The 115,343-nt window shown below is 64.3% G+C and carries 104 protein-coding genes and 2 pseudogenes (1 of these 106 running past the window's edge); 40 read left to right on the forward strand and 66 right to left on the reverse strand.

Annotation, left to right across the window (positions count from 1 at the left end):
* The 7 genes and pseudogenes from MMB74_RS21450 to MMB74_RS21480 all read left to right on the forward strand — a co-directional run.
* Positions 1-289 (forward strand): annotated as a pseudogene (locus tag MMB74_RS21450) (hypothetical protein); the annotation flags it as partial.
* Positions 286-942, forward strand: a complete 657-nt coding sequence (gene rqpR, locus MMB74_RS21455) for a response regulator transcription factor RqpR (protein ID WP_277430674.1) — start codon at positions 286-288, stop codon at positions 940-942. The pseudogene MMB74_RS21450 and the gene rqpR, both read left to right, overlap by 4 nt.
* Positions 943-1,112: 170 nt before the next feature.
* Complete coding sequence (locus MMB74_RS21460) at positions 1,113-2,510, forward strand: amino acid permease (RefSeq protein ID WP_277430675.1); 1,398 nt, start codon at positions 1,113-1,115, stop codon at positions 2,508-2,510.
* 279 nt (positions 2,511-2,789) lie between these two features.
* Positions 2,790-3,356: an SRPBCC domain-containing protein gene (locus MMB74_RS21465; RefSeq protein WP_277430676.1), complete on the forward strand. Its 567-nt coding sequence runs from the start codon at positions 2,790-2,792 to the stop codon at positions 3,354-3,356.
* Positions 3,329-4,336 carry an XdhC family protein gene (locus MMB74_RS21470; protein WP_277430677.1) on the forward strand — a complete coding sequence of 336 codons (1,008 nt, stop codon included), beginning with the start codon at positions 3,329-3,331 and terminating at the stop codon, positions 4,334-4,336. The genes MMB74_RS21465 and MMB74_RS21470 overlap by 28 nt, the downstream gene beginning before the upstream one ends.
* A 277-nt stretch (positions 4,337-4,613) precedes the next feature.
* Positions 4,614-4,826 (forward strand): hypothetical protein, encoded by a 213-nt coding sequence (locus MMB74_RS21475; protein ID WP_277430678.1) that lies wholly within the window; start codon positions 4,614-4,616, stop codon positions 4,824-4,826.
* Positions 4,810-5,481: an HD domain-containing protein gene (locus MMB74_RS21480; protein WP_277430679.1), complete on the forward strand. Its 672-nt coding sequence runs from the start codon at positions 4,810-4,812 to the stop codon at positions 5,479-5,481. Before MMB74_RS21475 ends, MMB74_RS21480 begins: the two co-directional genes overlap by 17 nt.
* A gap of 72 nt (positions 5,482-5,553) precedes the next feature.
* On the opposite strand, the gene MMB74_RS21485 is transcribed toward MMB74_RS21480, so the two are convergent.
* The 5 genes from MMB74_RS21485 to fliE all read right to left on the reverse strand — a co-directional run bounded on the left by MMB74_RS21485 (position 5,554) and on the right by fliE (position 8,816).
* Complete coding sequence (locus MMB74_RS21485; protein ID WP_277430680.1) at positions 5,554-5,934, reverse strand: EscU/YscU/HrcU family type III secretion system export apparatus switch protein; 381 nt, start codon at positions 5,932-5,934, stop codon at positions 5,554-5,556.
* On the reverse strand, positions 5,931-7,472 hold the full coding sequence (locus MMB74_RS21490) for a flagellar hook-length control protein FliK (RefSeq protein WP_277430681.1): 1,542 nt from the start codon (positions 7,470-7,472) through the stop codon (positions 5,931-5,933). Before MMB74_RS21490 ends, MMB74_RS21485 begins: the two co-directional genes overlap by 4 nt.
* Positions 7,473-7,561: 89 nt before the next feature.
* The gene (locus MMB74_RS21495) at positions 7,562-7,891 is read right to left on the reverse strand and encodes a flagellar protein FliT (protein ID WP_277430682.1); all 330 of its coding nucleotides are present in this window, start codon (positions 7,889-7,891) and stop codon (positions 7,562-7,564) included.
* A complete protein-coding gene (fliS, locus tag MMB74_RS21500; RefSeq protein ID WP_277430683.1) occupies positions 7,888-8,325 on the reverse strand; it encodes a flagellar export chaperone FliS in 438 nt (145 codons plus the stop codon). The genes MMB74_RS21495 and fliS overlap by 4 nt, the downstream gene beginning before the upstream one ends.
* Before the next feature lie 149 nt (positions 8,326-8,474).
* Positions 8,475-8,816, reverse strand: a complete 342-nt coding sequence (gene fliE, locus MMB74_RS21505; RefSeq protein ID WP_277430684.1) for a flagellar hook-basal body complex protein FliE — start codon at positions 8,814-8,816, stop codon at positions 8,475-8,477.
* A gap of 262 nt (positions 8,817-9,078) precedes the next feature.
* On the opposite strand from fliE, the gene fliF reads away from it, so the two are divergent.
* From fliF to fliR, 13 genes are all read left to right on the forward strand, one after another.
* A complete protein-coding gene (gene fliF / locus MMB74_RS21510; protein ID WP_277430685.1) occupies positions 9,079-10,896 on the forward strand; it encodes a flagellar basal-body MS-ring/collar protein FliF in 1,818 nt (605 codons plus the stop codon).
* The gene (gene fliG / locus MMB74_RS21515) at positions 10,886-11,881 is read left to right on the forward strand and encodes a flagellar motor switch protein FliG (protein WP_102611508.1); all 996 of its coding nucleotides are present in this window, start codon (positions 10,886-10,888) and stop codon (positions 11,879-11,881) included. Before fliF ends, fliG begins: the two co-directional genes overlap by 11 nt.
* Positions 11,874-12,542: a flagellar assembly protein FliH gene (fliH, locus tag MMB74_RS21520; protein ID WP_277430686.1), complete on the forward strand. Its 669-nt coding sequence runs from the start codon at positions 11,874-11,876 to the stop codon at positions 12,540-12,542. The genes fliG and fliH overlap by 8 nt, the downstream gene beginning before the upstream one ends.
* Complete coding sequence (gene fliI, locus MMB74_RS21525) at positions 12,536-14,287, forward strand: flagellar protein export ATPase FliI (RefSeq protein WP_277430687.1); 1,752 nt, start codon at positions 12,536-12,538, stop codon at positions 14,285-14,287. Before fliH ends, fliI begins: the two co-directional genes overlap by 7 nt.
* Before the next feature lie 13 nt (positions 14,288-14,300).
* Positions 14,301-14,753, forward strand: coding sequence for a flagellar export protein FliJ (fliJ, locus tag MMB74_RS21530; RefSeq protein WP_277430688.1), 453 nt, complete (start codon positions 14,301-14,303; stop codon positions 14,751-14,753).
* Between the two features lie 66 nt (positions 14,754-14,819).
* On the forward strand, positions 14,820-16,331 hold the full coding sequence (locus MMB74_RS21535) for a flagellar hook-length control protein FliK (RefSeq protein WP_277430689.1): 1,512 nt from the start codon (positions 14,820-14,822) through the stop codon (positions 16,329-16,331).
* Positions 16,332-16,690: 359 nt separating this feature from the next.
* Entirely contained in the window at positions 16,691-17,188 is a 498-nt protein-coding gene (fliL, locus tag MMB74_RS21540; protein ID WP_277430690.1) for a flagellar basal body-associated protein FliL, read from the forward strand.
* 102 nt (positions 17,189-17,290) lie between these two features.
* Complete coding sequence (gene fliM / locus MMB74_RS21545) at positions 17,291-18,292, forward strand: flagellar motor switch protein FliM (RefSeq protein WP_277430691.1); 1,002 nt, start codon at positions 17,291-17,293, stop codon at positions 18,290-18,292.
* Positions 18,285-18,773, forward strand: a complete 489-nt coding sequence (gene fliN, locus MMB74_RS21550) for a flagellar motor switch protein FliN (protein ID WP_277430692.1) — start codon at positions 18,285-18,287, stop codon at positions 18,771-18,773. Before fliM ends, fliN begins: the two co-directional genes overlap by 8 nt.
* A gap of 4 nt (positions 18,774-18,777) precedes the next feature.
* Positions 18,778-19,359, forward strand: coding sequence for a flagellar biosynthetic protein FliO (gene fliO / locus MMB74_RS21555; RefSeq protein ID WP_277430693.1), 582 nt, complete (start codon positions 18,778-18,780; stop codon positions 19,357-19,359).
* The gene (gene fliP / locus MMB74_RS21560; RefSeq protein ID WP_277430694.1) at positions 19,360-20,136 is read left to right on the forward strand and encodes a flagellar type III secretion system pore protein FliP; all 777 of its coding nucleotides are present in this window, start codon (positions 19,360-19,362) and stop codon (positions 20,134-20,136) included.
* Positions 20,137-20,161: 25 nt separating this feature from the next.
* The gene (gene fliQ / locus MMB74_RS21565) at positions 20,162-20,431 is read left to right on the forward strand and encodes a flagellar biosynthesis protein FliQ (protein WP_277430695.1); all 270 of its coding nucleotides are present in this window, start codon (positions 20,162-20,164) and stop codon (positions 20,429-20,431) included.
* A 33-nt stretch (positions 20,432-20,464) separates the two neighbouring features.
* Positions 20,465-21,250 carry a flagellar biosynthetic protein FliR gene (gene fliR, locus MMB74_RS21570; protein ID WP_277430696.1) on the forward strand — a complete coding sequence of 262 codons (786 nt, stop codon included), beginning with the start codon at positions 20,465-20,467 and terminating at the stop codon, positions 21,248-21,250.
* Positions 21,251-21,367: 117 nt separating this feature from the next.
* Here the strand turns inward: fliR and flgL are convergent, their stop codons facing one another.
* The 12 genes from flgL to flgB all read right to left on the reverse strand — a co-directional run bounded on the left by flgL (position 21,368) and on the right by flgB (position 33,539).
* Positions 21,368-22,606, reverse strand: coding sequence for a flagellar hook-associated protein FlgL (gene flgL, locus MMB74_RS21575; RefSeq protein ID WP_277430697.1), 1,239 nt, complete (start codon positions 22,604-22,606; stop codon positions 21,368-21,370).
* Positions 22,607-22,618: 12 nt separating this feature from the next.
* Positions 22,619-24,619, reverse strand: a complete 2,001-nt coding sequence (flgK, locus tag MMB74_RS21580; RefSeq protein ID WP_277430698.1) for a flagellar hook-associated protein FlgK — start codon at positions 24,617-24,619, stop codon at positions 22,619-22,621.
* 117 nt (positions 24,620-24,736) lie between these two features.
* Complete coding sequence (locus tag MMB74_RS21585; RefSeq protein ID WP_277430699.1) at positions 24,737-25,492, reverse strand: flagellar brake protein; 756 nt, start codon at positions 25,490-25,492, stop codon at positions 24,737-24,739.
* 397 nt (positions 25,493-25,889) lie between these two features.
* Positions 25,890-26,903: a flagellar assembly peptidoglycan hydrolase FlgJ gene (gene flgJ / locus MMB74_RS21590; RefSeq protein WP_277430700.1), complete on the reverse strand. Its 1,014-nt coding sequence runs from the start codon at positions 26,901-26,903 to the stop codon at positions 25,890-25,892.
* 12 nt (positions 26,904-26,915) lie between these two features.
* Positions 26,916-28,070, reverse strand: coding sequence for a flagellar basal body P-ring protein FlgI (locus MMB74_RS21595; RefSeq protein WP_277430701.1), 1,155 nt, complete (start codon positions 28,068-28,070; stop codon positions 26,916-26,918).
* A 5-nt stretch (positions 28,071-28,075) separates the two neighbouring features.
* Positions 28,076-28,801, reverse strand: a complete 726-nt coding sequence (gene flgH, locus MMB74_RS21600) for a flagellar basal body L-ring protein FlgH (RefSeq protein ID WP_277430702.1) — start codon at positions 28,799-28,801, stop codon at positions 28,076-28,078.
* Between the two features lie 117 nt (positions 28,802-28,918).
* On the reverse strand, positions 28,919-29,707 hold the full coding sequence (gene flgG / locus MMB74_RS21605; protein WP_277430703.1) for a flagellar basal-body rod protein FlgG: 789 nt from the start codon (positions 29,705-29,707) through the stop codon (positions 28,919-28,921).
* A 60-nt stretch (positions 29,708-29,767) separates the two neighbouring features.
* Positions 29,768-30,526: a flagellar basal-body rod protein FlgF gene (flgF, locus tag MMB74_RS21610; RefSeq protein ID WP_277430704.1), complete on the reverse strand. Its 759-nt coding sequence runs from the start codon at positions 30,524-30,526 to the stop codon at positions 29,768-29,770.
* A 23-nt stretch (positions 30,527-30,549) separates the two neighbouring features.
* Entirely contained in the window at positions 30,550-31,788 is a 1,239-nt protein-coding gene (gene flgE / locus MMB74_RS21615) for a flagellar hook protein FlgE (protein WP_277430705.1), read from the reverse strand.
* 35 nt (positions 31,789-31,823) lie between these two features.
* Positions 31,824-32,534 carry a flagellar hook assembly protein FlgD gene (locus MMB74_RS21620; RefSeq protein WP_277430706.1) on the reverse strand — a complete coding sequence of 237 codons (711 nt, stop codon included), beginning with the start codon at positions 32,532-32,534 and terminating at the stop codon, positions 31,824-31,826.
* A gap of 11 nt (positions 32,535-32,545) precedes the next feature.
* Positions 32,546-32,968 carry a flagellar basal body rod protein FlgC gene (gene flgC / locus MMB74_RS21625; protein ID WP_277430707.1) on the reverse strand — a complete coding sequence of 141 codons (423 nt, stop codon included), beginning with the start codon at positions 32,966-32,968 and terminating at the stop codon, positions 32,546-32,548.
* Positions 32,969-33,035: 67 nt separating this feature from the next.
* Positions 33,036-33,539: a flagellar basal body rod protein FlgB gene (gene flgB, locus MMB74_RS21630; RefSeq protein ID WP_277430708.1), complete on the reverse strand. Its 504-nt coding sequence runs from the start codon at positions 33,537-33,539 to the stop codon at positions 33,036-33,038.
* Between the two features lie 260 nt (positions 33,540-33,799).
* Between flgB and flgA the strand changes: the two genes are divergently transcribed.
* From flgA to MMB74_RS21645, 3 genes are all read left to right on the forward strand, one after another.
* The gene (gene flgA / locus MMB74_RS21635) at positions 33,800-35,050 is read left to right on the forward strand and encodes a flagellar basal body P-ring formation chaperone FlgA (RefSeq protein ID WP_277430709.1); all 1,251 of its coding nucleotides are present in this window, start codon (positions 33,800-33,802) and stop codon (positions 35,048-35,050) included.
* A 207-nt stretch (positions 35,051-35,257) separates the two neighbouring features.
* Entirely contained in the window at positions 35,258-35,608 is a 351-nt protein-coding gene (gene flgM / locus MMB74_RS21640; RefSeq protein ID WP_277430710.1) for a flagellar biosynthesis anti-sigma factor FlgM, read from the forward strand.
* 76 nt (positions 35,609-35,684) lie between these two features.
* Positions 35,685-36,125 (forward strand): flagellar protein FlgN, encoded by a 441-nt coding sequence (locus MMB74_RS21645; protein WP_277430711.1) that lies wholly within the window; start codon positions 35,685-35,687, stop codon positions 36,123-36,125.
* 75 nt (positions 36,126-36,200) lie between these two features.
* Here the strand turns inward: MMB74_RS21645 and MMB74_RS21650 are convergent, their stop codons facing one another.
* From MMB74_RS21650 to flhD, 25 genes are all read right to left on the reverse strand, one after another.
* Positions 36,201-36,767: a cysteine hydrolase family protein gene (locus tag MMB74_RS21650; RefSeq protein ID WP_277430712.1), complete on the reverse strand. Its 567-nt coding sequence runs from the start codon at positions 36,765-36,767 to the stop codon at positions 36,201-36,203.
* Positions 36,768-36,865: 98 nt separating this feature from the next.
* Positions 36,866-38,881, reverse strand: a complete 2,016-nt coding sequence (locus tag MMB74_RS21655; protein ID WP_277430713.1) for a hypothetical protein — start codon at positions 38,879-38,881, stop codon at positions 36,866-36,868.
* 16 nt (positions 38,882-38,897) lie between these two features.
* Positions 38,898-39,770 carry a hypothetical protein gene (locus MMB74_RS21660; RefSeq protein ID WP_277430714.1) on the reverse strand — a complete coding sequence of 291 codons (873 nt, stop codon included), beginning with the start codon at positions 39,768-39,770 and terminating at the stop codon, positions 38,898-38,900.
* A 284-nt stretch (positions 39,771-40,054) separates the two neighbouring features.
* Positions 40,055-40,783 (reverse strand): RNA polymerase sigma factor FliA, encoded by a 729-nt coding sequence (locus tag MMB74_RS21665; protein WP_277430715.1) that lies wholly within the window; start codon positions 40,781-40,783, stop codon positions 40,055-40,057.
* A 31-nt stretch (positions 40,784-40,814) separates the two neighbouring features.
* Complete coding sequence (locus MMB74_RS21670) at positions 40,815-41,690, reverse strand: MinD/ParA family protein (protein ID WP_277430716.1); 876 nt, start codon at positions 41,688-41,690, stop codon at positions 40,815-40,817.
* Entirely contained in the window at positions 41,683-43,506 is a 1,824-nt protein-coding gene (flhF, locus tag MMB74_RS21675) for a flagellar biosynthesis protein FlhF (protein WP_277430717.1), read from the reverse strand. The genes MMB74_RS21670 and flhF overlap by 8 nt, the downstream gene beginning before the upstream one ends.
* On the reverse strand, positions 43,503-45,605 hold the full coding sequence (gene flhA, locus MMB74_RS21680) for a flagellar biosynthesis protein FlhA (protein ID WP_277430718.1): 2,103 nt from the start codon (positions 45,603-45,605) through the stop codon (positions 43,503-43,505). The genes flhF and flhA overlap by 4 nt, the downstream gene beginning before the upstream one ends.
* Positions 45,602-46,807 (reverse strand): flagellar biosynthesis protein FlhB, encoded by a 1,206-nt coding sequence (gene flhB / locus MMB74_RS21685; RefSeq protein WP_277430719.1) that lies wholly within the window; start codon positions 46,805-46,807, stop codon positions 45,602-45,604. Before flhB ends, flhA begins: the two co-directional genes overlap by 4 nt.
* Before the next feature lie 281 nt (positions 46,808-47,088).
* Positions 47,089-48,336, reverse strand: a complete 1,248-nt coding sequence (locus tag MMB74_RS21690) for a DUF3443 domain-containing protein (protein WP_277430720.1) — start codon at positions 48,334-48,336, stop codon at positions 47,089-47,091.
* A gap of 51 nt (positions 48,337-48,387) precedes the next feature.
* Positions 48,388-48,903, reverse strand: coding sequence for a DUF2844 domain-containing protein (locus MMB74_RS21695; protein ID WP_277430721.1), 516 nt, complete (start codon positions 48,901-48,903; stop codon positions 48,388-48,390).
* A gap of 387 nt (positions 48,904-49,290) precedes the next feature.
* Positions 49,291-50,670, reverse strand: coding sequence for a DUF3443 family protein (locus MMB74_RS21700; protein ID WP_277430722.1), 1,380 nt, complete (start codon positions 50,668-50,670; stop codon positions 49,291-49,293).
* Positions 50,671-50,692: 22 nt separating this feature from the next.
* On the reverse strand, positions 50,693-51,202 hold the full coding sequence (locus MMB74_RS21705; protein ID WP_277430723.1) for a DUF2844 domain-containing protein: 510 nt from the start codon (positions 51,200-51,202) through the stop codon (positions 50,693-50,695).
* A gap of 252 nt (positions 51,203-51,454) precedes the next feature.
* Positions 51,455-52,159, reverse strand: coding sequence for a protein phosphatase CheZ (cheZ, locus tag MMB74_RS21710; RefSeq protein ID WP_277430724.1), 705 nt, complete (start codon positions 52,157-52,159; stop codon positions 51,455-51,457).
* A gap of 1 nt (position 52,160) precedes the next feature.
* On the reverse strand, positions 52,161-52,556 hold the full coding sequence (gene cheY, locus MMB74_RS21715) for a chemotaxis response regulator CheY (protein ID WP_277430725.1): 396 nt from the start codon (positions 52,554-52,556) through the stop codon (positions 52,161-52,163).
* A 52-nt stretch (positions 52,557-52,608) separates the two neighbouring features.
* Complete coding sequence (locus tag MMB74_RS21720) at positions 52,609-53,706, reverse strand: chemotaxis response regulator protein-glutamate methylesterase (RefSeq protein WP_277430726.1); 1,098 nt, start codon at positions 53,704-53,706, stop codon at positions 52,609-52,611.
* A 79-nt stretch (positions 53,707-53,785) separates the two neighbouring features.
* Positions 53,786-54,559 (reverse strand): chemoreceptor glutamine deamidase CheD, encoded by a 774-nt coding sequence (gene cheD / locus MMB74_RS21725; protein WP_277430727.1) that lies wholly within the window; start codon positions 54,557-54,559, stop codon positions 53,786-53,788.
* Complete coding sequence (locus MMB74_RS21730) at positions 54,556-55,557, reverse strand: CheR family methyltransferase (protein WP_277430728.1); 1,002 nt, start codon at positions 55,555-55,557, stop codon at positions 54,556-54,558. The genes cheD and MMB74_RS21730 overlap by 4 nt, the downstream gene beginning before the upstream one ends.
* Positions 55,558-55,728: 171 nt before the next feature.
* Complete coding sequence (locus MMB74_RS21735) at positions 55,729-57,651, reverse strand: methyl-accepting chemotaxis protein (RefSeq protein ID WP_277430729.1); 1,923 nt, start codon at positions 57,649-57,651, stop codon at positions 55,729-55,731.
* Positions 57,652-57,687: 36 nt separating this feature from the next.
* Positions 57,688-58,218, reverse strand: a complete 531-nt coding sequence (cheW, locus tag MMB74_RS21740) for a chemotaxis protein CheW (RefSeq protein WP_277430730.1) — start codon at positions 58,216-58,218, stop codon at positions 57,688-57,690.
* A gap of 24 nt (positions 58,219-58,242) precedes the next feature.
* A complete protein-coding gene (cheA, locus tag MMB74_RS21745) occupies positions 58,243-60,444 on the reverse strand; it encodes a chemotaxis protein CheA (RefSeq protein WP_277430731.1) in 2,202 nt (733 codons plus the stop codon).
* 160 nt (positions 60,445-60,604) lie between these two features.
* Positions 60,605-60,979, reverse strand: a complete 375-nt coding sequence (locus tag MMB74_RS21750; protein WP_277430732.1) for a response regulator — start codon at positions 60,977-60,979, stop codon at positions 60,605-60,607.
* Positions 60,980-61,016: 37 nt separating this feature from the next.
* Positions 61,017-62,039: a flagellar motor protein MotB gene (gene motB, locus MMB74_RS21755; protein ID WP_277430733.1), complete on the reverse strand. Its 1,023-nt coding sequence runs from the start codon at positions 62,037-62,039 to the stop codon at positions 61,017-61,019.
* Positions 62,040-62,074: 35 nt separating this feature from the next.
* The gene (gene motA / locus MMB74_RS21760) at positions 62,075-62,935 is read right to left on the reverse strand and encodes a flagellar motor stator protein MotA (protein ID WP_277430734.1); all 861 of its coding nucleotides are present in this window, start codon (positions 62,933-62,935) and stop codon (positions 62,075-62,077) included.
* A gap of 215 nt (positions 62,936-63,150) precedes the next feature.
* A complete protein-coding gene (gene flhC / locus MMB74_RS21765) occupies positions 63,151-63,732 on the reverse strand; it encodes a flagellar transcriptional regulator FlhC (protein WP_277430735.1) in 582 nt (193 codons plus the stop codon).
* Between the two features lie 134 nt (positions 63,733-63,866).
* Positions 63,867-64,187 (reverse strand): flagellar transcriptional regulator FlhD, encoded by a 321-nt coding sequence (flhD, locus tag MMB74_RS21770; RefSeq protein ID WP_277430736.1) that lies wholly within the window; start codon positions 64,185-64,187, stop codon positions 63,867-63,869.
* Positions 64,188-64,370: 183 nt separating this feature from the next.
* Here flhD and MMB74_RS21775 point away from each other — a divergent pair, with 183 nt between their 5' ends.
* Positions 64,371-64,562: a hypothetical protein gene (locus tag MMB74_RS21775; protein WP_277430737.1), complete on the forward strand. Its 192-nt coding sequence runs from the start codon at positions 64,371-64,373 to the stop codon at positions 64,560-64,562.
* 146 nt (positions 64,563-64,708) lie between these two features.
* Positions 64,709-65,776 carry a glycosyltransferase family 4 protein gene (locus MMB74_RS21780; protein WP_277430738.1) on the forward strand — a complete coding sequence of 356 codons (1,068 nt, stop codon included), beginning with the start codon at positions 64,709-64,711 and terminating at the stop codon, positions 65,774-65,776.
* A gap of 168 nt (positions 65,777-65,944) precedes the next feature.
* Here MMB74_RS21780 and MMB74_RS21785 read toward each other — a convergent pair whose 3' ends face one another.
* From MMB74_RS21785 to MMB74_RS21795, 3 genes are all read right to left on the reverse strand, one after another.
* The gene (locus tag MMB74_RS21785; RefSeq protein WP_277430739.1) at positions 65,945-66,247 is read right to left on the reverse strand and encodes an H-NS histone family protein; all 303 of its coding nucleotides are present in this window, start codon (positions 66,245-66,247) and stop codon (positions 65,945-65,947) included.
* Between the two features lie 775 nt (positions 66,248-67,022).
* Positions 67,023-67,880 carry a Cof-type HAD-IIB family hydrolase gene (locus MMB74_RS21790; RefSeq protein ID WP_277430740.1) on the reverse strand — a complete coding sequence of 286 codons (858 nt, stop codon included), beginning with the start codon at positions 67,878-67,880 and terminating at the stop codon, positions 67,023-67,025.
* 77 nt (positions 67,881-67,957) lie between these two features.
* Positions 67,958-68,830 (reverse strand): BadF/BadG/BcrA/BcrD ATPase family protein, encoded by an 873-nt coding sequence (locus tag MMB74_RS21795; protein WP_277430741.1) that lies wholly within the window; start codon positions 68,828-68,830, stop codon positions 67,958-67,960.
* Between the two features lie 234 nt (positions 68,831-69,064).
* On the opposite strand from MMB74_RS21795, the gene MMB74_RS21800 reads away from it, so the two are divergent.
* Positions 69,065-69,664 (forward strand): DNA-3-methyladenine glycosylase I, encoded by a 600-nt coding sequence (locus MMB74_RS21800; protein WP_277430742.1) that lies wholly within the window; start codon positions 69,065-69,067, stop codon positions 69,662-69,664.
* A 182-nt stretch (positions 69,665-69,846) separates the two neighbouring features.
* On the forward strand, positions 69,847-70,275 hold the full coding sequence (locus tag MMB74_RS21805) for a hypothetical protein (RefSeq protein WP_277430794.1): 429 nt from the start codon (positions 69,847-69,849) through the stop codon (positions 70,273-70,275).
* A gap of 177 nt (positions 70,276-70,452) precedes the next feature.
* On the opposite strand, the gene rpsU is transcribed toward MMB74_RS21805, so the two are convergent.
* Positions 70,453-70,665: a 30S ribosomal protein S21 gene (rpsU, locus tag MMB74_RS21810; protein WP_006401410.1), complete on the reverse strand. Its 213-nt coding sequence runs from the start codon at positions 70,663-70,665 to the stop codon at positions 70,453-70,455.
* A gap of 632 nt (positions 70,666-71,297) precedes the next feature.
* On the opposite strand from rpsU, the gene MMB74_RS21815 reads away from it, so the two are divergent.
* The 4 genes from MMB74_RS21815 to MMB74_RS21830 all read left to right on the forward strand — a co-directional run bounded on the left by MMB74_RS21815 (position 71,298) and on the right by MMB74_RS21830 (position 75,232).
* Positions 71,298-72,116: a flagellin domain-containing protein gene (locus tag MMB74_RS21815; protein ID WP_277430743.1), complete on the forward strand. Its 819-nt coding sequence runs from the start codon at positions 71,298-71,300 to the stop codon at positions 72,114-72,116.
* 234 nt (positions 72,117-72,350) lie between these two features.
* Positions 72,351-73,754 (forward strand): flagellar filament capping protein FliD, encoded by a 1,404-nt coding sequence (gene fliD / locus MMB74_RS21820; RefSeq protein ID WP_277430744.1) that lies wholly within the window; start codon positions 72,351-72,353, stop codon positions 73,752-73,754.
* A 34-nt stretch (positions 73,755-73,788) separates the two neighbouring features.
* The gene (locus MMB74_RS21825; RefSeq protein WP_277430745.1) at positions 73,789-74,088 is read left to right on the forward strand and encodes a flagellar protein FliT; all 300 of its coding nucleotides are present in this window, start codon (positions 73,789-73,791) and stop codon (positions 74,086-74,088) included.
* Positions 74,089-74,362: 274 nt separating this feature from the next.
* Positions 74,363-75,232 (forward strand): hypothetical protein, encoded by an 870-nt coding sequence (locus MMB74_RS21830; RefSeq protein ID WP_277430746.1) that lies wholly within the window; start codon positions 74,363-74,365, stop codon positions 75,230-75,232.
* 142 nt (positions 75,233-75,374) lie between these two features.
* Here the strand turns inward: MMB74_RS21830 and MMB74_RS21835 are convergent, their stop codons facing one another.
* The 4 genes from MMB74_RS21835 to MMB74_RS21850 are packed head-to-tail and all read right to left on the reverse strand — an operon-like array spanning position 75,375 to position 84,271.
* Entirely contained in the window at positions 75,375-77,351 is a 1,977-nt protein-coding gene (locus MMB74_RS21835) for a tetratricopeptide repeat protein (protein WP_277430747.1), read from the reverse strand.
* Positions 77,348-79,630: a tetratricopeptide repeat protein gene (locus MMB74_RS21840; protein ID WP_277430748.1), complete on the reverse strand. Its 2,283-nt coding sequence runs from the start codon at positions 79,628-79,630 to the stop codon at positions 77,348-77,350. Before MMB74_RS21840 ends, MMB74_RS21835 begins: the two co-directional genes overlap by 4 nt.
* An 11-nt stretch (positions 79,631-79,641) precedes the next feature.
* The gene (locus MMB74_RS21845) at positions 79,642-81,726 is read right to left on the reverse strand and encodes a tetratricopeptide repeat protein (RefSeq protein WP_277430749.1); all 2,085 of its coding nucleotides are present in this window, start codon (positions 81,724-81,726) and stop codon (positions 79,642-79,644) included.
* A gap of 46 nt (positions 81,727-81,772) precedes the next feature.
* Positions 81,773-84,271, reverse strand: coding sequence for a methyltransferase domain-containing protein (locus MMB74_RS21850; protein WP_277430750.1), 2,499 nt, complete (start codon positions 84,269-84,271; stop codon positions 81,773-81,775).
* A gap of 410 nt (positions 84,272-84,681) precedes the next feature.
* On the opposite strand from MMB74_RS21850, the gene MMB74_RS21855 reads away from it, so the two are divergent.
* The 5 genes from MMB74_RS21855 (at position 84,682) to MMB74_RS21875 (ending at position 89,513) form a co-directional block, all read left to right on the forward strand.
* Positions 84,682-85,686, forward strand: a complete 1,005-nt coding sequence (locus MMB74_RS21855) for a glycosyltransferase (RefSeq protein WP_277430751.1) — start codon at positions 84,682-84,684, stop codon at positions 85,684-85,686.
* Between the two features lie 15 nt (positions 85,687-85,701).
* Positions 85,702-86,394, forward strand: coding sequence for a class I SAM-dependent methyltransferase (locus MMB74_RS21860; RefSeq protein ID WP_277430752.1), 693 nt, complete (start codon positions 85,702-85,704; stop codon positions 86,392-86,394).
* Positions 86,395-86,474: 80 nt separating this feature from the next.
* A complete protein-coding gene (locus MMB74_RS21865; protein WP_277430753.1) occupies positions 86,475-87,620 on the forward strand; it encodes an aminotransferase class I/II-fold pyridoxal phosphate-dependent enzyme in 1,146 nt (381 codons plus the stop codon).
* The gene (locus MMB74_RS21870) at positions 87,617-88,798 is read left to right on the forward strand and encodes a DegT/DnrJ/EryC1/StrS family aminotransferase (RefSeq protein WP_277430754.1); all 1,182 of its coding nucleotides are present in this window, start codon (positions 87,617-87,619) and stop codon (positions 88,796-88,798) included. The genes MMB74_RS21865 and MMB74_RS21870 overlap by 4 nt, the downstream gene beginning before the upstream one ends.
* Position 88,799: 1 nt before the next feature.
* Positions 88,800-89,513 carry a WbqC family protein gene (locus MMB74_RS21875; protein WP_277430755.1) on the forward strand — a complete coding sequence of 238 codons (714 nt, stop codon included), beginning with the start codon at positions 88,800-88,802 and terminating at the stop codon, positions 89,511-89,513.
* Positions 89,514-89,605: 92 nt separating this feature from the next.
* On the opposite strand, the gene MMB74_RS21880 is transcribed toward MMB74_RS21875, so the two are convergent.
* The 4 genes from MMB74_RS21880 to motA (MMB74_RS21895) form a co-directional block, all read right to left on the reverse strand.
* On the reverse strand, positions 89,606-90,586 hold the full coding sequence (locus tag MMB74_RS21880; RefSeq protein ID WP_277430756.1) for a hypothetical protein: 981 nt from the start codon (positions 90,584-90,586) through the stop codon (positions 89,606-89,608).
* 62 nt (positions 90,587-90,648) lie between these two features.
* Positions 90,649-91,800, reverse strand: coding sequence for a DegT/DnrJ/EryC1/StrS family aminotransferase (locus MMB74_RS21885; RefSeq protein ID WP_277430757.1), 1,152 nt, complete (start codon positions 91,798-91,800; stop codon positions 90,649-90,651).
* 144 nt (positions 91,801-91,944) lie between these two features.
* On the reverse strand, positions 91,945-92,931 hold the full coding sequence (gene motB, locus MMB74_RS21890; RefSeq protein WP_277430758.1) for a flagellar motor protein MotB: 987 nt from the start codon (positions 92,929-92,931) through the stop codon (positions 91,945-91,947).
* Between the two features lie 12 nt (positions 92,932-92,943).
* Positions 92,944-93,822: a flagellar motor stator protein MotA gene (gene motA / locus MMB74_RS21895; RefSeq protein ID WP_277430759.1), complete on the reverse strand. Its 879-nt coding sequence runs from the start codon at positions 93,820-93,822 to the stop codon at positions 92,944-92,946.
* Between the two features lie 656 nt (positions 93,823-94,478).
* On the opposite strand from motA (MMB74_RS21895), the gene MMB74_RS21900 reads away from it, so the two are divergent.
* The 3 genes from MMB74_RS21900 (at position 94,479) to MMB74_RS21910 (ending at position 97,226) form a co-directional block, all read left to right on the forward strand.
* The gene (locus tag MMB74_RS21900; protein WP_277430760.1) at positions 94,479-94,691 is read left to right on the forward strand and encodes a hypothetical protein; all 213 of its coding nucleotides are present in this window, start codon (positions 94,479-94,481) and stop codon (positions 94,689-94,691) included.
* A 98-nt stretch (positions 94,692-94,789) separates the two neighbouring features.
* The gene (locus MMB74_RS21905; RefSeq protein WP_277430761.1) at positions 94,790-95,530 is read left to right on the forward strand and encodes a FadR/GntR family transcriptional regulator; all 741 of its coding nucleotides are present in this window, start codon (positions 94,790-94,792) and stop codon (positions 95,528-95,530) included.
* Positions 95,531-96,011: 481 nt separating this feature from the next.
* Positions 96,012-97,226: a porin gene (locus MMB74_RS21910; RefSeq protein ID WP_277430762.1), complete on the forward strand. Its 1,215-nt coding sequence runs from the start codon at positions 96,012-96,014 to the stop codon at positions 97,224-97,226.
* Between the two features lie 146 nt (positions 97,227-97,372).
* On the opposite strand, the gene MMB74_RS21915 is transcribed toward MMB74_RS21910, so the two are convergent.
* Positions 97,373-99,592, reverse strand: a complete 2,220-nt coding sequence (locus MMB74_RS21915; protein ID WP_277430763.1) for a LamG-like jellyroll fold domain-containing protein — start codon at positions 99,590-99,592, stop codon at positions 97,373-97,375.
* Positions 99,593-99,826: 234 nt separating this feature from the next.
* Between MMB74_RS21915 and MMB74_RS21920 the strand changes: the two are divergent.
* Positions 99,827-99,931 (forward strand): annotated as a pseudogene (locus MMB74_RS21920) (transcriptional regulator); the annotation flags it as partial.
* 12 nt (positions 99,932-99,943) lie between these two features.
* Here the strand turns inward: MMB74_RS21920 and MMB74_RS21925 are convergent.
* The 11 genes from MMB74_RS21925 to wecB all read right to left on the reverse strand — a co-directional run.
* Complete coding sequence (locus MMB74_RS21925; protein WP_277430764.1) at positions 99,944-100,837, reverse strand: hypothetical protein; 894 nt, start codon at positions 100,835-100,837, stop codon at positions 99,944-99,946.
* On the reverse strand, positions 100,827-102,326 hold the full coding sequence (locus MMB74_RS21930; RefSeq protein WP_277430765.1) for a D-alanine--poly(phosphoribitol) ligase: 1,500 nt from the start codon (positions 102,324-102,326) through the stop codon (positions 100,827-100,829). Before MMB74_RS21930 ends, MMB74_RS21925 begins: the two co-directional genes overlap by 11 nt.
* A 9-nt stretch (positions 102,327-102,335) precedes the next feature.
* A complete protein-coding gene (locus MMB74_RS21935) occupies positions 102,336-102,608 on the reverse strand; it encodes an acyl carrier protein (RefSeq protein WP_277430766.1) in 273 nt (90 codons plus the stop codon).
* Positions 102,609-102,636: 28 nt separating this feature from the next.
* Entirely contained in the window at positions 102,637-104,271 is a 1,635-nt protein-coding gene (locus MMB74_RS21940; RefSeq protein ID WP_277430767.1) for an MBOAT family O-acyltransferase, read from the reverse strand.
* A 12-nt stretch (positions 104,272-104,283) separates the two neighbouring features.
* Positions 104,284-105,465, reverse strand: coding sequence for a cell division protein FtsQ (locus tag MMB74_RS21945; RefSeq protein WP_277430768.1), 1,182 nt, complete (start codon positions 105,463-105,465; stop codon positions 104,284-104,286).
* The gene (locus tag MMB74_RS21950) at positions 105,462-106,478 is read right to left on the reverse strand and encodes a twin-arginine translocation pathway signal (protein ID WP_277430769.1); all 1,017 of its coding nucleotides are present in this window, start codon (positions 106,476-106,478) and stop codon (positions 105,462-105,464) included. Before MMB74_RS21950 ends, MMB74_RS21945 begins: the two co-directional genes overlap by 4 nt.
* Positions 106,479-106,554: 76 nt before the next feature.
* Entirely contained in the window at positions 106,555-107,265 is a 711-nt protein-coding gene (locus MMB74_RS21955; RefSeq protein WP_277430770.1) for an alginate O-acetyltransferase AlgF, read from the reverse strand.
* 116 nt (positions 107,266-107,381) lie between these two features.
* The gene (locus MMB74_RS21960; protein WP_277430771.1) at positions 107,382-110,003 is read right to left on the reverse strand and encodes a tetratricopeptide repeat protein; all 2,622 of its coding nucleotides are present in this window, start codon (positions 110,001-110,003) and stop codon (positions 107,382-107,384) included.
* Complete coding sequence (locus tag MMB74_RS21965) at positions 110,000-112,186, reverse strand: glycosyl transferase family protein (protein WP_277430772.1); 2,187 nt, start codon at positions 112,184-112,186, stop codon at positions 110,000-110,002. The genes MMB74_RS21960 and MMB74_RS21965 overlap by 4 nt, the downstream gene beginning before the upstream one ends.
* Entirely contained in the window at positions 112,183-114,405 is a 2,223-nt protein-coding gene (locus tag MMB74_RS21970) for a cellulose biosynthesis cyclic di-GMP-binding regulatory protein BcsB (protein ID WP_277430773.1), read from the reverse strand. Before MMB74_RS21970 ends, MMB74_RS21965 begins: the two co-directional genes overlap by 4 nt.
* A gap of 146 nt (positions 114,406-114,551) precedes the next feature.
* Positions 114,552-115,343: the 3' portion of a UDP-N-acetylglucosamine 2-epimerase (non-hydrolyzing) gene (gene wecB, locus MMB74_RS21975; protein WP_277430774.1), read on the reverse strand. It continues 402 nt past the right edge of the window; 792 of the gene's 1,194 nt are visible here — the last part of the coding sequence; its start codon lies beyond the right edge, outside the window; its stop codon occupies positions 114,552-114,554.

Below are 115,343 nucleotides of genomic sequence, written 5' to 3' on the forward strand. Positions count from 1 at the left end.
GCGTCGCGCCGGCGCGCCGAGCTCCGCCGCCGCGCGCGGCTTCGGATTGCCCGGCATGCGCGCGCGCTGCGAGGCGTTCGGCGGGGCGCTTCGCATCGCCTCGCGGCTGCGCGACGAGTCGCCGGCGGCGCCATGGCACGGCGCTTGGCCCGCAACGGACCCGGCGGGCGCGGCTCAGCCGGGCACCACCGTCCGCGCGCATTTCGTATGGGCGGCAATCGCCCACGACGCCACGGACGACGCCCGCGACCGCTCGAACCGCGCCACGCGCGCGAGGCAACGCCGATGACGCTCAGGATGCTGCTCGTCGACGACCATGCCATCGTCCGTCAGGGTGTTCGCCAGTTGTTGCTCAATCATGGGGTGGTCCGAGAAGTCGTGGAAGCGGAAAGCGGGGCGCAAGCGCTGGCGAGCTTGGACGGCGAGCCGTTCGACATCGTCCTGCTCGACATCTCGCTGCCCGATATGAACGGCATCGAACTGCTCAAGCGCGTCAAGCGCCGCGCGCCGAGCGCGCCCGTCATGATGTTTTCGATGTACCGGGAGGACCAGTACGCGGTGCGCTCGCTCAAGGCCGGCGCGGCCGGGTACCTGTCCAAGACGGTCACGGCCGCCCAAATGATCGAGGCGATTCGGCAAGTAGCCGGGGGACGCAAATACGTCAGCCCGGCGCTGGCCGAAGCGCTGGCCGATTACGTCTCGTTCGACAGCGACCAGTTGCCGCATGAAAAACTGTCCGACCGCGAATATCAGACGTTGTGCATGCTGGCCTCGGGCAAGCGGTTGACCGACATCGCACACGCGCTCTCGCTTTCGGTGAAAACCGTCAGCGTCTACCGCGCCCGCTTGCTCGAGAAGATGAAGCTGCGCAACAACGCGGAACTCACGTTCTATGTGATGAGCAACCGTCTAGTCGACCTGAATCCTGCGATGACAGGCTAAGGCGCGCTCCTCGCCCCTCGCAGCGACGGGCGGGCGCCGCGCTGCGCGCTAAGACATTTCTGATTCCTTACACCACAGCGGGCTTCAAAGGCCGTATCGGCTAGAATCTAGGGTTTTTCCGTACGCAAAATCGCACCAGTTCGGTGCGTCCGCCACGAGACCCTCGCCCCATGTCCCTATTTCGCAAGAAAAACGTCGAGCAGATGATCGCCAGTGCCCAGCGCACGGGCCTGAAGAAAGCGCTCGGCGCGCTCGATCTCACCTTTCTTGGCATCGGCGCCATCATCGGCACCGGGATTTTCGTTCTGACTGGCACGGGGGCCGTGCAGGCGGGTCCAGCGTTGATGATCGCATTCGTCATCGCGGCCGTGGCATGCGCGCTGGCGGGCCTCGCGTATGCGGAATTCGCCTCGACGATTCCGGTCGCCGGTTCCATCTACACCTACTCGTACGCGACGCTCGGCGAGATGGCGGCCTGGATCATCGGCTGGGATTTGATGCTCGAGTACGGGCTGGCCACCTCGGCTGTCGCGGTGGGCTGGTCCGGTTACCTGCAATCGTTGCTCGCGGGCATAGGGCTGAAGCTGCCGATGGCGCTGACGGCTGCACCTGGCGCCGTCGAAGGGGCCACGACGCTTTTCAACTTGCCGGCTTTCCTCGTGGTGATGGCCATTACGACGCTGCTGTCAGTGGGGGTGCGGGAGTCGACGCGCGTCAATAACGCGATGGTCGCCATCAAGGTCGCGGTCGTGCTCGCGGTGATCGCGGTCGGCGTGTTCCACGTCAAGCCGGTCAACTGGCATCCGTTCATGCCGAACGGCTGGCACGGCGTGTTCGGCGCCGCTGCCGTGATGTTCTTCGCCTTCATCGGCTTCGATTCGGTTTCGTCGGCTGCCGAGGAGGTCAAAGATCCCAAGCGCGATCTGCCGATCGGCATCATTGCCTCGCTGGCGGTCTGCGCGGTGCTCTATGTGGCGGTGGCCGCGGTCGTGACCGGCATCGTGCCCTCACCTCGTTTCGCGGAAATTTCCCACCCGGTGTCCTACGCATTGCAAGTGGCCGGGGAAAACTGGGTGGCCGGTTTCATCGATCTGGGCGCCGTGCTGGGCATGTTGACCGTCATTCTCGTCATGAGCTACGGCCAGACGCGGATCATCTTCGCCATGTCGCGCGACGGGTTGCTGCCCCAAGCGCTCTCACGCGTGCATCCGCGTTTTGCCACGCCGTTTACGACCACCTGGATCGTCGGCCTCTTTTTCGGTCTCATCGGCGCACTCGTGCCGCTGAACGTACTGGCCGAACTGATCAACATCGGCACGCTGGCCGCCTTCTCGATGGTGTCGATCGCCGTGCTCATCCTGCGCCGTACCCACCCCGGCTTGCCGCGCGCGTTCCGCTGCCCCGGGGTGCCCGTCGTGCCGTTGGCCGCGGTGGCCGCCTGCGTTTTCCTCATGGCCAACCTGCAGTGGATCACGTGGGCCGCCTTCCTCGCTTGGCTCGCGATCGGGCTCGTCGTCTACTTCGGCTACTCCCGCCGGCATTCGGCGCTCGCCCACGGCAAGCACTGAGCCGCATGCCGCTACGCCCTGCGAGGGCGTGACCGCACGGGACGCATCCTCGACGGCATCGCCGGCTTCGGCCGCGATGCCGTTTTTCTATGCACGCGCCTTGCTGGCGCCTCTTCACGCCGATTCCAGGCTTGCGAACATACCCGAGCGCCATCATCGACGTGAAACGAGAGGAACTCACCGCCTTTGCAGAGTACATAATGAAAGATCCGACCCGCCCGCGAGCGCTCCGACGCGAGCGGGCGTCGGTCCTTCCCTCTAACAGGAGGAGCAATGCGAATGGAATTGACGGAAAGCTACACGCTGCCGGTGCCGCCACAGCGGGCATGGGAAGCGCTCACCGATGCCGCGATTCTGCGGGCGTCGATTCCCGGGTGCGAAGACATCCAAGCAGACGGCGAAAACGGCTTTTTCCTGGCCATGAACTTTACCGCCGAGGGGGTTGCAGCGCGATTTAAGGGGCGCATTCGCGTGGCGGAAGTGGGCGGGCCGCAGTCGCGCACCCTGGTGTTCGAGCTCGACGCGCCGGCGGGCGCGGCCAACGGTGGCGCCCCAGGCGCTCGCTTGCGGCTCGAAGCGGACGGCGACGCATCGAGCACCCTGCTCTATACGGCGCGCTCGCAAGCGCTGCACGTGGACGGCAACAGGCCGGCGCATGAGGCCGTGCGCAAAGTCGCGGACGAATTCTTCAAGCGTTTCGCGGCGCAAATCACGGCCCGCGATTTGGCGCTACCCAACGACGCGCCCCAGCCGGCGGAGCCGTCGCTGCAACACGCAGCGGTCCTCGAGTCGGCGCCTTCCGGCAAAGGGGGTAAATCGTGGAAGGCATGGACCTCGAGGTCCTGAATACGAGCAGGCGCTGGCTGGCCGACGGCGAGCGCGTCGTGCTGGCCACGGTGGTGCGCACCTGGGGTTCGTCGCCCAGACCTGCCGGCGCCATGCTGGCACTTCGCGGCGACGGCCTGCTCGTCGGGTCGGTGTCGGGGGGATGTATCGAGGACGATCTGATCGAGCGCGTTCGCCGCGGCGAGATCGACCTTTCGCGGCCGAGCGTCGCGCGCTACGGGGTGTCGGCAGACGAGGCGCACCGCTTCGGCTTGCCGTGCGGCGGCACGCTCGAACTCGTGCTCGAACCGTTGACGCAAGCGAGCGGCGTCGACGCGCTGTGCGAAGCGTTAAGCGAGGATGCGCTAGTCTCGCGCACGCTCGAGATGGGCACGGGCGTCGCGCGGCTCGCGCCGGCCCCCGCAGCCGATGGCGTTCGATTCGACGGCGAAAAATTGGTAACGATCCACGGGCCGCGCTACCGCATGCTCGTGATCGGCGCGGGGCAACTGTCGAGCTATCTGGCTTCGATGGCGGTGGACCTCGATTACCGCGTCACGGTATGCGACCCGCGCGAAGAGTACGCGCATGAGTGGCACGTGCCCGGCACCGAACTCGTGAGCGCGATGCCCGACGACGCCGTGACGCAGATGAGGCCCGATGGCCGCTCGGCCATCATTGCGCTGACACACGATCCGAAACTCGACGATCTGGCCTTGATCGAGGCGCTGAAGACGCCGGCGTTCTATGTCGGCGCGCTCGGCTCCCGGCGCAACAACGCGGCACGGCGGGAACGGCTGCGGGAATTCGATTTGACCGACGCCGACTTGGCGCGGCTGCACGGCCCGGTCGGCATCTATATCGGCAGCCGCACGCCCCCGGAGATCGCCATTTCGATTCTGGCCGAAGTCACGGCGGCGAAAAACGGTATCGCGTTGCCTGCGATGCTGCGGGTGGAAGGAACCGTGGCTGCGAGGGAGCGCGCGGCCTGCGGGGCATAGCGCGGGGGGCGAGTTTCAATGCCGCGGGCGCCGCGTCAGCAACTAATTTGCAACGTTGCCTCACGCCACGATGGGCGCGACGCTGTACGAACTTGCCCTGCAACTTCGCAGAACCTCGTTCCTCCGCAGTAACTCGTCCGTTGTTGGTATTTCCTTCCGTCCGATAATTAGCCGCAAAACGCCCAGCCCGCTCTAGGTTAAATATCATCGACCCGTAGCACTTACTGAGCGATGGTCTTTGGCGCCGATCAGAACGCCAGGGATCCATCTTGTCGGCATGACTGCTAAGGTCTGCGGATCGATCATTGGCCCCATCATATCCATCGTTCATGCAGAGATTATTTTGAGCATCAGTAAACTCATTGAGCCTCACGCCGATGAAAACATTGGCATTCACGAAAACAAAGCGAGCGTAAAACATCTGGCCGCTGAAATGTGGCTATCAAAATTCGTAGATGAACGGAGTGGACGATATGTTGAATACGCATGACGAAATCATCAAAGCTGCACGCCTGTACGTTCAGACAGAAATGCCCGAGGATTACACCGGCCATGATTATCTGCACGTTGAGCGCGTTTGGAAATTGGCGAAACGAATAGCGAGCGAGTGTGGCGCCAACGCGACCATTGTGGAACTCGCCGCGCTATTTCACGACATCTCTGATTACAAGTTGAACGGGGGTAGCGAGACGGCCGGGCCTGACAAGGCAAGACTTTGGATCGAGGCCAATACCCAATCGCGGACGATAGCGGACACGGTCGCACAAATCATTCTCGATATCCCGTTCCGCGGGGCGCTTTCTCCCACCGGGGCACCACTGTCCCTTGAGGCCCAATGCGTGCAGGACGCCGACCGCCTCGATGCAATTGGCGCAATCGGAATCGCTCGTGCGTTCGCGTTCGGCGGCGCCATGAAGCAGCCGATGATGAGCGCCGAAATCAAACCACAGCTACATTTGTCTTTCGATGAGTACAGGCAAAAAAACGGTACGACCGTCAATCATTTCCACGAGAAATTACTCCTCTTGTGCAGCCGAATGAATACGGCACCTGCGCGCCAGATTGCAGAGAAGCGGCATGCATTCATGCTCGAATTCTTGGACCGCTTGACCTGCGAAACAGAGATCGGGGTCTGTATGGAATAGAAGGATTCCTAGCCCGCGCTTCCCTACGCCGTTCGCGAGACTGTCGCGTCGCCTGCAGTGGTTTCCAGCGCTTCAAGTCGGTAGCCGCGGATAGTCGTAGCGCCCTGCCAGCGGCGCTTCGGTCTCACCCGTATTCGACGATGCCTCCGCCGATACACTTTCGCCGCCGGCCTCTTCATCGGCCACCCCGCTCTCGAGCCGATACAGCCAAGCCAGCAGTTCGGCCACGGCCTGGTAAAGCTCGGGGGGAATGCGCGAATCCAGATCGACCTGCATCAACAGCGACACCATTTCCGGGGCTCGATGGACGTAAAGCCCGGCCTCCTGCGCACGCTGAATGATCATTTCCGCAACGAGCCCGTAGCCCTTCGCGATCACGCGCGGGGCATTGTCGCCGCCCTTCGCGTCGTACGCGAGCGCGGCCGCGCTCTTGCGTCGCTCGCGGCGGCTCATGCTCCGCTCCATTCGAACGGGTCGTCGAACAAGCGATCGATCGGGGAAGCAACGCCCCCACGCTTGGCCGCGGCATCGGCCGGGCCGCGCTCGCTCGCCCCCAGTGCGCCCTCGCGGACTTCAACATCCGAAACGTCATCCGTCGTCTCGCGCGCCTGTGCGTCCGCCGCGGCCCGCGCATAGGCCGAGGTGGCCGTCGAGGCGCTGCCTGCCGCCGCCGGCGCTGCGCCGCCAATCTCGCGAATCTGCAGTCCCGCCAGCTCGATCCCCGCCGCCTGCAGCCGGCGCCCGAACGCCGCCCCGCCCGATGACAGCCGCGCCGCCCCGCCAGGGCTTGCCTGCACGCGCACGACGAGCTGCGCGCCCGTCAGCACGAGATCTGCGTCGACCGTGCCGAGCGTCGGCAACGCAAGCGTCACGCGGGTGCGCCAGGTTTGCTGTGATTCGCCGTCCGGCGCATCGCCCGAGCGGGGCTGGCGCTCGCGCTCGGGCTCGATCGTCCAGTCGAGCTTCGCGCCCGGCCACACCTCGCCGGTCCAGCGAAACTGCTGAGTGGCGAGCAAGTCGAGCTGCTGGCGCACGAGCGGAATCGTCGCCGGATGGAGCGAAGCCGCGATCGAGGCGCGCAGATCGGGCGCAAGCCCCGGCGAGCGCGCACCGCCCAAGCCTGCGTCGTCCATTGACCCGGCAGACGCGCCGCGCCAAGCATGATCGCCGGCCGCGCCGTTCGAATACGGGGCGCCGCTCGCCTGGGCCTTCGCCCCGAACCACGGCAACGACAACTGCGGAGGCAAAGCGTGCAGCGCCCACCCGGCAGCAGCCGGATCGCCGGTGCCGGTGCCGGCGCCCGCCCATGCCGAAGCGAGCGCGGCCGAAGAATCGGCCGTCCCATCGCCCCAATCGAGCGGCAGTTGCAGCGCCTGCGCGGCTAGGCGCGTTTGCGGCTCGCGCGCAAGGGCTTCGGCCGAATAGTCGCCGCTCAGCCACTGTGCCAAGTGCGATTCGTAGAACAAACCCGATTCGTTCACCGTCTGTTCGAGCGCCGCCGCGAGCGCGTCGACCGGCATTGCCGTCGCCGCCGCGCCAACGCCAGTCGCGCCGGTGGCCGCGCCCGTCTGACCGGAAGCAGACGAGGCAGAGGAGGCGAAGGCGGAAGATGCCGAGGAAGCCGCGCCGCCCGCGGGCGAGGCTGCGCCGCCATTGGCGGTGAATAGCCCTTCTTTGGCCGCGGAGGTGTCGATCGCGGGCGGCGCGGGCCAGATCGGCGCCTCGCCGATAAGCGCGGGCGTGGCCTCGCCGCCGAAACGCGAAATGGCGTCCAGAGTCAGCGCGACCTCGGAAAGGATCGCTTGCGCGGAAGCGGGCGGGGACGCGTCGCCGAGCGCGGCGGCCGCGTCCGCGGAAGCCGGCGTATCGACCGTGAGGCCGGTCGCGCCGGACTGAGCGGGACTCGCGCGCGAGCCCGCGCCGACGCTATCGAGCAGGCTGTCGATGCGGCTCGCGAGCATCGAGGCGAGGGCAGAGTCGATTCCAGTCATGCCGCATCCTTGCGCCGTCGTTCGGACCTGCCTTCGTTACGCGGACGATGCGCCGCGAATCGGGAAATAGGGCGGAGTTGCCCGGACGCTCAACGCGCGCCGAACAGCTCCTTGAGCACGTGGGCCGGGCGGCGCGCCGAAAAAAAAGCGGAGAGGCGCGCCATGCTCGGGTTGACGAGGTCGCGAATCGCGGCGTCGTCGGCCAAGATCTGGCGAATCAAATCGTACTTGCGAAGCCGGTCGTGCTCGTCGAGCGACACCTCGACATCGACCTCGAGCAGCTTGTCGACGAGCATGCGGTACTCTTCCTGCAAATCCGTCAGTTCGGCCCAGAGCGCACGGCGCGCGGCGGACAGCATGCGCTGCGACACCGCCGCAATGGCTTCATAGCGGGCAAAGTAATCTGCTTTCGAATTCATCGCTGCGCGCCCGCCGTCCCCTGCTGCGCCAGAAGCCGCTCGGCTTCCGGACCGATCGCGATCCAAGCTTCCTCGAGCGTCGCGAGCAAGCCGTCCACTTCAATCAACATCGCCTCGCTTTGAGCGATGTTCGCCTCCAGCAAGCGCCGCGTCATGTAGCTATAAAGCGAGTCGAGCCGAAGGGCGAGATCCCCTCCGATCTCCTTGTTCAGCGATGCCTGCAAGCCGCTGCCGATGATCCCGATGGCTTTACTGATGGCCTCGCCGCGCGGGCCGATGTTGCCCTGCTGCAAATGCATGCGCGCCTGTGCAATGGCTTTGCGCGCGCCTTGGTACAGCATGAGGATCAATCGATGCGGATTGGCGCCCATCACCCCTGTCTCGACGCCGACGCGCGCATAGGCGCCCGCTCCAGCGTGTCCTTGGGAAAACATCGGCGCTTCTCCTTGTTGGTCGTGTCTATCCGGTACTGCGCCCGCGGTGCTTGATCGACGAGCACCGTGCGCGGCTCATATCGCGGTTATCGGATGCGCGGGAGCAAAGCTTTAGCCTCCCGCTGCCGGGGCCGCCGCAGCCTGCACCCTTAAATCGACATCTGCATGATGTCGTTGTAGGCCGCGACGAGCTTATTGCGAACTTGCAAGCCGAACTGCAGCCCGATGTTCGCCTTCTGCATATCCACCATCACGTCGCTGAGCGATACGTTCGGCGAACCCAGTTCGAAAGCCTGCGACTCCCCGACGGCTTTGTTCTGATCGTCGCTGATCTTGTCGAGCGAGCTCTTGAGCGCAGTAGCGAAGCTGCCGGCCGTGGCCGCGCCCGATTGTTCGCCGAGCGCGGCCGCTTTCGACTCGCCGGCCGCCTCGGTGGCCATCGCCTGCATCTGTTGCAGCGCGGATGTGAGCGGATTGACTGGCACGGTCATGGTCTCTCCAAATCCAAAAAAGGGACGAAAGGCAGACGCCGCACGAACCTGCGACGCACCGACCCATCACGGAGAGTGAGCATAGCAGCGGGCTTGCCGCCAAACCCGTGAAACTAGGGGGAAAACCCGCTTCTATTCGACTGATTCAGTTGCGACCCGCCATGGATAATCCCCATCGTGAAAGTGTCTCGCCTTTGCCGGCAGGCTTCGAAGCCGCCGGCGCCCCGGCCCGACACCCCCGCATCCCGGAGAACCCCGACGCATGGATTCGCAGGCTAATTCTTTGATCAACCCCGACGCCCGCATGGGCCTCGCGAGCGCCCAGCCAGGCGCAGCCGCGGCAGGCGCCTTGCAAGGCGGCGTGGGCGCGGCCGGCGGCGCCGAGCTAGGCGCCGGTTTCGCCCAGCGCTTGTCGTCGCTCTCGCAGATGCGCGGCAATCCGCGCGCGCCGCTCATCGTCGCCGTGGCCGTGCTGATCGCCGTGGTCACCGCCCTCGTGCTGTGGAGCCGCACGCCCGACTATCGTGTGCTGTATAGCAATCTGTCCGATCAGGACGGCGGCGGCATCATTGCCGCACTGCAGCAAGCGAACGTGCCCTACAAATTCTCCGAAGGAGGCTCGGCCATCCTCGTGCCGTCCGACCAAGTCAACGAAACTCGGCTCAAGCTCGCTTCGCTAGGCTTGCCCAAAAGCGGCTCGGTCGGCATGGAACTGATGGACAACGAAAAGTTCGGCATCAGCCAGTTCGCCGAACAAGTCAACTACCAACGGGCGCTCGAGGGCGAGCTCGAACGCACGATCCAATCGATCTCGGTCGTGCGCCAGGCGCGCGTGCATTTGGCCATCCCGAAGCCGTCCGTGTTCGTGCGCGAGCGCGAAGCGCCGACGGCGTCCGTGCTCGTCAATCTGTATCCCGGCCGCATGCTCGACGAAGGGCAAGTTTCGGCGATCACGCATATGGTCGCGTCCAGCGTCAGCGATCTGCCCGTGAAGAACGTCACGATCGTCGACCAGGACGGCAACCTGCTCACGCAGGCCGCCTCGGGCAACGGCCTCGACGCCGCCCAACTCAAGTACGTGCAACAAGTCGAGCGCAACACGCAGCAGCGCATCGACGCGATCCTGGCCCCGCTGTTCGGCGCCGGCAACGCGCATTCGCAAGTGAGCGCTGACATCGATTTCTCGCAAGTGGAGCAGACGGCCGAGACCTACGGCCCGAATGGCAACCCGCAGCAGGCGGCGATCCGCAGCCAGCAAACGAGCCAGGCGACCGACATGACGCAAGGCGGCGCCTCGGGCGTGCCGGGCGCGCTGTCCAATTCGCCGCCGCAGCCGGCTTCGGCGCCGCTCGTCGCCGCAAGCGGTGCGAGCGCCACGGGCGCGGCCCCGACGCCGATCAGCGAGCGCAAGGACGCGACGACGAACTACGAGCTCGACAAGCGCGTGAGCCATGTCGCACAAGCCAAGGGCGGCATCAAGCGCATGTCCGCGGCCGTGGTCATCAACTATCAGCGCGTGGTCGACGCCAAGGGCCACGCGACGATGCAGCCGCTCACGCCGGAAAAGCTCGCGCAGGTGAACCAGCTCGTGAAGGACGCGATGGGCTACGACGCCAAGCGCGGCGACTCGGTCAACATCGTCAATGCGACCTTCTCGACCGAAACCGATCCGCTCGCGAATCTGCCGTGGTGGAAGCAGCCCGAGATCATCTCGCTCGCGATCCAAGCGGCGAAATGGATCGGCATCGCCATCGTGGCGCTGGTGCTCTACCTGATGATGGTCAAGCCCGCGATGCGGCGCGCGTTCCCGCCGCAGCTCGAAGGCCAAGCCGCGGCCGAGGGCGCGGGCATCGCGGGTGCGCTGGACGGTCCCGGCGAGCCGGTGTTGCTCGACGGCGGCTCGCCGACGCCGATCACGACGGCAATGGAACTCGACAGCGACATGGAGCAAAACCTGCTCGCCTTCGAGAACGAGAAGCACAAGTTCGAACGGAACCTCGATTACGCGCGGACCATCGCGCGCAAGGATCCGAAGATCGTAGCGACGGTTGTCAAGAATTGGGTGTCCGATGAGCGCTGAAGGGGTCACGAAGAGCGCGCTTCTGCTGATGTCGATCGGCGAAGAAGAAGCCGCTGAAGTGTTTAAATTTCTCGCACCGCGCGAAGTGCAGAAGATCGGCGCCGCCATGGCCTCGCTCAAGAACGTCACGCGCGAGCAGGTCGAGCACGTGCTGCAAGACTTCGTCAAGGAAGCCGAGCAGCACACGGCGATGTCGCTCGATTCGAACGACTACATTCGCTCGGTGCTGACCAAGGCGCTTGGCGAAGACAAGGCCGGCGTGCTGATCGATCGCATCTTGCAGGGCAGCGATACGAGCGGCATCGAAGGGCTGAAGTGGATGGATTCGCCCGCCGTGGCCGAGCTCATCAAGAACGAGCACCCGCAGATCATCGCGACGATCCTCGTTCACTTGGATCGCGATCAGGCCTCGGAAATCGCCGCCTGCTTCACGGACCGGCTGCGCAACGACGTGCTGCTGCGTATCGCCACGCTGGACGGGATTCAGCCGGCCGCGCTGCGCGAGCTCGACGATGTGCTCACGGGCCTGCTCTCGGGCAGCGACAACCTCAAGCGCAGCCCGATGGGCGGCATCAGGACGGCTGCCGAGATCCTGAACTTCATGCCGAGCATGCACGAGGAGTCGATTCTCGAAAGCGTGCGTCAGTACGACGCTGACCTTGCGCAAAAGATCATCGACCAAATGTTCGTGTTCGAGAACCTGCTCGACCTCGAAGACCGCGCGATTCAGCTGTTGCTCAAGGAAGTCGAGTCCGAGGCGCTCATCATTTCGCTCAAGGGCGCGCCGCCCGCACTGCGTCAGAAGTTCCTCTCGAACATGTCGCAGCGCGCGGCCGAGCTGCTGGCCGAAGACCTCGACGCACGCGGTCCGGTGCGGGTCTCGGAAGTCGAAACGCAGCAGCGCCGCATCCTGCAGATCGTGCGCAACCTGGCCGAGAGCGGTCAGATCGTCATTGGCGGAAAGGCGGAAGATGCATATGTCTGATTCGGGCCGCTCGGACAAGAAGCCCATCTCGGCGTACCAGCGCTGGGAGATGGCTTCGTTCGACCCGCCCCCTCCCCCCGATCCGGTCCGCGAGAACAAGCTCGCGCAGGAAATCCAACGCATTCGCCAAGCGGCGCACCAGCAGGGGCTCGCGTCGGGTCATGTGGCCGGTCAGGCCATTGGCTATCAGGCCGGCTTCGACCAGGGCCATGCCCAAGGGCTGGAAAAAGGCCGCCAAGAAGCGCATGCCGAAGCGGCGCGCCTGGCGGGCCTGGCCGACGAGTTCAAGGCCGCCCTCGAGGGCGTGCAGACCGAGATGGCCGAGTCGCTCGTCGCTCTCGCGCTCGACATCGCGCAGCAGGTCGTGCGCCAGCACGTCGCGCACGATCCGGCCGCGCTGGTGGCGGCAGCCAGAGACATTCTCGCGGCCGAGCCCGCGCTCGCCGGCGCCCCGCAATTGATCGTCAATCCGGCCGACTTGCCGATCGTGGAAGCCTATCTGAAAGACGAACTCGAAACGCTCGGCTGGAACGTGCGCACCGACCCGGCGGTCGAGCGCGGCGGCTGCCGTGCGCAAGCGGCCACCGGCGAGATCGACGCCACCGTCGGCACGCGCTGGCAGCGCGTGGTGGCCGCCCTCGGCAAGGTGAGCCAATGGTGACCGAAGTCACCGTGGAATCGCTGCGCGCGAGCGGCCTGTCGCCGCTCGAGGTCGAACTCGCGCTGGCGTCGTTCAGCCCCGAGGCGCTGCCCGAAGCGCGCCGTGCGCTGGACCCGGCGGCAAGCGACGATATCGCTTTGGCGGAACGCGAGACGCCGGGCGACACGTATGACGCCGATATGGATGCGCACCCGCAGGAGGCGCCGGACGACAAACTTGCGTCCGAGCCTACGTCTGCGCCTACGTCTGCGCCTGCATCCGCCCTCAAGCACGCCACAGGCGCTCATACAGCTCATGCAGCTCACCGCCCGCACGGCGCTCAGCCGCCCGCGAGCGCCTCGCGCGCCGCCTTCGCGCCCGACCCCGCGCTCGCGAGCAATCCCCATCTGGGCGCCTGGCGCAGCCGTTTGAATGCGTTGCGCGAACGCAGTGCGCTCGCGCGCCCGCTCTCGGCCTGCGGACGCCTCACCCGCGCAGCCGGGCTCGTGCTCGAGGCGATCGGCATGCGGCTCGCCGTGGGCGCCGAATGCATGATCGAAATGCCGCCCGGCAGCACGCTGCCGATGGCCGAGGCCGAAGTGGTCGGTTTTGCCGGCGATCGTCTCTTCTTGATGCCCACGACCGAAGTCGCGGGCCTGTTGCCCGGCGCGCGCGTCTATCCGCGCGAAAGCGCGCCCCTCGCCGATCCGCTCGCGGGCGCGAAGCGCCTGCCGGTGGGCTGGGGCATGCTGGGACGCGTCGTCGACTCGTCGGGCCGTCCGCTCGATGACCTCGGGCCGCTGGACACCGGCGCCGACGCGCCGCTGTCGGCGCCCTCGATCAACCCGCTGCAGCGCGAGCCCATTCACGAGGTGCTCGACGTCGGCGTGCGCGCGATCAATGCCCTGCTCACGGTGGGGCGCGGCCAGCGCATGGGCTTGTTCGCGGGCTCGGGCGTCGGTAAATCGGTGTTGCTCGGCACCATGGCGCGCTACACGAGCGCCGAAGTGATCGTGATCGGCCTCATCGGCGAGCGCGGCCGCGAAGTGAAGGAATTCATCGAACAGATCCTCGGCGAAGACGGGCTGGCCCGTTCGGTCGTCGTGGCCGCCCCGGCCGACGTGTCGCCGTTGATGCGGATGCAAGGCGCGGCCTACGCGACCTCGCTCGCCGAGTACTTCCGCGACCAGGGCAAGCACGTGCTGCTGCTGATGGATTCGCTCACGCGCTATGCAATGGCGCAGCGCGAGATCGCGCTGGCGATCGGCGAGCCGCCCGCGACCAAAGGCTACCCGCCATCGGTGTTCGCCAAGCTGCCCGCGCTGGTGGAGCGCACGGGCAACGGCCCCGAAGGCGGCGGCTCGATCACGGCCTTCTATACCGTGTTGACCGAAGGCGATGACCAGCAAGACCCCATCGCCGATTCGGCGCGCGCGATTCTCGACGGCCATATCGTGCTGTCGCGCACGCTCGCCGAAGCCGGCCATTATCCGGCGATCGACATCGAAGCCTCGATCAGCCGGGCGATGACGGCGCTCATCGACGAGAAGCATCTGGAGCGCGTGCGGCTCTTCAAGCAGATGCTGTCCCGTTATCAGCGCAATCGCGACCTGATCAACGTCGGGGCCTATTCGAGCGGGCGCGATGCGCTGCTCGACCGGGCGATCGCGCTGTATCCACGCATCGAAGCATTCTTGCAACAGGGCTTTCGCGAATGTGCACCTTTCGCACCAAGCCTCAATATGCTCGATGCGTTATTCGAATGAGGAGTTCTAAGCGATGGCAAAGCATTTTCCAATCAAAACGCTGATCGATCTCGCACAAAACGACGTCGACGCGGCGGCCAAGCAGCTTGGTCGCGCGCAGCGCGAACGTGCGGACATCGAAGCGCAGTTGGAATCGCTGGTGCGCTATCGCGACGAGTATCACGCGAACTTCTCGGCTTCGGCGCAGTCGGGCATGCCCGCGGGCAACTGGCGCAACTTCCAGGCGTTCATCGATACGCTCGACGCGGCGATCGAACAACAGCGCCGCTTGCTCGCAACGGCCGCCGCGCGCGTCGAAGCCGCCAAGCCCGAGTGGCAGCGCCAAAAACAGAAGCTTGGCTCGTATGAAGTCTTGCAAGCGCGCGGCGAGGCGGAACAAGCGCGCGTCGTCGCGCGGCGCGAGCAGCGCGATGCGGACGAGCACGCCGCCAAGATGCTGCGCATGCGTCACCAAAATTTGAATTAACCGGAATCGAATCGGCGGGCGGCGCGCATGGCGCTGCGCCCTGTCGATGAACTTTGAGGCAAAGTCATGTCGCCCTTTTCTATCATCGGGTCTCCTTCAGCTGTGACGGGCACGGCGCTCGGCGCTGGACCGGCCGCGAGCGCACCGGCGGCGACGTCGTTCTCGCAGACGCTGCAGCAGACCGTCCACTCGCAAAAGCAAGCCGCGCAGCCCAGCGCCGCGCGCAGCGACGCGGCTGCCGGCAACGGTCCGCAAGACGCAGGCGCGGCGCAATCGGCCTCGAACGGGGTCCATGCTGCGAGCGGCAACGATAGCGATGCCGATAGCGGCGCGAACGCGACGCAATCGGCCAGCGATGCATCGTCCAAGCCGGCCGCGGGCGAGAGCGCTTCCTCGTCGCAATCGAGCTCGGGTGCGAAGCACGGCGATGCATCGTCGAGCGCCGACGCCGCGAATCAGGGACAAAGCGCCGCCGACGCCGGCAATGCCGCGGCTCAGGCAGCCGCCGCGCAAGCAGCGGCGCAGCAACAACAGCAGCAAGCGCAAGCCGCCGCGAACAACGCGCCAACCGACGGCGCGAGCGCGTCGGGCACCGACGCGACGAGCGGCAGCGCCGTCGCGACGGGGGCAACCGGCAAAGCGGCGGGTTCGACGCCGAAAACGGTGCGCGCGGCCATCGAAGCTGCGCTGGCGGCGCAGATGGGCATGCAAGGCGCGGGCGCCGCGGCGGGCGCATCCGGTACGCAAGTGCTGGGCAATACCGGAACGGCATCGGGCACCGGCAACCTCGGCAACGGCGTAGGCTCGTTGCCGCTAGGCTACAAGGCCGTCGCCGCCTTGACGGGCGACGGCAAGAACGGGACCGCGGCAGCCGTGAACAGTGCGGCCGAGCAAGCGGCCAAGGCGCAGCCCAATGCGGCAGCGTCCTCGGACAGCGCGGCCGCAGCGACGGCGCAAGCGCTCGCGGGCGGCGGAGATGCCGGTGCAGCCATCGCCACGCTCAAAGACAACGCGGAAGCGGCGCGCGCCGCCTTGGCCGCGACGCAGACGGCATCGGCGAGCGCGGCGAGCGCCGCGGCGCAAGCAGCCGCGGCGGCGGGCTCGCCCAACATGGCGGCCGCGGCCGCTGCGCTGGCGCCGCCGGTGGGCACGCCCGATTGGGAAGATGCGCTGAGCCAGAAGGTGGTGTTTCTTTCCAACGCGCACCAGCAAAGCGCCGAGCTGACGCTGAACCCGCCCGATCTCGGCCCGCTGCAGGTCGTCCTGCAAGTGGCCGACAACCATGCGCATGCGTTGTTCGTCTCCCAGCATCAACAGGTGCGCGAAGCCGTGGAGGCCGCGCTACCGAAGCTGCGCGACGCCTTGGAGGCCGGCGGGCTGGGCCTCGGGAGCGCGAGCGTGAGCGATGGCTTCGCGCGTCAGGCCAACCAGCAGCAGGCAGGCAACCAAGGCGGCGGCTCGGGCCGGCGCGGGGGAGGGGGCGGCAGCGCAGCGAGCGGCGGCCAAGCGGACGACACCATCTCCGCGGTAAAGGTCAGCACGCGGCGCACCGTCGGGCTCGTCGATACGTTCGCCTAATGCTGGGTTGACGCTCGACGGGGTTAAGGCTCGGTTGGGCGATGCCGGACTGAGACTCATGCCGGGCTGAGGCTGACGTTTAGCTAACGGCGCATAGCGCCTCGCCGTCCCGGCTCGATCGACATCGGAATAAGCGACTCGCCGGCGACTCGAGCGCTCGCCGCTTGCGCAAGAAAGCCCCATCGGCTCGCCTCGGCCCCGACTATCGGGGCCTGCTTTTTGCTGCCCGCTCACAGTGCGGCCGCCGAGCCGGCGCCTTAAACGAACGAGATGGCGTCGATTGTCCCTTCTTTTCGGCTTATCGCCGATGCCCGCTTTAGCGAACAATTCACCCTAACGCACTTACGCAAAGCATTGTCATGGCATCCACGACCGCAAATCAGCAGACCGTCGACGTACCCGCGAAATCGGGCAAGCTCAAACGCATCTTGCTGATCGCTCTCATCGCGATCTTCGCTGCCGGCGCAGCCGCAGGAGGCATGTACTTCTTCTTGCTCAAGCACGGCGTGAGCAGCAAGCCGGCGCCCCCGCCGCCGCCTCCGCCGCCCGTGTTCTTCGCGCTCGATCCGATGACGGTGAACCTGCTGTCCGACGATGGCCAGCACTATCTGCGCGTCGGCCTGTCGCTCAAGCTCGCCAACGAGAAGACGCAGGAAGCGCTGCAGCAACATATGCCCGAGATTCGCAGCCGCATCTTGCTTGCGCTGTCCAATAAGCATCCCGAGGATCTGTCGACCCTCGACGGCAAGCATGCGCTCGCGGACGAGCTCAAGACGCTGATCGAGAAGCCGACCGACGGGAGCGAACCGCCCGTGCATATCGAGGCCGTGCTGTTCACGGAATTCGTGGTCCAGTAGGACGCAGCGCCCGGCCCATGCCGCTCACGCGAGCATGCCGCCGAGCGCAACGCATCCGCTAAGACGCTACTCATCAACCGCAATACAGGGACGAGCAAAGCAATGGGCCACGAAGAGTTCATGTCCCAAGAGGAAGTCGATGCACTCCTCAAGGGCGTAACCGGCGAATCCGACGCCGACGCCGATCACGGCGAAAAGGCGGGCGTTCGCCCGTACAACATCGCGACGCAGGAGCGGATCGTTCGCGGCCGGATGCCCGGCCTCGAAATCATCAACGAGCGCTTCGCGCGCCTGCTGCGCCTCGGCATTTTCAATTTCATGCGCCGCACCGCCGAAATCTCGGTCGGTCCGGTGAAAGTACTGAAGTACAGCGAATTCACGCGCAATCTGCCGATTCCGACGAACCTGAACTTGGTCCACGTCAAGCCGCTGCGCGGCACCTCGTTGTTCGTGTTCGATCCGAACCTCGTGTTCTTCGTCGTCGACAACTTGTTCGGCGGCGACGGCCGGTTTCACACGCGCGTCGAAGGGCGCGACTTCACGGCCACCGAGCAACGCATCATCGGCAAGCTGCTCAACCTCGTCTTCGACCATTACACGACGGCATGGAAGAGCGTGCGGCCGCTGCAGTTCGAGTTCATGCGCTCGGAAATGCACACGCAATTCGCGAACGTCGCGACGCCGAACGAAATCGTCATCGTCACGCAGTTCTCGATCGAATTCGGGCCGACGGGCGGCACGCTGCACATCTGCATGCCCTATTCGATGATCGAGCCGATCCGTGACGTGCTGACCTCGCCGATCCAAGGCGAAGCGCTCGAAGTCGATCGCCGCTGGGTGCGCGTGCTGTCCAAGCAGGTCCAGTTGGCCGAAGTGGAGCTCACGGCCGATCTGGCCCAGATCCCGGTCACGTTCGAGGACATCTTGAACCTGCGCGCGGGCGACGTGCTACCGATCAACATCCCCGAAAACATCGTGGCCAAGGTCGACGGCGTGCCCGTCATGGAATGCGGCTACGGGCTCTTCAATGGTCAATATGCGTTGCGCGTGCAAAAGATGATCAGCGCAGCGGAAAACACGATTAAGGAAACGGATTATGAGTGATCTGAACGCGATGCCCGGCGAGGGCACGGCCGATCTGGACGCGGCGCTCGCCGCCGCCGCGGCGGAAAACGCCAAGCAGGCCGTCGGCGCGGCCGCCGAGGAGGCAAGCCTGGACGATTGGGCCGCCGCCCTCGCCGAGCAAAATTCGAACGAGACGCCCGCGCCTGCCGCGGCCGGCGTGTTCCAGCCGCTGTCGAAGGTCGAACCGACGACAACGCGCAACGACATCGATATGATTCTGGACATTCCGGTCCAGATGACGGTCGAGCTGGGGCGCACGAAAATTGCGATTCGAAACTTGTTGCAACTTGCGCAGGGCTCGGTCGTCGAACTCGACGGGATGGCCGGCGAGCCGATGGATGTGCTCGTGAACGGCTGTTTGATCGCCCAGGGTGAAGTGGTTGTCGTCAACGACAAGTTCGGCATCCGGCTGACCGACATCATCACGCCGGCCGAACGTATTCGAAAGCTCAATCGATAACTTGATGAAATCTCTCCTGCACCGTGCGTCGCAACCGAGGCGCGTGGCAGCAAAGCTAGCGGCATACGCGGCGCTCGTCGCGGCCGCACCGGCGGTGTTCGCTCCCGTGGCCGCGGCCGCCGATATGAACGCGGTCAACAACGCCGCGAAGATCGCATCGAGCGTGGGCGCGGGCACGGCCGTGCCGTCGATCGGCGTGGGCGCCGTGCTGCAGACGCTGGTCGGCTTGGCGATCGTCATCGCCCTCGTGTTCGCTTGCGCCTGGCTCGCCCGCCGCTTCGGCTTGCAGCCTTCGGGGCGCGGCCAGCTCGTGCGCACCATCGGCGGCGTCTCGCTCGGGGGCAAGGAACGCGTGGCCGTGGTGCAAATCGGCGATACCTGGCTCGTGGTGGGCGCGGCGCCCGGCAACGTGCGCCTGCTCCATACGATGCCCGCACCGGCGGCGAGCGAAACCGGCGCCTCCGGCGGCGGGCAATCCGATGCGGAGCCCGGGCCATTGCCCGGCACCTTCGGCTCGCGCTTTCGTGCGGCGCTCGGGGACGAAGCGCGCAAGCGCTTTTCTCGGCCCACGGGCGGAGGCAAGTAAATGTCGTCCACGTCACTCGTGCGGCTCGCGCGCGCCGCATTGCCCGCAGTTCCGCTTTTGATCTTCGCGCTTTTGCCGCAGCTCGCGCAGGCGCAAACGCCGGCCGGCTTGCCGGCCTTCACGACGAGCCCCGGCCCTGGCGGCGGCACGACCTACTCGTTGAGCGTGCAGACGATGCTGCTGCTCACGATGCTCTCGTTCCTGCCGGCGATGGTGCTCATGATGACGAGCTTCACGCGCATCATCATCGTGCTGTCGCTGCTGCGCCAAGCGCTCGGCACGAGCACGACGCCGCCGAATCAAGTGCTGGTGGGGCTTGCGCTGTTCCTCACGCTGTTCGTGATGTCGCCCGTGCTGAACAAGGCATACGAGGACGGCTACAAGCCGTTCTCGGACGGCGCGATTCCGATGGAGACGGCCGTGCAGCGAGGCGTGGCGCCGTTCAAGCAATTCATGCTGAAGCAAACGCGCGAGTCCGACCTGGCGCTTTTTGCCAAGATTTCCCATTCGCCGCCGCTTCAAGGCCCCGAAGACGTCCCGCTGCCGCTGCTCGTGCCCGCATTCGTCACGAGCGAATTGAAGACCGCCTTTCAAATCGGCTTCACGATCTTCATTCCGTTTCTCATCATCGACATGGTGGTGGCGAGCGTGTTGATGTCGATGGGGATGATGATGGTCTCGCCGGTGACGATTTCGCTGCCTTTCAAGCTCATGCTGTTCGTGCTCGTGGACGGCTGGCAGTTGCTCATCGGCTCGCTGGCTCAGAGCTTTTCCTGAGCGCGCAACAACGAGGACTGCACTCATGACGCCCGAATCCGTTCTGACGCTCGCTCACCGGGCGATGTACGTCGCGCTCTTGCTCACGGCGCCGCCGCTGATCGTCTCGCTCGTCGTCGGTTTGCTCGTGAGCTTCTTTCAGGCCGCCACGCAGATCAACGAGGCCACGCTCTCGTTCATTCCGAAGCTGATGGCCGTGACCATCACGCTCGTGATAGCCGGGCCGTGGATGCTTTCGATCATCCTCGACTACATGCGGGAAACGCTGACCGCCATTCCGTCGATGGCGGGGTAGCGCGTCGGAACCCGAACCCGGACACCGGCGCCGATGTTCACCGTCACCTACGCGCAACTAAATGCCTGGCTCACGGCGTTCCTGTGGCCGTTTACGCGCATAGCCGCACTCGTTGCGGCCGCGCCCGTGCTCGGCCATGCTTCTTTGCCCGCGCGCGTGAAGATCGGGCTGGCCGCGTTCATTACGCTCATCGTTGCGCCGACGCTCCCCCCTATGCCGCAGGTGACCGTCTTCTCGGCCGCGGGCGTATGGGTCCTGGTGATGCAGCTTTTGATCGGGGCGGCGCTCGGGTTTGCGATGCAGCTCGTGTTCGCCGCCGTGGAAATGGCGGGCACGCTCGTCGGCTTGCAGATGGGGCTCGGCTTCGCAACGTTTTTCGATCCGAGCTCGAACGCATCGGCGCAGGTCATCTCGAGCTTTTTGAACATGATCGCGATGATCGCGTTTCTCACGTTCAACGGGCATCTGCAGATGATCTCGGCGCTGATCGGCTCGTTTCAGTCGGTGCCGATCGCGGCTGCGGTATACGGACCGCCAGGGATGCGCACGCTCGTCGAATGGGGCGGCGCGATCTTCTCGGCGGGGCTGCTGCTGTCGCTGCCCGTCGTCGTCGCGCTGCTCGTCGCGAACCTCTCGCTCGGCATTTTGAACCGCGCCGCGCCGCAAATCGGCATCTTTCAAATCGGCTTCTCGGTCACGCTCATGGTCGGCATGCTGCTGCTCATGCTGATGCTGCCGAATATGATTCCGTTCTTTGCCCGGCTGATCAATGCGGGCGTCGATGAAATGGGGCGCGTCGCAGCGGCGCTGCATGGGTGACGGCTCGGTGGCGCGCCTCTCAGGCCAACGATAAAAAAACGGCCGAAGCCCAATGAGGCGGCTTCGGCCTTATCGCTCGCCCTTGCGGGCGAGTGGCTTCGTCAAACTCTAATCTGATCAACCGCCGATGTACTGAAACAGCGACATCCCCTGAATCTTCACGAACGATTGCTGCGCCGCCTGCAGCGCGTTCTGCGTCAGTTGAAAATTGCTGATCGCCGACACCATGTCGACGCCCGTCAAATTCGCTAGGTCGCTCTGCGTTTGCAGCGAATTCGTTTGCGTCGTCGTTTGCAGCGCCTGCAATTCCTGCTCGCGCCCGCCCACCGACGCCTGCACCACCACCACGTTCGTCAGCGAGTTTTGGAACGCCGACAAGCCCGTCGTCAATGCATTGGCGAGCGTGGCCGTCGCAGCCGGATTGTTGCTGGCCGGCTGTTGCAATGCCGCGATCACCGAATCGATCGTCGAGAACACGCTGCTGTTCTGCGGCGCCGTCGAGGGCGTGACCGAGAACGTGTCGCCCGGGTTCGGCGCACCCGCGATCGACACCTGCATGCCCGTGCCGAGCTGGATGGGGGTGTTCGCACTGAAGGCCGTGGCGGCCGTCGTCGTGGGGGGCACCAGCGTGTTGTCCGTCACCGTATAGGTCGGGGCCGCCGCCGTGCCGCCGAACGTGATCGTGTAACTGTCGCCGTTCGTGGCGATGGCCGGATTCGTGATCGAGGCGCGCCCGATCGTCCCGGTACCGGTATTGGCCGCGTTGCCCGCGGAAACCGGCGACGTGCCGACCGAAGGCACCGTCATGAAAACGTTCGAGCCGCTATCGTTCGTCGCGATCTGCCGCGTGTCGGCCACTTGCGCTTCGCGGATGCCGTTATCGCCGTGATAGTTCACGCCGCCGCCCGCCGCACTCGTGAACGGCTGCGTCGTCGCTTGAAAACCCGAGAACACATAGTTGCCCGCGCCATCGCTCGTGTTCGCAAGCGTCATCAACTGGTCGCGGTAGCCTTGAATCGCCTTGGCGATGGAGGCGCGGTCCGAATCGTTCAAGCTGCCGTCGCCCGCGCGCACGATCTCCGAGCTGATGCTCTGCATCGTGTTCGTCACGCTCGAGAGCGTCTTGTCCTCCAGCTGCAGCGACGAAAGCGCCGCGTTCTGGTTCGTCGTGTATTGCGTGAAGGTGGCCGACACCATCGTCAACTGCACGGCTTGCGCGGCGGCCAGCGGATTGTCCGCGGGCGTCGTCAGCGCTGTGCCGCTCGAGAGCTGCTGGTAATACGTCGCCAGCTGGCTCTCCTGGTTATCCATCGTCTGGATGTTCTGGTTGTAGAACTGCGAGGTCGAGATGCGCATCGCTGACAAGCCTTATTGGAAGATGCCCATCAGGGTCTGGAACATGGACTCGGCCGTTTGAATGACCTTGCTGTTCGCCTGATAAGCCTGCTGGTATTGCAACAAGTTCGCCGCTTCTTCGTTGAGGTTGACCCCCGAGACTGCTTGCTGCGCCGAAGTGATCTGAGCGACGAGCGCCGTCTGCGACGTATTGGCCGCCTTGAGCTGGCTCGCGGCGTTGCCGATGTTGTTCACGTAGGACGCGTAAGCGGCCGTGAGCGTCGAGGTGCCGCCGTTCAGCGACGCGTTCGAGACGAGCTTGGACATCGCGAGCGCGTTGCGCCCGTCGAACGTGCCCGTGTTCGGGGCGATCGTGAAGGTGTCGCCGTTCGCGGGCGAGCCGCTGATCGACACGGTCACGCCGTTCGTGATGCCGGCCGGCACCGGCGTCGTCGTGCTGTCGATCGTCAGCGTCGCGCCTTGCGCAGCGCTGTAGGGCACCGGCGTCGTGGCCGCCGTGATCGGGATCGACGTCGCGGGCGTGCCGGCGATCGTCACCGTCGTGCCGACCTGGAAGCCGCTCAGCGTGCCCGTGGACGCGTCGTAGGTCAGCGTCGTCGTGCCCCCGATCTGGTAGCCCGCCGTCACGGTGCCCTGGGTGATCGCGCCGGTGCCCGTGTTCGAGCTGGGCGCCGAGGCCAGCACGGGTGCGGAAGCCGCGATGGCCGACGGGTTCGCCGTGGCAAGCGCGAACGTGCTCAGCGCGCCGCGCGTCGGTTGAATCGTGAACGAATCGCCGGCGTTCATCGAGCCCGACGTGATGTTCAAGAGCAAGCCGCCGATCGGCGTCGTGCCGTTGGGCGCCGTGGCCGAGGTGCCGACGACGGAACCCGTCGTCGAATCGGTCAGCGTGTAAGTGCCGCCCGCGAACGAAAGCGTGTAGTCGTCGCTCGTCGGTTGCGCGGGGTTGGCGAAGGCGACCGACAACGCCGCATTGCCGGTGTTGGCTTGGTTCGAGTAGACGGTCGGCGCGCCGACGGTGAACAAGTTGCCGCCGATATTGCCGGACAGGTCCAGACCCAGCGCGTTTTGCGCATTCACCTGAGCGGCGAAGCTCGTGGCGACCGCGCCCAGTTGCGACTCGGCCGGATCGAGCGTCTGGCTGACGAATTGCAGCAGCCCGCCGACGGTGCCGCCGTTGATGGCCGACGACGGTAGATATTCGACCGGCGGCGTCGGCGTCGCGCCCTTCATGCCGTTATAGGTGACGGCCAACTCGCTCGGATCGCCTTGCGAGGGCGCCGTGCCGAGCTGGAAGTTCTGCGTGCCGACGACGAGTGGCTGCCCGTTGCCGATGAAAACGCTATAGCCGCTCGAGTTCTGCACGACCGACACGCCGGCAAGTTGCGACAAGCTGGCGACCGCCTGGTCGCGCTGGTCGAGCAACTGGTTCGGCGGCTGGCCCTGGGCCGAGGCCGCGGCGATCTGGCTGTTCAAGCTCGCGATCTGCGAGGAATAGGTGTTGATCGATGCGACTGACGTCTGCAGTTGCTGATTCACGCTCAAGCGCAGTTGGTCGTACTGCTCGCCGGCGGCGTTCAATTGCGTGGCGAGCGTCTGCGCGGCACTCAGCGCGGTTTGACGCGTCGGGATGCTGTTCGGGCCGTTCGAGACATTCTGCAGGCCGGTGAAGTACGCCGTGATCGCCGAGGAGATGCCGGCCGTCGGGCTGCCCACGAGATTGCTCAGCTGCGAAGCCATCGCATAGTTGGCCGAAAGCGCGCTGTTCGTCGACGTGGCGTTGTTCAGCTGCGTGCTCAGGTACTGGCTGTAATTGCGGCGCACCGTCACCGTGTCGACGCCCGAGCCCAGATAGCCCGAGCCCGTGTATTGGCCGCTCGCTTCCGCGTAGACGGGATTTTCGACGGTATAGCCGGGCGTCGCGGCGTTGCTGATGTTTTGACTGGTCGTCTGCAGCCCCCACTGGGCGGCGCTGAGCCCGGACAAGCCAATGGTGAAAATATCGTTGGACATGCGTCTTCCTGAAGGGCGGACGGCGCAGTGCTGTCTGCCTCGTTGAGGGAACACATGTATAACGGCCGCGCGCGCGGAAATTTAAGGGGGCCATATAGGTTGGCCCCGTTTTTTTTCTTACGCTCTGACGAGCGAGCGCCGCCGCATTTCCAGCTGCGTGATGAGCCGCTGCAGCGTGTTTTCGGCCGCGCCGGGCAGCGATACGAAACGCATGCCGAGCTGGAAGCGCCGGCCGCCGTTCGGCAGTTCGGTTGCGCGTAGCGAAACGAGTTCGAGATCGAGCGAGAGCATGCCGTGGCCGTTCAAGTGCACCTCGACGTCGGGCAGCATGACGCCCATCGGCAATTGCGCCACCCGCTCGTCCGTCGTGCGCAGCCCAATGCCGCCGAGCGACAGGTCGTGCACCTCGAAGCGGAAGGCGTCCCCCTCGGGCAGGCGGCCGCGGCAGAAATACGGATCGAGCACGGGCGCGTCGACGCGGAAGTACTCGCGGCGCTGCATGTAGAACAGGACTTCGGGGAATGGCGCCTCGAAGGCGGGCAAGCCTTCGAACTTGGTTTCGGCCGGCGTGGCAGTGGAAAATTCGACGCGCACGCCGTCGGGCGAGGCGCGGAAGGTGCAGGTGGGCGAAGCAAGCACGCCCTTGTTCTGCTCGGGCAACGCACCCCAATCGAAGGAGAACGTACGCGCACGCACGTCGACATCGAGGATCTTCGTGACAAGCTGCCCGTTCTTGTACTGAACGGTCAAGAAATCGCCGCGATTGGCCAAATTGCGGAGTTGAACGCCGATTTCGAGCGGATTGCGGCGACCGAAATCATGATGATTTTCGGCGGCATCCTCCGTCGGGCCATTCGACTGGTTGGTATCCATGGGCTCGGGTATGCGTACTTGCGCGGCGCCTTTCATGCACCGACGCCAATGCTTTCGGATCCATTTCAGCAGATCCGAACAGGGTCTCGTCTGATTAGCGGCATCGGACGTGCAAAGTTTAGAGGGACGCCCGAAATAATTTTTTAGTTTTCGAGCCGGTGCGCGGTTATCGGCCCCTGCCGACGCTCGTCGCTTTATCCCGCTTATCGATACTGGGCGCCATTATAGTGCGTCGTGCGACGCATCGGAAATGCGGCTTGGCCGGCCGCCTTTCGGCGGCCGGCCTCGATGCCGTCTTCTGCTTGGCCCCGCCGCGCTTTGACGCGCTCCCCGTAGTCCACCGGTGATGGCGGCCATGCCGCTCGATTCCGGTGAAATCCCTGAGTCCGTTGGTCCCTTAGACCATTTGCTGCATGATTGAAATCAGCTTTTTCGCGTAGTGCGGATCGGTCGCATATCCGGCTTTCTGCATGCCGTGCGCAAAGCTGGCTGCATCGTGCGACGAAGAGAGCACCGATGCATAACGCGGATTGTCGCGCAGCATATTGGCGTAATCGGTCATCGCGTCCGCATACGAATCGTAAGCGCGGAATTTTTGCACGACCTTTTGCGGCTTGCCGTGCACGTATTCGGTCGTGACTGCGGAAACCGTCTTACCGGTCCAATCGCTCGTCGCCTTGATACCGAACACATTGTGGCTCGGCGAGCCATCTGCATTCTTGATCTCGCCCTTGCCCCAACCGGATTCGAGCGCGGCCTGACCGACGATGAAACGCGCCGGGATGCCCGTCGCCGCGCTCGCTGCCTGCGCCGGCGCCGCCATCTTGTTGACGAATGCATCGACTTTGCTCGATGCGCCGCTGCCGCGCAGCGGCGGCGTGAGCGCGCTTTGCGCTGAATAGCCTTTGCCCGAAGCGAGCGCGCCATTCGCATGCGCATTCGCATAAGCGCGCGCGAGCGCATTCATCATGGCCGCATCGCCGGGATTGCTCGCGCCGCCGCCGAGCATGCCGCCGATCGCTTGACCGCCCGGAATCGTACGAGCGCCACCCGCGCCGCCCGCGCTCAAGTCCACGCCCGCGTTGCGCGAGAGCTGCGTGATGAGCGCGTTGGCAACGCCAACGCCCTTGGACGAGAGCTGCTGCGAGAGCTGCTGATCGAGCATCGACTGGTACTGCTTGCTGTCGTTCGAATCGAGGATGCCGTCTTGCGGCGTCGCCTCTCGCATGCTCTTGAGCATCATCTGCATGAACACGGCGTCGAATTGCTTGGCCGTCGATTTCAAGGCTTGTTGCGGCGACGTTCCCGCTTGCGAACGCATCGCGTCGAAGCCTTGCACGTCGAGCGCGAAGCGCTGCGAGATGTCGCCGCCGGTGTCTACGGTGCCGCTGTACGTGGTATTCGGGTTCATCGTCACGCCTTCTTAGATGATCTCGAGATCCGCGCGCAACGCGCCCGCGGCCTTCATCGCTTGCAGGATCGACATCAAGTCGGCCGGCGTCGCGCCAAGCGCATTGAGCGCCTTCACGACTTCGGCCAAGTTCGCGCCCGCCGTGACGAGCTTGAGCGAACCGTTGTCCTGCTTCAGTTGAATCTGCGACTGCTGCGCGGCCACCGTCGTGCCGTTCGAGAACGCGCCCGGCTGGCTCACCGCCGTCTGGGTGTTGATGACGACCGACAAGTTGCCGTGCGCGACCGCGCAGCTTTGCAGCGTCACCATCTGGTTCATCACGATCGAACCCGTGCGGGCGTTCAGGATCACTTTGGCCGCTGCCTGCGCCGGACGCACGTCGATGTTTTCGAGCTGCGCCATGAAAGCGACTTGCTGTCCGGCATCGGCGGGCGCATGCACTTGGATCGTGCGGCCATCGAGCGGCAACGCCGTGCCTGGGCCGAAAGCGTTGTTCACGGCCGCCACGATGCGCTGCGTCGTGTCGTAGTCCATTTCGTTGAGCTCCATCTGCATCGTTCCGCCCGCTTGTGCGACCTGCGTCGGCACGGAACGCTCGATGATGGCGCCCGAAGCGATCCGCCCCGCTGCCAGCTGATTGACCTGCACCTTGCTGCCGTTGGCGCTCGCCCCCGCGCCGCCGATCGCGACGTTGCCCTGGGCCAGCGCGTAGACCTGCCCGTCCGCGCCTTTGAGCGGCGTGAGCAGCAGCGTGCCGCCGCGCAGGCTCTTGGCGTTGCCCAGCGAGGACACCGTCACGTCGATCGCTTCGCCGGGGCGGGCGAACGGCGGCAGCACCGCTGTCACCATGACCGCCGCGACGTTCTTGAGCTGCATGTTCGAAGACGAGCCGCCGTTGCCGTTGTTCAGCGAGATGCCCAGGTTGGCGAGCATGTTCGTGAGCGTTTGCGTCGTGAACGGCGTCTGCGTCGTTTGGTCGCCCGTGCCGTCCAAGCCGACCACGAGGCCGTAGCCGATCAGCGGGTTGTCGCGCACGCCCTGGATCTGCACGAGATCCTTCAAGCGCTCGGCGTGCGCCGTGCCGGAGAGTGCCAGCATGAGGGGCAAGCCAGCGAGAATAAGGGCGTACCGGACATAACGCGCCGCGCGCAAGATCGAAGCCGTCATCGCGCTCACCACGGGGCTATGTTGAGGAAGAAACGCTGGAGCCATCCCATCGTTTCCGCTTCGTTGATGTAACCCTTGGCCGAATACTCGATGCGCGCGTCGGCCACTTGGGTCGACAGCACCGTGTTCTCGCCCGAGACCGTATTCGGATTGACGACGCCCGAGAAGCGCACGAACTCGTTGCCCTGGTTGATCAGCATTTGTTTCTCGCCGCTCACGACCAGATTGCCGTTGGGCAACACGTTCGTGACCGTGACGGTGATCGTGCCGTTGAACGTGTTCGACGCATTCGCTCCGCCCGAGCCGCCGAAGGTGTTCGCGCCCGAGGCCGACAGGTTCGCGTGATTGAACAAGCCCTTCAAGAAGCCGGCCGTCGGCACCGACAACGAGGACGTGCCGTTGCGCCCGGCGGTCGCGGCAGACGATTTCGTCGCATTGATCTTTTCGGCGATCACGATCGTGAGGATATCGCCGGTGTTGCGCGGACGCTGGTCTTCGAATAGCGGGTGGCCGGCGTAGCCCGGGTTGTAAATCGAGCCCGGCGGCTGCAATTGCGGCGGCACGGGCGGCGTGGCCGTCATCGGCTGCTGCGTGATCGGGTGGCGGTGCTCGATTTGCGCGCAACCGGCGAAAGGGCCAACCACGACCGTGGCGAGCACGCTCGCGTAGGTCAGCGTGGCTGCCGCGCGCAACCCACGCACGCGAAAGGGAATTCGACTCGTTTGCAACATCTTCGTGTACCGCCTGCTATCCAAAGTCCTACTCGCCTCAAGGAAACGTCGGGGCGTCCCAAGTTTCCTTGCCCCCTCTCGGGGGGCCTGTCGCGCAGCGACAGGTCAGGGGCGCTCTTACACCGACATCTGGCTCAAGGTTTGCAGCATTTGATCCGAAGTCTGGACCGCCTTGCTGTTGATCTCGTACGCGCGTTGCGTCTCGATCATGTTCACCAGTTCTTGCACGACGTTCACGTTCGACGCTTCGACATAGCCTTGGTTGAGCGTGCCCGCGCCGTTCAGGCCCGGGGTCGAGACGTTCGGCGCACCGGACGAGGTCGTTTCCGCCAGCAGGTTCTCACCCTTCGATTCGAGACCGGCCGGGTTGATGAACGTGGCCAATTGAACCGTGCCGATCGTCTGGTTGCCCGTCGAACCTGCCACGGTGATGCTCACCGTGCCGTCGCTGCCGATCGTCATCGACGTCGCATTTTGCGGAATCGTGATCTGCGGCATGACCGGATAGCCGCTCGAGGTCACGAGCTGGCCTTGTGCGTTCGTCTGGAACGAACCGTCGCGCGTGTACGCCGTCGTGCCGTCGGGCATCTGCACTTGGAAGAAGCCGTTGCCGTTGATGGCGACGTCCTTCGAATTGCCCGTCTGCTGCAGGTTGCCCTGCGTGTACAGGCGCTCGGTGGCCACTTGCTGCACGCCGGTGCCGACTTGCAAGCCCGAGGGCAGCTCGGTTTGCTGCGTCGAGTTCGCACCCGGCTGGCGCAGCGTTTGATACATGAGATCCTGGAACACCGCGCGCGAGCCTTTGAAGCCGTCGGTGCCGACGTTGGCGAGGTTGTTCGAAATCACGTCCATCTTGGACTGCTGCGCATTCATGCCGGTGGCGGCGATGTAGAGCGAGCGGTTCATGGTCAATCTCCTAGTTATTGCGTTCCGTTTGCGGTTGCCTTCTCGGCGGCGCGCAAGCGGTTAGGTGAACGACAGCAGTTGGTTGGCCGTCTGGTCGTTCTGGTCGGCCGTCTGCAGCAACTTCGTTTGCATCTGGAACTGCCGCGCGTTGGTGATCATCGAAACCATCGCCGCGACCGGATTCACGTTGCTGCCTTCGAGCGCGCCTTGGGCCACGGTGACCGTCGGATCGGCATCGGCCGGTTGACCGTCGGTGGTGCGGAACAAGCCGTCGTCGCCGCGCGTCATCGTGCCGGGTTCCGGGTTGACTAGCTTGAGCTGATCGAGCACGACGATCTGCGAGGGCGAATCGCCCGCGCCGAGCGCCGAGACCGTGCCGTCTTTGCCGATCGTGACGTTGGCGCCAGGCGGAATCGAGATCGGGCCGCCGTTGCCGAGCACCGGTTGGTTCGTCGCGGTGACGAGTTGGCCGTTTTCGTCGACGTGCAAGTTGCCCGCGCGGGTGTAGGCCTCGTTGCCGTCGGCCGTTTGCACGGACAGCCAGCCCGGACCTTGGATTGCAACATCGAGCGGACTGCCCGTCTGCGAAATCGGGCCCGGTGCGAAGTCGGCGCCCGGCGTGGCCGTCACGACGAACGTGCGGGTCGTGTCGTTGTTCACCGTCGTGCCGTCGCCGAAGCTCATCGGCACCTTGCGAAAGTTCGCCAGCTCCGCACGAAAGCCGGTCGTCGACGTGTTCGCCAAGTTGTTGGCGACGACGGCCTGCTGCTCGAGCGCCTGCGCGGCGCCCGTCATCGCGGTGTAGATCAGTCGGTCCATGGCTAGCCCTTATGCCGCTGCGCTTAGAGGTTGATCAGCGCTTGATCGACGGCCTGCTGCGTCTTGATCGTCTGCGCGTTCGCCTGGTAGTTGCGCTGCGCCGTGATCAGATCGACGAGTTGGCTCGTCAAGTCGACGTTCGAGTTCTCCACCGCGCCGCCCGTGAGCGTGCCGTGGTTCGTACTGCCCGGCGCCGAGATTTGCGGCACGCCCGACGCGGCGGTTTCGCCGAATTCGTTGTTGCCCAGGTTCTGCAAGCCGTTCGGGTTGTTGAAGTTCGCGAGCACGATTTGACCGAGCGATTGCGTGCGCCCGTTCGAGTAGGTGCCCGAGATCGTGCCGTCCGCGCCGATCGAGAAGTTCGTCAATTCGCCGCTGGCGAAGCCGTCTTGCGACAGGTTCGTCACGCCGTCCTTGCCGCCGTACTGCGTCGTGCCCGACATGTCCAACGTCAGCGATTGGGGCGTCGCGCTGCCGTCCGTGTTCGGAATCGTGAAGGCGAGTTGCCCGGTGCTCGGGCTCGTCGCGGGGGCCGTCGCCGTCGTCGACGTCAGCGTGCCCGCCGTGCTGAAGCCGACCGAACCGACCTTGCCGATCGTGCCCGAGGCCGGCCCGGAATAGACGTCCCACGCATTGGAGGCCGTCTTCACGAAGTACATGTTGACCTGCTGCGAGCCGCCGAGCGAGTCGTAGGTCTGAATCGAGGTCGAGTAGTTGTACGTCTGCGAGTTCGTCGCCGAGAACGGCGTGACCGTCGGCACCGTGTCTTGCGCGTTCAGGTTCAGCGTCGCCGAAATGTTTTGCGTGGCGATCGGCGCGATGTTCGTCGTCGGGACTTGGATCGGCACCGTCTGCGCCGAGTTGATGACGCCGTTCGCGTTCGCCGCGTAACCCATCAACTTCAGGCCCTCCGAGTTCGTGATGAAGCCGTTCTTATCGAGCTGGAACACGCCGTTGCGCGAGTACGTCAGCGCGCCGTTGTTCGACATCTGATAGAAGCCCGTGCCGTTGATCGCGACGTTCAACGCCTGCCCCGTCGTGTTGAACGTGCCTTGCTTGAAGTCTTGCTGCACGCCCGAGAGCTGAGTGCCGATGCCGATTTGGTCGTTGACCGAGGTAGCGATCGTGTTCGCATACAGATCGGCGAATTGCGCCGTGCTCTGTTTGAAGCCGATCGTGTTCGCGTTCGCGATGTTGTTGCCGATGACGTCCAAATCGTTCGACGATGCGGACAATCCGCTCAAGCCTTGCTGGTAGCCCATTTAGCGGTCTCCCTTCGGATAAATTCGTTGGTTCGTTACAGAATGGCGACGACTTTGGTCATATCGACCGTCGTACCGTTGTTGAGCAGAAGGCCCGTGCCGCCGCCGCTTTGCTGGACCACGCTTTCCACTTGCGCGCCGCTCAACGTCGTTTCTGTCGTCGTCGCGCCGGTCGTGCTCGTGCCCGAGGCCGAGACCGTGTAGGTGCCGTCGGCCAGCGTGTTACCCGAGGAATCGACGGGCCTGAAGGCAACCGGAATCGTTCCGGCTTGCTGTGCGCCCAGATCGAGCGTGTTGACGATTTGGCCCGACGAGTTCTTGATCGTGACGGTCAGATCCGAGACGCTCGAATCGAGCGACACGCCAAAGCCCGAGGACGCGCCGCCGGAGACCGTCGTCGTCGAACCGGGCACGAGCACGCTCTGGCCGATCAGCAGAGAAGCCTGCGCGTTTTGGCCGGCCGACAGCTGCGAGGAGAGCGAACTGAGCGTCGTATTCAATTGGCTGATGCCCGTCACCGTGTTGATCTGGGCCAGCTGCGACGTCATTTGCGAGCTGTCCATCGGGTTGGTCGGGTCTTGGTTCTGCATCTGCGTGACGAGCAGTTTCAGAAACGTCGTCTGCAAGTCGCTGCCCGACGAGCCCAGGCTCGAAGTGCCGCTGCTCGAGGAGGCGCCGTTGATCGTATCGAGCAGCTGCTGCGAAATCGTGCCGCCGCTCGCGATGGTGGTGTTGGATGACGTCACAAAGTTTCTCCTCAGGTGCCGATCGTCAGCGTCTTCAGCATCAGGTTCTTGGCGGTGTTCAGCGTCTCGACGTTGGCCTGGTACGAGCGCGAGGCCGAGATCATGTTCACCATTTCCTGCACCGGGTCGACGTTGGGCATCGTCACGTAGCCGTTCGCGTCCGCAGCGGGATTGGTCGGGTCGTAGGTCGTTTTCATCGGCGTCGGATCGTCGATGACGTTCGACACTTGCACGCCGCCCACTTGTTGACCGCTCGCCGTATGCGCGCCGCCGATCGGCTTGACCGCGAACACGACCTGCTTGGCGCGGTACGGCTGCCCGTCGGGGCCGGTGGTGCTGTCGGCGTTCGCGAGATTGGACGCGGTGACGTTAAGCCGCTGCGACTCGGCCGATAGCGCCGAACCTGCAACGGTGAAGATGTTCATCAATGCCATGGCGTGAGTGCCTCTTTCGATTGACGCTTAAAGATGCTCTATGCGTGATTACGTGATTACGTGATGCTTAGCCGCCCGACGTGATCGCCGCGAGCATCTGCTTGAGCTGCTGCGTCATCACGGTCATGCCCGATTCGTAATGCAAGGTGTTGTCGGCAAATTGAACGCGTTCCGCGTCGAGATCGACGGTGTTGCCGTCCAGCGCAGGTTGCGTCGGCACGCGGTAGGCGAGCGCGCCGTAGTCCTGCGGCTGGCCGCCGGTCGGAATCAAGGAGGCCTTGCCGGTCATGTGACCCGCCTCGGTCGAGGCCATCGTCATGCCGCTCGTCACGCCCGCGCTCCGAGCCATCGCCAGTTGCGCCGTGCCCGAGCTTGCCGTGACGCTCGTTCCCGCCGCGGCGCCGCTGCGCTTGAGCGCGCCCGCCAGCGAGGACGAGAAGTCGACGTCGCGCGCCTTGTAGCCGGGGGTGTCGGCGTTGGCGATATTCGACGACAGCAGTTCCTGCCGATAAGCGCGCACATCGAGCGCTTCACGACCGAAGGCGAATTCGGCATCGAGTTTGTCCAGCATCGGTGTTTCTCCGTACCCAAGCGTCGGCCGCTTGTTGCCGCTTCTCGGCGTCGCCTTGGTTCGGGACAAGGCGTGCACCCCAAGGGGACTTCCTTCGGGGCGCCGGGAAGGCTTTTTTGCATGAGGTGCATCTTAGGGGCGGCAGGCAAGAGGCAATCGGATGAATAACCGGGGAAGCCGCCCTCTATTCAACGTTTGCGCGCGGCGCGCGAGCCCTAGAATTCGACTCGTCGTCAGAATTGTCTCGATGGAGAAACCCGATGTCCGTGTCCGCCGCTTCCGATCTCGCGCGCCACCAGGCGCCGCGCGCCCTCGGCCGGCGGCATGCCGCCGTTTCGCGCTTGGCGCGGGCGGCGCTCTGCGCGCTCGCAGCCGCCTTGGCGCTACCCGGCGCTGCGGCCTATGCGCAGAGCACGGATGCGAACGGGAGGATCTATATTCCTGGCCCGGGCGAGACGCGCGGGGCTAGCTCGAGCGGGATGATCTCGATCCCCGGCCCGGGCGAAGCGCATGCCGCGACCGCCCACGCCAACGGGGCCGAGACGAACGCCATGATCGTCATCCCCGGGCCGGGCGAAGCGCAGCCGGGCGCACAGGCCGCCGCGCCACAGCGCATCGGCGTGCACCAGCAACCCACGCCAAGCGCGAGGAACGCGGCCGCGGCGCCTGCCTCCGGCCGAGCCATCCCGATCGTCGTCACCGCGCCGCAGCGCGCCGTGCGCGCCGTCCAGCCGATCGCCGTGGAACCGGCGGCGCACGCCGGTTTGGCGGCGCCCCTCGCGGCAACGCCCGGCACGCCTCGGGTGCAAGCGGTGGCAGCAGCTGCAGCACCCGCCCCGGCCGCAGTAGCCGCAACGGCGCCCGCCGCGACTGCGACCGCGCCGGCCGGTCAGGAAGACGGCGAAACGATCCGCCGCGCGGCGCTCGCCTACCTCCAACAACAGACGGTCGGCCTGCCCGGCAACATCACCATCAACGTGAGACAGACCTTCCCGCGCGGCCTCGCGGCCTGCACGACGCTCGAGCCGTTCATGCCGACGGGCGCGCGGCTCTGGGGACGCACCACGGTAGGCGTGCGCTGCGCCGGCGCCAAGCCTTGGACGCTCTACTTGCAGGCGCAAATTTCGATCGAAGCGACTTATTACCTGGCCGCGCGCCAAATCGAGCCGGGCGCCATGGTGACGGCCGAGGATCTGCTCGCGCGCAACGGCGACCTCTCGAATCTGCCGCGCGCGATCATCACCGACCCGTCGCAAGCGGTTGGCGCCGTTGCGCTCACGCGGATCAGCGCCGGCATGCCGTTGCGTCAGGATCTGCTCAAGAGCGCGAGCGCGGTCTCGATCGGGCAGACGGTGCGCGTGGTGGCCAAAGGACAGGATTTCACGATTTCCTCCGAGGGCAGCGTGATGAACAACGCTTCGCCGGGACAGCAGGTGCGGGTCAAGATGGCGGGGGGCCAGATCATTTCCGGCATCGTCAAAGATGCCGCGACGGTGCAGGTGCAAATGTGACGATTGCGAAGATTCGATGGGACCGATGAGGGTCGATCGAGCCGGAATCGATATGAAAGACGTTTGAAAGCAGGTTGACCAGGACGGCCGGTCGATTCGGCCCCGGAAGCCACGGGGCCGGTCAGCCGGTGATTTTCCCGATTGCGCTAAAGTTTCGATGAGTGTCGCCGTTATCACACTCAAATCGAAATCGTTCGGGAAGCCATCGTGAAAGTCGATTCAACCTCTAGTTCCAACCTGAGCTCGCCCAAGGGCGCGGTGCAGGGTACCCGCCAAGGCGGTCAAGCCACGGCCAGCGCCGCCTCTACGGCCAGCAGCGCTGCGGCATCCGCCTTCGCGGCCGGCTCGGGCGGCGACGCCAGCGTCAATCTATCGGCGCTCTCGTCGCAGCTGCGTTCGCTGGCGGCTTCGGGCGAAGCCGACATCGACGTCGCGCACGTCGAGTCGATCAAGCAAGCGATTGCCGACGGCACGTTGACGATGGATGCGAGCAAGATTGCCGACGGCATCCTGTCCACGGCCCGAGAACTGTTGAAGAGCCCGTCGACGGGCGGCTGACGGCGCACTGGCTGCCGCGGAAGGCTCGTCGGCATCCATTGAGCGCGTGCATGCGCGCACGTTTTTGGCGGATGAGATGAGAGACGCCCTGCTTGCCACTGTGACCGAAGAACACGCAACGCTCGAAGCGTTCGCGTCTTTGCTGATGTACGAAGAGAAGGCGCTCGCGGCCGTATCGCCGCTCGAGACGCTGCCCGGCATCATCGAGAAAAAGACTGAGCTCACGGAGAAACTGGCTTCGCTCGAAAAGACGCGCGACAGTCAATTGCGCCAGATGCAGCTGCCCGGCGGCTGGAAGGGCATGGAACTGGCGATCGCCGACGACGCGCGGCTCGCCAAGCAGTGGCAGTTGCTGCAAGCCGTGGTGGAGCGCGCGCGCCGCGCGAATGCCACCAATGGGCTCATGATCCGCGTCCGGATGAATTACAACCAGAACGCGCTCAATATCTTGCGCGGCGCGGCCTCGCGCCATGCGGCCAGCGTGTATGGGCCGGATGGGCGGATGGCGGCGGTTTGAGCAAGGATCCGGGCGGGAAGGCGCTAAGTGGTTGGCGGCGTTTCTCGAAGTCTGCGCGGAAAACGGGCTCCATCGCTAGCTCTCCAACGCCTCGATGATCTCGCTCGTGGACCTCACCGCCGCGTAGTCCATCGCGATGTTCGCGAGCGATAGCGCATGCACGTCCTCGGCCGGCCAAAGGCGGCCATTCAAATCTCGTTGGTCGAACGTGAACGCAGCGTCCGCGGCGACGATCGCATCGAATCCGAGATTGCCCGCGCTTCGCGCCGTCGCTTCGACGGAGTTGTTCGTGATCACCCCCACGATGACGATTTGCTCGATGCCGCGCACGCGCAGCCACCGCTCCAACGCCGTCGCGGCAAAGGCATCCGGGACGTTCTTTTCCACCACGTGCTCGTGCGCCAAAGGCGCAAACCGCGGTTGAAACTCCGCGCCGGTTTGCCCCGGCCAGAAGATCGATTCGGGAGAACGGGATATATGCCGGACATGAACGATGGGCCGCCGCGTCGCACGCCAAGCCGATAGCAAGGTCTCGATGTTGCGCTCGGCGTCGGGATTGTTGCGCCGGCCAAGCGTCGGCCGGTTGATCCCGTTTTGCATGTCGATGAGGATAAGGGCGGCGTTGGCGGCAAGCGGCTGCATGATTCGTTGAAATGGTCGGGACGACGAGCATGGTAGCGCAGGGCGTTGCCGGGAGCGGCGGACGCCTTCATCGCTGCGCGAATACATTTCGCTCTGCGTTACAGACACAAAAGACCGAGGCCGCGTTTCGGCTTGAAAACCTTCGCTACGTCGCGGCGCCGCTTCCAGTCCGAGCTGTGGCCGGGAATCACCTGCAGTGCGTGGACTGGCGCGATGGACTCGCTACCCCATCCCTGATGTCGTTCGTTCTCGTTCGGAGCGGTCGACGCCGAATCCCCAGCGAGGAAATGCTTCGACACGGGCCAGAAGATGCCCTGCCCTTGATACCCCGTGACTCTAGGGCGCAGAAAGCCATCTTCTTCGAGTTTATTGGCCAGGTATTGCGCCGGAGCGACCCGTCGATTGGAAAACAGACCACTGTAACCCGGCGGATTCTCCTCGAATTTACGGCGTGTTTTGGCGTCGGCCGATTCCCAGGAAAGCAAACGGAAGGAACCGACCTGGGGAGCCTGGCCCTCGGCAATGAAGTGCTGGGCAAGGTCTTGCGATATATCGGCCAAGCGAGCTTTGGTCGGCGTTTCCGAGCGATCCGTGCTCAATAGATCCGATCCCGCGCTTCCGTAAAGCGGAATGTATATCTTCGTATTGGCGAGTTGCCGCGTCAGCATTGCCTGTCTGTGCGCTTCGTCCCCCTGGTGGGCGCCGACGGCAGTCAGAACCTCCAAGCCTTCGATCCGCGTCGCCTCTGCCGCCGCTAGATAAAACGAGCGCTCCCTGACGATGAAACGCTGCTCGTCGAGCGTGTTTCGAACTTCCTCGCGCTCGCCGTCGGACAGCGAATCGCTTTGCAGCGCTTGCTCGCTCGTGCGGCACGCTTGGCGCGCATCTTCTACCTCCTGGTCGAGTGCTTGCATTCGTTTTGCACGGGCGGCCTCCAACGCCCTCCTTGCTTCGTCGTTCGGGCCGATCAACGGGATGGGACCGCGGGGCTTGACGGAGGACGCATCGATCCACTTCGCTAGTCGACGCACGTTTTCCTCGAGCGCGAACTCGAACGTGTCGCCTTCTCCGCTCGGTGCATACATATAAGCGTGCTCGTAGCGCAGCCTTTTGCGCCGCCGATCGGGGTCGGTCGGCTCGAATACCATCGCCACTTCGCTGCGACGGACGATGTCCGTCGTCACGCCCCCGCCCTCGACAATGCTCCGCAAGGCGAACGTCTCATCCGGAAGCGACACGTCCGCGTTCCATATCGATTCGACGTATGTGCTGGCCCGGTGAAGATAATCCGGAATGGAAATTCCTAGCCCCTGATAACCGGTCACTCGAGGACGGGCGAACCCGGTGGCCTTCATTTTGTCTGCCAGGCGCTGGGCCGGAGCAATTTCGTTATTCGAAGGAAACCCGTAGTATCCGCGCGGATAGGAAATGAATTGACGACGCGGCGCCGCGTCGCCAGATTCGCACGAAAAAAGCCGAACAGAGCCGATCTTCCGACTCAGTCCAAGTGTCTTCCAATGAGGAGGTAGGGCCCCGATCGGAAAATGGCTCGAAGGCCCGCCAGCCCCTGTCGCCAGATATTCATAGCCACACGCGCCGTGATGCACCACTTCGAGTTTGGTGTTCTCCGGCTCATCGAGCGTTTTGAGCGCGCCAGGCCCAAGAACGTGCGTGAGTTTCGCCGCATCGAGCCTTTCCTGAACGTTGTTGAACTCCGCCGTCAGCCGGGCTATCTCTTCGGCATTCTCGTTCGAACCCTGACCGCACCGATGCAAGGCGGTCCCTAGTTGGGCAAGCTTGTGCTCCCCTATCTGAACTGACTGCAGCCGCAAGCCTTCCAATATGGCCGCGGCCTCGTCGCTACCCGCGATAACAGGGACCGGGCCGCGCGCATTGGGCTTTCTCGTGCGTTTCGTCCGCAAGCGGCGCAGGTTTTCTGAAAATACCTGAAACCAAGTATCTCCTTCGCCTTGATGCGCATACATGAAGGCGTACTTAAAGCGCGGTTTGCCATACGCTGCGCTGCGCTGCGTTGCCGATGTCTCAGGCATACCGCCCCTCCCCAATCGCCTAGTGGTCGCGAAGGCACGTGTCGCGCCGACATCCTCGGGCATTCATCGCATCACCCATTCAAAGACACGGCAACAACTGCTTTGGCCTCGGCGTAAAGACCTTCGCTACCTCACTGCGGCGGCGGGCCGTCTCCTCGTTGAAAACTGGGCCGGCTTGCTGCAGCGCCGTTCGGCCCGGCGGCGCCATCCAGCCAATGCCCTGATAGCCCGTGACGCGAGCCTCGGCAAATCCCGCTCGGCGCATCTCGTCGGCCAAGATCTGTGCAGGGGCGCGAACCTTGACGAACCGTCCGCGACTCGCGGGAGGATCGGATTCGAAAGCCGTGCGCTCCTTCAAATCCGCAGACTCGCACGACGGGAGCTTCACAGACACGAAATCGGGACTCAGCCCCAATGCTTTGAAGGTGCGAGCGACCGCGCGCAACGTGAACGTGCGTTTGGAGCCCGGTTCGGTGGCTAGCTCCCCGCTGCCGGCAGCGCCGTGACCCAATACGGAGAGTTTGGTCTCCAACGGATCGAGCGAAGCAAGCGCCTCGGGTTCGAGGATCGTGGTGGCGGAGACGGCCTCGAGCTCGATTGCGAGGTCATCCCGGGCTGCCTCGAGCGCTGCCAGCTTCGCGTTGGCGTCCGCGACTTGTTGCTGCAACGAGGCAAACTGCGGCCCGAGCGTATCGGCGAATCTGCCGCCGGGGCCCGCCATCGCTTCGAGGACACGTTCCTTTTCTCGCACGTGAGCGAACTGGGCAAGGTAATCGCGTTTCGCCTGCTCGACTTCCTTCGCAGCGTCGGCGATCGCCCGTTCGCGCGCTTCGGTCAACGCCCCATACGCCTCTGAACTCCCTGCGATGACGGGGATGGGACCACGCGCGTTGGCGTCGACATTCTTCTTGCGCATGCGCGGCAGGTTCTCGCTCACTGCGAGTGCGAACATATCGCCATCGCCGAAATGCGCATACAGGCGGGCATATTTGTGCTTTCGTCGCGGACCAGTCTCCTGCGGCATCCTCCCTCCCGAAAAGGCGAGCTCAGCCGCATCGGCCTTCTTTACGTGGGCACGATCCCACGTTGATCGCAGCGCTCGCCGCCGAGTCATCGTACTCGGAGAGCCGGCCGCTCAGGCGCCATCGCGATTCGCGACGCGCGCCTCATCCCACAGTGTGAGTGTCGGCCGCTCGCAATGCGGCAACGGCGGCCGCAGGCCACCGTAATCGGATCTCACTCCACGCTCGCCCAGGCCATCTCCCGCAGCTTCGAGCGCAGCCGCGCAACGGCCTGGCTATGCAGCTGGCAAACGCGCGATTCGCTCACTTCCATCACGGCGCCGATTTCCCGCAAATTCATTCCGCGCTCGTAATACAGCGACATCAGCAACTTCTCGCGTTCCGGCAACTTGTCGATCGCCTCGACCAGCGCCGCACGCAAGCTCTCGTCGAGCAGCGCCGAGAGCGGGTCCGTATGGTCGACGCAGTAGCGGTCGAGGAACGGTTCGTCGTCGGCCGAGCGGTCGAAGTCTTCGTAATAGATCAACTGGCTGCCGTGCAGATCCTGCAGCATCGACTGATACGAATCGAGCGGCATTTGCAGATGGTCCGCGACCTCGGTTTCGCTCGCCGAGCGGCCCAGCCGTTGCTCGACCTGGTGCACGGCGGATTCCACTTCGCGCGACGTCTTGCGCAAACTGCGCGGCAACCAATCGTTGTTGCGCAACTCGTCGAGCATTGCCCCGCGGATGCGCTGACTCGCGTACGTCTCGAACTGCGCGCCCTGATCTTCCTTATAGCGACTCGCCGCGTCGAGCAAGCCGATCATGCCCGCCTGGATCAGGTCGTCAAGATCGACGCTCGCCGGCATTTTCGCCACGAGTTGCAAACCAAGCCTGCGCACCAGCGGTGCGTATTGCGTCAAAACATCCGTCTGGGACATTTTCCCTTGAGCGTTGTACATCGAGGGCCCCCTTTTCCTTGTCCCTAACGTTTCATGCATGTTGGCGCGCGGCCGCGGAGTCGGCCAACGCCGACGCCGGCATCGCCGTGCGCACCGAAGCCTCGGCGCGCGGCGAGCACAACGCCGGGCGCATCGGCCAATACAACATTTCAGAAGCAACGTGACGGTAGTCACGTGCCGATTGCGCCGACGGATAGGCGTCGACGACACAGCGCCTGAGCTCGAGCGATCGCTCCATCAGCGGGTCGGCTGCCACGCACCCGGCGTCTTCGATCGACACCGACAAGTACCGCGCCGCGACTTCAGCGAGGTTCTCGAACGTCGTGTGCGCATCGGCCAAGCTCGATACGTGATTGACGAGCACGCGAAACTGCGGGATCGCATGCTCGAGGTGCAGGCGCTTCATGCAGGCATACGCTTCCGTGATGGCTTGCGCCGCCACGCGCGTGACGATCATCACGTCGTGCGCCTGTGCCGCGAGCGGCGACAGCGCCCCTTGCCGATCGAGCCGCGCATCGACGAGCACGACGTCGGCGGGACCGGCGAGCAGCATGCCGAGCTGCGCGCCGCTATAGCCCGCGCAGTTCTCGCGCGATGCAGCCAATACCGAGAATCCCAACTCGTGGCGCGCGCACGCCTCGTCGAGCGCAAGCTCGCCGTCGAGCACGGCGCGCAGCGAGCCCGCCCCGCGCAAGCCGCCGAGCATCGTCGACACGCTGTTTGCGCCCAGCCGCTCGTCGATCACGAGCACATCCTTGCCGAGCGCGGCCAGCGCCGCCGCCAAGTTGATCACCGTCGACGTACAGCCGACGCCCACCGGGCCGCCCGTAACCGCAACGACACGCGAACCGCTCTTAGCGAGCAGCCTGCGCAGCCCCTCTGCCTGATCGGTGACTTGTTTAACCAAAGCGAACCTCGTGCAGCTCGGCGCTCGTGCGGCTCGACAGCGCCGAGAGCAGTGCAGGAATATCGTCGTCTTGCGGCACGAACGGCGAGCCGTCGCGCGGAATGCAGAACGCGCTCTTGATCAAGAATTTCTTCGTCGCGACGTAGAGGTTCTCCGGCACTTTCTGGCCCGTCGACACGTAGTGCACGGGCAGCTTGTAGCGGATCACCGTATCGAGCACGCCGCCCAAATTCGTCGCTTCGTCGAGCTTGGTCAGAATGCAGCCGGCCAATTCGGGCTGACCCTCGGCGCTGCTGTAGGCCTGCACCACTTCGTTGAGCGTGTCGCCGTGGCTCGTCGCATTGAGCAGCAGCAGCCGCTGCACCGGCAACCCGGCGCCGCACAGCATGGCGATCTGGTCGGAAACCGTGCGGTCGCGCTGGCTCATGCCGATCGTGTCGATCAGCACGATGTGCTTGTTGCGCAGCTCGGCCAGCGCCAGTTGCAGATCCGCGCCGTCCTTCACCGCATGCACCGAGACGCCGAGAATCTTGCCGAAGATGCGCAGTTGCTCGTGGCCGCCGATGCGATAGCTGTCGGTCGTCAGAAGCGCCACCTTGCTCGCGCCGAAGCGCATCACGCAACGCGCGGCAAGCTTGGCCGTCGTGGTGGTCTTGCCCACGCCCGTCGGCCCCATCAGCGCGAACACGCCGCCGCGCTCCATCAGCGCGTCTTCGTTTTCGAGCACGGGCAGGTTCGAGCCCAGCACTTGATGCACCCACTCCATCCCGGCGTCGAAGTTCGCGACTTCGGGCATGTGATCGACCACCATGCGCACGAGCTGGGCCGAGAAGCCTGCCGAGAACAGCGCCTTCGTGACTTCGCCTTGCACGGGGCTGCGCCGCTGGCGCTCGCCCCACGTCAGTCCGGCGAATTGCTCTTCCATCATGCCGCGCATCGCCGACAGCTCGCTCATCACCGTCTGATTGACGATCTCTTCCACGCGCGCGCGGATCGCATCGGCCATCGCCTCCGGGTCTTGCTCGGCCGAACCTTCGAACGCGGGCTTGGCCACGCGCGGCACCGCCCGGCGCGCTGCCACGCGGGCCGCTTCGTGCGCCCACTCGGGCACTTGCGCCGTCTCGAGTTCTTCGGGCGAGAGCACGCGGCCCGGCGCGCCGAGACCCTTGGCCGCCGCCGCGGCGGGCGTCATGGCGTGTGCGCGCGAGCTGTGCGCGGGGCGCTCGTTTTGCGCCGCGATGCGGCGAGCGTGGTCGATCAGCCAGGGGTTCGATTCCCCCAGCGTGCGTGCATCGCCGTCGGCATCGGCCGCGGCAGCGCTCGTCTGTGCGCCGCCCGCCGCGCGGCCGGCTGCCGATGCACCCGATGCGGCCGTGCGCTCGTTCGCACGCGGCGCGGCGAGGGCGGCGGCATCGATCGAGGCCGGACGGCTCGTTCCTTGGCCGTTCGCGCCTACTTCCGGACTCGCGCCGAAGACGGCCGAGAACACATCGGGCATTCCGTTCGCGTAGGGGTTGGACGGCATCGCGCTCGGATGAGCGGCGGCGGGCGCCGGCTGCGCGCTGGAGCTGGGCGCGGCGATCGCATAAGGATTGGCCGCCGGCGCGAAGCCGAGGTTTTGCGTTGCGCTTTGCGTCGTTGCTTCGCCCGCGTCGGGCGTGATGTGCGCGAAATCGGTGTCGGCCAGCGCGACGATTTCGACGCTGCCGTCCTCATTGGTCCGGTTCGACAATACGACGGCGTCGGCACCGAGGGCTTCGCGCACGAGGCGCAGTGCGTCGCGGCTCGTTGCGCCGATGAATTTACGAATGTTCAAGCTTGACCCCCAATGAGGTTAACGACTTTGATCGTGCGCGTCTCGGGCACTTCGGCATACGAGAGCACTTTCAATTGCGGCAGGCTGCGTCGCAGGAATCGCGCGAGCATCGCGCGAAGCGCGTGCTGCACGAGCAGCACCGGAGGCAGCCCGGCGTTTTGTTGACGGGTGATCGCCCTTTGCGTCGCCGTGAGGAGCGTGTGCGCGAGGCCCGGCTCGAGGCCAGGGTTCGCACCCGTCGAGAGCGCTTGCGACAGCACACGTTCGAGATTCGAATCGAGGCCCATCACCTGCATTTCGTTCGCGCCCGGATACCACTGCTGCGTGATCGCGCGGCCGAGAGCCAGACGCACGCTCGCGGTCAGGTCGTGCGCGTCGGTCTGCTTGCCCGCGTGCTCGGAGAGCGCTTCGAGGATCGTGCGCATATCGCGAATCGGCACGCCTTCCTCGAGCAGGTTCTGCAGCACCTTTTGCAGCGTCGTGAGCGAAAGCGTCTTAGGCACCAAATCTTCGATGAGCGAAGGGGCGTCCTTGCCGGTGCGCGTGACCAGCGCTTGCACTTCCTGGCGGCCGAGCAATTCCGCGGCATGCTGCACGACCAGATGGTTCAAGTGCGTCGCCACGACGGTGCTGGCGTCGACGACGGTGTAGCCGTACACCTGCGCTTGCTCGCGCAAGTTCGTGTCGATCCAGACTGCGGGCAAGCCGAAGGCCGGGTCTTGCGTCGGTTGGCCCGGCAGCGCGGCCGTGACCTGCCCCGGATTGATCGCGAGCCACTGGCCGGGGTACGCTTCGCCCACACCCACTTCGACACCCTTGAGCGCGATCCGGTAACCGTTCGGGCGCAGTTCCAAGTTGTCGCGAATGTGGATGACCGGCGGCAGAAAACCGATTTCCTGCGCGAACTTCTTGCGGATGCTCTTGATGCGCTTGAGCAGTTCGCCGTCGCTGTTCTTGTCGACGAGCGGGATCAAGCGGTAGCCCACTTCGAGGCCCAGCGTGTCGATCAGCGTGACGTCGTCCCAGCTCGCTTCGTTGTTCTCCGCGGGGGCCGCGACGGCCGGCGCCACGTCGACGAGCGACACGCCCGCCTTGGCCGCTTCGCTGCGCTTTTTCATCGTGCGGCCGAGCTGAATCGCGCCGCCGCCGAGCAGCAAGAACGCGAAGTGCGGCATGTTCGGGATCAAGCCGAGCAGGACGATGATCGAGCCCGTGATCATCAACACGCGCGGGTTCGTGAAGAGCTGCCCCGTGAGTTGGGTCCCGATGTCTTCGTCGGTGGCCACACGCGAGACGATCACGCCCGCCGCCGTCGAGATGACGAGCGAAGGAATCTGAGCGACGAGGCCGTCACCGATCGTGAGCAGCGTGTAGGTCTTGCCGGCCGCGGCGAAATCCATTCCGTGCTGGACGACGCCCACGATCAGGCCGCCGAATACGTTGACGACCATGATGATGAGGCCCGCGATCGCGTCGCCGCGCACGAACTTCGATGCACCGTCCATCGCGCCGTAGAACTCGGCTTCTTGCGACACCGACTGGCGACGCTTGCGCGCGCCTTCTTCGTTGATGAGGCCGGCATTCAGATCGGCGTCGATCGCCATCTGCTTGCCCGGCATCGCATCGAGCGTGAAGCGTGCGGCCACTTCGGCGATACGCCCCGCGCCCTTGGTGATCACCATGAAGTTGATGACCATCAGGATGGCGAACACGACGATGCCGACCGCGAAGTTGCCGCCCACGAGGAAGTGGCCGAACGATTCGATCACTTGGCCTGCGGCGCCCGGGCCCTTGTGGCCTTCGAGCAGCACGACGCGCGTGGAGGCGACGTTCAGCGACAGGCGCAGCAACGTCGAGAACAAGAGCACCGCCGGGAAGGCCGCGAAATCGAGCGGCTTTTGCGTGTACATGCTGACGAGCAGCACCATCACCGACAGCGCGATATTGAACGTGAACAGCAGATCGAGCAGGAACGGCGGCAACGGCAGAATCATCATGCCGAGGATCATGCAGATCAGGATCGGACCTGCGAGCGCGCGCAGGTTCGTGCCGCTCAGCATTTGGCTCTTGCCGAACAGGGTGCCGACGCGGGCGTTCATGCCGATGCTCCTTCGTTGGGTTCGCCGAGCGCTTCGTCGGCTTCTTCACGTTCGTCGGACTCGGAAATCGGGCCCTTCTTGTCCAGTTCGGCAGGCACGTCGAGTTCGGTCGGCGCAGCCGGAACATCGCCGCCTTCCTCGCGGAACTTGCGCAGTTGATAAACCCAGGCCAGCACTTCGGCCACGGCGTTGTAGAGCACGCCCGGGATTTCGCGATTCAATTCGACGTTGTGATAAAGCGCGCGAGCGAGCGGCGGCGCTTCGAGCATGGCGACGTTGTTTTCCGTAGCGACTTCGCGAATGCGGGCGGCGACGAGGTTCACGCCCTTGGCGACGACCTTCGGCGCGCGCATTTCACCGTCTGCGTACTTGAGCGCGACCGCGTAATGCGTAGGGTTCGTGACCACCACGTCGGCGGTGGGCACCGCGGCCATCATGCGGCGGCGGGCGATTGCGCGTTGCTGCTGGCGGATCTTGCCTTTGACGTGCGGGTCGCCTTCGTTTTCACGGTGTTCCCGCTTCACTTCTTCCTTCGTCATGCGCAGCTTCTTGTGGTACTGCCAGAGTTGATAGGGAACGTCGGCTGCGGCGATCACGAACATGCCGGCCACGGTCGTCGCGCAGCATGCGGCGACGATCGAGAGCCCATGGCCGAGCGCCTTGTGCAGCGGCTCGCCTGCCAGCGCGAGGATTTCGGTCTTGCGATGCCAAATGGCCGTGCCGCCGATGATGCCGACGAGCAGCGTCTTGGCCAGCGACATGCCGAGTTGGATGACGCCGTTGATCGAGAAGATGCGGCCCATGCCCGCGATGGGGTCGAGCCGTTCGAACTTGAATTCGAACACTTTCGGAGAAAGCAGCCAGCCGCCGAGCGCCATTGGCGCGGCGATCGCGGCCAAGCCCGTCAGCGCGAGAATCGGCGTAACTGCCAGGAACGCTTCGCGCCCGGCGTTGCCCGCGCCGATCAGCATGCGGTTGGTGTCGACGAGGCTCGCGTGGTTGAACGTGAATGCGCCGCGCAGCATGTCTTGCAGATGCAGGCCGATCGGCCCCGACAGGCCCCACACGCCGAAGAAGCCGGCGCCCAAGAGCGCGAACGTCGCCAATTCCCGCGAGCGCGCAACCTGCCCCTCCGAGCGCGCCTTCTCCAGGCGCCGGGGGGTTGCCGCTTCGGTTTTGTCGAGGTCGCTGTCCTCTGCCACGGGGTATTTCTCCGAAAGAATCGCGGCGACATGCCGTTATCCAGTGAGAGCGATTATTCCCGCACCGGTCAATCGACGATCGGCGGATAAGGCGGGGGAAACGGGTGCATTTCGAGTGATCGGCGCGACGGCGGGGCGCGCGCCGCAGGGGGCGTAAGAGCGAGGAAGAGCGCGGGGGAGCGAAGGCGCGACGCGCTAGCGCAGCATTCGCCGCGCCAGCGGGTTCGAAGAAAGGATAACGAAAGGAAACGGCTCCCTTGGAGCGGGGAGCCGTGGCAGCCTTAGAACGCGACGAACGGGCTCGCGCCGCCCGAGCCCGTTTGGTCCATGCCGTAGTAGACCGTCTTGCCGTAGAAGAACGGCATGCCGAAATCGATGAAGGTGGCACCGCTACCAAGGCTGCCGGCAAGGTTGTTCAATGCGTAATTGCCGTTCGCGAGCAGCGTGCTCGCGTTGCCGATGGACATTTGCTGCGCGCTGCCGCTGGGCGCACCGGGCGAACTGCCGTTGAAATCGGCCACCGTCACGGTCCGCGTGGTCGCTGAAGCCGGGCAATAGAACGCAGACGCAGCGCCCGAGCAGGCAGGCAGCGTGTTGTCGGTGAAAAAGTACGCATTCGACCCCGAATCGAAGAAAGCCACGACCGCGTTGCCGGTGAAGGTGGCGTTCACATCGCCGTACGCGTTCGTCGTGAGCTTGAGCACCGTGGTGGGCAACGCATTGTTCGATTGCGTATTGATGCCGAACGTGAGCATGCCGCTGACCGTGCTCTGCCCGGTCGGGCCAATGCTAGGCATCGATAAGATCACGCCGTTGTCGTTGGGCGCGAACTTGACGACGGGATTGGTCACTTGCTGCGCTTCTGCAACGAGCGTCTGCGCGCAATTCGTGCCGTTGGGGCACGCGTAGTAATTGCTGTTGCCCACTGGCGCAGTCGCACAGGTCGCGCCGCAATCATTGGGCGCAACGCCCACGCCCAAGATGCCGTTCGCGCCAAGATCGGCTGGCGTCAATTCGAGCGTGCCTGACGAACAGCCCCCTGTGGACACCGCGCCTTGCGGCATGTCGCCAACGATCTGAATCGGCAGGCTGCCGGCCGTTTCTTTTCCGATGGTCACGTCGGCCGTGCGGATCGAGCCCCAGGTGTAACCGTCGGCGAACGCCGTGCATTCGGCCAGTTGGACGCCGGCGACCGTCTCCTTCGGCAATGCGCCCAGCACTTGGCTTGCTGCCGAGCTGGCAAGCCGAAGCCCGAACGATTCCGTATCGACTTGAACGTTGTCGACGGTTTGGCATGTGGACGAACCCGGCACGCAGATCGTCACGCTGACGGTTGGGATATTCGCGACGCCTTCGACGCCCCGGCCGACCGTCACGACGGCTTGGTTCGCTGCCGGTTGCACGCCGCCGGCGCTGCCGCCGCTTCCACCGCTGTCGCCGCCACCGCCGCACGCCGCGACGAAGGTCGCGAGGGTTGCCACACCGAGCGCCCTGAGCGCCCTAAAGAGTTTGCTGTGAGTGCGCAACATAGTTCTCCCTGGTTCTCTCGCTCGCTTACGCGTTTATTTGCTCGGGCCGGGTTACTTGATGTCGGCGCCCGTCAAGCCTGCAGGCAGTGCGCTCGGCAGCCAGGCTTGGCCGAAGAACGACCCCATGTGACCGCCCGAATGCACAACGAGGTCGGATTGCTCAACCGCCACGGGCCCCCGTGCATGACGGGCGGCACGCTGCGCTTTGACCCCGCTTGCGTATTGCGGGAAATAATTACCGAGCAACGTCTGTAAATCAGGCATGCGCGGACCGTTCCAGGCAATCCCGAACACGGTGCCTCCAGCGCCGATGTATTCGCGCACTTGGGTGCCGGTGGAAAAGGTCGTCGAACGGATGGAGTAGGGCGAGGAGGTGCTGGTTCCGGACGCGATCCCTCCCGTTGCCGCGGACGCCGCGTGGGCAGTGGTGACCACGGCATTGGTGGCCCCGCTCGGCGTTGTCATCGGTGCACCGCCGAGAACTGCCCAGGCAAAAGAAGGCACGGCAGCGAACGCGCCGGTAGTGAGTGCCGTGCGTACAACGGCGCGTAAAGGACGATTCAACATCGGATCGGTTCCTCCTGGTTGGAATCGGTGAGCGCGCGTGAGTGTCGTCGTCGGCACCATCGACGCCGACGATCCAATGTTGTTCTTCTTAAGAATCTAGTACATGCTGGCGCAGACAGCTAATCGCAAGCAGCAATAGCAAGGACGATGCCAAGAGGACGACTTGGGAGCTGCCGCTGCGCCGTCAGGAAGCATGGAAACGGTGACGGTGTAGCAAATGCGCGACGGGGCAGCGGAGGGGGATTCGAGCGGAGGTCTGTCTGAAGCGCGAAATGAAGGGCGGCGCGCTCAAGGCGAGTGTTGACCAGGGGAAGCTACGCGCAGCCGATCGTCCGCGAGCGGCGACGCGGCCGCACGAGGACGATCGGCTGGTACGACACAGCAGCTTTAGAAAGCAACGTAGGCCGTCGTTCCTACGTTAAGCGTTCCGCTGTTCGCGGTATCGTAGTTGAAATAGACCGTACGCCCATAGAAGAATGGCATGCCGAAATCGACCGCCAACAACCCGGAGTCGCCGCCAAGGTTGGAGAACGCAAACCCGCCGCCATTGCGCAGGTTGAGCCAGTTTTCGATGTTGATCGCCAGCGAAGCCGTCGTACCGTTGAAGCCGGTCACGGAAGGCTGCAGCGGCACAGCCGAGACAGGGCAATAGAAACCGCTGCCGTCCGAGCAAGCAGCGAGACCGGGGGTGTTGGGGAAGAAAATCCCGTTCGATCCCGTATCGAAAAATGCCGCGCGCTGAGTCGACGAAGTGTCCGAATACGTCGTACCACTCAGCGATGCGCTCTTGACGTCCCCATAGTGATCCGTCGTGAACGTTTGGATGCCCGAGGACGGCACCGCATTGTTTGCTTGCGTACCGAGCCCGAACGTCAAGTAACCGGAAGCGCTTATCGCGCCCGAGGCTCCGACAGTCGGCATATTCAAAATCACGCCGTTCGTGTTCGCGCTCGCAAAAAACTGAACCGGGTTGGCCACTTGCTGGGTGTTCGGCACGGCCAAGTCGGTGCAGTTGCTCATCGTGCCACCGCTCAACGTGCATCCGTAATAGAGATCGTTGTTGGTCGTGACCTGGCAAACCGTGCCGCAGTCATATTTCGCCGTCCCGATACCGAGAATGCCGTTTGCGGCGAGAGAGAATGGCGTGTCGTGAAGCGTCGTTGGGCTGGCACAGGCGTTGTTGCTGCCGCCGGCTGCCGATTGCGCGATGTCGCCCAGAATATGGACAGGCATGCCCGAGGTCGCCGTCGCGCTCTCGCCACCGATCTTCACATCCGCCAGGCGTACCGATCCCCATGACGAACCGTCGGCGAAGCCCATGCATTCGGCCACGGCTTGTCCCGACACCGTCTCGACCGGCAACGCATTGAGCATCGTGCTGTTCAGTGCACTGGAGGTCAGCCTCAATCCGGACGATCCCGTGTCGAGTTGGATGTTGTTGATGGTCTGGCAGACGCTCGTGCCGTGCTGGCAAACGGTTACGCTCACCATCGGGATGTTTGCCGCACCCATCGCGGAAGACACCAGGACCGCCACCTGATTGGTCGCCAACGAAGCCGGCGTACTCGAGACAGGGCCGCTCGCGACGATGCTCGAGCTGCCGCTGGTGCTGCCGGAGGTGGTCCCGCTGGTGCTGCCGCTACTGGATGTGGTGCTTGCGGTGCTGCTAGAGCCCCCGCCGCCGCCGCAACCCGCGACAAGGCCGACGATTGCCGCCAACCCGAACGCACTCAGCGTGCGGGCCAATGCTTTATTGATCTGCAACATGGTTCTGCTTGCCCTCGATCGTTTATTGGATATCAGAAGCACTGACGCCGACTGGCAAAGCCGAGGGCAAATAGGCTTGTCCGCCGAACGCGCCCATGTGGCCGCCCGAGCGCACCACAAGACCAGGCAGTTCGATCACGAGAGGGCCGCGGCCGGGATGCGCCGCGCGCAGCGCGTTACGCGCGCTATCGAATTGAGGGAAGTAATTGCCGAGCAGCACCGCCAGGTTGGGCATGGCAGGCCCGCCCCACGCAATACCGAATACGGTGCCGGCTGTCGAGGTGTACTCGCGCACGATCGTGCCGCTGCCGAAAGTCGTTTGCGTCACCGTATAGGAAGCCGCGCTCGTGGCGCTCGCCGCACCCGATGCGGCATGAACGACAGAAGAGACGGGAGACACTGAAACGGACGTCGCGCCGGCAGGCGGCGGCGTGGGTGTGCCGCCGAGCGCGGCGAGCGCGGGCGCGGCCACGCCCAATACCCCGCAGGTCAGCGCGGCGCAAAACGCGGCGCGCATGGTTTTATTCGACATTTTTAATAAGCCTCTTATTGGTTGACTTTTTTATCGCGCCCCTCGGCGCTTTTACTTTCATGCCGGAGCCATTTTTAAACACCATCGGCGCTCGAACCGACGCGCCGGGCGTGCGGGAAATGGACCGAGCGTCATCCCGCGTCGCACATGCACAGGGGCGGCGCCGCGTCCTGCGGCCCGCCCCTGGAAACCTGAAACCTGAAACCTGAAACCTGAAACCTGAAATTCGAACGCTGCAACGAAGCAATGCCGTCAGAACCCCAAGCTCGCCAGCAAATCGTCGACGTCGGATTGATCCTGCACGACATCCGCACGTCCCTCGGGGTTGATCTGAGGTCCATTGAGCAAGTGATCGGGCGTACCCGTCGCGCCCGGCTCGGCCGCGAGCGCGGCCGCCGTCTGCGCGAACTGCTCGCGCCGCTCGGGTGCGATGTTTTCCACCAGCACCGTCAAGAGCTGCTGCTCGATGATGTACACCATATCCATGATCTTTTTGATGACCTGGCCGGTCAGATCTTGGAAATCCTGCGCCATCATGATTTCGAGCAGCTTTTGATTGGTGGCGGAGGTGGCGTCGGGCACACGCGTGAGGAACTCGCGCGTGTCGTTCATCAACGTGCGCACTTCCTCGCGCTCGATCGGGGCCGCATACCAGCGCTCCCAGCGAGTGTCGAGTTCGGCCGCATCGGCTTGCAACTTCTCTTGCAGCGGCTTGGCGATATCGATCGCGGTCAGCACGCGCTCGGCCGCCTGCTCGGTCATGTTCGCGACGTACTTGAGCCGGTCGCGCGCGTCGGGCACCGCCTCGGCGGCTTGCTCGACATGCTTGTCGAGCCCAAGTTCGCGCATCGAATCGCGCAGCGTCTTCGTCAGTTGGCCGATGCGCGCGAGAATGCGGTCGGTCGTCAAATCGGGGCCGTCGGCGCCATCCGATTGCGAATTGGTGGCTTCGTTCACTTCAGCTCCCGGCCTTGGTCATCTTCTCGAGAATCTTCGTGAGTTTTTCATCGAGCGTGGCGGCGGTAAACGGCTTCACCACGTAGCCGCTCGCGCCGGCCTGCGCCGCCGCGATGATGTTTTCCTTCTTCGACTCGGCCGTCACCATGAGCACCGGCAAGTGCGAAAGCGAGGCGTCAGCGCGAATGCGCTTGAGCATTTCCAAGCCGTCCATATTCGGCATATTCCAGTCGGAAATGACGAAATCGAACCCGCCGCCTTGCAAGCGCGACAACCCCGCCGCGCCGTCCTCGGCCTCGTCCACGTTCCCGTAGCCGAGCTCCTTCAACAGGTTGCGAACGATCCGGCGCATCGTCGGAAAATCGTCCACCACCAAAATTTTCATGCTTTTGTCCATCTTCGTTCCCTTTAACCTGAATTGGTCGGCGCAAGAAACCGGGCCCGCCCGGTCACACGCGCTGCACTCGATCGCCCATCGCCGCGAGACGTGCCATCACTCTGCGGCTCATTTCCGATAGAGGCGCGATCTCGTCGGCCGCGCCCAACGCGATCGCCTCGCGCGGCATGCCGAAGACGATGCAGCTCGCCTCATCCTGCGCGAGAGTGTATGCGCCCGCATTTCGCATGTCTAACAATCCAGCCGCGCCGTCGCGCCCCATCCCCGTCAGGATCACGCCCACGGCATTCTTACCGGCATGCTGCGCCGCCGAGCGAAACAGAACGTCGACGGACGGCCGGTGGCGGTTGACCGGCGGGTCGTCCGACAAGTGTGCAATGTAGTTCGCCCCGCTGCGCGCAAGCAATAGATGTGCATGGCCCGGTGCAATATAGGCGTGGCCCGGCAGCACACGCTCGCCGTGCTCCGCTTCCTTGACGGTGATCCGGCACAGGCCGTTCAGGCGCTGCGCGAACGACTTCGTAAAGCCCGGCGGCATATGCTGCGCGATCAAGACGGCCGGTGCGTCCGGCGGCAACGGCGTCAGCACTTCGCGAATCGCCTCGGTGCCCCCCGTCGACGCGCCGACGATGATCAGCTTTTCAGTACTGACGAGCGGGTTGTTGAACATCGGCGCATGGGCGCTCGCGGCCGGGGCGCTGCCGGCGGCCGGCGCCGGGGCCACGCTGCGCGCGCTCACGCGAGCGCGGGCGGCGGCGCGGATCTTGTCGGCCAGCTTTTCCGCGTAATCGAGCATGCCGTCGCGAATCCCGACCTTGGGCTTGGTGACGAAGTCGACCGCGCCCAGTTCGAGGGCGCGCAGCGTGATTTCCGAGCCGCGCTCGGTGAGCGAAGACACCATCACCACCGGCATCGGCCGCAACCGCATCAGCTTCTCGAGGAAGTCGAGGCCGTCCATGCGGGGCATTTCCACGTCCAGCGTCAGCACGTCGGGATTGTGCTGTTTGATCAACTCGCGCGCGACGAGCGGGTCCGGCGCCGTCGCGCAGACCGCCATGTCGGGCTGACCGTTGATGATCTCCGTCATCAGGCTGCGAATCAGCGCCGAGTCGTCGACACACAATACTTTGATTTTCTGCACAGCGATCATGCCTCCCGCTGGGCCGCCCTGAGGGAGGCATGCGCCCCCTCGGAGGGCAGAGAACGAATGTGAACGTGGGGGTAATTCATTAAGCCTCCTCTACGGTCTTGGCGCTATTGATCGGGGCCGTCGCGGCGCCGCGTGCGCTCGCGCCGAAGAGCTCCACGCGCGGCTTGGCCGCGGGCGCGCCGAACAACTCGACCCGCGGCTTTTGCGCGGGTGCCTGGCCGTTGTTCGTGAACAATTCCGCGCGGCCGAGCTCGCGGGCGGCGCGCGCGTGACGCGCGGCGCGCGCCTCGGCCACTTGCTTGGCAAGCGCCTGCTCGCGCTCGGCGACGCTCGGCTCTTGCTGCAGCCGCAGCTTCTTGACCATCGCCTGCCCCGTGTCCGGCATGAACGCGACCTTGCGCGGATGCACACCTTGAAGGTCTTCGGCTACGATGCGGATTTTTTCCAGAGCCAGGTAGCGCCGCACGAACTCGGCGTTGCGATCGCCGATATTGATCGTCGTCATGCCCGCCAGCACCGCCGCCCCGCCGAACACCTTTGCTTCGAAACGCTCGCGCCGGCCGCCCATCTTGATCAATTCGTTGATGAGCACTTCCATGGCGTAGGCGCCATAGCGCATCGAGTCGGACGCAGCCTGCGACGGTTGCTCGCCATCGTCGGGCAGCATGAAGTGATTCATGCCGCCGATCCCGGCCGTCCGATCGTGAATGCAAGCGGCGACGCACGAGCCGAGCACGGTCACGAGCACCATGTCCTCGCGCGTCGTATAGAACTCGTTCGGCAACAGCTTCACGCCGCGCCGGCCGAAGTGATTGTCGAAATACAGATTCGTGGCGATCGGTAAGGCACTCATGCTACGACCTCCCGCCGGCCTTTGCCGTGGGCGGCCGATGCAGGCTCGTCCATGCGTTCCTGGCGAGCGCCGGACGCGCGCCCGGCGCCATTTGCCTGCAGATCGCGCGAGAGCTCGTACACCGTCTGGCCGCGCAAGCGGAACGCCTGCGTGACGTAGGTGAAGTTCTCCGAATGACCGGCAAAGAGCAGCCCGCCCGGCTTGACGAGCGGTTCGAAGCGCGCAAGCACTTGCGACTGCGTCGGCTTGTCGAAGTAGATCATCACGTTGCGGCAGAAGATCGCATCGAACGGCTGACGCAGTCCGTAATCGGCGTCGGTCAGGTTCAACTGAGCGAAGCGGATCATCGAACGCAGTTCGGGACGCACCTTGACGAGGCCCGCATGCGCCCCGGTTCCTTTCAGGAAGAAGCGTTTCAGCCGCTCGGGGCTCAGCTGTTTGACCTGATCGAGCGAATAGACGCCCGCCTCGCCTTTGGCGAGCACTTGCGTGTCCAGATCGGTCGCGAGCACCGTCGTTTGGCGCGCCTGCGACTCGCCGAGCGCCTCGACGAGCGTCATCGCGATCGAGTACGGTTCTTCCCCTGTCGAGGCGGCCGAGCACCAAATCGAAACCGGCTGCTGGCGGCGCTTGACGAAATCGGCAAGGATCGGGAAGTGGTGCGATTCACGGAAGAAGGCCGTCAGATTCGTGGTCAGCGCGTTCGTGAACGCTTCCCACTCCGCGGCGCTGTTTTCCGATTCGAGTAGATCGAGGTAGTGCCGAAACGAGTCGAGGCCCCGCGCGCGCAGCCGCCGTGCGAGGCGGCTGTATGCCATGTCGCGCTTGTGCTCGGAGAGCGAAATGCCCGCGCGACGATGAATCAACTCGCGGATGCGGGCGAAATCGGCGGCGGTGAACTCGAAATCGCGATCGGCGAAGCCGGAGCCGGCGGCTCGATCGTCGAGGCCGCCCGACTCGCCCCGCTCGGGCCGAAGAATTGCGCGCGCTGTCGTCATGGTGCTTCTCTCACGTCATAGATGCCAAGCCGTGCCGTCGCCTGAACAGCCCCCGCTCGCGCGGGCTCGCGCCGCGCAATGAATCGCCCGGATGCGGGCAGGGTGCCGAAACGCCACATGCTCGTCTGCCTTTCCTGCTAACGGCGCGTGCAACGGGCACGCGCCGCGGGTTCAAAACGTTTCCCAGTCGTCGTCCGACTTGCTGCTCGAGGCAGTGACGACGGGAGCCGGGGCAATTGCCGCCGGGGCCGCCTTCACGGCCGGTTTGGCCGCGGCCGAGGCGCTTCTTGCAACGGGCGCGGCTTTGGCGGCGAGCGCGGGCTTCGCGCTCGGCGCTGCCTGCCCGGCGCTCGTCGCATCGGCGGCCGCTGCCGCACCACTCGGCTCGTGCGAGGCTTGCGCGGCGATTGCTGCCTTCGCCCCGCTCGTGCGCACCGTAAGAGCCTGCTGCGCAGATGACAAAACGCGTTTGGCAGCCGGCTTCGCGGCAAGCCGCGCTTGCGCGGGGCGCGACGCCGGCGCCGCGCTTACCGCGTGCCCGCCCTCGATGCGCCATTGCCCGACAACCGTCTTCAACTGGCGTGTTTGCTCTTCGAGCGAGGCCGCCGCTGCCGCCGCCTGCTCGACGAGCGCCGCGTTCTGCTGCGTCACGTCGTCCATCTGCGTGAGGGCGCGATTCACACCCTCGATGCCGGTCGACTGCTCTTCCGAAGCCGCGCTGATCTCACCCATGATGTCGGTCACGCGGCGCACGGCTTGAACGATTTCGTCCATGGTCGTGCCGGCGCGGCCCACGAGCTCGGAGCCGCTCGCCACCTTATCCGCCGAATCGCCGATGAGCCCTTTGATTTCCTTGGCCGCTGCCGCGCTGCGCTGCGCGAGGCTGCGCACTTCGCCGGCAACGACCGCGAAGCCGCGACCTTGCTCGCCCGCGCGCGCCGCTTCCACCGCCGCGTTCAGCGCGAGGATATTGGTCTGGAACGCGATCCCTTCGATCACGCCGATGATGTCGACGACTTTGTTCGAACTCGTCGCGATGTCCTGCATCGTCGTCACGACTTGACTCACGACCTCGCCGCCGCGCATTGCGATGTCCGACGCATTGACCGCGAGCTGGCTCGCTTGCCGGGCGTTCTCGGTGTTCTGCCGCACGGTGCCGGTGAGCTGGCCCATGCTCGTCGCGGTTTGCTGCAGCGAAGCGGCTTGCTCTTCGGTGCGTTGCGACAGATCGGTGTTGCCGATCGAAATCTCGCGCGCGCCGACGTCGATCGATTCGGTACCCGTATGCACGGCCTTGACCATCGTCGTGATGGCGTTTTGCATCCGCAGGATGCCCGCATAAAGGCGGCCGATCTCGTTGCGGCCGTACACGCGCACGCTGCGCGTCAGATCGCCGTCGGCGATATGTTCGAAGTGAGCGATCGCATCGTTGATCGGCTGCACGATCAGCCCGCGCAATGCGAAGCGCACGAACACGACGAGGACGATCGCGAGCGCCGTCACCGCAATGATCAGCGAGCTCATCAGCGTGATGCTCGCGGCCGATTGCTCGCGCTGCGACTCGGCGTGCGCTTGGCGCGCCTTGAGCACCGTGACGGCCACTTTGTCGAACGCAACGAACATCGGGCTGATCTTGGTATCGGCGATGGCGTGATAGGCGGCCAGATCGCCCGCTTGCGCCGCGGCGAACTCGGGCTCGACGCCGTCGTGCAGCAAGGTGGCGTGGCGCGCATTGAGCTCGTCGATGAGCGCGCTATCGACGCCTTCGCGCGGCGTGCCGGAGAAGGTTTGCCACGCTTGATTCGAGGCGGCGAGCAACTCTTGGGCGCGCGCCAGCACCTTCTTCGCTTCGTCGGCGTTGCCCGCCTCGGACAGGGCGCGGAAGCGATCCAGCGCGATGCGCGAGCGCAGCAGATAGCTGCTCGCTTCGTCCAATGCGTGGATCGTCGGCAAGTCGCCGCGTGCGAGCGAATCGAGCGAGCGCGTTGCGCCCGAAAGCGCGGTCAGCCCGAGCACGCCGACCGCAATGGTCAGCGCGACGAGCGCGGCGCCCATGGCCGTCAACGTCGTGCGAATCGACCAGTTTTGCAACATCGTCAATCTCCGTTTGGTGCGATCGAGCCTGGCGCGTTACTGCGCGAAGGTTTCGATGAGCGCCATTTCCTTGCTGACCATCAGTTTCTCGATGTCCATGAGGATCAGCATGCGTCCTTCGACGGTGCCAAGGCCCGTCAAATACTCTGCCGTCAGCGTCGCGCCGAATTCGGGCGCGGGCATGATCTGGTCGGCCGTCAGGGTCAGCACGTCCGACACGCCGTCCACGACCATCCCCACTACGCGGTGCGCGACGTTCAAGATGATCACGACGGTTTGATGGTCGTACTCCACGCGGCCGAGCTGGAACTTGATCCGCATGTCGACGATCGGCACGATGATGCCGCGCAGGTTGATCACGCCCTTGATGAATTCGGGCGCGTTGGCGATGCGCGTCACGCTGTCGTAGCCGCGAATTTCCTGCACCTTCAGGATGTCGATGCCGTACTCTTCCGCGCCGAGCGTGAAGATCAGAAACTCTTGCCCGGCCGCATCGGCCTGCAGCGCGTCGCGACGGCCGCCCGCGACGAGCGCGCCGCTTGCATTGTTGGTTTGGACTTCAGCCACGTTAGCCCCCAAACGGTTAGGGAATTACGAAAAGTTCATGGCGCCGTGCGACGCACGGCTCTCACGGTTCAGTGCGGCGACGTCCACGATCAGTGCGACGCTGCCGTCGCCCAGGATCGTCGCCGCCGAAATGCCTCGCACCTTGCGGTAGTTCGTTTCGAGGTTTTTCACGACCACTTGCTGCTGGCCGACCAACTCGTCGATCAGCATGGCGAAGCGGCGACCCTCGGTCTGCATGATCGTCACGATGCCTTGCGTCGGCTCCGTGCGTGCGCCCTCCACCGAGAACACCTCGTGCAGCGGCACGAGCGGCAGGTATTCGCCGCGCACGCGCACCACGCGCTCGCCGTTGGCCACCGTGTAGATGTCCTCGGCCGCGGGCTGCAGCGATTCCATGACGAAGTTCAGCGGCAGGATGAAGATTTCGTTGCCGACCTTCACCGACATGCCATCGAGAATCGCCAGCGTGAGCGGCAAGATGATGCGCGTCGTCGTGCCCTTGCCCGCATGCGACGTGATCTCGACGTGCCCGCCCATCGATTGGATGTTGCGCTTGACGACGTCCATGCCCACGCCGCGGCCCGAGACGTCGGTCACTTGTTCCGCCGTCGAGAAACCCGGCATGAAGATGAGGTTCCAGACTTCCTCGTCGCTCATCGATTCGCTCACCTGCATGCCTTGCTTCATGGCCTTGGCGAGAATCTTGTCGCGGCGCAAGCCCGCGCCGTCGTCGCTCACTTCGATGACGATGTTGCCGCCGTGATGCGCCGCCGACAGCACGAGCTGGCCCGCGCCGTCCTTGCCGGCCGCGCGCCGCGCCTCGACCGTTTCGATGCCGTGGTCCAGACTGTTGCGCACGAGGTGCGTCAGCGGATCGATGATCCGCTCGATCAAACTCTTGTCGAGCTCGGTCGCTTGACCGAAGGTGACGAGTTCGACTTCCTTGCCGAGCTTGGCCGCCAGATCGCGCACGAGGCGCGGGAAGCGGCTGAACACGTAATCCATCGGCATCATGCGGATCGACATCACGGTTTCCTGCAGGTCGCGCGCGTTGCGCTCGAGCTGCGCCATGCCGTTGAACAGCCGATCGTGCAACGCCGGATCGAAGGTGCTCGTCGTTTCGGCCAGCATCGCCTGGGTAATGACGAGTTCGCCGACGAGGTTGATCAGTTGATCGACCTTCTCCACGCCGACGCGGATCGAGCTGCCTTCGCTCGACGCCGCGGCGGCGGCCGGACGCGCCTTCTTGTCCTCCGCGGACGCTGCCGCGGCGGGCGCCGCGACTGCCTTGGGCGCCTCGGCCTTGGACTCGGCCGCCGGCGCCGCGCTGACGGCCGGCGTCGCGGGCGCCGCCGCAGGAGCGCTCGCCTGCGGGGCAGGTGCGGGTGCGATTGCTTTCGGCTCGCTCGCCACCGCAGCCGGTGCTTCCGCCTGCGCGTCGGGGGCGGCGCCTCGTCCGATCGTGATCTGGCTTTCGTCGATCACGAAGCAGCACACGGCCGTGATGTCGTCGGACGGCACGTCGGTCTCGAGGTAGACGACCAAGTCGCCGCCGCTCTTCACCTGTCCCACGATGTGTCCCAGGTTGCCCAATTCTTCGATCAGGAGATCCTGGTCCTTCTCCCCCACCCCCCGTAGCGTTACTTTCAGGTGAGGTCCTGCATTGTTCGCATCGCCCGTCGACGAACCGCTTCCGGTCACGCCGTGTGTCGCCTCGACGGCCTGTTCGACCACATGCTCGGGCGTGCCGTCGGTCGCGGCGGGAGCGGCAGCCGGAGCCGCGCTGGCGGCCGGAGCCGGGGCTGGATCCGCAGCCGGTGCGGCAGCCGCTCCGCTCGCCTCGGCATGCAGCCGCTCGAGCTTCGCGCAAATGGCCGCGGCCGCGGCCCCGTCGGGTTCGGCGCTCGCGCGGTAGGCGGCGAGCTGATCGGCGAGCACGTCCTTGGTTTCGAGGAACGTATCGATCATGTCCTTGCGCAACGTCAGTTCGTTGTTGCGCGCGCGATCGAGCAGCGATTCCAAGATGTGCGTCGTTTCCGTCAACGCCGTGAAGCCGAAGGTCGCCGCGCCGCCCTTGATCGAGTGCGCCGCGCGAAAGATGGCTGCCAAATCCTCCGGATCCGGCGTGCCGACATTCAGGTTCAGCAGCAACTGCTCCATCTGCGCGAGCAGTTCGTCCGCCTCGTCGAAGAACGTCTGATAAAACTGGGTAATGTCGAGTGTCATGCTTCAGTCACCGCTAAGAGTCGTGTGCTCGCTGGTGCGCGTTGTCCATTCATTGCGCGCGCCGTGCGCCGCAGATGCCCTGTCTTTGCCTATTTCCCGCCGGTCCATACCGGTTCATACCGGTTCATGCCGCTTCCTGTCGATCCGTGTCGCTCGCCCGTCACGCGCCTTGAGCGTTGAGCGCATCTACGAGCTCCGTCAGCGTGTCGGGATCGAGCGGCTTTTCGATCCAACCGCTCGCGCCCGCCGCGCGCGCCGCATCCTTGAAGGCGACGCCGTCCTCGGTCGTCAGCACGAAGATCGGCGTGGCCGAGTAGGCCGGCTGCGCGCGCAGCGCCGCGATCACGTCGAGCCCGCTGCGCTTGGGCATGTACTGATCCGTCAGCACGAGATCGAACCGGCTCGCCAAGGCGCTCGCCAACCCTTCGTCGCCGTCCGCGGCCACCGTCACGTCGTAGCCTGCGCTGCGCAAGGTCGCCGCGAGGATTTCCCGCATCGCGGCCGAATCGTCGATCGCCAAAATCTGCTTGATCATGTGTGTCTCACCCCGCTCTCGCTCCCACGCTCGCCGCTCATTGCTTTGCTCCCGCCCCCACGGCGCTCACGGGCGGCGGCGCCACTGCCGGCGCGGCTCGCGGCGCGATCTTGCCGACGAGCGGCGCGGCGCTGGCTGCGTCGTCCGATAGGGTCGTCGCCGTCGAGTCATCATGCATCAACGCGTCCTCTGCCTTTTTGTTGAGAACGATGATGCTGATGCGTCTATTCTCCGGATCGAGCGGGTCGGCCTTGTTCAGGTTTTGCGTCGATGCAAGCCCGAGCACGCGCAATACCTTGTTCTCGTCCATGCCGCCCGCGATCAATTCGCGCCGCGACGCATTCGCCCGGTCGGCCGACAACTCCCAATTGCTGTAACCCTTGCCGCCGCCCGCGTAAGGCACGGCGTCGGTATGACCTTGCACGACGATCCGGTTGGGCACGTCGTTCAGCGTTTGGCCGATCGCGCGCAAGATGTCGCGCATGTACGGTTCGACCTCGTCGCTCGCCGTCGCGAACATCGGCCGCTTCTGGCTATCGACGATCTCGATGCGCAGGCCCGTGAGCGTCGAATCGATGCGAATCTGCTGCTTGAACTGGCGCAGCACCGGATTGGACTCGATCGCGGCCATCAGCTTGACCTGCAGATCGTGCAGCCGCGCCTGCTCGCGTCGCTCCAGCGCGCCTTGCAACATGTTCAGCGCTTCATCGTCGGCTTTGGTGGCCGTACGCGTCGCCTGCGCCGTCGTGCCATCCGAACGGCGCGTAACGCCATCGGTATCGGTGGAAATGTCGCGCCCGCCGCCTTTGATGATGCTCGACTCCTGGGCGCTGCGGTCGCCGCCGCCGAGCAGCGCCGCCTTCAACGGCTGGTTGAAGTACTCGGCAATGCCCTTGAGCTGCACCGGCGTGACGGCGCTGAGCAGCCACATCAACAGGAAGAACGCCATCATCGCGGTCATGAAGTCCGCATAGGCGAGCTTCCATGCACCGCCGTGGTGCCCCTTCTTGGAAGGCGCCACGCGCTTGACGATGATCGCTCTGTCCTTGCCCTTGGTCATGCTCGCGCGCCCTCGTTGTCCTCAGCCTATGCCGCTTATTTCGCCTTGACGCGGCGCACGTGCTCTTCGAGCTCGGCGAACGACGGGCGCTCGGGAGAGAACAGCACCTTGCGGCCAAACTCGACGGCGATTGCCGGCGCATAGCCGTTCAGACTCGCGAGAATGGTGACCTTGATGCACTGGAACATCTTCGTCGACTCGGCCACGCGCTGCTCGGCCAGGCTCGCGAGCGGCCCAATCAGGCCATACGAAAGCAAGATGCCGAGGAAGGTGCCCACGAGCGCCTGCGCGATCATCGCGCCGAGCACCGCCGGCGGCTTGTCGGCAGACGCCATCGTATGAACCACGCCCATCACTGCCGCGACGATGCCGAATGCGGGCATGGCGTCGCCGACGCGGCTCAGCGCGTGCGCCGGGCCTTCGCCTTCGGCGTGATGCGTCTCGATCTCCTCGTCCATCAGGCTTTCGATCTCGAACGCATTCATGTTGCCGCCCACCATCAAACGCAGGTAGTCGGTCAGGAATTCGACGATATGGTGATCGGCGAGGATCTTCGGGTACTGCGTGAAAATCGGGCTCTTCTCGGGATCGTCGATATCGGCTTCGAGCGTGAGCGTGCCTTCCTTGCGCGCCTTTGCAAGCAAGACGTAAAGCAGCGCCATCAGCTCCATATACGTATCCTTCGTATATTTGGAGCCCTTGAATAGCGTCGGCAACAGCCTGATGGTCGCCTTGATCGTCTTCATGCCGTTGCCGAGAATGAACGCCCCCACCCCGGCGCCGGCGATCATCAGCCCTTCCTCGGGTTGCACTAGCGCGCCCAGATGGCCGCCCGCGAGCGCATAGCCGCCGAAGACGGACAACACGGTAACGAGTGTTCCAACGAAAATCAGCACAGCTGGGATCCTCACAAGGTCGACGGGAGACCGTCGTTAATCTGGTTTACGGCAGACGAGGCGAAAACTTTGGGGGCAAAAGAGGGCCGGGACCGTCGCGTAAACCAGGACGTCGTCTTACTAGACCGGCCTGTCCACTTGACGGGACCGCAAGCGGGGAGGCTGGGACGGGCCGCACGCCGGCCCGGGATGCGCACAGGGCGCGATTGGGCGCGCTAGGCCGCGAGCTCGGAGGCGCCCGGCTGCGCGAGCGCGACGGCCTGCTGCGCCTTGGCGGCGGCCAATTTCTTGGTCTTGCCGGCCCGCGACGGCGGTTGGCACAGACCGCAAACGAAGCCGTGCTGCGGATCGTGCGCATGCGCGACGAAATGCCCGCGGCACCGTGTGCAGGCCGTCATCTGCAACATCCCTGACTCGAAGAAGCGCACCAAAGTCCAAGCGCGTGTGAGGCTGAGCAGCGCTTCGTCGCCATTGAGCGCCATATGCTCCAAGTAAAGGCGATAGCTCTTCACGATCGACTGGATGGTCTCGCAACCGCCGTGCTCGGCCATGAAGCTGTAAATATTGAAGAACAGCGACGAGTGAATGTTCGGCTGCCAAGTCATGAACCAGTCGGTCGAGAACGGCAGCATGCCCTTGGGCGGCGACGCCCCCTTCAACTCCTTGTACAGCTTGATGAGCCGGTCGCGCGACAGGCTCGTTTCCGCTTCGAGCAGTTGCAGGCGCGCGCCCAATTCGATCAACTCGATCGCCAGCGTGATTTCCTTGACTTCGAGCACGACGCTCTTGGTTGCCATATCGGCCGTGTGCCCCGCTTACTTGATAGATAGTTGGTGTGTGGAGTGTGTTCGAGCGCTTTTCCGCGCCAAAGCGTCCGGACCGCGGCGACGGCGACGATGGCCGCGGCGCGTATTGCCGCGCGAGCCGGTGCTCAGCCCATCGACGCGGCGGGTTGTCCGGCCATCAGGATGGCCGAATGCGCTTGGGCCACCGACGCGCTCTTGCCCTTGTCGGCCAACGACGAGAGCACGGCATGGTCGTCGAAGCGGAAACGGCACAAAAGTTGATTCGATGCGGCTAGTTTCACCGTTTGCGCGAACGAGAGATTGGTGAGGACATCGGCCAACTGGCCGCCGATTCCCATGCGGAACATCCCCATCGCCTTGTCTTCTCGCAACAGGCGCTGTGCGAGCAACAGATACGAGAGATTGATTTCCTTGATCTCGCTGAGCATTTCGCTTGTGGCGCTCATGATTCCCCCGCGCTGGTCTGTGTCGTTCGGAAACGTTTGCTCGGCAGCGTGCGACTTACCACGGTGCTGCCGCCCGTCCTCGTGTTGGACAAATTGTGTCTAATTGTAAAAGGGGTGGAAATAGGAAGAGCACCGCCGGTCTATGCCGGAAATGTCTAGAAAGCATGTAGGAATTTTTCTGACATGAGTGCCCCATATGGGTTTGCGAGCTTGGGCGGGTTTATCGGGATAAACGGTAAGAAGGCGTTCACCCACCCCATCGTCGTATCGATACAAACGATCCTCGCCAGCGAGGCGTTCGACATCGGCACGCAACATATGCCGGCTAACGAGAGCGGCGCGCCCACTTTTTACCGGATTTCCCGGTGGAAATAAGGGCGCGCTGTTTCGGCGTGTAACAAGGATTAAGGGTTTGAAAACTTGCTCTTAGCAGCTGGGTTCGCTCCTGATAATGGCAGGGCAGCCCAAAAGCCATCGGCGGCAAGGTTGCGCGCGCCGCCCACTGAAAGGAGATTGACGCAATGCGAATCGCTCAGATCGCGCCGCTTTACGAAGCCGTACCGCCGAAGTTCTACGGAGGCACCGAACGCGTCGTGTCGTATTTGACCGAAGCGCTCGTCGAGCTCGGACACGATGTCACGCTGTTCGCAAGCGGCGATTCGATTACGTCGGCGACGCTCGACGCCGCTTGGCCGAAAGCGCTGCGCTTGGACCCGACGATCCGCGACCCGCTCGCGCCGCATATGCTGCTACTCGAAAAAGTGCGCCGGCTCGCAAGCCAATTCGATGTGCTGCATTTCCACCTCGACTATTTGCCGTTCTCGCTGTTCGCGGACGCGGCCGCGCCGTCGTTGACGACGCTGCACGGCCGGCTCGACCTGCCCGAATTGCAACCCGTGTTCGATACGTTCTCCCAAGCCAACGTCGTGTCGATCTCGCAGTCGCAACGCATTCCGTTGCCGCAAGCGCGGTGGCGCGACACCGTCTACCACGGACTGCCCGAGCATCTGCTGACGCCGCAACCGCATTGCGAGCCCGAATACCTGGCTTTTCTCGGGCGAATTTGCCCCGAAAAGCGCGTCGATACGGCAATCAAAATCGCGGCAATGAGCGGCTTACCGCTGAAAATCGCAGCCAAAATCGATAAGGTCGATCGCGATTACTTTAAGGAACAGATCGAGCCTCTGCTGTCGCAGGCGCATGTCGAGTTCGTCGGCGAAATCGACGAGGCGCGCAAGCCCGAGTTCTTGTCGCGCGCGAAAGCGCTACTCTTTCCGATCGATTGGTGCGAGCCGTTCGGCCTTGTCATGATCGAGGCCATGGCGTGCGGCACGCCCGTCATCGCATTCAATCGCGGCTCCGTGCCGGAGGTGATCGATCACGCGGTGACCGGCTATATCGTGGAAGACGTTCAAGGAGCGGTGGCGGCGCTCGAGCGCCTTCCCGAATTGTCTCGCGAAGAAATTCGCGCACAGTTCGAACGACGCTTCACCGCTCGGACGATGGCGAGCAACTACGTGAAATGCTACGAGACGCTGCTGGAACAAAGCGCCGCACGCCCGAAGTTGCGCAGCGTGGCAGCGGGATAACCCGAATATAACGAGAATGGGGGAAGCGCCCAATCGCAGAATGAAGCAATACGCTGGCGCAACCTCACCCGAAACAATTCTTGAATAAATCGTATTCGCATAGCCCGGCGCTTAGGTGCCGGGCTAATGCGGGGAGCGCCGCGCGCTTGGCAGCGGCCAGCGCGTGCATTACTGCGCGATCAGGAAGCGATCGCGGTTCTTGCCGGCAATCCACTTGGGCGGCTTGCCACGCCCGCTCCACGTGTTGCCGGACTTGGGATCTTGGTACTTCGGGGGTAGCGGGGTTTTCTTCGCCGGGGGGCGGCCGCGCCGCGGCGCTTCGGCAAATCCCAAGTCGCTGGCGCCGAGTCCGAATTCGGCAATCTTTTGCTTGATCTCCGCGATCACATTGACGACTTCTTGGCGGCGGGCCTCGTCGGCCTGCGCCTGCAGCTTTGCGATCTGAGCCTTGAGCTCTGCGTATTGGGACATCGTGGTCTCCCGTGATTGAAAAGAGTTTGTTCGGAGGTTAGTCGGAACTTTACCGGCTGGCAATGCCGAATTTACCCGAGATTGAGCGAAATGAAATCGTACGATAATTCTTAAATGTGTGTAGACCGTGCGAAAAACCTCATTAGTCGCCCAATAGACGCCCCTCGCCTGCGTGGCTATTGATGCGAATACCGGGGATGTCGGCCCGGCAATGTCGGTGGACCGTCGGTCCGAATACCGCGCCAACGCCGCGCCGTCTGTTTCGCCTCAGGTTTTCTCGCTCGCATTCGCCGTTGTTGCGGCCTGCGCGGGCGCGGCCCAGGCGGCAGCGCCACTGCGCGAAACCATCGTTTTCGTCCGTGATGGCGAAAAGCCGGCTCAAGGATACGGGCAATTGGACTGCCAAGGGCTTAATCGAGCATTGGCATTGCCCGCCGTTATCGCGGCAAAGTTCGGCAAACCGATGCTCTCTACGCGCCCAATCTATCGATTCGAAAAAAGGACGAAGGCGTGCCATACGACTATGTCCGTCCGCTCGCGACGATCGAACCCGCCGCCATTCAATACGGCATGCCCGTCGATACTACCTACGGATATGCCCGAATCGATGGGCTCGAAGACACACTGACGGCGTCCGAACGACGCGGCAAGCTCGCTGCGACGTTCACGCTCGATAGGGAAGGCCTCGACGGACGCGCCAAGGACTGTCCTGCGCGGCGCTGCCCGATGCGCCATAGCCGTAGTCATGGCAACGACGAGCGACGCCGCATGGCGGTCAAATGGGCGATTTCATATCAAAGGAACTCGCGGGACAGGGCACTAACTCATCGGTCATCGAGAACAGCTTGCGCAGATGATGCGCGACGCCTGCCTCGAAGTTGTTGCCGATGCGCGGCACGAACGGCAGCCGCGCCATCAAATCGGGATTGGCGTTGTTCATCATGAACGGATGTCCCGCGGTTTCGAGCAAATCGATGTCGTTCATGTTGTCGCCAAACGCGACGCAGTGGGCGGGAAGCAGCTCGAGGCGGCTCAACACGAATTGCAGCGCGCGTCCCTTCGAAACGTTCGACGTCATCACTTCCAAACAATCGGGAAGCGAGTAAGTGACATAGAGTGCATCGCCGAATGCGCGATCCAGGCGCTCTGCAATGATCGCGAGATCCGCGGGATCGCCGATATAAAGCACTTTCGCGATGTCTGCGCCATCGTGCGCATGCATATCGACGACTTGATAGCGAAAGCCCGAATCCTGGTGGTAAGCGAGCAACTCGGGCACGTCACGATCGATGAGCCAGGCGTCGTCGGCGAAGAGATTGACGATCACGCGGCCATGCTCGCCGACGATGGCCGGCTGCACGAGCTGCTTCACGGCTTCGGCGGAAAGGTTGCGCGAGTGGATCAACGTGTCGTCGGGCGCGTGAACGCGCGCTCCGTTGGATGTCACCAGATAAGGACGAATGCCGAGCACGTCGCGAATGCCCGCGACATCGCAGTAGTGCCGCCCCGTGGCGATCACGAATTGGACCCCCGAGCGCTCGAGCCGGCGCACCGTAGCCACCGTGAACGGGTCCAATTGATGATCGCTGTTGAGCAGCGTTCCGTCGAGGTCGGTAGCAACGAGCTTGTACATGGAAAAAGCCGAACGATGTTTTTCAAGGAGGGCGGCGCGACGAATCGTGCGGTGATCGTACCGTCATTTTATGCCGCTCAAGGAAGCGTCGCGCGCCGCGCGAGTTCGAGCGCGCCGTGCGCCGAGTCGGCCTGCGGCGCACGCAACCGGACTCGATGCGACGCCGGGACATAGCCAGCAAGCGCCGTGGCGAGCCCGCCGCACAGCGCGACCGGCATCCGGCCGAGGGGATCCAAAGCGTCGACGAGCTTCGCAATGTCGGCCCCCGCCTGCGCCAGCAGCGCCGCCGCGAACGGATGATCGCAGTGGTCGAGCACGACGGGCGCCAAGCCGGCGTAATCCGTCTGCTTTGCTTCGCAAAGCCAAAGCACGAGCGCATCGCGATCGGCTACGCCGATATGGGCGAGCAACGCCTGCGAAAAAGCATCGGCGCTCGCACGCCCATCGAGCGCTTGCTGTGCATGGACGATCGCCCGCAAGCCGAGCCATGCGCCGCTCGCTTCGTCACCCGAAGGAAATCCGTAGCCGCCCGCGGTTCGACACGCGCCGCTTTCATCGAGCGCGGCCGCGATGCTGCCCGTGCCGACCGCCACGATGACGCCCGCTTCGCCTCCATGCGCGCCGAGCACGGTGGTGTAGGCATCGCTTTGCACCTCCAGCGCAGCAAGATGCGGGGCGCGCGCCAAGAACGCCGCCAGCCAATCGCGGTTGTTCACGCCCGCGAGCCCGCAGCCGAGCGCGCAATGCCGCCATTGGAGCCCCAGCCCCGCCGATGAGAACGCTTGCGCGCATGCCGCTTCGATGGCTTGCCAGGCGCGCTCGACGCCGAGCCCGAGGCCCGAGGGGCCGCCCGCGGCCTGGGAGAGTTCGACGCCGCGCGCATCGGCCAGCACGACACGCGTGCCAGTTCCGCCGCCGTCGACGCCGATCAAAAATTGCATAGTTTCCATGCTTACCACCCGCGGCGCCGCGCCGCATCGTCGAAGTTCGGTTGATTTACGCCGACCGAGAGATTATCGGCTTCGCGCGTCCGCGCCAATTCTCCGATCGGCCTAGTATCGCCCGGTGGGCGATCCGCTATCCTTGCGAACAATTCGGGCCCTAGTCGGTTCCCCCCGGGCCTTCGGCTTAGACCCGCCGGCAAGCGAAGACGCTTGCGCGGACACCAGCGAACAGAGGCATCCATGACCGAACGTTGCAACTGGGTAAGAACTCCGGCAGACGAGCATTACCACGACACCGAATGGGGCGTGCCTTCGCGCGACGATCGGCATCTGTTCGAGATGCTCGTCCTCGAAGGCGCGCAAGCCGGCCTGTCATGGTCCACCATTCTCAACAAGCGCGAGAACTACCGCCGTGCGTTCGATAACTTCGACGTCGAAGCGGTCGCGCGCTTCACGCCGGCGAAAGTCGAGGCGTTGTTGCAAGACCCGGGCATCGTGCGCAATCGCGCCAAAATCGAAGCGGCCATCGTCAACGCGCGGGCCGTCTTGGACATTCGCGCCCAGCACGGCTCGTTTGCCGATTTCGTGTGGTCGTTCGTCGACGGCAAGCCCATTCAAAACGATTGGGCGCTTTACAAAGAACACGCGCCCGCCTCCACGCCGCAGTCCGACGCGCTAAGCAAAGCGCTCAAAGGCTACGGCTGCAAATTCGTGGGCTCGACGATCTGCTATGCCTTCATGCAGGCAGTCGGGATGGTCAACGACCATCAAGCCAATTGCGCTTCGCGCGCGCGTTGCGCCGCGCTTGCCTCGCGCAGGGGTAAGCGCGAGAGCGGCTAGTCACGTGGCATGCAGGGACGGGTATCCCCTCGTGTCGCGGGAGCAACATTCGGGAAAAAGTGCTTGATTGCACGTCTTGGTCTAGGGAATATCCCCGGAAAGCTGCAATTTCGCCCGTGAGCGCCGTTATAGCAGTCACGAGCAACCCCATCACCGCTGCCGATAGACAGCAAACCAAGATCATGAAGACCCTGCACTTCCTGACGCACCAGGACCTATTCGATCACGCCGTGGATCACCTATTCGCGCAACAGCAAGCGGCCTTGCTGCCACGCGGTGGCGGCGCTTACCACGGCGTTCGCGGCGGGTGCCCGATTGGCAGGCTGATCCATCCGCGCGATTACGTGACGTCGATGGAAGGCGTGCCCGTTCGCTATGTCGACAAACCCGCGACGACCGTTCCCGCCTACATGGACGCCGGCGTCGCGGCGCTGAGGAAAGCGCTGCTCAAAGCGCGCGTGAACGTCTACGATCCGACCACGGTCAACCTATTGAGCTGCCTGCAGAACGTACATGATGCGTTCGGTGCCTGGGAATGGCGCGAACGACTGTTGTCCATCGCGCGCCAATTCGGCCTCTCGGCCACGCAGCTAGAAAAGCACGCGGCCTGACGGCGCTTCGCGCTGTGTCCGGCTCCGGCCCGCCGGTGGGACGCGGCGCAATCTGCCGCCGCGCGGGGCATGTCCGTTGCAACCCTCGCCACAAATGCAAACGGCGGTGTCGCTTCTTTCGAAGCGCACCGCCATTTGTTTTTACAGCCGCGCCGCGGCGGCAGCGCCGCGTAGCGTTTAGTGCAACTTCTTCGGCAGCATTTGGCTGCGCAGGCGCTTGTGCAGGCGCTTGACCGCCGCGGCCTTCTTGCGCTTACGAACAGCCGTGGGCTTTTCGTAAGACTGGCGTTCACGCAGTTCGGCGATCAGGCCGTTCTTTTCGATGGCGCGACGGAAGCGGCGGATCGCCACTTCGAACGGCTCGTTTTCCTTCAGAAGAATGGTCGTCATGGATTTCCCAAAGTTACGTTCAAATGCGTAGCGCGCTTTCGCGCACGCGCCGGTCCGCTTAGAGGCCACCGCCCAACCGTACGAGAGACGGCGCGGACACTGCCACGTTCGGACTGGCCTAGAAAAGAGAGAGCGGAGAGTTCACCGCGCACGCCGGCCGGCTACCTTACCGACGCCGCGTTTGACTGCCGGAGCTGAACCTGCCCGTGCCGCTCGCGAAGTGACCGCGAGCCCGCCGCAGGACGACCGATGATGCATGGCCGGTGCAACGAAAGGGCGGCAGATCTCAAATGAAAACGGCAGCGATCTCAATTCGACCCGAGATGATAGCAGGTAAACCGAGTCCGGGCCACTTTTCGCGTTGCCAGATCAGCCTGGCAACGCCGAAACAACAGCCCAACGCCACCTTCCGCACCGCTCTTAGCAAACGTTTTGTTTTCCTCCGATCCTTGCTGCATAAGGCTCAGCAGTCGATTTCGCCCTCTAGGCACACGAATTCCTCGTTCGGTCCCTAAAGTTTTTTCTCGGCCTCGCCGACAACCAGGACAGGCGGGCAGCGCCATTCGCGAAAGCGCGACGCCGAACCCCGAACCAGCCTAGTCCCTGGACCGTTTTCCAAACGAGGAAGCAAAATGCTGAACATCAACACCAACATCCTGTCGCTGTCGACGCAGACGAACCTGTCGGGTTCGCAAAGCGCCCTGTCGCAAGCCATCAACCGCCTCTCGTCGGGCAAGCGCATCAACACGGCTGCGGACGACGCTGCCGGCCTCGCGATCGTCACGACGCAAACGGCGTCGATCAACGCGTTGAACCAAGGCGTGATGAACGCCAACAACGGCATCTCGATGGTGCAAACGGCTTCGGGCGCGATCTCCGCTACCGTCGCCAACTTGCAACGTATCCGCCAGCTCGCCGTTGAGTCGGGCGACGGCTCGCTCGGCACGGCTGCTCAAGCGAACCTGCAAACGGAAGTTTCGACGCGTCTGACGGAAATCAACCGCGTCGAATCGCAAACGTCGTTCAACGGCCAAAACGTGCTGAGCGGCCTGGGCAGCGTGAACTTCCAGATCGGCGCGAGCGCCAACCAAACGATCACGGCCAGCTTCGGCACGACGGCGTGGACGACGACGGGCCTGGGCGTGTCGGGCGTCGACATCTCGTCGACCTCGGGCGCGCAAAACGCGATCACGGCGATCGACGCAGCGCTTTCGCAAGTGAACAACTTCCAAGCAACGCTCGGCGCAACGCAGAACACGTTCCAAGCGGCTATCACGAACACGCAAACGCAATCGACGAACCTGTCGGCTGCCAAGTCGCAGATCGAAGACGCCGACTTCGCGCAAGAAACGGCCAACCTGTCGAAGGCGCAAGTGCTGCAACAAGCCGGTATCTCGGTGCTGTCGCAAGCGAACTCGCTGCCGCAGCAAGTGCTCAAGCTCCTCCAGTAATCAGGTTGAGCGCCGCGTGGCGAGCCCCCCGTTCGGGCCGCCATGCAAACGCAGCCGGCGCTCGGTACCCCTGAGCACACCGGCCCTGCGGTTACACGGCAACAGTAGGAAAAGTAGGAAATACGCAAGCGGGAGGCATGCCTCCCGCTTGCGCGTTCAAACAGGAAGCCGCATGTTTCACCGGCGGCATCGCATGAAACTGCACGAATTTCGCGGGAACGCACGGAGTCAGGCATGAGCACGACAACCTCGCTGCTGCAACAAGCGGCGCAATCGATCTTGAGCGGCGCGACCAAGTCGACGCTCGACGTGAACTCGCTCGTCTCCGCACTCGTTACCGCCAAAACCGCAGCGCAGGCCACAACGCTGGCCAATCAGCAATCGAGCGACAACACGACGCTCTCGGCGATCGGCCAAATGAAGTCGGCGCTCACGGCGCTGCAAAATTCGCTGACCAAGAGCGGCCTTTCCGACGGCAGCATCTTCACCCAGCTCGGCGCGACGATGAGCGGCACGGGCATCACGGCGACGACTTCGACCGGCGTCGCGGCCGGCTCTTACTCGGTCAGCGTTCAGAAGATCGCCACCGCCAACCAGATTTCCTCGGGCGCCTACGCAAGCGGCGCCACGCTCGGCACGGGCACTGTGACGATCGGCGTCGGCTCCGGTTCGATGACGGTCAATCTGGATTCGACCAACAACACGCTGGCCGGTCTAGCGTCGGCGATCAACGCATCGACGAGCAACCCCGGCGTGACCGCTTCGGTGGTGACGGCCACCGACGGTCAGCATCTCGTGCTGACCTCGACGCAAACCGGCGCCGCGAACACCGTGACGGTGGCCGCGGGCGCCGGCGTCGACGCGGGCCTGAACACGGCCAGCTTCGCGCAAGTGACGGCCGGGCAAGACGCGCAGCTCACGATCAGCGGCAACGCGGTCACGAGCGCGAGCAACAACGTGACCGGTGCGTTGAGCGGCGTCACGCTGAGCCTGACCTCGGCTTCCGTTGGCACCACGCAAACGCTGACCGTCGCGACGGACACCTCGGCCATTACCTCCGCCGTGCAAAGCTTCGCGAATGCGTACAACGGCTGGATTTCGACGCAAAAGTCGTTGTCCTCGTACGATGCGTCGTCCTCGACCGCGGGGCCGCTGCTTGGCGACGCGATGTTGAACTCGGCCGTCAACGGCATTGCCTCGATCATGGCAAGCGGCGTGACGGTGGGCAGCACGACCTACAGCATGGCCCAGATCGGCTTGAACTTGAACAACGACGGGACGATCACTTTCAGCTCTTCGACGCTGCAATCGACGCTCGCCTCGTCGCCGACGATGGTGCAAAACGTGTTCAACGGCACGAATGGCATCGGCGAACAGCTCAATACGTTCATCAGCTCGTACACCGAGTCGTCGGTCGGCCAGATCGATCAGCGTTCGGCGTCGATCAATTCCGATCTGACGAGCCTCACGCAGCAGCAATCGTCGCTGGCCGCGTACCAGCAATCGCTGACCGATCAATACAACGCGCAATTCACGGCGTTGAACAATCTGATGACTCAGATGCAGAGCAATACGACGTATCTGAACCAATTGTTCGGCGGCAACGGCAGCGCCGGCACACTGAACAAGACGCCGTAAGCGTTGCGCGCCCAATAGGAACGAGAGGTAAGACATGGTTTCCGAATCGCTCACGCGCGCTTACGAATTGACGCGCACCCTCGCCGTCGCCGTGGAATCGGGCGACTGGCAGTTGGCGTCGGATCTCGTCGAAGAGCGTTCGCCGCTGATCATGGCCCTCGGGCGCGATCAAGACGAAGCGTCGCTCGCGACGATCCGGGCCATTCAAGAAATCGACGCGGCCATCATGAGCCGCGCACACACCGCGCATGCCGCGATATCGAGTGAATTTTCCGACGCCAAGCAAAGAATCGCTGCCGCGGGCTTCTATCAATCCACGGGGCAGTTGCGTTGAGACCAGGCGGCCGCGCGCAATACGCGCCAACGCCGCCATTCGAATAACGAAAAACAACCCGCATGTGTCAGATGCGGCGCTGTACGCTGAAGCCGCGGCAACGCGGCTTTTTTATTGACACGGCGGATGGTGCAAATTGCGCCGGAATCGGCGCGTTGTTCGGACAATAGCGAGTGAGCGAAGCCTGGCACACTTGCCTCTGGCCGCCATCATCCCCCGCGAATACGAACACGCGTACCGTCGACGGCGCATCATTCCAACGATCGAGACTTCCATGCATCCACCGTCGAGCACTCCCACCGGCCAGCGGCGCGTCGAGATTCGCCAGATTTTCTATTCCGAGGCGACGCGGCAGCAGCTCGATCCCGGGTTCATCCCGCTCGACAATTGCAACCAGCGGCCCGATTGGCGCGAATATTGGCCGATTCGCGGTTTTCTGCAGCAGAATACGCTCGACGAAAACACGCTTTACGGATTCTTTTCGCCGAAGTTCGGGCAGAAGACGACGCTCACCTCCGCCGCCGTGCGCGAGTTTCTGGCTACCGTGCCGCGCGATATCGACGTCGTCGGCTTTTCACCGTTTTTCGATCAGGGCGCCGTTCATCTGAATACGTTCGAGCAGGCAGCCACCAATCATGCGAACAGTTGGCCCGTGTTCGAGCAGGCGGTGGCGTTCGTCGCGCCGGGCCTCGATCCGCACAACGTCGTAATGGATTCGCGCCACAGCATCTTCTGCAATTATTTCGTGGCGACCGCCGCGTTTTGGCGGCGCTGGCTGGCCGTGAACGAGGTGTTGTTCTCCGTTGCCGAAGCCGGCACGAGCGCACTCGCTCAACTGCTCAACGCGCCGCTTCCTTATGCGAACGGCTTCGTGCCCGCCAAGGTATTCGTCCAGGAGCGCGTCGTGTCGCTCCTATTGCTCGGCGAGCGGCATTGGCGCACGAGGCACTTCGACCCGCTGCGCCTGCCGATGTCGGGATCGATCATCAGCCCTTACCCCGCCGACCTGCTCGTGCTCGACGCATTGAAGACGGCCGCGATCGAAACCGGTCACGACAATTACCTGAAGTTGTTCCAGCAAGTGCGGAACACGTTGCTCGATACGGCGCGCCGGGCGAACGGGATGCAAGCGGGACTCAGTTGAGCGCTGCGCGCGACACGCGCAGCGTGCTCGGCTTAATGTGCATTTAAATGACGGTTAAGCCGGAAAACGACCGATAACTGCCATTTAAATGACAGTTATGCCCTACCTGACTCGAGGCCGAAGCCAAGCCGGGCGCAAACGGCTACGAAGCGTCGATACACGCTCGCCACATCCGCTCGAACTCCCCCTCTAGCGTGCGCGCAAAGCGATCCGGGCTGCACAGCGACGAATTCAACACACGCTCGCGCAGCCCGCCGCGCAACGCCGCCAGCGCCGGCCGCTCGCGCGCGGAAGCGACGGCGCGAGCCACATAGGCGTCGTCGTCGGCTGCGATCCAATCGCCGAGATCGACGCTCTGGAGCACGCTTTCGCACAAGTGTCCGAGGAAGCGATCGCCATGGCGGCACAGCACCGGCACCCCCATCCACAAACTTTCGGCTGTCGTCGTCCCGCCAGGATACGGGAAGGGACTCAACGAAATGTCGACGCGGTTGTAAGCGGCCAAGTAGTCGGCCCGAGGCGACGGCCCTTCCATCACCAAACGATCGGCCGCGACGCCGTGCACGGCGAAGCGCTCGAGCGTGGTCGCGCGCTGCGTCGCGTCGGCAAGCTGCTGCGCTTTCAAAAAGAGCTTTGCATCGGGGACGGCATGCAGAATGCGGGACCATACGGCCACCACGCGATCGTTGACCTTCACGAGATCGCTGAAGCAACCGAACGTCAGGGGGCGCGCCGTATCGCCGGCCCGCGCTGCATCGATCTCGACGGCGGGCTCGGGCGGCGTGAAGCACAAATAGCCGTGCGGCAACCGCCACGGCCGCTCGACGAAATGCTCGGCCTCCTCGGGCGGCAACACCCATTGGTCGCCGAGCACGTAGTCGATCGCCGGCAATCCCGTCGAAGCGAAATAGCCGATCCAACTCACCTGCACCGGCGCAGGCTTCCAAGCGAACACGGGCAAGCGATTGCTGTCGGTATGGCCCGACATGTCGAACAAGATATGCACACAATCGTTGCGTATCGTCGCGGCCGACGCTTCGTCGGCGAGGCCGACGAGCGAACGCCATTGCGCGAAGCGCGGCTTCAGGCGCTGCGTTAGTGCGTCCTCGTAAGGGCGCGTCGAATAAGCGAACAACTGCACGCGCGCGGGATCCAAATGCGCCAGCACGCTTTCCAGGAAGAACCCGACCGGATGCGTGCGGAAATCGCCCGATACGAAGCCGATGCGCAACGCAGCGCCCGGCGTTCTATCGACGAGCCAATCCGTAAACGGCCGCGCCCGCTCCCCTGCGAAACGGCCGAACGCGAGCGCCTCGGCCAAGTAATCGCGCGGCGCCACATCCTGAGCGAAGCTCAATGTAAACAGCAGATTGCTCCAAGCCTCGGTCCACGACGGGCGCAACGCGAGCGCCTGCCGAAACGTCTCGATCGCCGCTTTGTGCTCGCCCGTCTCGCGCAGCACGATGCCCAGGTTCAAGGCGACTTGCGGCTCGCGAGGCAGCAGCGAGCGTGCTTGCACATAGCAGGCTGCCGCATCGGCCAGCTTGTTCTGCGTCTTCAACGCATTGCCGAGATTGTTGTATGCCTGGCCGAAGCCCGGCTGCAACGCGATCGCCCGGCGGCAATGATCGGCGGCCGCTTCGGCTTCGCCGAGTTCGCGCAGCACGTTACCGAGATTGCTGTGGGCTTCGGCGAAGTCGGGATTGATTGCCAGGCATTTGCGAAAACTCGCCGCGGCTGCGGCAGGCAGGCGCATGTCGAGCAAGGCCATACCGAGGTTGTTGTGCGCCCGAAAATGATTCGGATCGAGTGCGACCGCCTGCTCATGGCTTTCGACCGCGGCGGCAAGCTTGCCCCAGCTTCTGAGCGCGCAGCCGAGATTGTCGAAGTAGACGGCCTGAGGACTGATCTCGATCGCTCGGCTGATCGAATCGAGCGCATCGGCATAGCGCGCCTCTTGCATCGCGACGACGCCGAGCAGATGCCAAGCATCGGCATGCCGCGGCATGCGCTCAAGCGCAGCCTCGTAGCGCGCGCGGGCCTCGTGCAAGCGGCCGCCTCGATGGTGGACGAGACCGGCTTCGACGAGTGCGTTGGCACCCTGATCGATCGCCATCATGCTGCGATCTCCTTCAATTTCCATTGCCACATCTGTTCGATCGCCGTCATCCAATTGCCGGCGAAGCGCTGGGCGTCGGCAAGCGGCGAGCGTTCCACGCGTTGGCGCAAGCCTGCGCGAAGCGCGGCCAACGCCGGCAGATCGGTCGTCGCAGCGATGGCGCGCGCCACGTAGTCTTCCGTACCGGCCGCGATCCACTCGGGCAGGCCGACGGTCTCGAGCACCAATTCGCCGAGATGGGAGAGAAACCGGTCGCCGCGCCGCGTCAGCACCGGCACGCCCATCCACAGTCCTTCGACGCTCGTCGTGCCGCCCGGATAGGGAAACGGATCGAGCGCGAGGTCGACGCGGTGATAGGTCGAGAAATACTGCTCGCGCGAGGACGGTCCTTCCAGCAGCAGACGCGATGCATCGATACCATATGCCGCGAAGCGCGCAAGCGTGTCGCGCAAGATCGACGGTTCGCCGAGCTGATGGTTCTTCAGCAGCAAGCGCGAACTCGGTGCGCCGTGCAGGATCCGCGACCAGACCTCGAGGACCCCATCGTTGAGCTTCTTATGGTTGTTCAAGCAGCCGAACGTGAAGCCATCGTCACCGAGCGCAGGCAGCGAATTCACCGCGATCGCTTCGCTCGGCAGCGTGAAGCACAGGTAGCTGTCGGGCAAGCGCCAAATGCGTTCGGTGTACTGCGCTTCTTCGCCGGGCGGCACGACATGGGGATCGGCCAGCACGTAGTCGATTTCGGATAGGCCGGTGGTAGCGAAGTAGCCGAGCCAACTGATCTGCAACGGAGCGGGCCGCCACGCGAACATCGGCAGCCGGTTGCGCCCGGTGTGTCCCGACAGATCGACGAGCACGTCGATGCGATCGTCGACGATGCGCTGCGCGAGCGCGGCATCGTCCATTCCTGCCACATGACGCCACAGCGCGAAGCGCGGCTTGATGCGGGCCGTGAGCTCGTCGCTATGCAATGCGTTCGAGTAGGCGATTGGCTCGATGCGGCTGCGGTCCAGTTGCGCCAGCACCGATTCGAAGAAGTAACCCACCGGGTGTTTGCGCAAATCCGCCGACACGAAGCCCACGCGCAGCGCTCGGCCCGCGCGCGCTCCATCGGCCAAGCCCGGCCACTGCGTATAGGGCTTCGCGCGCGCGCGCATTCTTTCGCCGAAATAGCGGGCGTCGGCCAGATGTGTTTCGGGCGACCAATCCGGCACGTACGATTGCCCAAACAGCACGCATGTATGCGATTCGCCGAAATCGGGGTCCAGCGCGAGCGCCTCGCGATAGCAGACGAGCGCGCCGTCGGGCTCGCCGAGATCGGCGAGGATCGTGCCCAGGTTGTTGTGGAACGACGGCGCGTCCGCCCGCAGCTCGATCGCGCGGCGCGCGTAACCGAGCGCGCGCTCCGGCGCGTTCAAGCGGCGCAGCGCATTGGCGAGGTTGTGATAGCCATCGGCGAAATTCGGGTCGAGCGCGATCGCGCGCTCGTAGCAAGGCACGGCCTCCGGCACGCGCCCCGCGCCGTTCAGCGCATTGCCCAGCGTATTGCATGCCTGCGCCGATTCGGGCGTGAGCTCGGCTACACGCCGATACGCGTCGATCGCGCCGGCGATATCGCCGCGATGCATCAAGATGCCGGCGAGCTTGTCGTGAGCGGCGGCCAACTGCGGAGCGAGCTTGACGCTTTCGCGCAGGCATTCGAGCGCCGCATCGCCGTGACCCTTCGCCTGCAAGGCGACGCCGAGGTTCAAGTGGGCTTCGGCAAACGCCGGCTTCGCTGCGATCGCCTTGCCGTAAGCGGCGATGGCAGCATCGAGTTGCGCTAAGTCCTTCAACGCATTGCCGAGGTTGTTGTATGCCTCGGCATAGCCTGGCTTGAGTTCGATCGCACGAGCGCAGCTCGACATTGCCGCGGCTGCGTCGCCGGTTTCGCGCAGCGCGTTGCCGAGGTTGTTGTGCGCTTCGGCGTAGTCGGGCTTGAGCGATACGGCGCGGCGGTAGGCGTCGACGGACTCATCGAGCGATTTGGCATCGCGCAGCGCGTTGCCGAGATTGTTGTAATAGATCGGGCTCGGCGCAAGCGCGATCGATTCGCGCATCAGTGCGATGCCCGGTTCGCTCTGACCGATCTGGCACGCGAGCAGCCCCATGAAATGGAGCGCATCGGCGTGCTTCGGTTGCTTGGCTAGGATGCGCGCGTATAGCGCTTTGGCATCGGCAAGCCGCCCTGCCTGGTGATGCGCCAACGCGGCGTTGAGCCACTGGGCCGTGTCTTGCATGATCGATCCGGTTATGGAAGAGCGATGCGGGCGACGCCGTCGCGCCACATCGCTTCGAGCGCAGTTTCGAGGTTGCGCGCGTAGCGCGCTGCGTCGCACAGCGGCGAAGCAACTAGCGTCGTGCGCAAGCTCGAACGCAGCGCCGCGAGGCGCGGTGCATCGGCTGCGAAGGCGACGGCCTTGGCGACGTAATCGTCGCTGTCGGCCGCGATCCAATCGGCGAGGCCCGCCGAATGCAACATGCTCGCGCAGATGTTCGACAAGAAGCGATCGCCGCGCCGGCACAGCACGGGCACCCCCATCCATAGGCCTTCCACGCTCGTCGTGCCGCCGGGATAGGGGAAAGGACTCAGCGCGATGTCGATGCGGTTGTAGGCCGCGAAATATTCGGCGCGCGGCGAGCGCGCTTCCAACGTCAGTCGCGAGGCGTCGATGCCGCGCGCGGCGAACCGGGCAAGCGTGGTCTCGCGCGTGGGGGCATCGTCCAACTGCTTCGCTTTTAGGAACAAACGCGAATGCGGAACGGCGTGCAAGATGCGCGCCCAGACATCGACGACGCCCTCGTTCATCTTCATCAAGTGATTGAAGCAACCGAAGGTCACGTGGCCTTGGGCGGCAAGCGGCAGTGGCCCGATGGCGACTTGCTCGGCCGGCGGCGTGAAGCACAGGTAGCTGTCGGGCAAGCGCCACAGCCGTTCGGTGTAGAACGCTTGCGCATCGGACGGCAGCACGTGCGCATCGCCGAGCAAGTAGTCCATGGCCGGCAACCCCGTGCTGGCGAAATACCCGAGCCAGCTCGCTTGCACGGGCGCGGGACGCCAGGCGAACAACGGCAAGCGGTTGAAATTCATATGGCCCGACAAATCGAGCAGCACATCGATGCGATCGTCGCGGATGCGCGCGGCCGCTTGCTCGTCGTTCATCGAGGCGAGCGGCGTCCAAGCGCTGAAAAACGGCTTGATGCGCGCGGTCAGTGCATCTTCGAACCGGCGCGTCGGGTAAGCGACGAGCTCGATTCGGCTACGGTCCAGATGCGCGAGAATGCTTTCGAGGAAGTGGCCCGTTGGGTGCGTCTTCAGATCGCCCGAGACGAGGCCCACGCGCAGCGGCGCGGCTCGCGCGCCGGTTGCGGGCGCGGCGCGCGAGCCAAGCGGGACGAGCCAATCGCGCCACGGTTTCGCTTTGGCCGTGGCGATGCGGCCGAATTCGACGGCTTCGGCCAAATAGTCGGCCTGGCTCAAATCGTCGCGGTAACTCAAGATGAACAGCAGATTGCTGCGCGCTTCGACGAGATCGGGCTTCAGTGCGATGGCGCGGCGGTAGGCCTTGATGGCCGCGTCCAAATCGCCAAGATCGACAAGGGCGTTGGCGAGGTTGTTGTGGGCTTCGGCGTAGTCGGGTTTCAGTTCGATGACCGTGCGAAAGCACTGGACGGCATCGGCGAAGAGGCTCTGCTCTCGCAGCAGATTGCCGAGGTTGTTGTGCGCTTGGATGTAACCCGGTTTGAGCTCGATCGCTTGCCGGAAGCATTCGATCGCCGCGGCGCGCTTACCCTGCGCCGCGAACGCATTGCCGAGGTTGCCGTAGAAGATCTCGCTCGTGTGATGCGCCAGTGCGGCCATGATGAGATCGACGGCCGCGGCGTAGTCGCCTCCGTGATAGGCGACGAGGCCGAGGAGATGGAGGGCGTCTGCATGCCCGGGGTTATGGCGCAGGATCTGGCGATAGACTGCCTCGGCCTCGGCGTACCGCCCAGCTTGCTGAAGCACCAGGCCGGTCTCGATCGCCGGAGGGGCAGCGAGCTCAGGCGCAGCGCCAGACGTCGCCACTGGCGGCTGCGCTTTGTCCGACGAGACGACCGAAATAGGATCGCGGGAGGCCGCAGCCGTCGTGGCCTCGAAGCGCCGCGCGCGCGCGAGAACGGGCGCGCCGACTTCGGCCGTGCGTTTCAGAGAAACGACGCCGAATTCGCCCGGTGCCTCGCGAGCGGCAGCAACCGGCGGAGCAATGAAGCGCACGCAGTCATGGTAAGCAGCGGAAACGGTGCTCGGCGTCGGTGTAGGCGCTGCCGTCTGCGCCTGCACGCCATCGTTCATTTGCTCGTCCAAACGCGAAGACAGTCTGTCCGGCATCGGCCCAGTCTCACTCGCCATACTTGCGCAGATAACGTTCGTAGGCGGCACGCCACACAGGCGTGTTGAACGCACCCGCGCTCTCGTGAACGACGCTGATTGGCCATGTGCCCATTTTCAGGCCTTTGAGTTCGGCCTGGCGGCAAAAATCCATGTCGTAGAAATGGAAGTCAAACTGCTCGTCGAAGCGCGCTCCGCTTTCGATCAAGCGCGCGCTATCCGCCACCAACATCAGACCGTCTAGCAACTTGCATTCGACGCCCACAGGTCCAAAGTACGAAACACCGTCGCTGGCGACACCTTTTCCGTGGCCGACGGACCCGCTCAAATATTCGGGTGTATCCCAGGCGAATTGCGGTGTCGCGAACGCCCAAGCAGGCTGTTGCGGCGAGCGGCGCCGATTGCCGGCCAGCCCGATGACGTCGAACTGTTGTAGTGCTTCGTGAATACGATCGGTCCAGAAGAAATCGTTGATCGACACGTCGTCATGCACGAAGACCAAGATTGCCGGACTGCTCGCGGCCTGCTCGATCGCCGCGTTATAGAGCGCCGGCAGGCCGGTGGTGTTGTTATCGAACAGCAGCAGCTCAGGCGGCCGTGCGTGCCGTTGCACGGCAAGCGAGCGACCGAGTGCGGTTTCGCGCATGAAGCTGTCTTGCGATTGACGCGTCGCGCAAACGAGGCGTATCGGCTTGGCCGATACGGTGGCGGGCGCGGCGTGAATAGCCGGCGCCTGCGCCGCCCCACTATCGCCTGCTCCTAGCCGACCTGTAGAACCGTTGACAACGCTCGCCCGAGCAAGCCCGTTACCGGGCGCCGCCGCGCTCTCCTTGGTGAACAAAAAGAAAGGCTCCCGCGCATTGCAACCCCAGGTGTTCTCGTCGAGATCGCCCAGCACCGCTTCGTGCGGTAAAAGGTCACCGGCGAAACCGGCCGCACGGAAGCATTCGGCGATATTCGCGCCGAAGAATCGGACGTGATCGGCTTGACCGAAATAGCGCGTGGCAAATTGCGCGGACGGCGCCTTGGTCAATTCGAAGGTGTACTTCAGCACAGGAGAATACGGCGTTTGCGCGATCAAATGCCCGCCTGGCTTCAGACACCGATGCAGCTGCGCGAGGGCAGCGTCGGGGCGGCCGACGTGCTCGAGCACGTGATTGCAGATGATCAGGTCGAAATGGCCATCGGGGAAATCTAGCGCTTCGACATCGATTCTGCGATGTCCCGCCGTACGCGGAAACAAGTCGCCGACGACATACTCGAGCGGCCCCAAGCGGCGGATTCGCGGTTCGATGCCGGCTTCGGGCGCCACGTGCAAAATGCGCATCTCGCTCGCACGCTCGAGCAGCCCGGAGAATGCAACGTAGAGCCACAGATGGCGCTCTCGGTCATTGCAGCCGCATTTCGGGCACAAATGACGCTCGAGCGTGGAGCCTATGGGTTCGATATGTTCGAGGAACGAGCGATCTACGCCATGCGGGTGCGGCAGCCAGGCGTCCACGTGTTGCTCGCACACCGAGCAAATGCACCCTCGCGGCTGCGCTTGCAGTCCCTGCGACCCGGCACTTTTAGCGACACGGGCCGCAATGCTGGAGCGAGCGTACGCAAGGTCAGACTGGAAGCGCTCGGCATCGAACAGGCCATGGTGCGGGTTGGCCGTGAGGTCGCCGAGACTAGAGAGAAGGCGAGCAATTTCGGGCAAGGCTGAAGCATGCGCCCCATACAACTGTTGCAAACGGTCGGCGGCATCTGTCAACGCCCTCCCTGTGAGGCGACCGGATGCAGCCTCCCCTCTCACGAACAGTTCCCACTCGAAGAACCCCGCGCTATAGTCCGGCGGGGCGTCGTCCGAAGGTCCTGTCGGCTTGAGGCGCGACATGCTCCAATACCCGCCCACAGCTACCAGCGGCGCGCGCTCGGCCAAATTCAGATATGTTGCGACGTCGTCGAGCACATCAACCGCCGTGCGGCGATAAGCTGAGAGATCGGTTTCGGCGACGCGTTCGCGGTCGAGTAAAACGTTGCTGAACTCTCCCACAAAGTTGTTCAACTGCCCGATCATGTCTCTAACTAGCAATGCGCGATCGACGAGGCCCATCTCCCCGACCTTCAACAATGCCGGCGGCGCCGCGACGACCGAATCTGTCTCATCGATGAATACGCGTCCGTGGAAAGCCAGCGCCGACTGCGGCTGTGCTCGTAGCGCGTCGACGAGCACTTCGACGGACGTGGGCATGAGAATGTCGCTATCGGCCAACCACTTGACGTATTTGCCCCCGGCGAGTCGCCAAAGCGCCTGGCGGTTCAGGCGCCGGTCCTGAAAGCCGTGATGGAAATATCGAACACGCTCATCGCCGATCCCACTGACGATTGACCGCAAGGCGCCGTCAGGCGTGTCATCGCCCACCAGAATTTCAATGTCGTTGAAGGTCTGACGCTGCGCGCTCAATAGCGCACGGCCTAGATATTCGGCCCGGCGCGCCGGAATCAGAATGCTGACGGTAGCCATGAAACGGGTTCTTCCTTGATTGGCCTGCGGTGAACGGCCGCCTCGCGGCCAGCCTCATATGCTCTCGAGCCGTTCGGGTCGCGCGTGCAGCGCGCCCGACCCGACTGTGCGATCTCAGCAGCTTAGCGACGCGGCGCGTAATTCAATCCAAGGAACAGCGCGTCGTTTCGGGGTCATTTTGGTCAATGCCGGCCGAAAGCGGAGAATAGCGGCGAAATCCCGGTCTGTTTAAAAGATTGAACTTTCGTCGCCCCCGTTAAAGTGCCATCTATCGCAAAAGCCCGCCTGGCGCTTTGCCCTATGGTCGGGTCGCCCTAACGCGAAGCCGCTGGGCTCACTGAATGACATACCGGGGCACCCCAAGGGGCGGCTGGCGCTCGACAACCGTACGATCGTGAAGGATTCGCAACATGGCTCTGGTCAGCATTTTGATTCCTGCCTATAAGGCCCGCTACCTACGCGAGGCAATCGTTAGCGCGCTTGGCCAGACGCTGCGGGACATCGAAATCCTCGTGGGCGACGACACGGTCAACGCCGATCTCGCCTCGCTTGTCGAAAGCTTCAACGATCCGCGTATCAAGTACTTCCACCATGGTTTCCAAAAGGGTACTTTGAACTTCCAGGCGCTGTGGCGCCGTGCAAGCGGGAAATATGTGAAGTGGCTTTGTGACGACGACATCCTAATGCCCGCGTCGGCCGAGGTTCTGTCCTCTGCGCTAAACGTCAATCCTTCGTCGCTTCTCGCGTTCCATGATCGGGTCATCATCGACGGCAATAGCCAAGTCGTCGCTCAACCGACCCCACTGCTCCAGCTAGGACAAACCGCACTCGTCGATCGCTCCTTTTTAGTCCAACGCATGGTAGCGGGGTTACACAATTTTATCGGGGAGCCGAGCAACGTCATGCTGGATCGCGAGCGCGTGGACGTCGAACGCATCGTCGATTATCGCGGTATGCAACTCGACTTTCTCGGTAGCGACGTCGCAATGTTCCTCAACATCGCCGAACTCGCACCGATTGTCGCCGTCGGCGGCTATCTCAGCGCGTTTCGCAGGCACGATGCACAAGCCTCCAAGGTCTTGAGTTCGAATTTCAGCGCAGGACTCTACGAATGGGAATTGATGATCCGGGCGGAAGCCGCGGAAGGAAATCTTCCCGCTCTTCTGCTCGGCGAAGCGAAACAGCGCTTGCACGCGCTATACGCCGGCTACGCCGGTCACCTTCCCGAGATTGCACGCCTGATGGCCAACCTCGACGAACTCACTAGCTCCGAGCCGAGCGGGTTGCTCCGCTCGGAGCACTTCCAAGCCGACTTCGCCTACGCCCGCACCAGCGTCGCGCAGCGAATCGCCGAACGCAAACGGCAAGCGGCCGCATTGCTAGCCGCGTCGTCCCAGCCCGCCACTGCTCTCTGATCTATTACGCCCGCCATGGAATACTCAAAATCCGACTACAAGGAATATCCGAAGACAGTGGCCCCTGATGATTTGTGGGCCCAGGTGCGACGGACGGTCTATGGCAAGCCCGTCTCGGACGACCAGATCGCCCTCATCGTCGATTCGATGCGCGAAGGCCTCTCGCTGAACGGGAGCGAGCGTCTGCTGGAACTGGGCTGCGGTAACGGCGCGTTATCCCACTATCTGTTCGACGGCTGCATCGAGTATATGGGCGTCGACTTTTCCGACTATTTGATCTCCGTTGCACAGCGCAAATTTCAGCGCCCGGGATTTTCGTTCATCGTCGGGGATGTCTGCGGCTACGTGGAAAACGAGCCCGAGCCGGCGCGCTTCACGAAGGTACTTTGCTATGCGGTGCTCTCTTATCTAACCGACGAACAAGTCACGGCGGCACTAGCCGCTTTGGCGGACCGTTTCACGAGCGTGCGCACCGTGTTCCTTGGCAATCTTCCCGACCGCGACCGTGCTCACCTATTCTTCCCCGATGGCAAGGACTTTCGCGCCGAACTCGACGATCCCGCATCGCAAATCGGACGCTGGCGCTCGCCGGAGCAGCTTGAGGCGCTGGCCGCGAGAAGTGGTTGGAAAGCCCGCCCTTCTCGTATGCCAGAGACGTTCTACCAAGCCCACTATCGCTACAACGCCGTTCTCGAACGAGCGCCCTAACGCATTCACGAACGGGAGTCATCTTTTCCATGTTCAGTAAGACACAGCCAGCCGACCTCGCCGTGTTCGGCGGATCGCCCGTGTTCGACACGATTCGCTCGATCTCGAACCTCGTGCGCCCCGACATCGAGCGCTTTTTAGCGTACTCGAAAATCTTTCACGACGCCCGCCAGTACACTGATCACGGCGCCGTCGAGCGCGAACTCGAGCGACGACTGGCTCAATTCCACCATGTGAAACATTGCGTTTCCTTCGCGGGCGGTTTCTGGGGCCTCGTGATGTCCATGAAATGCCTCGCGCTACCGGGGCGCAAGGAAGTCGTCATGCCCTCGCTCACCTATCGGCGGTTGGCTGACATCGTGGCATGGGCGGGACTCGTGCCACATTTTTGTGAAGTCGATCCGCAAACGCTGTCGATAACGGGCGAGAAAGCCGCCTCATGTGTCAACGAAAACACCGCCCTCATTCTCGGCGTACATCCAATCGTCAACTGCTGCGACGTTGAAGGTCTGGAAGAGCTCTCAGCACGAACTGGCATCCCGTTACTGTTCGATGCCGTTGAATCGGTCTATGAATCTTATCGGGGCCGCAAGATTGGCTCTTGCGGCCGCGCGGAATGTTTCTCGATGCAATCGAGCAAATTGTTCAATGCCTTTGAAGGGGGCTACGTCACGACTAACGACGACGCGCTCGCGGCTCGCCTGCGCGACATGCGTCACAACGGCTTGAGGCAAGACGGTACGCTCGACGATATCGGGATTGACGCAAAACAAAACGAAATTCACGCAGCGATGGCACTGGCTGCACTGGATGACGTAGACGACCAAGTCGAGCGCAATCGCCGCCGCTACTATGCCTACCAGCGATTGATTCCGACCGTGCCCCAGATGCGGCTAGTCGAATTCGACGAAAGCGAGCGCTGCGGATTCAAGAACATCGTCGTCGAGTTGCTCGACGGCTGGCCCGTAAAGCGGGAGCACGTGCTTGCCATCCTACACGCCGAGCATATGCTGTCGCGCCCCTACTACTACCCGGCGCTGCATCAAAAGCGCACCGACTATCCGATGGTGTGGGGCGATCTCCACGCAACCGAGGATCTTGCTCAGCGGTTCCTTATGCTCCCGTGCGGTCATTTTGTCGACGAAGCGGACGTCGAATCGGTTGTCGCGACACTTCGTTTCATTCACGCGCATGCCGCCGCCATAAACGACCGCTTCTCATCATGAATACTTCTTTCAACGATCTCGCCGTATTGGGCGCCGAACCGGCCTTGCCGCACCGGCTGCGTCTCGGTCAGCACAACTTTCCGAGTTGGGAGCGCTACGAAGCAGCGTTCCGCGATATTTTCGAGCGCCAGTACTACACGAACCATGGGCCCCTCGCACAAGCACTCGAACGGCGGCTAGCCGAACGCTTGCGCGTCGGTCACGCCATATGCGTGACCACCGCCACCATAGGCCTCGCGCTGGCTGCCCAAGCGTTGGGGGTAAAGGGCAAGGTGCTCGTGCCCGCATTGAGCCATGTGCAGACGGCACAGTCGCTCGCCTGGGCAGGCGCAGAACCCGAGTTCTGCGACGTATGCGAGGAAACCGGACATCTGACCCCCGACTCGGTCGAACCGTTTTTGCGCGACGGCGTTACCGCCATGCTCGCGGTGAACCTTTGGGGCGGTGCGGCCGATATCCCAGGACTGCAACGAGTAGCCGAGCGCACGGGCATTAAGCTCTATATCGACTCGTCTCAGGCATTTGCCTGCGAGATCGGCGGCACGCCGGTAGGCGGGTTCGGTCGGCTCGAAGTCATCTCGTTTCACTCGAGCCATATCCTCGGCGCAGCAGAAGGCGCCGTAATCTGCACTGACGACGACGACCTCGCCGCGCACGTACGGAACATCCGAAGCAACTACGGCATGGGGCGCGTCGTGCCAGTCGGCAAAACCGGAAACGGGCGGTTATCTGAAGCACAAGCAGCCATTGCCTTGATGAATCTGGACGATCTGCCAGAGTTGCTTGCCCGAAATCATCGCCAGTTCGAAGCCTATCGTTCGCATTTGGAAGGAATTCCTGGACTGCAATTGGTATCCCCTACCGGAGTCAGCGCGAGCAACCATCAGAATGTCGTCTGCCGAGTCGATGCGCAACGATTTGGCCTGTCGCGAGACGTTCTAGTCTCCGTTCTTGCTGCCGAAAACGTCGAAGCGCTCGGCGATTTCGGCATCGGCGAGCAATGGCGAAAAGCGGCTTGGTCCGGTGCGCCGCTTCCCAACGCGGAACGTTGGTGCAAATCGATGCTGCAACTGCCGATTGGCGCGCAACTCGACGAGGGTGCCGTCGAACGCATTGCGGCCCGCATCCGCCTTGCACAACGTCACGCCGCCGATGTGGTGCGCAAGCTCGGGGGTTGAGGTGAAGCTTGGCATCATGCAGCCCTACTTCTTTCCCTATCTGGGGCACTTCGCGTTGATTGCTCATACCGACGCATGGGTGGTGTTCGACATCACGCAGTACACGCCCAAGACGTGGATGAGTCGCAACCGAGTGCTGCACCCCAAGGAAGGTTGGAATTACGTGAGCGTTCCGCTCGCCAACTCATCGATCTCGATCAAGACGAGTGAAGCGCGCCTCGTCGATCCGATCAATGCACGTCAAAGCATACTTGGAAAACTTACCCATTATCGCAAAGCGCCATATTACCGGGCGGTCGAGGCGCTTGTTAAAAAGGCGATGGCAGACGACGATACGTCGCTCGTTAAGCTAAACGTTCGCGGATTGAGCAGTGTTTGCGAGTATTTGGGACTGCCGTTTGACTATCGAATCTGTTCGGAACTCCACCTTCCGCTTCCGGAGACGCTGCCGCCGGGGGGATGGGCGCCTGCTATATGCGCTGCGCTAGGCGCAAGCGCCTACGTCAACCCCATCGGCGGACGGGATCTTTTCGATCCAACGGATTTCGAGGCTGGCAATATCGGGCTCGAATTCCTATCGTTCGAACACCCGGTCTACGACACGGGAAACTATAAATTCGAATCCGGGCTATCGATTCTCGACGTCCTAATGTGGAACTCGCCGCGAGAAGTCCTAGAAATGCTACAACAGGGCAGCACACTCGTTTCGCCATAACCCGGTCAGCCGCAAAACGTTATCGCAACGAGCATCTCCTTCGTCTGCTGCTCTGGTTGCGACGCAGCCATCCCTCCGTTGCGGGGAGTGCCTTAGCGGTATGCAATCGCTGCATGTAGCGCCGCGACCACACGGTCTAATTCGTCGTCACCATAACGTTGGTCGCAAGGCAGTGCCAAGCACTCCTTCGATAAGCGGTACTCGATATCGTCGGACGTCCCGGTCGCACCGCGTGTATTTGGCCAATATCGCGCGACAAATATGCGCCGCGCGGCGAGGGCTTCGTGCAGATCGCTGCGACCATTCCAAAACGGGTAGCAAAGCGGGGCGTGAGCCGGATTGGCCGGGAGCGTCAATGCGTTTTCGGCCCCGAGCAGGCGATGATATCGCTCGTAGTTGCGCAGGCGTCGTTCGACCGCCGACGGATAGTCGATATGCGCGAGCATATGTTGCGTGATCGATGACATTCGCCTAGGAGGCTGGCCGCGCAATGTCGCGCGCGCAGCACGGATTCCCTCGTAGCCGGCTTCGGGCCCACGATCGAGCCGCACGACTAACGGCTGAAGACGCTCAACCGAACCCGTATCCTGCTCCGCGGGAGTGGGCACAGCGGAATCTGTTATCAGATATCCGCCGTCGGGTATGCCAAAGAATTTTCTCGGCGAATAGAGCGTAGCGCGGCAGTCGCGCGGCGGCGAGAATAGCGCCTGAGAATGATCGATGACAATACGCTCGCGAGGAAAGCGCGAGAGGACGTGTTCGATCTGTTGCTCACATAGGCCGAAATAATTGACGACGACGAGCCATTCGTTCTCGCCCAGTGTAATGTCGTCGGCGATGTTGAAATGTTCATCGATCCGATAATGCTGCACCGGAATGCCAGCCGTTGCCGGAGGCTCGAGCATCGTCTCGCAGTTGTACCACGGCATCCAAAGCCGCCGCGGCCTGCAGGCCATTAGTAGCGCAAGAAACGCCGCGCGCGCCGATTGAAAGCGTTGTGCGTGAGGATACAGTTCGCCATGGCCGGGGGAAAGTTCAAGCTCGAAATAGCCGCCGATCGCTTCGTGATTCATGGCAGTCCTTGGCAATCGGGAGCATCAACGAATGCGCCGATGAGGTCCTGAGTTTGCAACATTCACTGGGCTTGCGCGACGATTGCAGCGATCCGCTCGACCTGCTCATCGCGCAGCGCCGGATAGAGCGGCAGGCAGAGCACTTTGAGCGCAGCCTCGGTTGCCACGGGCAAATTGTCGCGGCTCGCCGAAGGCAATCCCCGATACATGGGAAAGTCGGAAATCAACGGATAGAAGTAGCGTCGCGCGATGACCTCATGCGAGCGCAGCAATTCGAACAAGGCATCGCGGCTCATCGGATATTCGCTCTCGATGAGAATCGGAAAGTAGGCGTAGTTGGACGCCGTCTCGCCGGCGGCGTCCAAGCACCGGATGCCCTGCACATCGCGCAACAACTCGCGGTACATCGCGTCGATCCGCTTGCGCCGGGCGATTGCTTCGTCGACGTGTTGCAGTTGCAACAGACCGAATGCTGCGTTGATCTCGCTCATCTTCCCGTTGATACCGGGCGCGACGACCGTTAGCTCGTCGACATAGCCGAAGTTCTTCAAGTGATCGATGCGCTGCTTGGTCTTCGCGTCCGGACACACGATCGCGCCACCTTCGAAGGTATTGAAAACCTTCGTTGCGTGAAAGCTCAGCACCGACAAATCGCCGTGCCGCAGCAAGCTACCGCTTTCAGTCTTCACGCCGAATGCGTGCGCTGCGTCGTATATGACGCGCAGATTATAGATATCCGCAATCTGCCGAATCGCCTCGACGTCGCAGGGATGACCGTAGCAATGAACGGGCATGATCGCCGTCGTCTGCGGCGTGATGGCAGCTTCGATCTTTTTCGGATCCAAGTTGAGCGTGTTCGGATCCACATCGACGAACACGGGCTTGATACCGTTCCACAGCAGCGAATGTGCGGTAGCAACGAACGAATATGGGGTTGTGATCACTTCGCCCGTGATCCGTAACGCCTGCAGAGCAGTCACGAGCGCTAGCGTGCCGTTCGCGAAGAGCGCGAGATGTTCGACCCCGAGGTACTCGCACAAGGCGTCTTCCAGTTGCCTGTGAAACGGGCCGCGATTCGTCAACACCTTGCTGTCCCAGATCTTCTCCAGATAGGGGATGAACTCGCTCAGCGGCGCCATGTGCGGCTGAGTGACGAAGATGCGCTCGTCGGCTTCGGGGGAAACCACACGAATCGGGGAGGCGGCAGAGCTCATAGGGCGGTTCACGGCGATGTTTCAGGAATTATCCGCCCCCGTGGCTCAAGCAAAGCGGTGAGATGAAGGGGGAAGGCGGTCTATTTCCGGTGATTGGCCTAGTCCCAAAACAATCGTCGTCCCGTCACGGATCAACCTGCGTCCCTACGAAGCCCCCACCCCCGCCCGCCGCATCGCCACCGGCTTCACCGCATTTTCCAGCGCAGGGCCCGCAGGCGCCGAATCATCGATCGACGTCGCCCGTCCGCCATCGCGGAAGAACGCCTGCTCGGCCGCCCGGTTCATCACCAAAATGCTGATACGGCGATTGGTCGGCGCATTCGGATCGTTCCCCTGCAGCGGCTGCACATCGGCCAGCCCCCTCACTTGCAGCACTTTATCGAGCCGCAACCCGCCCGTGACGAGCGCGCGCCGCGCCGCGTTGGCCCGCTCCGACGACAGCTCCCAGTTCGTATAGCCGTCCTCGCCGCCGCCGTACGGTACGTCGTCGGTGTGGCCCGCGATAGAAATATGGTTCTCGACATCGTTCAGCGCCCCGCCGATCTGCGAGAGGATCGTCACCGCATACGGTTGCAGGCGCGTACTGCCGAGCGCGAACATCGGCCGCTTCTGTGAATCGACGATCTCGATGCGCAAGCCCTCGGCCGTGATCGAAATCCGAATCTGGTCCTTGTACGCATTGAGCGCTGGCACATGCTCGATCAGCGCCGTCAACTTCTGCTTCAGTTGCTGAAGCCGCTGCAGATCTTCCTGCGTAGGCTGCGGCGTGGCAGGCTGCGATGCCGGCGCATTGGGCTGCGTCATCGCTCCAGCGCCGGGCCGCGTGTCGGAAATATCGCGTCCACCGCCCTGCACGACATTGGACTGCGTCGCAGTGGAACTCTCGTTACCCGAGAACAGCGCCGAGAGCGGCGTGTTGAAATACTCGGAGATCCCTTGCTTCTCGTACTTGGAGGTCGATCCGAGCAGCCACATCAACAAGAAAAACGCCATCATCGCCGTAACGAAGTCCGCATAGGCGATCTTCCACGCGCCGCCGTGATGGCCTTCGTGATGATCGCCCTTCTTGCGCCTGACGACGATGCTCATCGGCCGCTTGTCGGCGGCCTCTTTCGAGAGTCTGTCACCCATTGCCTATCCTGCTCAGGAAGAGGTGGCCGGCTTCGCGACCTTCGTCGCGCGGACTGTGTCGTCGAGCTCCTGGAAGGTCGGGCGATCGTTCGTGAACAGCACCTTGCGGCCGAATTCGACTGCCACCGACGGCGCATAACCGCTGAGCGAAGCGAGCAGCACAGCCTTCACGCATTGGAACGGCTTGGCAGCCGCGCGGCCCTTGGCATGCAACAGATCGGCCAAGGGACCAACGAACCCGTACGACAACAAAATGCCGAGGAACGTGCCGACGAGCGCCGCCGCGATCATCTTGCCAAGCACCGCGGGGGGCTCGCCGACGGAAGCCATCGTATGCACGACGCCCATCACGGCCGCCACGATACCGAATGCCGGCAACCCGTCGGCCATCTTCTGCAGCGCGTTGGCGACGACCGATTCTTCAGCATGGTGCGTCGTCAACTCTTCATCCATCAGATCCTGCATTTCGAGGACGTTGATGTTGCCAGTCGACATCATGCGCAGATAGTCGGTAATGAAGTCGAGCAAATGATGGTCGCCGGATATCGTCGGGTACTTTTGAAACAGCGGACTCTGTTCCGGTGCATCGACATCGGCCTCGAGCGCCATCATCCCTTCCTTGCGGGCCTTTTGCATCAGCTCATAAAGCAGCGCGATCAACTCCAAATATTTGGCCTTGTCGTAGCGCGGCCCTTTGAAGCAGGCGGGCAAGCTCTTGATGGTCTTCTTCAGCGTAATGACAGGGTTCGCAACGACGAACGCACCGAATGCCGCGCCGAAAATGCACAGCAACTCGAACGGCTGCAGCAACGCGAACAAATGCCCGCCTTCGCCGACGAAACTGCCGATCACGGCCCCGAGCACCAAGACCCATCCAATTGCCACAAACATAATCTCTCCCAAAGCTCCAAGCTGCGCCAACGCGCCGGCCGTCCGCTCGCGAGCGGTGCGACGAACGGATCGTTCGTAGTCCTATCGATTGTTCAAACGGAAACAGCTCGATGAAGGCGGTCGATTTTTACCGATCGCGGCCACACGACGAGGTCTGATATTCGTCCATGCCTGGCTAACGGCGCAAACGCGCGTAGCTAAAGAGCGAGATGACACTGAATTAATAGGGACGCAGCTAAAGGGCGACGATAAATCGGTATCGATGACCGATCTCGCGGTGCTTTGATTTCGATCAAATCGTTGAGGCGAAATCGCGGTAGGAATCGGCGCATCGTCGGCGACAGGACTTGACGATCATGGCTAGCGGCGACGATCGAGCGCCTCGTCAATGGCACGAATCGCAGCGCTAGTAAGCCGCGACGCACAGCCAATATTTGCCCTGCACCGTGCCGATCATGAAGAAGCGTCCAATTCGCGAACGCGCACGTTCATGGCCTGCCGCAAGCGCAGCTTAATCGCTCATTGCCGCCAGCACGTCCTCGGTCCTGCGCACATGCCCGGGCCGCGGAAAGAGCAACTGTCCACAACCGGCCTTCAGGCCGAGTCCCGGCTCACCGGCCTGAAGGCCGGGGTTTCAAACCGAGGCTAGATTTACGATGAAAGCCGCCCAAGCGCATGTGCGAGCCGCGGTGATCCAGCAACTCATGAAGGCCGCGGTCGCGATGCAGGCGGACGCCTCGCTGCCGCATCGCACCGCGATCATCGACGAGTTGGGGCGCTTAATGCGCCTCTATTTGGACGATACGTTTGGCGGCGCCGAGGCAGGCAGCGGTGCTTCGGCAATCGCGAAAACGCGTAATCGCTCGTAACGGTGCGCGGCCCAACGCGCCGCGCACGTCGTTCATCCGACAACCACGCGGCTATAATGGGTGCGATTCCGTACCGAGCCGTCTCCAAGAGGTAACCGATGTCCGCATCGCCCCTCGCCGCCCCGCCGCGGCGCGCCCGCAATCTGGCTGAATTCGTCGTTAGCCGATTGACCGAGCAGATCGAAACGAGCGCGCTCAAGCCCGGCGACAAGCTGCCCACCGAATCTCAGTTGATGGAGACGATGCATGTGAGCCGCACCGTCATCCGTGAGGCGATTTCGCGCTTGCAAGCCGCTAAGATGATCGAAACGCGCCACGGCATCGGCAGCTTCGTGCTCGAATCGCGCGCGTCGAAACTCGACATCGAGATGATCCCGGCCACGACGCTGCGCGACGTGCTCTCGATTCTCGAGTTGCGCATCAGCCTCGAAACCGAATGCGCCGGGCTCGCCGCGCAGCGCGCCCAGTCGGACGATATCTCGCGCATCCGGACGGCGCTCGATGCGTTGAACGCGTCGCGCGACACGGGCCGGGCCAGCGTCGATTCCGATTTGAAGTTTCACCTCGCGGTCGCCCGCGCCACGGGCAATCGTTATTTCATCGACATCCTCACGCAACTGGGCACCGCCTTGATTCCGCGCGAGCGCATCGATTCGGCCGGGATCGCCGACGAAGACCCGCAAGCTTATCTCTCACACGTCAATCGCGAGCACGAGAGCATTCTCGACGCCATCGCACGGCACGATGCCGAAAGCGCACGCGCCGCCATGCGCATGCATCTGTCGAACAGCCGCGAGCGGCTGCGCCGCGCCTACAAGCGCGCGAGCGGGAACGATTAGCGCCGCGTTTTAGGGCCCATTCACACTAATTTCCCGCTTGCGCGCGCCACCCGCTGGCCCGCGCGCGCGAAAGCGTTGCAACTAGCCGACACCCCATAGCATGCGCGAGCGGCGCGGCGACTCGCACCTCGGTCGAGCCGCATCCCGCGCGTCGGCGCCCGTTCGCGCGAGCAGGGGGCGGTGCCACCCAGCCTTCGCCGGTGCTCCGTGCGGCGCTGGCGCAAGCCCAACGGCGGGCAAAAATCCCGTCCTTCCTTGCCCCACCAAGTCGTCGTACAACTCATATAGCAGACGTCGTCGTTCGTCTGCCTGGGAGTTTCCCTACTAAATATCGCTCCGTTCCCTGGTAACAATGCCTCCTGCCGCCAGTTGTACGATGACGTATGAGATATCTCTCCCGGCGACGGCGGCAAAGCGAAATTCGGGCGCGCGGCGCTGTGCCGACGCCGTTGGGAAGCAGCGATCAACCACGGAGACTCAATTGAACAAGCGCGTATTGAAACTGTCGGCCCTCGCTCTGGCTGCCGGCTTGGCAGCGGGCGCGGCGCAGGCGCAGACCAGCGTCACGTTGTACGGGATCGTCGATACGGGGATCGGCTACCAGAGCAATCAGGCGCCTGCACTGGGCGCGACGTCGGGCGGCAAGGCCGCGACGAGAATGATCAACGGCATCTGGTCGGGTAGCCGTTTCGGTTTCAAGGGTGGCGAGGACCTGGGCGGCGGGACGAAAGCAGTGTTCCAACTCGAAGAAGGCTTCAACAGCGCGACGGGCGGACAAAGCGTGAACGGACTGGCGTTCAACCGGCAGGCGTATGTCGGCCTGAGCAACGCCCGCTACGGCACGCTGACGTTGGGCCGGCAGTACACGTCGTTTTATACGCTGCTGTCTCCGTGGAGCCCGACGACCTGGCTGACCGGCGCATTCGGAGCACATCCGGGCGATATCGATTCGTTGGACACGAACTATCGTTCGAACAACTCGATCGTCTACACGTCGCCGACCTTCAGCGGTTTGACGCTGAGCGGTTCGTACTCCATGGGCGGCGAAGCGGGCAGCTTCAACGCGGGTTCGACGTGGAGCGCCGCGGCGCAGTATAAGAACGGACCTCTCGGCATCGCCGCGGGCTTCCAGCGCGTGAACAATTCGGCCGAGGGCGGCGGTGCTTGGGGCTCGTTCTCCACCGTCAGCAACAACGGCAGCCAGCCGGCCGTGTCGGCGGTGAACAACGGTTATCAATTCGCGCAGGCGCAGCAGCGGATAGCCGTGACGGGCGGTTGGCAATTCACGCCGTCGTTGGATGTTTCGGTCTCCTACTCGAACGTGCAGTACATCCCGGGCGTGAACTCGCGGTTCGCCAGCGAAGCCGTGTTCAATACGTACGGCGCGGTGCTGCATTGGAAGGCGACGCCCGCGTTGGATCTGGCCGGCGGCTATAGCTACACGAAAGCATCGAAGGCCAACGGAGTGACCGACGGCGCGCAATACCACCAGTTCGTGCTCTCGCAGTATTACTCGCTGTCCAAGCGCACGGCGTTCTACGTGCTCGAAGCCTTTACGCGCGCGAACGGTCAAACGCTCAATGCCGCGGGCGGCGTGATCAATGCCACGGCCACGATCGGCGACGGCTTCAACGGCACGCCTTCGGCCTCGCGCAACTTGTTTGCGGCGGGTGCGGGCATCATCCACCGTTTCTAAGTCTTTCAGTTTTCCGAGGTAGAAGAGAAGCAGTGTTGAACGGCTATCGGCGGGTTTTCCGCCGATAGCCGCTTTTTTTCGCTCACCGAACTTCATTCGCGCTCGCAAAGCGTTCGATGATGGCGGTTAATCTGCGGCTCGACGTTTCACCCCCCTTGCATAAGGGCCGCCACTTGAGACGCCGCCATCGCGCCGCGATAGAGGCGAAAATCGTCGATCGCGCCGGCGAACAAAGGATCCCCGCTCCATTGCGAGCGGCCGATCCAGTTTTGCGCCGTCTCACCAATGCGCCACGGAGCGAAGATGAAATCGCTGGAACTGTTGACCGCTGCGCCATTGACGTACAGCGTCGCCGTCGTGCCCGATAGTGTGACGGCAACGTGCACCCACTGGTCGAGCGGGAGCGCGGCCGTGCCGTCGAGACGCCGCTCGCCGTGTGGCCCGTTGGTCGTGATCGCGAAGCGTACGGCGCCCGCCGAACCCAGCGGCGTCAGGAACATATAACGGCCGGTGCCGGCGCCGAAATCGAACACGCGCGCCCACCGGTCCGCACGTCTCCAATTGATCCATGCCGCGATCGTGAAATCGGATATGTCCGCAACGATGTCATCGGGCAAGCTGACATAGCCGGTTGCGCCATCGAGCGAAACCGCGTTGCCGATTTTTCCTGCAACCTGCGTCGCGCCGCCCACGAGCGTGCCCGTATGTCCGTTGCCCGTGGCGTCAGCGGCCACGGTTCCGCTCGCTTCGTCGAAGCCGAGCAGTGTGTGCGCTGCGAGCGCCGTCGCCGCGGCCACCTGTGCACTGCTGCCGCTCTCACCGGAAGCCGTCGCAGCCGTAACCACGTAATACCAGGTGCCCGGGCCGGGATTATCGATGTAACTGAGCGGATCGACGATGCCGGAAGCGACGACGCCGTAGGGACCGCCGGATGTCGCGGCGCGCTTGACCGTGTAGCTCGATGCACCCGCCACGCCCCACCACGACAACACGACTCGCCCCGCTTCGGGCCACGCCGTGAGCCCCGATGGCGTCGCCGCCCCCGCAACCGCGTCACGCGTGCAAGTCAAGGTGCCGTAACCGAGTTGATCGAAGCCGCCGCTGGTCGAACCGTAATTGCCGCCGCCCCCTTCAGGCTGGATCGCAAGCGCGAATTTCGTCGACCACGGCGCGGCGATGCCCCTGCGGTTCACGTAGTGGTTGTATACGAGCGCCCAACATGGCCGCACGGTCCCCTGGCTAGCGGTCGAAAACGCGGACTGCGTCACGTCCACATTCGAGTAGGTGGCGTAGGGCACCGCGAGATACGTGCCGTCGGGCTGCACCAGATTCGCCTTCGCCACGTACTCGGCACCCGCAAGAAAGCGGTTGTTGTCGTGCCCGTAGGCGTCGATGCCTTGATTCCACGCCATTTCGCAGATCACGCCGCCCAAGGCGATGCCAAGCGTGTTGTGACCCTGGTCGCGGCCGCTCTCCTGCCATTGGCCGAGATAGCCCGGATGCATGTAATAGACCGCCTGTGCGATTGCGCCGTTGCCGGGGCCGTTCAGGAAGTAGTTGATGCCCGAATCGAACAGCGTGCGATCGTCGCAGAGCACGCCGATCGCCATCACCGAGGCGATGTTGCACAGATCCCAATTCGCCCAATAGTGCGTAATGTCAGTGCCGTTATGGCGACTCAAGAAGTCCGCGTTAATCGGATAGAAGATGTTGCGCATCATGCTCTGGAACGCCGCGAAATCGGCCGGCGCCCAACCCGCGTAGCCGCGCATGATCTCACCGGCGTTGGCGAATTCGTAGCCGTAGATGCCGGCCGCGAGATCGACGTTCGTATCTCCGCCCAAGCGTTGCAGCGTAGACGACCACGCATTCATGATCTGCACGGCCTTGTCGGCATAGCGTTGATCGCCGCCGACTCGCCAGCGCAATGCGCATGCATAGGCGGCGGCAATATCGTTATAGAGCACGGGATAGTTTTGCGGAACGCTACCGCCGCGATCGACTTCGACTTGCGGGCGCGGCGACCACGACAGGCTCGCATGGCCATTCGCAATCAGGACATTCCAGCCATCGATCCAAGGCGGCGTTTGCGTAGAGACTTTCAGCGCCATGCGGTCGAAATCGCCCTGCGTGTGCAGCAGACCAGGGTGTACGAACGCACCACTCGCAACGATATCGGCTTCACCGGTGGCCGCGTGCGTCAATGCACGGGCCGATGCCGCGCCACCCGCTGCGGAACGGCTGAGCGACACCGCGGAGCCCGACTCTCCGCCCCCGCATGCGGCAAGCACCATCGCGCCAAGGCTATAAAGAAAGGTTCGCCGAGAAACATCCGGCGTCGAATCGGTCGTTTTCGTCTCGTTCATAGAGGTCCGTGTCGGAATCGTTGCTGCGGGCCATTGCAGCGATAGTCATACCGTTGCCTGCAGGTATCGATGCACTTACGCACGCGCCACGCAAACGTTAGCGCGCGCAGCAACGCTGCATCCACACGCTGCGCCAGCGTCATCGATTGTCGCATTAATGGGTTAACAGACGTGGTTTAAGGACCCTCGATAGTCCCATCCACCAGATAGGCATGCCCGGCATCCATTCCTCCGCAGCTTGAAAGCTCGTTCTCCAGCGAAAAGCATTCGCCCTCCTTCGCCACGCTGCGTAAGTACGCGGCCGCATGCGGCAAACGGCTGGTCATCGCCTTCGCATAGGTTCCGGCGCCGTTAATGCCGCGACTCCGCAACCTCGCGCACGAGCGCCGACGAAACATAATGCGGCCCGTCGAATAGATAGACGCGATACCCGCGATAAGCCCGAAGCTGCGCCCTCAACTCGCTCGCGCTCGCCGCGCGCACCCCTGCTCCCGGCAATCCGCGAAACGCCTCCGCAATGATTCGCACACGCTCGGGCCCTAAGCGTTCGGCCAACGCGTCGGCATAGGCCCGCGCCACCGCGGGCACACGCACGTAGTCGCCGCAACCATCTTGGAACAACACGCCGACATCTCGCGGCAGCCATCGGTCCAGCCAAGCCGCGAGTGCGGCGCCCCCGACGTTCGAATTGTCGTAGACGCTGATCCACAGCGGCCTGGGCAGCCGATCGAGCAACGGCGCAAGCGATGCAGCATCGCGCCAGGTCGGATCGACTTCCACCGGAAAATACCAACCGGCCACATGCACCGGCCATTTCACCGCCGCCAGCGCCAGAGATTGCTTCACGAGCCGCGCGGCATCGCCCCGCGCCCTCGACTCGTCGAAGCGGCCCGCCAGGCCAACGATTACGTCGTGCGCCCACGGCTCGCGGCCGATGCGTTTCCAGTCGGGCAACCGCTGCGCCGTCGGCAAGCCCGCGCCCGGCGCAAGCGCTTCGTCGTCGACCGCCGTCCATTGCACGAGCAGGTCGCGCACGCCAAGCGCGTCCCACTCCCCGTGCGGATTCATATGCGCGGCATCGGGCTGCCAGACGATTCCCTGCGCCAAGCCCGCCGCTTCGCCCCCCCGCGAGGTGGCAGCGGTGCAGCCGCCGCCGAGCCCCGCCACGGCGAACGCGCAAACAGCCGCCGTCGCGCAACGTCGCCAGCGCCTTGCGCGCATGAGCGTCGATACCCTATCGCCCATGACTGCGCACGAGCGTGTCCGTCATCGAATGCAGGTAATCGTCGGCTAAACGCGCTCGATCGATTTTCGCGTTGACGGTCAACGGCAGCATCCGGCAAGGGATCAACTCGGAAGGAATCATGTAGGGCGGCAGCCGCTCGCCCAAGCGCACGCGCCAATCGCCAGGCAACGCGAGTTGCGCGCCGCGCAGATCGTTCGCGCCGGTTTCGACGAAGGCCACGATGCGCGCCACCGTGCCGTCGGTGCGCCGCAGCGGCACAGCGGCGGCATGGACCCCGCCCGGCATCGCCGCGAGCGCCGCATCGATTTCCGCCAGTTCGATCCGATAACCGTGCAGCTTCACTTGATCATCGATACGGCCGTGGCAAAACAGCAGCCCATCGGCATCGACACTGCCCACGTCGCCCGTGCGGAACGCACGCTCGCTCTCGCGAGAGAACATCCGCGTCGCATTCAGATCCGCGCGGTTCAGATAGCCGCGCATGACGTACGGGCCGGCGATGCACAGCTCGCCGCCTTCGACGAAGACTTGCCCGCCGCGCCGTGCGAACCCGATCGGCAAGCGCTCGGGATGCGCGGCGAGCACGGCGTCGTCGACGACGATCCACGTCGCCGCCACCGTCGCCTCGGTCGGACCGTAGGTATTGATGATGCGTGCGCCGGGAAAGCGCTCGCGCAACCGCCGCGCCAGAGAAACGGGCAGCATCTCGCCGCAAAACAAAAACGTGTTCAACGCGGGTAGCGCAGCCTGGGCGAAGCGCGGATCGAGCAATTGCTGCTGAGCGAACGACGGCGTCGAGACCCACGCGCTCACCCGCGCGAGCGCGAGCTTGTCGATGAAGGCGGCCCCCGGCAGGCTGGCCGCGCGCGACATCATCACGATCGCACCGCCCGAGCTCAACGTGCCGAAGACTTCATACATCGATAGGTCGAAGCTGAACGGCGCCTGGTTCAGAAAAACCGGCGCCGCGCCGAGGCCGAAGTCGGCCGCCATCCACTCGGCCAACGACAGCACGCTCTCGCGGCCGATCTGCACACCCTTGGGCTCCCCCGTCGTGCCGGAGGTAAAGAGCACGTAGGCGAGATTTTTTTCCCGCAACGACTGCGCACGATCCGGCGCCGGTTCCCCCTCGCCCGCCCAATCGAAGCGGTCGAAGCTCGCTCGACGCGCGTCGAAATAGACCGATGCGCCAAGCGCACGCGCGATGCGCCGCATACGCTCGTCGGGATAGACGGTGTCGATCGGCACGAACGGCGCCCCGAGCATCAACGCGCCCGTCATGGCGACGAAGAAGTCGGCTTCCTTGTGTCCGCGCACGATCACCGGCACGTCGCGCGCGATGCCGTGTGCGATGGCCGCATCGCACCAGGCGAGCGCCGCTTGCTCGAGCTCGCGCCAACTGAGCGTGCGCTCCGCCGCGACGACAGCCGGCGCGTCGGGACGCAGATGGGTTTGGACGAAGCGGCTTTGCGCTAGATCGAAGTGCATCGCCGCCGCCTAGTGAAACGCGGGGGCCGACGGGTTCGCCCCGTCCGCGCCCTGAGCGGCGATGAACGACGCAAGCGCGGTCGCGCTCGCGAGGTGCTCGGCAATCTCCGTCGGCGGCACCGACACGCCGAACGCCATCTCGACCCGCAGCACGATCTCGACGGCGAGCACCGAATCGACGAGCCCCGATTCGATCAGCGGCGCATCGGCGTCGATGCTTCGCAACACGACTGATTCGACGAGCGCTTGGACGCGTTCGAGCAATCCGTTTTCTGTTGACATCAATCGAATCTCCTTCAAGACAGGTCGATCAAAACTGGAAATAGAGAAAGCGCGTTTCGCCATGCAACTGCGCGGCGCATACGAGCAACACGAGCACGATCGCGGTCGTCCAGCGCCAGGACGGCGACCAGCGCCAACGCGGCGCAACGGTGTCGGCGGCGCGCTCCAACGCCGGCGAGAACCGGCCCATCCATTCGTGCGAGTTCGGCGCGAACCAAGCGATCGCGAGCAGCAGCGCGAGCTGCGGCGCAGGCATGCTCCGGCCCAACGCCAGCCGCAACCAGCCCGCGATGCCGCCGCCGTCATCGATCGAGGGCCACGCGGGCGGCGCGAACCCGTGCAAACCGGCCATGCCTTCGAGCATCGCAAGCGCATCGCCCACCCCGTGCGCGCGGAAGAAGACGAACGCGACTAGCGCGGCAACGAAGGTGATCAGCACGCTCGCGACGCGCCACGCGTGTGCTCGCACCTTCGCCGCTTCCATCCCGGAGGCCCGAACCGCGGTAGGTCCTGCGTCGGCATGGCACGACTGACGCCAATTGCGCCAAGCGTGATTGACGGTCAAATAGCCCGCATGCAGCAAGCCGTAAATGAGGTATTGCAGCCCGGCGCCGTGCCAAATGCCGGCGAGGCCCATCGTGTAGAACGTCGGCACGGCCACCGTGGCCGCGAAGCCCATCGGAGAGCGCTGCGCGGCACGGCCGATCGGCCGGCCCTGCTGCGCGCGGCGGCGGTTGATCCGCATCGACAGCGGGTAATACAGGTAAGCGGTCAAGTAACGCGTGAGCGTGATGTGCCAGCGCTGCCAGAAGTCGATGATGCTGGCCGCTTTGAACGGAGAATTGAAATTGAGCGGAAAGCGGATGCCGAAGAGTTTGGCAAGACCCACCGCCATGTCCGAATAGCCCGAGAAATCGAAGTAAAGCTGCAGCGCGTAGGCGAGCGCCGTGCCCCACGCGGCCCAGCCGTCCAACGCCGCCGGGGCCGCGAAGCCCGCGTCGGCGTAGGCGGCGATCGGATCGGCCAGCAGCAGCTTCTTGGCGAGCCCCATCGCGAACAAGCTCGCGCCGATCGAGAGGTTTTGCGCACGCAGCTTGTACGTCTGCGCTTGCGCGAACTGCGTCATCATCTCCTTGTGATGCAGGATCGGTCCCGCGATCAGATGCGGAAAGAACGTGACGAACTGTACGAAGCCGAGCGCGTCCGATCGTTTGACGATCCGCGCGCGGCAATCGAGCAGATAGCCGATCTGCGTGAACGTGAAGAAGGACACGCCCAGCGGCAGCACGACGCCCGATGCATGCTGCGCGAGCCAGCCTTGTTGCGAGAGCCCGCACCATTGCACCCACGCACCGGCCATCGCCGCCCAATACTTGTAGCGCACGAGCACGGCCAGATCGACGCAGATCGCCACGGTCAGCCACATGCGCGCGCTGCGCGAGCCGGGGGCCGATGCCAGGATCGCCCGGCTCATGCCGTAGTTGAATGCGATCGACATCGCCAGCAAACCGATGAACGCCGGCGCCCACGCGCCATAGAACACGAGCGAGGCCAAGCACAGCCAGAACGCCGCCAGGCGCGGCGAACGCGCGCCCGCCAAGTAGTAGAGCGTCAATGCAATCGGCAGAAACAGCGTCAGGAAGATAAACGAGTTGAACAGCATCGACGCATTCCCTCAATGACGTTGGATCGACATCGGCAAGGCCGCCACCGCTGGGCCCGATGCGATAGCGGCGGGCGAAGACAGCGCGTCTTCCGACATCTCCCAGATCACCACGCGCACGCTGGACGGCCAACTCGCGCGCTTGGCCCAGATCGCCGCGAGTGCACGGTCGAAGCGTCCATCGTCTTCGCTCACGTTCCATACCTCGCGGCCCAGCGCTCGACCAAGCCGGTCGGCAAAACTGCTGCGTCGCGAGAAGGAACTGCCGGCCAGCAGCACCTGCGCAGGCGGGGTGTCGTCGAGCAAACCGCCCGAGGCTACGGGGCGGATCGTTTCGGGCATTTCGATGTCGGGTCCGGGCCGCCAACTGTCCGGGACATTGGCAAGGCCAGCGAGCCGCAGCAAATCGCCCACGCGCGCATGCACGCCCGATTCGTGCTCCACCGTGAATCGCGTATCGCCCCGCGCACCCAGGAACGGCTGCGCCGCGGCTGCAACGGCGTTTGCGGCCGCTTGCGCGCCGCGCCCGTTCCAATGCACGTCGGTGCGATAGAACGCGGGGCGGGCGGCCGTCAAGGAACCGAGCAAGTCCACCTGCACGACGCCCGCTTGCGCGAGCGCTTGCCGCCACGCTTGCCAGCGGGCAGTCATGCGCGAGTCCTGGCGCAAGCCGCAGAGCGCCTGCGTCTCGACGCGCGCTTTGTCGGGGACGGTCGCGACGACGAGCGCAATGCCGTCGCGGCGCAAGGCGTCGGCGTAGCGATGCAGCGTAGCGATCTGTTCGCGCATCGCCTCGTTCACAGGCGGCGTCTCGGCCACCGACGGCGCAGGCTGCAAGCCATCGGCGTAGAACAGCCAGCCGGGGCAGCCCTCCCGCACTTGCGAGCCCAGATCGCCAAGCACGCGGTAGCGCAGTGCGGCGCTCGCGCGGCGCAGCCCGGCGGCGTAGGGCACGTCGATGGCGCGATCGATGCGGCGCATCGCCTCGCCGTTGCGCCATCCGGCGGCATCGCCGAGCGCCGACGCCGGATCGCTCTTTGCGCGCGTGACGAGCGAGGCGATGCCGAGCGCGAACGCACCGGCGAGCAAGGCCGACATGCAAGCGGCCATCGGGCGATGAGCACGATCGGTCTCGGCCGCACGCGGCGCGCTTGCCGCGACGCGGCCGCGGCTTTCGGCGACGGTCTCGCTCATCGCGCCAGCGCCGTGTCGATGCGATCGAACCAAGCGGCTTCGGCCATGATCGAGGAGGCGTCCCACTGGCCCGAGGCGCCCGGGCCGTACGCCATCTGCCCTTCATTGAACTGCCACACGATCGCCTGCGGCTTTTGCTGGGCGAACGCAGGGGATTCGAGGTAATCGAGCAGCGTCTTCCACGGCCCCGTATCGCCGAACTTCCAGGTGAGCCCGACCGGGCGCGCCAGCGCATGCGAAAGCCGCTGAGGAAAGCCGAGATACGGCTGCACCATGCTGTTGCCGACCACCTGCACCACTGGGGCGGCATCGGCCAGCAAGCCGGCCCCGTCTGTCTCCTCGCGCACCACGAAGCGGTCTTTACCGATGGCGCGCTTGCGATCGGGCGGCAGCAGCGCCGCGAGGTCGCCGTAGTCCATCTCTTCGGTCCACTCGCCCAGCTCCCTCGGCTCGTCCTGCTCGCCTGACAACGGGCCGGCTGCGGCTAGATGCCGCGCCGTCGCATCGGCCGCCGCCTCGGCCGTATGCGCGGACCAATGGTAGTCGGCGCGAATATAGGTGCTGTCCTCGCGCGGATCGACGTCCGCGAGCGCGGCCACGGCATCGACGAAATCGAGTCCTGCCTGCCGCGCGTGGGCGAGGATCGCCGCGTAGCGTTGCGCGACGCTCGTCGAAAGCGCAGTGCCGTCCGGCAGCTTGTCGGCAGCGGCGCGTGCCTTCAATGGCGCGACCACGATCGTGCAACGCACGCCGTGTGCGGTGAGCTTGCCCACGGCCTTGCCGATCAAGTCGACCACGCTCAGGCACGCAGGCGTATCGTCGGCCGTCCAGCTTTCCCACGCGGGGAACAACCAGCGGTCGCGACCCTCGATCACGCCCTGCGCCGCGCGCGCCATGCGGGGCATGAACGTCAAACCGGCGGCCAACGGCGCAGCGGCCAAAGCCAACAACAAGCGGCGGCGGCGCGCGCAGATGGCGGCGCCCGGGTCGTGGGCGAAGTAGATGGGTCTCATCGGCAAATATTCTTGTGGGTGGATTTCAAAAAGAGCGCAATCGTCGTTGGGCGGGGCAGCGCCAGGCTCGAGTGCGTCAGCGCCCGCCCGGCCATTCGAGCGTATCGGGCACGCCGCCCAGCACCGGGCGCGCGGCAGTGCCGGACAGGATCAAGGTGTAGCTGCGACCGGCAGCCAGACGCGGGAGTGCGAACGGCGCGGAAACGGCCTCGCCGCAAACGGCGACCAAGGTCGCGGCGACCGGGTTGATCGAGCGCGCCGCGGCGTGCGCCGGAGCGACGCGATCGAAGACGACCGCGCCGGCATTGCGCTCGAGCGCGACCTTCCCGTCGCATCCATCGATGAAATTGAACAGCCGCAACTGCGCGCGCAACGCGTCGGCGCTTGCCGCCGGCGCGGCGATCGGCAGTGCTCGCCAGCCGCGTGCACCGTCGCGCTCGATCGCCACGGTGATCGTCGAGCCCGCCGTGTCGCTGCCCGCCACCCGTGCGGCGGCAGCTTCTTGCGCCGCCATCGCGCCATCCACCTCGACACCGAGCGGCGTGCCGGGCCGCACGACGTCGAGCGCGGTCGCCGCGCCGGGCGCGAGTTCGATCGGCCGCGCGCCGCCCGGCAGTGCAACTTTCGCGGCGCGCGCCGAAAGGTTGACGACGCGAAGATATGTGGCGTCTGCCGGCGGTTGGGGGCCGTATAAGCTCGCGACATCGTCGGCAGCCGCGATAGCCGGAATGGGCGCGGCGGCAATCATGGCCGTCAGGGCGAGTGCGCGCGCACGGCGAGTTCCCATGCCGGGTTTCTGTTTCGAGTATTCGGTTCGGGTTTCGGTTCGGTTCGTCATCGCAAGGATCGCAATCGTGGTTCGAATCATTTGAGAACGAGCGGCGAGGCTCGAATGGGCCGCCTTCAATAAGAAAACACCGCGCTGCAAAACGCGCCGCGCGCACGGTCGTCGCCGGTCACCTTCCAGCGGTACTGGACCGAGAGCTGGACCGATGAGCGCAAGGTGTCGTATTTGCCGTCGCGAAATCCGTAGCGCAGGGTCACGCCTACGCCCGCGCCCACCGGCACGCTGCCATCGACGCTCGTGTCGTAATCGGCGCCGAGCACGGCGTAAGGAAACACCGTCAAGCGCGGGCTCACGCGGTCGATTCGGTAGCTGCGTCCCGCCTCGACGACCGCCGTCGCGTAGTTCGATTCGTGCGTTAGGTAGCGGCCGCCTTCCGCGTAGACCGACAACGTCCACCACGACGGCACGTCGACGCGCCGCTCGATGCCCCTGCCGCCCGAGTAGGCGAGCCGTGCGAGCCAATCGCCCTCGGCCTGCGAGCCGATCGGGACGATCCGTTCGAAGGCGGCGATGGCGTCGACGCTTGCGAACGGCTTGCCGCGCACACCGAACGCGGCCTCGAGCGAGCTTGCGCCGCTCGCCCCGCCGCTCGAGACGCCGAAGCTCTCATAGCCGCGTGCGTAGAGCTCCAACATGCGATCGCCGAGACTGCCGAGCGGACGCCAGTACGCCTCCGCGCCCGTTTGCCAGTTGTTGCTCGCGGTAGAGGCCGGCGTGCTCGAATACCCCGGCTGCAGTCCCGCGCCGCGGTAGTCCAGCGAGACGTCGAAGCCCCATTTGCGCGTCGCCTCCGAATGCGCGGCCCGCAAGCCTTCGAGTTCCTGCGCCGCTTCGGCCTGCGCGGCAGCGGCCTTTTGCCGACGCTTGTCTTGAACAGGAACGCGTGGCTGCTTATCGATGGCGCTCGAACGCGCGGAAGCGGAATCGGAACCGGGAACGTGAGTTGAAGCCGAGGCTGGGGCGAGCGCGTCGATCGCGCGCTCGAAGTAGCGCGCCGACTGCGCATCGCGATCGGCCGCCGCCGCGGCATAGCCGGCGTCGGCGAGCGACAGGCCGGCCAGCTTGCCCTGCGCGTCGGCGTGCTCGAACGCGGTCAACGCGTGCGCATCGTCGCCCGCTTGGCGCGCGACATAGCCCGCCTGCAGCGCGGGCAGCGAGTCGAGCAAGCCGTCCTCGATCAGGCGGCGCGCTTCATGGGTGGCCTCACGCGTCTGCCCTGCCTCTTCGAGCGCGTCGATCAATGCCGCGCGGTGCTGCGCACTCTGGGGTGCGGCCGCCACCGCTTCGCGCGCATAGCGCACGGCTGCGCGCTTGTCGCCCCGCTCGCTCGCGGCATCGCGCGCACGGCCAGAAGCAAACGCCGGATCGGCCGGCCATACGTCGCAGCTCGCGCCGAAGTCGGGATCGTCCTGGCAGTCGGCGATGGGCCGCACTGCGCTCAACGCCGGCGCCGTCATGTTTGCGTTGCCGAGGAGCCTGCGCGCGCGGCCAAGGCGCTCTGCGACGAGCGCGTCGGTATCGTCGCCAAGCGGCGGCATCGCCGAGAGCCGATCGAGCGCATGCTGCGCCTGGCCTTGCGCCATCCAGATGTCGGCCGCAATCGCGCGCGCGCTGTTCCGTGTGGAGCGTGTGGCGTCTTCACGGCGTAACGCCGCGTCCAGATCGGCGTCGGCGAGCGCGAGACGTTGCTGCTCGGCGCGCGCGAAGGCGCGAAAGACGAACGGCATGACTTCCGTGTCGTCGTAAGCGATGGCGTCGCTGGCCGCTTGCTCGAGGCCAGCCCAATCGCCCGCCGCAATCAAAGCGTCGAACAAGGCGACGCGATAGTCGATGTTGTCGGGGGCATAGGCCACGGCTTCGCGCGCCGCGGCAGTAGCCTCGCCCAAGCGTGCGCCTTGGCGTGCGGCGAACGCGCGGTGCGACGCCTTCGGCGCCATGCCATTGCCGATGAAGGTGCGCCGCAGCCTGAGGTCATCGCTATCGCCGAAGCGTTGCACCGCTTCGACATCGGCCTGCCATGCGAGCGCGTCGTTGCCGGCCGCGCTTGCCGAATCGATCAGCAACAGACGCAAACGCAGCACGTCGGGCCGCGCCGCGATCGCACGCTGCGCCTCTGGCACGGCGTCGGCATAGCGCTTCTCGCCGTAGGCGCGATACGCCCGCCCCGCGGCTTCGAATGCTTCGCCCGTCAAGACATCGCCCGGTGCGCTCGGCCGCAGCGTGCGCGGCCTGGCCGCCGCGGCAACCGCGTCGATTTGCGCTCGGCGCTTGATCAAGGGACGGCGCGGCCCCAAATCGCCGATCGCCTGACCGAGCACGGCGCTCGCCGCGCCATAGCGGCGCTGGGCCGCGAGCGTATTGGCTAGCAGCAATCTGAGTTCAAGCACGTCGGGGCGCTGACGGATGGCCTCTCGCGCGAGCGCTTCGGCCTGTCGGTAGTCGCGCCGTTCGAACTGCGCGTAGGCTTGCTGCGCCACGCGATAGGCAGCGCCACCCAGCGCCGGCGGTTCGACGTCGCGCTCGCTCGCGTGCCCCGCCGCTGCCGCGAAGATGGTATAGGCAAGGCAAGCCTGCGCCATACGCCGCAGGCGCGCGGCACGACAACCCGGCAACGAGAACGCTCGCGCCGTGCACGCCACGGCCGCCGTAGGTTGATGAACGTTCAAGTCGCGGCTCATGAACTCGCCCCCGACAAGCTGCTGAGACGGCGCTGCTCGTCGACGACGCGCTCGATCGCTTCACGCGAAACCACGCCGCGCGCGACCATGAAATCGCCGATGCGGCCATGGCGGTCGGGATGGTATTCGGTCAGGGCCGCTTCGAACGCTTGCCGGCGCACGAACCCGCGCTCGATGAGCAAATCGCCGATGAGCGGGATGCTGCGCAGCGCAGAAGCTTGCGGTTGTGCTTGCGGTTGTGCTTGCGGTTGCGCCTTTGCTCGCGGCGCATCCTCCAAGCCTCCGCGCAGCCGCCTAAGCCCGAATGCGATCTCGCCCTCGCGCACGATCCTCTGCTCCACGCTCGCGCCGATTTGCGCTTGAAGCTGCGCGAGCAAGGCGTCGCCGAGCGGGCTCGCCGTCAACACGACCGCGCGCCCGGCCGCATCGAAACCTTGCGGCAACACGCGCAAGCGAATGATCGTCTCGAGCGGCAATTGTCCGCGATGGCGTTCGAGCGCATCGGCATCGAGCACTCCGCGTTCCAACTCGGCCTGAAATGCGATGGCTTCGGCCAGGGTCTCGTCATCGAGCCAGCCCTTGGCCATCAGCACGCGTCCCAGCGGCGCTTCGCGCGCGTGCGCCTCATCGAGCGCGCTACGCAGCTTCTGCGCGTCGATGGCCTGCCAGGAGATCAAGAGTTCGCCCAAGCGTTGCCGCCGATCGACCAAGCCATCGGCGGACGGAAAATCGTGCATCGTCTTGTCCCAAGCGAGCCGCTTGCCGGTCGCCATATGCACGGCGAACAAGCGCCAGGCGCGCGCCACCGCCAGAAAATTGATGAAGTTCGCGATTACCATGCGCGGAGCGGACAGCAAGCCATGCTCCCAGCCATATAGGCGCGTCACGAAGTACATGCGCTGCACGGCGCGCAACGCCAATGCGACGGCATTGAACCAAAGCAATGCGCGAAACCAGCTGGCATCGGCCAGCGCAGAGGCCGCGAACGGCGGCGCCATGCCGAGCGCATCGGCCAGGGCGAACAGCAGGAATTGGGCGACGAGGACATAAGCGAGCATGCCGACGATCGCCGTCACCGTGCCTTTGCGATCGCGCAGCAACAGATAACGGTTGGCGAGCGAACCCGAGAACCCGGTTTGACGCCAACCTTGCAAGCCGATGCCGAGCGTCCAGCGGGCGCGCTGCCGATACGCCGTGCGCAGCGTGTCGGGGAAGAACTCGCGCACGCAAAGCGGCATCGCCAACGTGAATTCGCGCACGGGGCCCAACCCGAACCAAGTCTTGCGGCGCGCGGCGAAGGTGACGGGAAAGCGCGCAAAGATCGACTGCATGCCGAGCTTGGCCAAGCGCGTGCCGACGTCGTAGTCTTCGGTGAGACTCTCGGTGTTGAACGGTTGATTGTTCGTCTGCTCGCTCAAAGCGAGCAGTGCGCGCCGCGAGAAGCAGGTGCCGACGCCCGCCGACGGCACCGCGCCAGCGAGGCTCTCGCGCACGACGAGATCCTTCGCATGCCATTCGGCGAATTCGTCCATATACGTACCCGCGACGAGCTCGAACCAATGGCGCTCGAGCGAGGCGACGGGCAGTTGAATCATGTCCTTGCGCGGCAGCAAGTAATTGAAGAACTTCAATTCGAGCGGATGCAAGACGTCCTCGCTGTCGTGCAGCACGACGCCCGCGAACTCGATACCGCTTTCCTGCTCGTGCTTGAAAATCGCCTGGATGACCCAGTTCAAGCAATCGGCTTTGCAAGTGGGGCCGTCGTGCGGCACCTCGACGCGCCGCAGTTGCCGGTAGCGGCGCCGCATGCGCTCGACTTGCTCGACCGTGCGCGCGTCGTTGCGATAAGTGCCGACGAAGACGACATAACGCCGGTAGTCGAGCACGCGCACCATGTCTTCCAGCATCGCCGCGATCACGTCGTATTCGAGCCAAGCGGGCACCATGATCGCGATCGGCTGCTCTTCGCGCACATGCAGTTGCTCGACGGTCAGCGCGCGGTAGCGCCGCTTCACGGTGAAGTGCCGATAGATCTCGCGCGACCAATACCAGAGATCGACGAACAAATCGTCGAGGCTCGAGACGAAGATGACGACCGCGACCACGGCCGAGAGCGCCTCGAGCATCGTGAAATAGCGGCTCATGGCATAGCCGCCGTACCACTGCAGCGCGACGAGGCTCATCGCTCGCCGTCCTTGGCCCGATGGCGGCGGCGTTCGATGCCCGCGATCGCCACGAGCGCGATCAGAAAGGCGACGATGCCCGCGGCGACGAGCCACGGCAAGCGACGCGAGAAGACATCGGCGCGCGTGCTATCGGTAACGACCTCGCCCGGATGACGCGAATCGAACAACCGCGCTACGCCATTCGATGCGACGAGGGCAACGTCCCCGCGCACGAGGCGCAAGGTGGCCGGCAGTTGCGGCGCCTCGCGGCCGAGCGAGCGATAGGCGATGCCGGTGGCGCCGTTCGAGTGCGCGACGTCGATCACGGCAAGGTTCGACAAACCGGACACATCCGCATAGACGCGCCCCGATGCATCGACGAGCTTGAGGCGATCGGCGGACCATTGCGCGCGGGCGTCCTCTTGCTGCAACGCTACGTCGGCAGCGAGGAACGGCCCGCTCGGCGCGGCTGCCGCGCCGTCTTTCACGACGGCGAGCGTGGCGCGCGACGGCGCGAGGCCGGCAGCGTTGACCAAGCGCGCGAGCCGCGGCAATGCCTCGGTTGCATCGTCGAGATAGGCCGCGGGCACGAACACGCTCGCGGCCGTGGCAAAGCGCGGCAGCATGCCGATGAAATCGTCCTCGACGGCGGCGCGTGCGAGCGTCAGATGACTCGTCGGCAGCACGGCCACCGGATACCCTTGCGAGCGCGCCTCGCAGCCGCCGTCGGGGCGGCGCTGAAACACGACGCGCAAGACGTTGGTCGGCGCCAGCGCGAAGCGCGGCACGTGCGCGACGATCGTCTCGGGCTTGCCGTCCTCGCGAAGCATCTTCGAGCCGATCAGCACGCCGTTGAAATACACGGAAGCGATGTCGCCGTCGTGGTGCGGCGTCGGTGCGGCCGCGAGGTCGAGCACGACGTCATCGGGTAGCTTGCCGCTGCCGGCAACGGCCGACAGATCGAAGCTCGCGTCCCACATGGCGCGACCGAGCACGTCGAGCGTGCGCGGCTCGCCGCCCAGCGCGGAGAGCGCGATGCGATCGGCCTCGGGTGCGAGCGCGTCGTCGAGACGATGCACGACGTAGCGATCGGCGAGCCCGACGGCGCGCCAGTCTCGCGCGAGCGCTTGCGCCGCGCTCGCATCGCCTACGACGATGGCCGCTTGTCCCGGCAAATGCGCGACGCGAATCTCGCCCGCTGCGAGCGGCTGCTCGATGGGTGCAAACACCCGCGCGCGCCAAGCATCGAACGCGACCGCCCCCGCGGGCGAGACCGCTGCGATCTGCGTGCGCAGCGCATCGAGCGCCGCACGCGTTTGCCCGCGCAGTGCGTCGTCGGCGATCACGACATCGGGCGCGAAGGCCTGGCGCGATGCGAGCGTCAGGAGCGCGCCCGCCATCGCCGCGTCGGAAAGCTTCACGTCGCCGCCCGCGGCAAGCGCGGCGAACGCTGGGACCGCGCGCAACGCAGTCGGCACGTCGGCCGCATCGACTTGGGCCGTCTCACCCACCGCGGGCCACACGCGCGTGACCGGCGCCCGCCCTTCGCGTTCCATCAACGCTTGCACACGCCAGGCGGTATCGAAGGCTGCTTCGCCGACATGCCGTCCCGAGATCGCGACGACGGGTGCGAGCGGCAATGCGCTCCACGCCGTGCGCACGTCGGTGATGGCCTCGGGATCGAAGCGATAGGAGAGCCGCGAGCCAGGCGCGACGCGCAACACGTTGCCGATGGCCGTTTGATCCGTGCAGAGCCGATCGTCGATCACCGACGCCCATTGCAGGCCGACGCGCACGAAGCCGCTCGGCCGCGGCGCCCCGTCCACGCCGATGCGCGCCTGCGCATCGCCTTGCGCTTGCGGGAAGCTACGCGCGAGCACCGGCGCGCCGTCGAGCGACACGAGCAGCGTTTCGCGCCCGCCGTCGGCGTGCAGGAAGCCTCCATCCAGTTGCAGCGTCGCATCGGAGAGCGGCACGCCGGCCGGAACCGGCAGATACAGTTCGTGGCGCGCGTCGGGCGCCGACAGGACGATCGGCTCGCGCACGCCCAGGTCGGAAAGCGCCACGTTGCGTGTCGTCACGCGATGCTCGCTCAGATGACGAAAGGCGTCTGCGATGCCGCTCGCCGACGCATCACTCGCGGCGGCGCGGACACCATGGGCGAAAACCAGGAGGGACGCGGCGGCAAGCGCGAGGCGAAGGCGCACGGCGGTGCGCGCGGAGGGATCGGAGGTCACGATAATTCGGTCGGTTCGGTTCAGTGCTTTGAATGCGTGGAAGAAGAAGACCGGACGACCCACCGGCTCGCGGATCGCCTCGATGGGCCACCCGTCGCGTCGATGGCGCAAACGGCCGGCGACGCCACGGCACAGCGGTGAGCGCGCTAGAGCGGCATGGCGTCCTCCAAGGCCTCGGTGGGCGTCGCGTAGGGCCGCGTGAAGCTCGCGAATTCGATGAACGGGCGGCCCGCGACAGCGGCGGCGATGCGCTCGGCTGCGTGGCCGTCGCCGTAGGGGCTGATCGGCTCGCACGGCGAAGCGCCGTTGTTGCACCGGTCCAGCAATGCGCGCACGCCTTGAACGATCGTGTCGGCATGCGTGCCGACGAGGCGCACGGCCCCTGCTGCGAGCGCTTCGGGCCGCTCGGTGACCTCGCGCATGACGAGCACAGGCTTGCCGAGCGCGGGGGCTTCCTCCTGCACGCCGCCCGAATCGGTCAGCACGATGGCGGCCCGCTGCATGAGCCGCACGAAGCCGAGATAGTCGAGCGGCTCGATCAAATGCAGGTTGGGCGTCGCGCCGATGCGCGCATAGGCCGGGCCCCGCACGTTCGGGTTCAGATGAATCGGATAGACGATTTGGACCTCGCCGCTGCGCGCAAGCGTGTCGAGCGCCGCGCAAATCGAGGCGAAGCCTTCGCCGAAACTTTCTCTGCGGTGCCCGGTGACGAGCACGATCGGCATCGCCTCGTTCAGTTGGGGCAAACGCGCGTCCAGCCGCTGGCGCAGCTCGGGGTCGGCGTCGATGCTCGCCGCCGCCATGTAGAGCGCATCGATCACGGTGTTGCCCGTCACGAAGATGCGCCCGGCGAGCGACTCGGTCATCAGGTTCGCCTTGGCGCTTTGCGTCGGCGCGAACATGAGATCGCTGATGGCGTCGACGATGCGACGGTTCAT

The sequence above is a fragment of the Trinickia sp. Y13 genome, from assembly GCF_029522115.1.
Lineage (GTDB): Bacteria > Pseudomonadota > Gammaproteobacteria > Burkholderiales > Burkholderiaceae > Trinickia.

Coding starts and splice junctions, on each gene's coding strand:
- motA (WP_277430759.1), bottom strand. CDS start 93,822: ATGTTTGTGGCAATTGGATGGGTCTTGGTGCTCGGGGCCGTGATCGGC.
- rqpR (WP_277430674.1), top strand. CDS start 286: ATGACGCTCAGGATGCTGCTCGTCGACGACCATGCCATCGTCCGTCAG.
- MMB74_RS21535 (WP_277430689.1), top strand. CDS start 14,820: ATGTCGCCCTTTTCTATCATCGGGTCTCCTTCAGCTGTGACGGGCACG.
- MMB74_RS21775 (WP_277430737.1), top strand. CDS start 64,371: ATGAGTGCCCCATATGGGTTTGCGAGCTTGGGCGGGTTTATCGGGATA.
- MMB74_RS21795 (WP_277430741.1), bottom strand. CDS start 68,830: ATGGAAACTATGCAATTTTTGATCGGCGTCGACGGCGGCGGAACTGGC.
- MMB74_RS21830 (WP_277430746.1), top strand. CDS start 74,363: ATGCATCCACCGTCGAGCACTCCCACCGGCCAGCGGCGCGTCGAGATT.
- fliO (WP_277430693.1), top strand. CDS start 18,778: ATGAAATCTCTCCTGCACCGTGCGTCGCAACCGAGGCGCGTGGCAGCA.
- flgF (WP_277430704.1), bottom strand. CDS start 30,526: ATGGACCGACTGATCTACACCGCGATGACGGGCGCCGCGCAGGCGCTC.
- fliN (WP_277430692.1), top strand. CDS start 18,285: ATGAGTGATCTGAACGCGATGCCCGGCGAGGGCACGGCCGATCTGGAC.
- MMB74_RS21780 (WP_277430738.1), top strand. CDS start 64,709: ATGCGAATCGCTCAGATCGCGCCGCTTTACGAAGCCGTACCGCCGAAG.
- flgK (WP_277430698.1), bottom strand. CDS start 24,619: ATGTCCAACGATATTTTCACCATTGGCTTGTCCGGGCTCAGCGCCGCC.
- MMB74_RS21850 (WP_277430750.1), bottom strand. CDS start 84,271: ATGGCTACCGTCAGCATTCTGATTCCGGCGCGCCGGGCCGAATATCTA.
- MMB74_RS21835 (WP_277430747.1), bottom strand. CDS start 77,351: ATGATGGCGATCGATCAGGGTGCCAACGCACTCGTCGAAGCCGGTCTC.
- MMB74_RS21645 (WP_277430711.1), top strand. CDS start 35,685: ATGAGAGACGCCCTGCTTGCCACTGTGACCGAAGAACACGCAACGCTC.
- fliS (WP_277430683.1), bottom strand. CDS start 8,325: ATGTTTTCCCAAGGACACGCTGGAGCGGGCGCCTATGCGCGCGTCGGC.
- fliG (WP_102611508.1), top strand. CDS start 10,886: ATGAGCGCTGAAGGGGTCACGAAGAGCGCGCTTCTGCTGATGTCGATC.
- flgJ (WP_277430700.1), bottom strand. CDS start 26,903: ATGAACCCGAATACCACGTACAGCGGCACCGTAGACACCGGCGGCGAC.
- fliD (WP_277430744.1), top strand. CDS start 72,351: ATGAGCACGACAACCTCGCTGCTGCAACAAGCGGCGCAATCGATCTTG.
- MMB74_RS21960 (WP_277430771.1), bottom strand. CDS start 110,003: ATGAGCCGCGACTTGAACGTTCATCAACCTACGGCGGCCGTGGCGTGC.
- motB (WP_277430758.1), bottom strand. CDS start 92,931: ATGGGTGACAGACTCTCGAAAGAGGCCGCCGACAAGCGGCCGATGAGC.
- MMB74_RS21870 (WP_277430754.1), top strand. CDS start 87,617: ATGAATACTTCTTTCAACGATCTCGCCGTATTGGGCGCCGAACCGGCC.
- MMB74_RS21805 (WP_277430794.1), top strand. CDS start 69,847: ATGAAGACCCTGCACTTCCTGACGCACCAGGACCTATTCGATCACGCC.
- MMB74_RS21825 (WP_277430745.1), top strand. CDS start 73,789: ATGGTTTCCGAATCGCTCACGCGCGCTTACGAATTGACGCGCACCCTC.
- MMB74_RS21950 (WP_277430769.1), bottom strand. CDS start 106,478: ATGAGACCCATCTACTTCGCCCACGACCCGGGCGCCGCCATCTGCGCG.
- MMB74_RS21730 (WP_277430728.1), bottom strand. CDS start 55,557: ATGACGACAGCGCGCGCAATTCTTCGGCCCGAGCGGGGCGAGTCGGGC.
- cheA (WP_277430731.1), bottom strand. CDS start 60,444: ATGACACTCGACATTACCCAGTTTTATCAGACGTTCTTCGACGAGGCG.
- MMB74_RS21905 (WP_277430761.1), top strand. CDS start 94,790: ATGTCCGCATCGCCCCTCGCCGCCCCGCCGCGGCGCGCCCGCAATCTG.
- fliM (WP_277430691.1), top strand. CDS start 17,291: ATGGGCCACGAAGAGTTCATGTCCCAAGAGGAAGTCGATGCACTCCTC.
- MMB74_RS21940 (WP_277430767.1), bottom strand. CDS start 104,271: ATGCTGTTCAACTCGTTTATCTTCCTGACGCTGTTTCTGCCGATTGCA.
- MMB74_RS21790 (WP_277430740.1), bottom strand. CDS start 67,880: ATGTACAAGCTCGTTGCTACCGACCTCGACGGAACGCTGCTCAACAGC.
- MMB74_RS21705 (WP_277430723.1), bottom strand. CDS start 51,202: ATGTCGAATAAAACCATGCGCGCCGCGTTTTGCGCCGCGCTGACCTGC.
- flgA (WP_277430709.1), top strand. CDS start 33,800: ATGTCCGTGTCCGCCGCTTCCGATCTCGCGCGCCACCAGGCGCCGCGC.
- MMB74_RS21880 (WP_277430756.1), bottom strand. CDS start 90,586: ATGAATCACGAAGCGATCGGCGGCTATTTCGAGCTTGAACTTTCCCCC.
- flgB (WP_277430708.1), bottom strand. CDS start 33,539: ATGCTGGACAAACTCGATGCCGAATTCGCCTTCGGTCGTGAAGCGCTC.
- flhA (WP_277430718.1), bottom strand. CDS start 45,605: ATGAACGCCCGCGTCGGCACCCTGTTCGGCAAGAGCCAAATGCTGAGC.
- MMB74_RS21750 (WP_277430732.1), bottom strand. CDS start 60,979: ATGATCAAGCAGATTTTGGCGATCGACGATTCGGCCGCGATGCGGGAA.
- MMB74_RS21945 (WP_277430768.1), bottom strand. CDS start 105,465: ATGAGCGAGACCGTCGCCGAAAGCCGCGGCCGCGTCGCGGCAAGCGCG.
- MMB74_RS21490 (WP_277430681.1), bottom strand. CDS start 7,472: ATGACTGGAATCGACTCTGCCCTCGCCTCGATGCTCGCGAGCCGCATC.
- flhC (WP_277430735.1), bottom strand. CDS start 63,732: ATGGCAACCAAGAGCGTCGTGCTCGAAGTCAAGGAAATCACGCTGGCG.
- MMB74_RS21785 (WP_277430739.1), bottom strand. CDS start 66,247: ATGTCCCAATACGCAGAGCTCAAGGCTCAGATCGCAAAGCTGCAGGCG.
- MMB74_RS21925 (WP_277430764.1), bottom strand. CDS start 100,837: ATGGGCGATAGGGTATCGACGCTCATGCGCGCAAGGCGCTGGCGACGT.
- flhD (WP_277430736.1), bottom strand. CDS start 64,187: ATGAGCGCCACAAGCGAAATGCTCAGCGAGATCAAGGAAATCAATCTC.
- MMB74_RS21860 (WP_277430752.1), top strand. CDS start 85,702: ATGGAATACTCAAAATCCGACTACAAGGAATATCCGAAGACAGTGGCC.
- MMB74_RS21955 (WP_277430770.1), bottom strand. CDS start 107,265: ATGGGAACTCGCCGTGCGCGCGCACTCGCCCTGACGGCCATGATTGCC.
- flgE (WP_277430705.1), bottom strand. CDS start 31,788: ATGGGCTACCAGCAAGGCTTGAGCGGATTGTCCGCATCGTCGAACGAT.
- MMB74_RS21845 (WP_277430749.1), bottom strand. CDS start 81,726: ATGAACGATGGCGTGCAGGCGCAGACGGCAGCGCCTACACCGACGCCG.
- MMB74_RS21460 (WP_277430675.1), top strand. CDS start 1,113: ATGTCCCTATTTCGCAAGAAAAACGTCGAGCAGATGATCGCCAGTGCC.
- cheD (WP_277430727.1), bottom strand. CDS start 54,559: ATGAGTGCCTTACCGATCGCCACGAATCTGTATTTCGACAATCACTTC.
- MMB74_RS21655 (WP_277430713.1), bottom strand. CDS start 38,881: ATGCCCGAGGATGTCGGCGCGACACGTGCCTTCGCGACCACTAGGCGA.
- MMB74_RS21595 (WP_277430701.1), bottom strand. CDS start 28,070: ATGACGGCTTCGATCTTGCGCGCGGCGCGTTATGTCCGGTACGCCCTT.
- MMB74_RS21855 (WP_277430751.1), top strand. CDS start 84,682: ATGGCTCTGGTCAGCATTTTGATTCCTGCCTATAAGGCCCGCTACCTA.
- fliJ (WP_277430688.1), top strand. CDS start 14,301: ATGGCAAAGCATTTTCCAATCAAAACGCTGATCGATCTCGCACAAAAC.
- MMB74_RS21815 (WP_277430743.1), top strand. CDS start 71,298: ATGCTGAACATCAACACCAACATCCTGTCGCTGTCGACGCAGACGAAC.
- MMB74_RS21465 (WP_277430676.1), top strand. CDS start 2,790: ATGGAATTGACGGAAAGCTACACGCTGCCGGTGCCGCCACAGCGGGCA.
- fliE (WP_277430684.1), bottom strand. CDS start 8,816: ATGACCGTGCCAGTCAATCCGCTCACATCCGCGCTGCAACAGATGCAG.
- MMB74_RS21660 (WP_277430714.1), bottom strand. CDS start 39,770: ATGTTCGCACTCGCAGTGAGCGAGAACCTGCCGCGCATGCGCAAGAAG.
- MMB74_RS21665 (WP_277430715.1), bottom strand. CDS start 40,783: ATGTACAACGCTCAAGGGAAAATGTCCCAGACGGATGTTTTGACGCAA.
- flgH (WP_277430702.1), bottom strand. CDS start 28,801: ATGTTGCAAACGAGTCGAATTCCCTTTCGCGTGCGTGGGTTGCGCGCG.
- MMB74_RS21840 (WP_277430748.1), bottom strand. CDS start 79,630: ATGCAAGACACGGCCCAGTGGCTCAACGCCGCGTTGGCGCATCACCAG.
- MMB74_RS21475 (WP_277430678.1), top strand. CDS start 4,614: ATGACTGCTAAGGTCTGCGGATCGATCATTGGCCCCATCATATCCATC.
- fliI (WP_277430687.1), top strand. CDS start 12,536: ATGGTGACCGAAGTCACCGTGGAATCGCTGCGCGCGAGCGGCCTGTCG.
- MMB74_RS21720 (WP_277430726.1), bottom strand. CDS start 53,706: ATGATCGCTGTGCAGAAAATCAAAGTATTGTGTGTCGACGACTCGGCG.
- MMB74_RS21885 (WP_277430757.1), bottom strand. CDS start 91,800: ATGAGCTCTGCCGCCTCCCCGATTCGTGTGGTTTCCCCCGAAGCCGAC.
- MMB74_RS21650 (WP_277430712.1), bottom strand. CDS start 36,767: ATGCAGCCGCTTGCCGCCAACGCCGCCCTTATCCTCATCGACATGCAA.
- fliL (WP_277430690.1), top strand. CDS start 16,691: ATGGCATCCACGACCGCAAATCAGCAGACCGTCGACGTACCCGCGAAA.
- MMB74_RS21965 (WP_277430772.1), bottom strand. CDS start 112,186: ATGAGCCTCGTCGCGCTGCAGTGGTACGGCGGCTATGCCATGAGCCGC.
- fliR (WP_277430696.1), top strand. CDS start 20,465: ATGTTCACCGTCACCTACGCGCAACTAAATGCCTGGCTCACGGCGTTC.
- MMB74_RS21495 (WP_277430682.1), bottom strand. CDS start 7,891: ATGAATTCGAAAGCAGATTACTTTGCCCGCTATGAAGCCATTGCGGCG.
- motB (WP_277430733.1), bottom strand. CDS start 62,039: ATGACCAAGGGCAAGGACAGAGCGATCATCGTCAAGCGCGTGGCGCCT.
- MMB74_RS21585 (WP_277430699.1), bottom strand. CDS start 25,492: ATGGATACCAACCAGTCGAATGGCCCGACGGAGGATGCCGCCGAAAAT.
- MMB74_RS21935 (WP_277430766.1), bottom strand. CDS start 102,608: ATGTCAACAGAAAACGGATTGCTCGAACGCGTCCAAGCGCTCGTCGAA.
- rpsU (WP_006401410.1), bottom strand. CDS start 70,665: ATGACGACCATTCTTCTGAAGGAAAACGAGCCGTTCGAAGTGGCGATC.
- MMB74_RS21915 (WP_277430763.1), bottom strand. CDS start 99,592: ATGAACGAGACGAAAACGACCGATTCGACGCCGGATGTTTCTCGGCGA.
- flgL (WP_277430697.1), bottom strand. CDS start 22,606: ATGCGCATCTCGACCTCGCAGTTCTACAACCAGAACATCCAGACGATG.
- MMB74_RS21480 (WP_277430679.1), top strand. CDS start 4,810: ATGTTGAATACGCATGACGAAATCATCAAAGCTGCACGCCTGTACGTT.
- MMB74_RS21695 (WP_277430721.1), bottom strand. CDS start 48,903: ATGTTGAATCGTCCTTTACGCGCCGTTGTACGCACGGCACTCACTACC.
- fliP (WP_277430694.1), top strand. CDS start 19,360: ATGTCGTCCACGTCACTCGTGCGGCTCGCGCGCGCCGCATTGCCCGCA.
- MMB74_RS21735 (WP_277430729.1), bottom strand. CDS start 57,651: ATGTTGCAAAACTGGTCGATTCGCACGACGTTGACGGCCATGGGCGCC.
- MMB74_RS21485 (WP_277430680.1), bottom strand. CDS start 5,934: ATGAGCCGCCGCGAGCGACGCAAGAGCGCGGCCGCGCTCGCGTACGAC.
- MMB74_RS21800 (WP_277430742.1), top strand. CDS start 69,065: ATGACCGAACGTTGCAACTGGGTAAGAACTCCGGCAGACGAGCATTAC.
- cheY (WP_277430725.1), bottom strand. CDS start 52,556: ATGGACAAAAGCATGAAAATTTTGGTGGTGGACGATTTTCCGACGATG.
- flgC (WP_277430707.1), bottom strand. CDS start 32,968: ATGGCATTGATGAACATCTTCACCGTTGCAGGTTCGGCGCTATCGGCC.
- fliQ (WP_277430695.1), top strand. CDS start 20,162: ATGACGCCCGAATCCGTTCTGACGCTCGCTCACCGGGCGATGTACGTC.
- MMB74_RS21690 (WP_277430720.1), bottom strand. CDS start 48,336: ATGTTGCGCACTCACAGCAAACTCTTTAGGGCGCTCAGGGCGCTCGGT.
- MMB74_RS21700 (WP_277430722.1), bottom strand. CDS start 50,670: ATGTTGCAGATCAATAAAGCATTGGCCCGCACGCTGAGTGCGTTCGGG.
- fliF (WP_277430685.1), top strand. CDS start 9,079: ATGGATTCGCAGGCTAATTCTTTGATCAACCCCGACGCCCGCATGGGC.
- flgG (WP_277430703.1), bottom strand. CDS start 29,707: ATGAACCGCTCGCTCTACATCGCCGCCACCGGCATGAATGCGCAGCAG.
- MMB74_RS21930 (WP_277430765.1), bottom strand. CDS start 102,326: ATGCACTTCGATCTAGCGCAAAGCCGCTTCGTCCAAACCCATCTGCGT.
- fliH (WP_277430686.1), top strand. CDS start 11,874: ATGTCTGATTCGGGCCGCTCGGACAAGAAGCCCATCTCGGCGTACCAG.
- MMB74_RS21900 (WP_277430760.1), top strand. CDS start 94,479: ATGAAAGCCGCCCAAGCGCATGTGCGAGCCGCGGTGATCCAGCAACTC.